This window comes from Roseateles violae, assembly GCF_030410485.1.
Classification (GTDB): domain Bacteria; phylum Pseudomonadota; class Gammaproteobacteria; order Burkholderiales; family Burkholderiaceae_C; genus Roseateles_D; species Roseateles_D violae.
The window spans coordinates 1,108,140-1,195,735 of record NZ_JAUHHC010000001.1 but is presented as its reverse complement, the minus strand read 5'-3'; the positions used below and the strand labels follow the sequence as shown (position 1 = coordinate 1,195,735).

General features: G+C 69.1%; 82 protein-coding genes and 3 tRNA genes (1 of these 85 only partly in view). 28 read left to right on the top strand and 57 right to left on the bottom strand.

From position 1 onward, the window contains the following. The 4 genes from QWJ38_RS05495 to QWJ38_RS05480 form a co-directional block, all read right to left on the bottom strand. Positions 1-345: GTP-binding protein (locus tag QWJ38_RS05495; RefSeq protein ID WP_290358027.1), on the bottom strand; the 345-nt coding region annotated here is incomplete at its 3' end. A gap of 45 nt (positions 346-390) precedes the next feature. Then, positions 391-465 (bottom strand) — tRNA-Thr (locus tag QWJ38_RS05490). Positions 466-536: 71 nt separating this feature from the next. Beyond that, positions 537-610: transfer RNA gene (locus tag QWJ38_RS05485), tRNA-Gly, on the bottom strand. Positions 611-681: 71 nt separating this feature from the next. Beyond that, positions 682-767: transfer RNA gene (locus QWJ38_RS05480), tRNA-Tyr, on the bottom strand. 422 nt (positions 768-1,189) lie between these two features. Between QWJ38_RS05480 and QWJ38_RS05475 the strand changes: the two genes are divergently transcribed. Next, on the top strand, positions 1,190-3,823 hold the full coding sequence (locus tag QWJ38_RS05475; protein ID WP_290358026.1) for a TonB-dependent receptor: 2,634 nt from the start codon (positions 1,190-1,192) through the stop codon (positions 3,821-3,823). Between the two features lie 94 nt (positions 3,824-3,917). Here QWJ38_RS05475 and QWJ38_RS05470 read toward each other — a convergent pair whose 3' ends face one another. The 16 genes from QWJ38_RS05470 to trpE form a co-directional block, all read right to left on the bottom strand. Beyond that, entirely contained in the window at positions 3,918-4,634 is a 717-nt protein-coding gene (locus tag QWJ38_RS05470) for a DUF6445 family protein (RefSeq protein WP_290358025.1), read from the bottom strand. Between the two features lie 56 nt (positions 4,635-4,690). Then, positions 4,691-5,770 carry an acyltransferase family protein gene (locus QWJ38_RS05465; protein WP_290358024.1) on the bottom strand — a complete coding sequence of 360 codons (1,080 nt, stop codon included), beginning with the start codon at positions 5,768-5,770 and terminating at the stop codon, positions 4,691-4,693. Positions 5,771-5,801: 31 nt separating this feature from the next. After that, positions 5,802-6,704 (bottom strand): glycoside hydrolase family 16 protein, encoded by a 903-nt coding sequence (locus QWJ38_RS05460; RefSeq protein WP_290358023.1) that lies wholly within the window; start codon positions 6,702-6,704, stop codon positions 5,802-5,804. Then, positions 6,701-7,999: an MFS transporter gene (locus QWJ38_RS05455; protein ID WP_290358022.1), complete on the bottom strand. Its 1,299-nt coding sequence runs from the start codon at positions 7,997-7,999 to the stop codon at positions 6,701-6,703. The genes QWJ38_RS05460 and QWJ38_RS05455 overlap by 4 nt, the downstream gene beginning before the upstream one ends. An 8-nt stretch (positions 8,000-8,007) precedes the next feature. Further along, complete coding sequence (gene nagZ, locus QWJ38_RS05450; protein ID WP_290358021.1) at positions 8,008-9,477, bottom strand: beta-N-acetylhexosaminidase; 1,470 nt, start codon at positions 9,475-9,477, stop codon at positions 8,008-8,010. 113 nt (positions 9,478-9,590) lie between these two features. Further along, the gene (locus QWJ38_RS05445; RefSeq protein ID WP_434063948.1) at positions 9,591-10,622 is read right to left on the bottom strand and encodes an SIS domain-containing protein; all 1,032 of its coding nucleotides are present in this window, start codon (positions 10,620-10,622) and stop codon (positions 9,591-9,593) included. Beyond that, the gene (gene nagA / locus QWJ38_RS05440; protein ID WP_290358020.1) at positions 10,618-11,757 is read right to left on the bottom strand and encodes an N-acetylglucosamine-6-phosphate deacetylase; all 1,140 of its coding nucleotides are present in this window, start codon (positions 11,755-11,757) and stop codon (positions 10,618-10,620) included. Before nagA ends, QWJ38_RS05445 begins: the two co-directional genes overlap by 5 nt. After that, positions 11,754-12,485, bottom strand: coding sequence for a GntR family transcriptional regulator (locus QWJ38_RS05435; RefSeq protein ID WP_290358019.1), 732 nt, complete (start codon positions 12,483-12,485; stop codon positions 11,754-11,756). Before QWJ38_RS05435 ends, nagA begins: the two co-directional genes overlap by 4 nt. 12 nt (positions 12,486-12,497) lie before the next feature. Further along, positions 12,498-13,430: a glucosamine kinase nucleotide-binding domain-containing protein gene (locus QWJ38_RS05430; protein WP_290358018.1), complete on the bottom strand. Its 933-nt coding sequence runs from the start codon at positions 13,428-13,430 to the stop codon at positions 12,498-12,500. 216 nt (positions 13,431-13,646) lie between these two features. Then, on the bottom strand, positions 13,647-14,339 hold the full coding sequence (locus QWJ38_RS05425) for a uracil-DNA glycosylase (RefSeq protein ID WP_290358017.1): 693 nt from the start codon (positions 14,337-14,339) through the stop codon (positions 13,647-13,649). Then, positions 14,339-15,127 (bottom strand): indole-3-glycerol phosphate synthase TrpC, encoded by a 789-nt coding sequence (trpC, locus tag QWJ38_RS05420; RefSeq protein WP_290358016.1) that lies wholly within the window; start codon positions 15,125-15,127, stop codon positions 14,339-14,341. The genes QWJ38_RS05425 and trpC overlap by 1 nt, the downstream gene beginning before the upstream one ends. Before the next feature lie 17 nt (positions 15,128-15,144). After that, positions 15,145-15,663, bottom strand: coding sequence for a hypothetical protein (locus QWJ38_RS05415; protein WP_290358015.1), 519 nt, complete (start codon positions 15,661-15,663; stop codon positions 15,145-15,147). After that, entirely contained in the window at positions 15,660-16,700 is a 1,041-nt protein-coding gene (trpD, locus tag QWJ38_RS05410) for an anthranilate phosphoribosyltransferase (protein WP_290358014.1), read from the bottom strand. The genes QWJ38_RS05415 and trpD overlap by 4 nt, the downstream gene beginning before the upstream one ends. Before the next feature lie 19 nt (positions 16,701-16,719). Continuing rightward, positions 16,720-17,802: a low-specificity L-threonine aldolase gene (gene ltaE, locus QWJ38_RS05405; RefSeq protein WP_290358013.1), complete on the bottom strand. Its 1,083-nt coding sequence runs from the start codon at positions 17,800-17,802 to the stop codon at positions 16,720-16,722. Next, positions 17,799-18,383, bottom strand: a complete 585-nt coding sequence (locus QWJ38_RS05400; RefSeq protein ID WP_290358012.1) for an aminodeoxychorismate/anthranilate synthase component II — start codon at positions 18,381-18,383, stop codon at positions 17,799-17,801. The genes ltaE and QWJ38_RS05400 overlap by 4 nt, the downstream gene beginning before the upstream one ends. Position 18,384: 1 nt before the next feature. Then, positions 18,385-19,869 (bottom strand): anthranilate synthase component I, encoded by a 1,485-nt coding sequence (trpE, locus tag QWJ38_RS05395; RefSeq protein ID WP_290358011.1) that lies wholly within the window; start codon positions 19,867-19,869, stop codon positions 18,385-18,387. Positions 19,870-20,228: 359 nt separating this feature from the next. On the opposite strand from trpE, the gene QWJ38_RS05390 reads away from it, so the two are divergent. Continuing rightward, positions 20,229-20,843 (top strand): chalcone isomerase family protein, encoded by a 615-nt coding sequence (locus tag QWJ38_RS05390; RefSeq protein ID WP_290358010.1) that lies wholly within the window; start codon positions 20,229-20,231, stop codon positions 20,841-20,843. A gap of 12 nt (positions 20,844-20,855) precedes the next feature. Here QWJ38_RS05390 and gph read toward each other — a convergent pair whose 3' ends face one another. After that, a complete protein-coding gene (gph, locus tag QWJ38_RS05385; protein WP_290358009.1) occupies positions 20,856-21,515 on the bottom strand; it encodes a phosphoglycolate phosphatase in 660 nt (219 codons plus the stop codon). A 123-nt stretch (positions 21,516-21,638) separates the two neighbouring features. On the opposite strand from gph, the gene QWJ38_RS05380 reads away from it, so the two are divergent. Further along, positions 21,639-22,364 (top strand): pirin family protein, encoded by a 726-nt coding sequence (locus QWJ38_RS05380; protein WP_290358008.1) that lies wholly within the window; start codon positions 21,639-21,641, stop codon positions 22,362-22,364. Here QWJ38_RS05380 and QWJ38_RS05375 read toward each other — a convergent pair. Together QWJ38_RS05375 and QWJ38_RS05370 are read right to left on the bottom strand one after the other, a co-directional pair. Further along, entirely contained in the window at positions 22,361-24,238 is a 1,878-nt protein-coding gene (locus QWJ38_RS05375) for an amidohydrolase (RefSeq protein ID WP_290358007.1), read from the bottom strand. The two genes, QWJ38_RS05380 and QWJ38_RS05375, sit on opposite strands and share 4 nt — an antisense overlap. Positions 24,239-24,285: 47 nt before the next feature. Further along, a complete protein-coding gene (locus QWJ38_RS05370; protein WP_290358006.1) occupies positions 24,286-25,401 on the bottom strand; it encodes a chloride channel protein in 1,116 nt (371 codons plus the stop codon). A 389-nt stretch (positions 25,402-25,790) separates the two neighbouring features. On the opposite strand from QWJ38_RS05370, the gene ggt reads away from it, so the two are divergent. Beyond that, positions 25,791-27,716 (top strand): gamma-glutamyltransferase, encoded by a 1,926-nt coding sequence (gene ggt / locus QWJ38_RS05365; protein ID WP_290358005.1) that lies wholly within the window; start codon positions 25,791-25,793, stop codon positions 27,714-27,716. Positions 27,717-27,803: 87 nt separating this feature from the next. On the opposite strand, the gene QWJ38_RS05360 is transcribed toward ggt, so the two are convergent. Genes QWJ38_RS05360 through QWJ38_RS05350 form a run of 3 tightly spaced genes read right to left on the bottom strand, consistent with a single transcriptional unit; the run spans position 27,804 to position 30,785 of the window. Further along, a complete protein-coding gene (locus tag QWJ38_RS05360) occupies positions 27,804-28,445 on the bottom strand; it encodes an SDR family NAD(P)-dependent oxidoreductase (RefSeq protein WP_290358004.1) in 642 nt (213 codons plus the stop codon). 10 nt (positions 28,446-28,455) lie between these two features. After that, entirely contained in the window at positions 28,456-29,901 is a 1,446-nt protein-coding gene (locus QWJ38_RS05355) for a coniferyl aldehyde dehydrogenase (protein WP_290358003.1), read from the bottom strand. Then, positions 29,898-30,785 carry a sterol desaturase family protein gene (locus QWJ38_RS05350; protein WP_290358002.1) on the bottom strand — a complete coding sequence of 296 codons (888 nt, stop codon included), beginning with the start codon at positions 30,783-30,785 and terminating at the stop codon, positions 29,898-29,900. Before QWJ38_RS05350 ends, QWJ38_RS05355 begins: the two co-directional genes overlap by 4 nt. A gap of 110 nt (positions 30,786-30,895) precedes the next feature. Between QWJ38_RS05350 and QWJ38_RS05345 the strand changes: the two genes are divergently transcribed. The 9 genes from QWJ38_RS05345 (at position 30,896) to QWJ38_RS05305 (ending at position 42,600) form a co-directional block, all read left to right on the top strand. Further along, positions 30,896-31,813, top strand: coding sequence for a LysR family transcriptional regulator (locus QWJ38_RS05345; RefSeq protein ID WP_290358001.1), 918 nt, complete (start codon positions 30,896-30,898; stop codon positions 31,811-31,813). A 43-nt stretch (positions 31,814-31,856) separates the two neighbouring features. Continuing rightward, complete coding sequence (locus QWJ38_RS05340; RefSeq protein ID WP_290358000.1) at positions 31,857-32,774, top strand: carbohydrate kinase family protein; 918 nt, start codon at positions 31,857-31,859, stop codon at positions 32,772-32,774. Continuing rightward, a complete protein-coding gene (locus QWJ38_RS05335) occupies positions 32,771-33,733 on the top strand; it encodes a pseudouridine-5'-phosphate glycosidase (protein ID WP_434063942.1) in 963 nt (320 codons plus the stop codon). Before QWJ38_RS05340 ends, QWJ38_RS05335 begins: the two co-directional genes overlap by 4 nt. Positions 33,734-33,903: 170 nt before the next feature. Then, positions 33,904-35,193: an efflux RND transporter periplasmic adaptor subunit gene (locus QWJ38_RS05330; RefSeq protein WP_290357999.1), complete on the top strand. Its 1,290-nt coding sequence runs from the start codon at positions 33,904-33,906 to the stop codon at positions 35,191-35,193. Then, the gene (locus tag QWJ38_RS05325) at positions 35,190-38,306 is read left to right on the top strand and encodes an efflux RND transporter permease subunit (protein WP_290357998.1); all 3,117 of its coding nucleotides are present in this window, start codon (positions 35,190-35,192) and stop codon (positions 38,304-38,306) included. The genes QWJ38_RS05330 and QWJ38_RS05325 overlap by 4 nt, the downstream gene beginning before the upstream one ends. Positions 38,307-38,450: 144 nt before the next feature. Then, positions 38,451-38,999 (top strand): Csu type fimbrial protein, encoded by a 549-nt coding sequence (locus QWJ38_RS05320; protein WP_290357997.1) that lies wholly within the window; start codon positions 38,451-38,453, stop codon positions 38,997-38,999. 19 nt (positions 39,000-39,018) lie between these two features. Next, positions 39,019-39,750 (top strand): fimbrial biogenesis chaperone, encoded by a 732-nt coding sequence (locus QWJ38_RS05315; RefSeq protein WP_290357996.1) that lies wholly within the window; start codon positions 39,019-39,021, stop codon positions 39,748-39,750. A 10-nt stretch (positions 39,751-39,760) separates the two neighbouring features. Then, positions 39,761-42,103: a fimbria/pilus outer membrane usher protein gene (locus QWJ38_RS05310; protein WP_290357995.1), complete on the top strand. Its 2,343-nt coding sequence runs from the start codon at positions 39,761-39,763 to the stop codon at positions 42,101-42,103. Then, positions 42,100-42,600 (top strand): spore coat protein U domain-containing protein, encoded by a 501-nt coding sequence (locus QWJ38_RS05305; RefSeq protein WP_290357994.1) that lies wholly within the window; start codon positions 42,100-42,102, stop codon positions 42,598-42,600. Before QWJ38_RS05310 ends, QWJ38_RS05305 begins: the two co-directional genes overlap by 4 nt. Here QWJ38_RS05305 and QWJ38_RS05300 read toward each other — a convergent pair. Further along, positions 42,590-43,093, bottom strand: coding sequence for a low molecular weight protein-tyrosine-phosphatase (locus tag QWJ38_RS05300; protein WP_290357993.1), 504 nt, complete (start codon positions 43,091-43,093; stop codon positions 42,590-42,592). The genes QWJ38_RS05305 and QWJ38_RS05300 overlap by 11 nt on opposite strands. Continuing rightward, entirely contained in the window at positions 43,093-43,776 is a 684-nt protein-coding gene (rpe, locus tag QWJ38_RS05295) for a ribulose-phosphate 3-epimerase (protein WP_290357992.1), read from the bottom strand. Before rpe ends, QWJ38_RS05300 begins: the two co-directional genes overlap by 1 nt. A 231-nt stretch (positions 43,777-44,007) precedes the next feature. Between rpe and QWJ38_RS05290 the strand changes: the two genes are divergently transcribed. Beyond that, positions 44,008-44,940: a fasciclin domain-containing protein gene (locus tag QWJ38_RS05290; RefSeq protein WP_290357991.1), complete on the top strand. Its 933-nt coding sequence runs from the start codon at positions 44,008-44,010 to the stop codon at positions 44,938-44,940. A gap of 5 nt (positions 44,941-44,945) precedes the next feature. Here the strand turns inward: QWJ38_RS05290 and QWJ38_RS05285 are convergent, their stop codons facing one another. Next, positions 44,946-45,563 (bottom strand): DNA-3-methyladenine glycosylase I, encoded by a 618-nt coding sequence (locus QWJ38_RS05285; RefSeq protein ID WP_290357990.1) that lies wholly within the window; start codon positions 45,561-45,563, stop codon positions 44,946-44,948. 27 nt (positions 45,564-45,590) lie between these two features. Continuing rightward, positions 45,591-46,400: a substrate-binding periplasmic protein gene (locus QWJ38_RS05280; protein WP_290357989.1), complete on the bottom strand. Its 810-nt coding sequence runs from the start codon at positions 46,398-46,400 to the stop codon at positions 45,591-45,593. A 59-nt stretch (positions 46,401-46,459) separates the two neighbouring features. Here QWJ38_RS05280 and apaG point away from each other — a divergent pair, with 59 nt between their 5' ends. After that, a complete protein-coding gene (gene apaG / locus QWJ38_RS05275) occupies positions 46,460-46,834 on the top strand; it encodes a Co2+/Mg2+ efflux protein ApaG (RefSeq protein WP_290357988.1) in 375 nt (124 codons plus the stop codon). Beyond that, positions 46,831-48,876, top strand: a complete 2,046-nt coding sequence (locus tag QWJ38_RS05270) for a site-specific recombinase (protein WP_290357987.1) — start codon at positions 46,831-46,833, stop codon at positions 48,874-48,876. The genes apaG and QWJ38_RS05270 overlap by 4 nt, the downstream gene beginning before the upstream one ends. On the opposite strand, the gene QWJ38_RS23965 is transcribed toward QWJ38_RS05270, so the two are convergent. Beyond that, positions 48,867-49,112, bottom strand: coding sequence for a hypothetical protein (locus QWJ38_RS23965; protein WP_341850476.1), 246 nt, complete (start codon positions 49,110-49,112; stop codon positions 48,867-48,869). The two genes, QWJ38_RS05270 and QWJ38_RS23965, sit on opposite strands and share 10 nt — an antisense overlap. Position 49,113: 1 nt before the next feature. Here QWJ38_RS23965 and mltA point away from each other — a divergent pair, with 1 nt between their 5' ends. Continuing rightward, positions 49,114-50,139, top strand: coding sequence for a murein transglycosylase A (mltA, locus tag QWJ38_RS05265; protein ID WP_341850475.1), 1,026 nt, complete (start codon positions 49,114-49,116; stop codon positions 50,137-50,139). A 3-nt stretch (positions 50,140-50,142) separates the two neighbouring features. Here the strand turns inward: mltA and QWJ38_RS05260 are convergent, their stop codons facing one another. Next, entirely contained in the window at positions 50,143-50,454 is a 312-nt protein-coding gene (locus QWJ38_RS05260; protein WP_491572019.1) for a DUF427 domain-containing protein, read from the bottom strand. 34 nt (positions 50,455-50,488) lie between these two features. Here QWJ38_RS05260 and QWJ38_RS05255 point away from each other — a divergent pair, with 34 nt between their 5' ends. Next, on the top strand, positions 50,489-50,731 hold the full coding sequence (locus tag QWJ38_RS05255) for a hypothetical protein (RefSeq protein ID WP_290357984.1): 243 nt from the start codon (positions 50,489-50,491) through the stop codon (positions 50,729-50,731). Positions 50,732-50,797: 66 nt separating this feature from the next. After that, positions 50,798-51,697 (top strand): TIGR02285 family protein, encoded by a 900-nt coding sequence (locus QWJ38_RS05250; protein ID WP_290357983.1) that lies wholly within the window; start codon positions 50,798-50,800, stop codon positions 51,695-51,697. A gap of 14 nt (positions 51,698-51,711) precedes the next feature. Here the strand turns inward: QWJ38_RS05250 and QWJ38_RS05245 are convergent, their stop codons facing one another. From QWJ38_RS05245 to QWJ38_RS05235, 3 genes are all read right to left on the bottom strand, one after another. Continuing rightward, the gene (locus QWJ38_RS05245) at positions 51,712-53,382 is read right to left on the bottom strand and encodes an NAD(P)/FAD-dependent oxidoreductase (RefSeq protein ID WP_290357982.1); all 1,671 of its coding nucleotides are present in this window, start codon (positions 53,380-53,382) and stop codon (positions 51,712-51,714) included. A 107-nt stretch (positions 53,383-53,489) separates the two neighbouring features. Further along, positions 53,490-53,645: a hypothetical protein gene (locus QWJ38_RS05240; protein WP_290357981.1), complete on the bottom strand. Its 156-nt coding sequence runs from the start codon at positions 53,643-53,645 to the stop codon at positions 53,490-53,492. A gap of 61 nt (positions 53,646-53,706) precedes the next feature. Continuing rightward, entirely contained in the window at positions 53,707-54,096 is a 390-nt protein-coding gene (locus QWJ38_RS05235; RefSeq protein WP_290357980.1) for a methylglyoxal synthase, read from the bottom strand. Positions 54,097-54,235: 139 nt separating this feature from the next. Between QWJ38_RS05235 and QWJ38_RS05230 the strand changes: the two genes are divergently transcribed. After that, entirely contained in the window at positions 54,236-54,901 is a 666-nt protein-coding gene (locus tag QWJ38_RS05230; protein ID WP_290357979.1) for a PEP-CTERM sorting domain-containing protein, read from the top strand. A gap of 13 nt (positions 54,902-54,914) precedes the next feature. Here QWJ38_RS05230 and QWJ38_RS05225 read toward each other — a convergent pair whose 3' ends face one another. The 10 genes from QWJ38_RS05225 to QWJ38_RS05180 all read right to left on the bottom strand — a co-directional run bounded on the left by QWJ38_RS05225 (position 54,915) and on the right by QWJ38_RS05180 (position 65,698). After that, positions 54,915-56,420 carry a TAXI family TRAP transporter solute-binding subunit gene (locus QWJ38_RS05225; protein WP_290357978.1) on the bottom strand — a complete coding sequence of 502 codons (1,506 nt, stop codon included), beginning with the start codon at positions 56,418-56,420 and terminating at the stop codon, positions 54,915-54,917. Positions 56,421-56,424: 4 nt separating this feature from the next. Then, positions 56,425-57,618, bottom strand: a complete 1,194-nt coding sequence (gltS, locus tag QWJ38_RS05220; protein ID WP_290357977.1) for a sodium/glutamate symporter — start codon at positions 57,616-57,618, stop codon at positions 56,425-56,427. Positions 57,619-57,744: 126 nt separating this feature from the next. Continuing rightward, a complete protein-coding gene (locus QWJ38_RS05215) occupies positions 57,745-58,512 on the bottom strand; it encodes an ABC transporter ATP-binding protein (protein WP_290357976.1) in 768 nt (255 codons plus the stop codon). Beyond that, positions 58,509-59,351, bottom strand: a complete 843-nt coding sequence (locus tag QWJ38_RS05210; protein ID WP_290357975.1) for an ABC transporter ATP-binding protein — start codon at positions 59,349-59,351, stop codon at positions 58,509-58,511. The genes QWJ38_RS05215 and QWJ38_RS05210 overlap by 4 nt, the downstream gene beginning before the upstream one ends. Continuing rightward, on the bottom strand, positions 59,348-60,265 hold the full coding sequence (gene nikC / locus QWJ38_RS05205) for a nickel transporter permease (RefSeq protein WP_290357974.1): 918 nt from the start codon (positions 60,263-60,265) through the stop codon (positions 59,348-59,350). Before nikC ends, QWJ38_RS05210 begins: the two co-directional genes overlap by 4 nt. A gap of 7 nt (positions 60,266-60,272) precedes the next feature. Next, complete coding sequence (locus tag QWJ38_RS05200; protein ID WP_290357973.1) at positions 60,273-61,274, bottom strand: ABC transporter permease; 1,002 nt, start codon at positions 61,272-61,274, stop codon at positions 60,273-60,275. Continuing rightward, entirely contained in the window at positions 61,271-62,869 is a 1,599-nt protein-coding gene (locus QWJ38_RS05195; RefSeq protein WP_290357972.1) for an ABC transporter substrate-binding protein, read from the bottom strand. The genes QWJ38_RS05200 and QWJ38_RS05195 overlap by 4 nt, the downstream gene beginning before the upstream one ends. 33 nt (positions 62,870-62,902) lie before the next feature. Continuing rightward, a complete protein-coding gene (locus tag QWJ38_RS05190) occupies positions 62,903-63,724 on the bottom strand; it encodes an ROK family protein (RefSeq protein ID WP_290357971.1) in 822 nt (273 codons plus the stop codon). Further along, on the bottom strand, positions 63,721-64,995 hold the full coding sequence (locus tag QWJ38_RS05185; RefSeq protein WP_290357970.1) for a glycoside hydrolase family 18 protein: 1,275 nt from the start codon (positions 64,993-64,995) through the stop codon (positions 63,721-63,723). Before QWJ38_RS05185 ends, QWJ38_RS05190 begins: the two co-directional genes overlap by 4 nt. 67 nt (positions 64,996-65,062) lie before the next feature. After that, on the bottom strand, positions 65,063-65,698 hold the full coding sequence (locus tag QWJ38_RS05180) for a hypothetical protein (RefSeq protein WP_290357969.1): 636 nt from the start codon (positions 65,696-65,698) through the stop codon (positions 65,063-65,065). A gap of 75 nt (positions 65,699-65,773) precedes the next feature. Between QWJ38_RS05180 and QWJ38_RS05175 the strand changes: the two genes are divergently transcribed. Both QWJ38_RS05175 and QWJ38_RS05170 read left to right on the top strand, forming a co-directional pair. After that, positions 65,774-66,085 carry an EthD family reductase gene (locus QWJ38_RS05175; RefSeq protein WP_290357968.1) on the top strand — a complete coding sequence of 104 codons (312 nt, stop codon included), beginning with the start codon at positions 65,774-65,776 and terminating at the stop codon, positions 66,083-66,085. Between the two features lie 21 nt (positions 66,086-66,106). Continuing rightward, positions 66,107-66,724, top strand: a complete 618-nt coding sequence (locus QWJ38_RS05170; RefSeq protein WP_290357967.1) for a flavin reductase family protein — start codon at positions 66,107-66,109, stop codon at positions 66,722-66,724. Here QWJ38_RS05170 and QWJ38_RS05165 read toward each other — a convergent pair. Then, positions 66,702-67,421, bottom strand: a complete 720-nt coding sequence (locus QWJ38_RS05165; protein WP_290357966.1) for a hypothetical protein — start codon at positions 67,419-67,421, stop codon at positions 66,702-66,704. The two genes, QWJ38_RS05170 and QWJ38_RS05165, sit on opposite strands and share 23 nt — an antisense overlap. Next, the gene (locus QWJ38_RS05160; RefSeq protein WP_290358064.1) at positions 67,421-68,293 is read right to left on the bottom strand and encodes an EamA family transporter; all 873 of its coding nucleotides are present in this window, start codon (positions 68,291-68,293) and stop codon (positions 67,421-67,423) included. Before QWJ38_RS05160 ends, QWJ38_RS05165 begins: the two co-directional genes overlap by 1 nt. Before the next feature lie 277 nt (positions 68,294-68,570). On the opposite strand from QWJ38_RS05160, the gene QWJ38_RS05155 reads away from it, so the two are divergent. Beyond that, positions 68,571-70,178: a S8 family serine peptidase gene (locus tag QWJ38_RS05155; protein ID WP_290357965.1), complete on the top strand. Its 1,608-nt coding sequence runs from the start codon at positions 68,571-68,573 to the stop codon at positions 70,176-70,178. A gap of 133 nt (positions 70,179-70,311) precedes the next feature. Next, positions 70,312-70,818 (top strand): hypothetical protein, encoded by a 507-nt coding sequence (locus QWJ38_RS05150; RefSeq protein ID WP_290357964.1) that lies wholly within the window; start codon positions 70,312-70,314, stop codon positions 70,816-70,818. An 11-nt stretch (positions 70,819-70,829) separates the two neighbouring features. Here the strand turns inward: QWJ38_RS05150 and QWJ38_RS05145 are convergent, their stop codons facing one another. Both QWJ38_RS05145 and QWJ38_RS05140 read right to left on the bottom strand, forming a co-directional pair. Continuing rightward, complete coding sequence (locus QWJ38_RS05145; protein ID WP_290357963.1) at positions 70,830-71,978, bottom strand: GGDEF domain-containing protein; 1,149 nt, start codon at positions 71,976-71,978, stop codon at positions 70,830-70,832. Between the two features lie 77 nt (positions 71,979-72,055). Further along, positions 72,056-72,652: an Lrp/AsnC family transcriptional regulator gene (locus QWJ38_RS05140; protein WP_290357962.1), complete on the bottom strand. Its 597-nt coding sequence runs from the start codon at positions 72,650-72,652 to the stop codon at positions 72,056-72,058. 239 nt (positions 72,653-72,891) lie between these two features. Between QWJ38_RS05140 and QWJ38_RS05135 the strand changes: the two genes are divergently transcribed. From QWJ38_RS05135 to QWJ38_RS05125, 3 genes are all read left to right on the top strand, one after another. Next, positions 72,892-76,452 (top strand): indolepyruvate ferredoxin oxidoreductase family protein, encoded by a 3,561-nt coding sequence (locus QWJ38_RS05135; RefSeq protein WP_290357961.1) that lies wholly within the window; start codon positions 72,892-72,894, stop codon positions 76,450-76,452. 137 nt (positions 76,453-76,589) lie between these two features. Further along, positions 76,590-77,495 (top strand): DUF2167 domain-containing protein, encoded by a 906-nt coding sequence (locus QWJ38_RS05130; RefSeq protein ID WP_290357960.1) that lies wholly within the window; start codon positions 76,590-76,592, stop codon positions 77,493-77,495. Between the two features lie 4 nt (positions 77,496-77,499). Further along, entirely contained in the window at positions 77,500-78,219 is a 720-nt protein-coding gene (locus tag QWJ38_RS05125) for a metalloprotease (RefSeq protein WP_290357959.1), read from the top strand. A gap of 96 nt (positions 78,220-78,315) precedes the next feature. Here the strand turns inward: QWJ38_RS05125 and QWJ38_RS05120 are convergent, their stop codons facing one another. The 5 genes from QWJ38_RS05120 to QWJ38_RS05100 all read right to left on the bottom strand — a co-directional run bounded on the left by QWJ38_RS05120 (position 78,316) and on the right by QWJ38_RS05100 (position 83,891). Continuing rightward, complete coding sequence (locus QWJ38_RS05120) at positions 78,316-79,026, bottom strand: DUF642 domain-containing protein (RefSeq protein ID WP_290357958.1); 711 nt, start codon at positions 79,024-79,026, stop codon at positions 78,316-78,318. Between the two features lie 154 nt (positions 79,027-79,180). Continuing rightward, the gene (locus tag QWJ38_RS05115) at positions 79,181-79,972 is read right to left on the bottom strand and encodes a DUF2189 domain-containing protein (protein WP_290357957.1); all 792 of its coding nucleotides are present in this window, start codon (positions 79,970-79,972) and stop codon (positions 79,181-79,183) included. A gap of 138 nt (positions 79,973-80,110) precedes the next feature. After that, positions 80,111-82,009 carry a TRAP transporter large permease gene (locus QWJ38_RS05110; RefSeq protein WP_290357956.1) on the bottom strand — a complete coding sequence of 633 codons (1,899 nt, stop codon included), beginning with the start codon at positions 82,007-82,009 and terminating at the stop codon, positions 80,111-80,113. Continuing rightward, on the bottom strand, positions 82,002-82,664 hold the full coding sequence (locus QWJ38_RS05105; protein ID WP_290357955.1) for a TRAP transporter small permease subunit: 663 nt from the start codon (positions 82,662-82,664) through the stop codon (positions 82,002-82,004). Before QWJ38_RS05105 ends, QWJ38_RS05110 begins: the two co-directional genes overlap by 8 nt. Before the next feature lie 108 nt (positions 82,665-82,772). Continuing rightward, the gene (locus QWJ38_RS05100) at positions 82,773-83,891 is read right to left on the bottom strand and encodes a TRAP transporter substrate-binding protein (RefSeq protein ID WP_290357954.1); all 1,119 of its coding nucleotides are present in this window, start codon (positions 83,889-83,891) and stop codon (positions 82,773-82,775) included. Positions 83,892-84,090: 199 nt separating this feature from the next. On the opposite strand from QWJ38_RS05100, the gene QWJ38_RS05095 reads away from it, so the two are divergent. Further along, positions 84,091-84,573, top strand: coding sequence for a GNAT family N-acetyltransferase (locus QWJ38_RS05095; RefSeq protein ID WP_290357953.1), 483 nt, complete (start codon positions 84,091-84,093; stop codon positions 84,571-84,573). A 58-nt stretch (positions 84,574-84,631) separates the two neighbouring features. Here QWJ38_RS05095 and QWJ38_RS05090 read toward each other — a convergent pair whose 3' ends face one another. From QWJ38_RS05090 to QWJ38_RS05080, 3 genes are all read right to left on the bottom strand, one after another. Beyond that, the gene (locus QWJ38_RS05090) at positions 84,632-85,279 is read right to left on the bottom strand and encodes a hypothetical protein (protein ID WP_290357952.1); all 648 of its coding nucleotides are present in this window, start codon (positions 85,277-85,279) and stop codon (positions 84,632-84,634) included. 314 nt (positions 85,280-85,593) lie between these two features. Beyond that, positions 85,594-87,255, bottom strand: coding sequence for an alkaline phosphatase D family protein (locus QWJ38_RS05085; protein WP_290357951.1), 1,662 nt, complete (start codon positions 87,253-87,255; stop codon positions 85,594-85,596). After that, positions 87,245-87,596: the 3' end of an alpha/beta fold hydrolase gene (locus tag QWJ38_RS05080; RefSeq protein WP_290357950.1), read on the bottom strand. Its footprint extends 3,737 nt past the window's final position; the window shows 352 of its 4,089 coding nt (coding positions 3,738-4,089); its start codon lies off the right edge, out of view; the stop codon is at positions 87,245-87,247. Before QWJ38_RS05080 ends, QWJ38_RS05085 begins: the two co-directional genes overlap by 11 nt.

The window sequence follows — 87,596 nt, the reverse complement described above, 5'->3', positions numbered from 1 at the left end:
CTGGGGCATCGGGCCGTCAGCGGCCGAGCACACCAGGATCGCGCCGTCCATCTGGGCGGCACCGGTGATCATGTTCTTGACGTAGTCAGCGTGGCCGGGGCAGTCAACGTGCGCGTAGTGGCGGTTGGCGGTCTCGTACTCGACGTGGGCGGTGTTGATCGTGATGCCGCGGGCCTTTTCTTCCGGCGCCGCGTCGATCTGGTCGTAGGCCTTGGCTTCGCCGCCGAACTTCTTCGACAGCACGGTCGCGATGGCCGCCGTCAGCGTCGTCTTGCCGTGGTCAACGTGACCGATCGTGCCGACGTTCACGTGCGGCTTGGTGCGTTCAAACTTGCCTTTTGCCATCTTGCGCTCCTGAGTAGGATCAGATCTGACTAGAAGAAGAAATTGTGGTGCCCATGACGCGGATCGAACGCGTGACCTCTCCCTTACCAAGGGAGTGCTCTACCACTGAGCCACATGGGCATCGGCACGGGTTTGCAGACCTTACTGCCAACAAACCGGTGACGACGACAAAACAGACACAACCCCATTGCTGGAGCGGGAAACGGGAATCGAACCCGTGTCATTAGCTTGGAAGGCTAAGGTTCTACCATTGAACTACTCCCGCCCGGGAGCCTCGCCTTCCTGGGATCGAGGTGCCGGACCAGCCGACACCTCGAATCAAGAAAACGTTCGCCTTGGTGGAGGAGGCTGGATTCGAACCAGCGTACGCGTTAGCGGGCAGATTTACAGTCTGCTGCCTTTAACCACTCGGCCACCCCTCCAAGGCAAGCCCGCAACTATAGCACAGCATTTTTGCGAGGCCAAGATTTTTTGAATCCACCGCTCGCGAGAACGGCGAGAGCACCTTCTGCGCCTTCGATCTCGACCGCCTCGCTGCCCGAGATCACCAAAACAATACCAATTTGCTACCAAGCGCCGGCGCCGCAGCGCCGCGCCTGGAAACGGCTGGGCGCTCACCCAAAAACAGCTACGAAAAGACGGTGGTGAAGCAGCCACAGCAGGGAAAACACGCAGCCCAAAGTGGTAGCAAAGTGGCACTACCGCGCCGTATAGTGGCATGGCATTGGTTGCATTTAGATGTCACTGGGGGTACCAGGCGCATGCCAGTTGATCGATTGGTATGGCTGAGGTCCGAGTCTCAACAGGCCGAATTCGAATCTCTTGGCCACATCGAGGAGCAGTTATGAAAGTAAAACAGAGTCCCATCGCCGCGGCGGTGACGCTCACGCTGTTGAGCGTGAGCGTGGCAGCGCAGGCCCAGCAGGCTGAGCAGAAACCTGCCGAAGGTCAGCAACAGCTGGAAACGGTCGTCGTGACCGGCATCCGCGCCTCGCTGCAATCCGCGGCGACGATCAAGAAGAACGCCTCGGCCGTCGTCGACGCGGTCTCGGCCGAAGACATCGGCAAGCTCCCCGACACCGACGTGGCCCAGTCGCTGGGTCGCATCCCCGGCGTCTCGGTCGGCCGCGCGTTCGGCCAGGGCGCGACGGTCTCCATCCGCGGCTCCGATCCGCAGATGACCTACACCACCTTGAACGGTCAGACCATTGCCTCGACCGGCTGGTACGACCAGCTCGACATCGACCGCTCCTTCAACTACTCGCTGCTGCCGCCCGAGCTGATCGGCGGCATGGAGGTCTACAAGTCCTCCCAGGCCGACCTGACCGAAGGCGGCATCGGCGGCACCGTGATCGTCAAGACCCGCAAGCCGCTGGACATGGCGGCCAATAGCGGCTTCGCCACCGTGCGCTACGGCGGCGGCACGATCAGCGACAACAACAAGGAAGTTTCCGGCCTCTACAGCTGGAAGAACGAGGCCAAGACCTTCGGCGCCCTGATCGGCGGCGCCTACTCGGAAGGCTCCTACATCCGCAATGGCATCGAGGCCGACAACCGCTGGGCCGGTGACGTCGCCCCGACGGCCTTCGTGCAGGATCGCAAGCGCGAGGCCCTCAACCTGGTGCTGCAGGCCAAGCCGATGCAGGGCCTGGAACTGGGCCTGAACGCCCTGCACCTGAAGCTCGACGCCAACAACTCGAACAGCAGCGACTACATCTTCCAGGATCCGAGCTGCGACAAGCGCAACACCGATGTGAAGTCGGACTTCAATCCCACCGGCATGTGCGTGCACAGCACGACCACGGCCGCCAAGCCGCTGATGAACCAGTTCTTCCAGAACTGGGCCCGCGCCGCCGAGATGAAGTCGGACAGCGTCACGGTGGACGCCCACTACAAGGTCGACGGCGCCAAGTTCGACTTCGTGCTGGGGAGCACCAAGGCCGACGGCGGCACCTCGCTGACGACCAACTACGCCTATGGCTGGTGGGACACCCCGGCCAAGTGGCAGGGCACGATCGACGCCACCGGCAAGCAGATCGTTCTGAGCCCCACCAAGGACCAGTCCTTCAGCGCGGCCAATCTGCCCAAGACCAGCTCGCCCGAGACCTGGGCGACCTCGAAGGGCCCGAACCAGGACGAGGAAAAGTACCTGCAACTGGACGGCACCTTCGACCTGAACTGGGGCGCGATCAACGCCTTCAAGACCGGCATCCGCTACGCCGACCACACCTTCGAGAAGCGCTCCTTCCGTCCGGTCTGGGCGGCGACGATCGCGCCGGTCGACACGGCCACGCTGTTCAAGGGCACGGTGGACGCCGCCAGCTGGCAAATCCCGCGTCCGAACATCGACGCGATGATTGCCAACACGGCCAAGAACGTCAGCAGCTGGATCGAGGACCGCTCGGGCTTCGGTCAGCTGAACGAGAAGAACACGGCCGTCTACGGCATGCTGGACTTCGCCGCCGAGAACATGCGCGGCAACTTCGGTCTGCGCTGGATCTCGACCGACGCCACCAGCACCGGCTACGCCTACGACGGCACGCCGCTGGCTTCCGGTGACTATGCCGGCAACGCGAACTGGGGCCACAGCACGAGCTCGACCAAGTCCAAGTACAACGACGTGCTGCCCAGCGTCAACGTCGCCTTCGACCTGCGCAAGGATCTGGTGCTGCGCGCCGCCGCCGCCCAGGCGATCACGCGTCCGAACTTCGCGAATCTGTTCGGCACCCAGGTGTCCGGCTACAACGACGACCGGGTCGGCAACGAGACCTGGACGGTCGGCAATATCGCGCTGAAGCCGATGAAGTCCAGCCAGGTCGACCTGAGCCTGGAGTACTACTACGGCCGCGGCAACCTGATCTCGGCGACCTACTTCAACAAGGACATCCAGAACTTCATCACCGCCAACGTCAAGCAAAACCAGAAGGTCGGTCTGGTCGACCCGGGCTCCGGCGTCGACAACTGGACCGTGCAGAGCTTCGTCAACGCCGGCGGCGGCCGCCTGCAGGGTCTGGAGCTGCAAGCCAACCACGCCTTCGGCAACGGCTTCGGCGTCGTCGCGAACTACACCTTCACCGACGGCACCGCTCCGGCCAGCAGCTATGCCGACGCGCTGGGCATCTTCACCCAGTCGTCCAAGCACAATATGAACCTGGTCGGCTACTTCGAGAACGAGATGCTGTCGGGCCGCCTGGCCTACAACTACCGTTCCAAGTACATGATCCGCGAGGGCGCCTACTGGTACGGCAACCGCATGCACGACAACTACGGCACGCTCGACGCCAGCTTCGGCTGGAACATCAACAAGTGGCTGCGCCTGAGCCTGGACGTTGTGAACATCACGAAGGAAGACGATGTGCAGTACGGCGTCGCGGCCCCGAGCAACACGGCCATCAAGGATCCGCTGAAGGCAGGCTACCCGGCCTGGTCCTTCAAGGGCGAGACGACCTATATGCTGGGTCTGACCGCCAAGTTCTGATGATGGAGCGCGAGGGGCTGCGGCCCCTTCGCCCAGAAGCAGGAAGCCCGGCAGATGCCGGGCTTTTTTCATGGTCGTGCGCCGCGATGGCGGCTCAGAAGTCGTAGAAGGTGTTGACGGTCAGGCGGCCGCCGCGCGGGTCGCTGCCCAGGCTGCGCTGCGGATTGATGCAGGCCGTGTGCAGCAGGCTGCCGCGGTAGATCACCAGGCGGTTGAAACGCGCCGGCATCATGCCGAGGAATTCGAAATGCTCGTCCGAATCGCTGAAGTAGCGCGCCTGCGGCGGCCGCGCCTGCAGTTCTGCGGCGAAGGCGTCGAGGTAGCGCTCCCGGTTCTCCGGCGTGATCTGCTGCAGGCCGGTGGCCTTGTGGCGGTAGAAGGCGGTGCCGCCATGCTCCGGGCCGCAGAGATAGAGCAGCACCGCCATATGGTGCGGCGTGCTGGCATCGAAGTGCGGCGTGCGCTGCAGGGTGCCGAGCGACTGCGGTGGCACCGTCATCAGCGAGAACGCGCATTCGCTCTTGCGCAGGGCCAGCTCCTCCGGCACGCCGAAATTGAGCTTGATCAGCGGCTCCATCAGCGCCGTCAGATTGGCCGAGTAGTCGGCCGGCACGGCGGCCCGCACGCCGGGATAGCCCTTGCGCTCGGCCACGCCCGCATAGGGCGTGAACGCGCTGCGGCAGGCGACCTCGACCAGGGCCTGCGGATCCTCCAGGAAATCGTCGATGAAGACGAGCGGGTGCTCGCCGATCTGCACCGACTGGATGTTTGGCGGAATGCGGTACTGAAAGGGATCGCTGCTGTTGCTCATCGTCGGCAACTGTAGCCGCAGCCCGGTCCAGCCCGCCCGGCCCGCGAGGCCATCAATCAGACCTTGATGTAGATGCGGCGCCGGTCCAGCTGGCGCACGATCAGCGCCCAGACCAGCACGAAGGCCAGGGCGAAGGCCAGCGAGGCCTGCTCGGGTCCGAGCGCGCGCTGCAGCCAGCCGAAGCCGCCGGCATAGAGCGGCTGCATCAGGCCGAAGCCCTCCAGCAGCACCGTGCACATCCAGGCCCCGGCATAGGCGGCGATCGCGTTGACGCCGAAGCTGCGCCCCAGCGCCGGCCAGCCGCGGCGGTCGACCAGCTCATGGGCCAGCGCCAGCGCCAGGCAGGCCCAGCCACCGGTCCAGAGCACGAAGCTGCCGGTCCACAGCTGCTTGTTCAGCGGCAGCCAGGGCGTCCAGGCCCAGCCCAGCGCCAGCGCGGCCAGGCCCAGCAGCGCGAGCGCGCGCCTGCCGCCGCGGCGCAGCAGCTCGCCGGCGCGCAGGCCCAGCAGGCAGGTGGCCAGCGCGCCGAGCGTGCTCAGGATGCCTTCCGGATCATGGCCCTGGCCGGTGGCGGCCTGCCACTCATAGGCCCAGCGGCCCAGCAGCGCCGCATCGAGCCGCGAAGCGAGGTTGCCCTCCTTGCTCAACGGGCCGCCCCACAGCAGCAGGGCCGCGTAGCCGAGCAGCAGGCCCAGCAGCAGCAGCCATTGCCGGCGCGCCGACAGCGAGAGCGCCGCCAGGCCGGTGAGGGCGAAGCACAGGCCAATGCGCTGCAGCACGCCCATCGGGCGGAACTCCGGCTTGTCCATTAGCCACCAGGCCAGCAGATGCAGGGCCAGACCCAGCAGGACGATGCGCAGCGCGCGCTCGAGCACGGTGCGGCGCATCGGCGCCGCCGCGTCGCCGCGCTCGATGCGCCCGCCCAGGCTCAGGGCGATCGAGACGCCGACGATGAAGAGGAAGAAGGGAAAGATCAGATCGGTCGGCGTGCAGCCATGCCAGGCCGCATGTTCAAGCGGGGCATAGACATGGCCCCAGTCGCCGGGGTTGTTGACCAGCAGCATGGCGGCAACGGCCAGGCCCCGCAGGGCGTCGACCGAGGCCAGGCGCGGGGACGCAGCGGCGCTAGCGCTCATCGGACTGTTCTCGCTTTTTCTCTTCTTCGGCTCAGAAATCGCAGCGGCTCTCCAGCCCGGCGCTCGGCAGTTGGTCGACGCGCGTGCTGCCGCTCTTGCGCAGCGCCGCCACCTGCTCGGCGACCTGCTCGGCGCTCAGGATCGCGTTGCGCGCGTGGAAGACCCAGTCGACGTCCTGCTCGTAGACGCGCGGCTCGCCCCCCTTGGGCAAGGGCGAGCCGGGCGAGAACCACATGCTGAAGCTGATCGCCATCGGAGAGACCGGATAGTTGCGGCCGCCATGCTCGGCAACCTGGCGGCCGTCGATGAACCAGCGCGTCTTGCCGCCGCCGACCTGCATCATCAGCACATGCCAGCCGTCCAGGCTGCGGAATTCCTCATGCGCTTGGTTGAAGGCCTGCCAGGGATCGAGCCGCACCGTCTGCCAGGTGATGCCGTAGAGCCGCGTCTTCTCGCTGCCCCAGCCGCCGTTGGGCAGGTATTCCCAGTCCAGCTCGCTGAACTCGGGGTCGTAGTCGTGCTTGAGCGGGCTGACCGCGTAGAAGGTCTGGATCACCGGATCGCCGTCGATGCCGCTGACCGGCAGGTCGCTGAAGCGCACCCGTGCCGCATAAGTGCCTTCCAGGTATTTGCGCGCATGGCAGAGCTGCACCTGCTGCGTGCCCGGGCCGGTCCCATCGCTGGCGCCGCGCAGGCGCAAGAGGCGGTTGCCGGGCTGCTGCGGGTCGGCGACCAGGCTCAGGCCGGCCGGGCTCCAGCTCGCGCCCTCGACGCCCGGATGACCGGCCTTCTCGCGCGGCGTCCAGCCGGCGGCGCGCAGCGTGGCGGTGTCGGGCTGGCTGAAGTCGTCGAAGAAGATCTCGGGGGCGGCGGCCTGGGCCAGCCCGCTCAGCGCGGTCAACGCCAGGCCGGCGGCGGCGAGCAGCCGCCTCATGCGCCCAGCGCCTCGGCCGCTGCGGCCTCCGCCTGCGCCGTCCGGCGGCCGGGGATCTTGACGAAGAACATCAGGATCAGGGCCGGCACGCCGCAGACGATGGTCCAGAGGAAGAAGTGCTGGTAGCCCATCGCCAGCTGGATGTCGCCGCTGATCGTCTTGCTGAGGATGAAGCCCAGCTGCATCACGCCCGAACCAAGCGCGTAATGCGCGGTCTGGAAGCGCCCCGGCGCCACCGCCTGCATGATGTAGAGAATCATGCCGACGAAGCCGAAGCCATAACCGAACATCTCGACGCTGACGGCGAAGCCGATATGGAGGAGATCGGTCGGCAGCGCGGTGCTCAGGTAGTAGAAGACCGCGTTCGGCACCGCCATCGCGACGATCAGGACGGGCATCGCGCGCTTCAGGCCCAGCCAGGCGGTGAAGTAGCCGCCCAGGATGCTGCCGACCAGAAAGGCCGCCGTGCCGGCCGTGCCGTAGATGCCGCCGACCTGCTCGGTCGTCAGGCCCAGGCCGCCCTTGGCCTTGGTCTCGATCAGGAACAGCGGGCCTATGGTCTGCACCTGGCCTTCGGCAAAGCGGAACAGCACGATGAACAGGATGGCCAACCAGATGCCGGGCTTCTGCAGGAAGTCCGCAATCACCTCGCCCAGGGTCTTCAACACGCTGGCGACGGTCAGGTCGGCATGTTCGGTGTTCAGGGTGCCGGGCAAGGCCCAGGCGTTGTAGGCGGCCAGCAGCGCCAGCAGCGCGGCCAGCAGGCCGAAGATGCCGGACCAGGCATTGAAGACGCCGACCTGTTTCTCCAGGAAGCCGGCCAGCACCAGCAGCCCGCCCAGCGTCAGGAACTTGGAGGCATTGAAGAAGGCGCCCTGCCAGCCGGCGTAGGCGGCCTGCTGCTGGTTGTCCAGCGCCGCCATATAGAGGCCGTCGCAGGCGATGTCGTGCGTGGCCGAGGCATAGGCGAGCAGGAACAGCACGGCGATGCTGGCGGCGAAGTACATCGGCAGCTGCAGGGCCAGCGCCATCAGCGCCAGGCCGGCGGCGCCGGTGAACTGCATCGCGACGACGATCAGCTTCTTGCTGCGCGCCATCTCCAGAAAGGGGCTCCACAGCGGCTTGAAGGCCCAGGCCAGACCCAGCACGCCGGTCCAGCGGGCGATCTGGTCGTTGGCTACGCCCATGTTCTTGAACATCAGGCCGGCGATCAGCATGACGACGAAGAATTGCAGCCCCTGGACGAAGTAGAGGCTGGGCACCCAGGAGATTGGCGAGCGTTGCGGGGTGGTCATGAGAGCCTTCAGTTCAAAGTCACCGGCGCGTTCGCCGTCGCGGCCAGGCGGCCTTCCAGCCAGCCGCGCAGCGCGGCGAGCGCACCCTCGCCATAGCCCCAGCTGACGACGGCCGGCGCGGCGATGTCCATCACCTGGAAGGGATTCCACAGCGCCAGATGCAGATCGACCTTGGCGCCGCGCGCCGCCGCCTCGAAGCGGCCGCGGTGGTTGGAGACCAGCACATTGAGCCGTTCGTCGCGCGGCAGATCGCCGGCCTGCAGGCGGCGCAGATCGACCAGGTGGACGAACTCGACGTCATCGAAGGCGGCGAACAGCGCGGCCACCTCCTCGGCCGGCAGGCCCGCCTCGGAGACGCCGTCGCTGGCGACGCTGGCCTGCGTGAGCACGCGCAGCGGTCGGCTGCGGTCCGGCGCCTGCGCGGCGCCGACGGCGGTGAGCCCCCGCTCCCAGCCGCGGTGCATCAGCGCATCGTCGGCCTCGCGCTGCATGGTCGGATAGTCGCGCGGCGCCAGCGGATAGGCCTCGGCCAGCGCATCCAGGCGCTGCTGGGCCGCCTGGAGCTGCGCGGTGGTCAGTCGCCCGTCGGCCAGCGCCGCGGCGATCGCCTCGATGGCCGCGGCTTGTTCGGCCTGCGACCCTTGAGCCAGCGGCATGTCGGCGCCGGCCTGCAGGGCCAGCACGGCGGCGCGCGCATGGCCGTAGCGCTCGTGGACGGCCTTCATCATCAGCGCATCGGTGATGACGACGCCGCGATAGCCCATGCGCTGGCGCAGGATGCCGCTCAGGATCTTGTGCGACAGCGTGGCCGGGTGCTCGGGATCGATCTGCGGATAGACGATGTGCGCCGTCATCATCGCCGGCGCCTCGGGGGACAGCGCGCGGAAGGGGATCAGCTCCAGCGCCTCCAGCTCGGCCTCGGTCTTGTCGACGGTGGGCAGCGCGTGGTGCGAGTCGACATGCGTATCGCCATGGCCGGGGAAATGCTTGACGCAGCAGGCCACGCCCTCGCGCAGGGAGCCGCGCATCCAGGCCCGCGCCATGCGCGTCACCAGGGCCGGGTCCTCGCCGAAGCTGCGCTCGCCGATGACCGGATTGGCCGGGTTGTTGTTGACGTCCAGCACCGGCGCGAAATTCCAGTTGATGCCCAGATGCCGCAGGCCGCGCGCGACGGCGGCACCGACCTCCTCGGCCAGTGCCTCGTCGCCGACGGCGCCCAGCGCCATGGCGGCCGGCGCCTGCGGCAGCGAGGTCGCGCGGATCACCGAGCCGCCCTCCTGGTCGATGCCGATCAGGGCCTGTTCGCCCATCACGGCGCGCAGATCGGCCGTCAGGCGGCGGATCTCGTCCTCGCTGCCGAGGTTCTTGCGGAACAGGCAGACGGCGCGAATCTGGTGCTCGCGCAGAAAGGCCGCGGTCTCGGCATCCAGGCGCTTGCCCGGGATGTCGACCATGACCAGCTGGCCGGGATGGAACATGTCGGCCCCTCGTCCGACGGGTACGTCGGCCGATCCCCCGAGGGGATGCAGGCCAGCTTGGGAGCGGCCCGGCGCTTGGCCCGCCGTGCTGTCAACACTCATGCTTTGCTCCGTCAGTGGGTCTTGGTGACCTTGGCCAGATGGCGCGGCTGGTCCGGGTTGAGCCCGCGCGCACGCGCCAGCGCCTCGACCATCGGATAGAAGCTCTGCACGGCGGCGATCGGATCGAGCTCCTCGTTGCCGCTGCAGACCAGGGGCAGTTCGGCGCCCGGCGTGCCTTCCGGCGCGGCCAGTAGCACGCGCGCGCCACGGCCGCGCATCTCCTCGGCCAGCGCGATCAGGCCGGCCTGGGCCGGGCCGCGCGGCGCGAACACCAGCATCGGATAGCCCTCGTCGACCAGGGCCATCGGCCCATGCTTGACCTCGGCGCCGGAGAAGGCCTCGGCCTGGATGCCGCAGGTCTCCTTGAACTTCAGCGCCGCCTCCATCGCCACGGCCAGGCTGGTGCCGCGGCCGATGACGAAAAGCTTGTCGGCGCCCTTCAGCGCATCGACGGCCACGCCCCAGCGCTCGACGCCGGCCTGGGCCGCCCGCTCCAGCACCTCGGGCAGCGCCTGCAGGGCGGCCTGCAGATCCTGGTCCTCGCTCCAGGCGGCAACGACGCGGGCGCCGGCCACCAACTGGGCGATATAGCTCTTGGTCGCGGCGACGCTCTGCTCGGGGCCGGCATGCAGCGGAAACACATGCTGCGCGGCGGCGGCCAGCGGCGAGCCCTCGGCATTGACGAAGGCGACCGTGCGCGCGCCATGCTCGCTGAAGTAGCGGGTCGGCGCGACCAGGTCCGGGCTCTGGCCCGATTGCGAGAAGGCAAAGGACAGTAGGCCTTCGGCGGCGATCTTCGACTGGTACAGCGTGATCAGCGACATCGGCAGCGAGGTGACCAGGCGGCCCAGCTTGGCCATCACCAGATAGGCCAGGTAATGCGCGGCATGGTCGGAGCTGCCGCGCGCCACCGTCAGCAGCGAGGCCGGCGGCTGGCGGCGCAGCGCCTCGCCCAGTGCCGCGTAGGCGCCCTGATCGGCGGCCAGCTGGCGGGCCACGGTGGCCGGCGCGCTGAGGCACTCGTCCAGCATCTTCGTCTTAATCGACAGCAATCTCTTCCCCTTCAACAACAACGCGCTGCAAGCGCAGCTCGCGCCTATCCATCACCACAAAATCGGCCCAGGCGCCCTCGGCCAGGCGGCCGCGTTCGTCCAGGCCCAGGTAATCGGCGGCATGGGTCGAGCAGCGGCGCGCCGCGTCCTCGATCTCCAGCCCCAGCTTCAAGACCAGATTGCGCAGCGCCTGGTCCATGGTCAGCGTGCTGCCCGCCAAGGTGCCGTCGGCCAGGCGCACGCCGCCCATGCATTTGCTGACCTTGTGGCTGCCCAGCTTGTAGTCGCCATCGGGCATGCCGGCAGCAGCGGTCGAATCGGTGACGCAGAACAGGCAGGGAATCGCGCGCAGCGCGACGCGGATCGCGCCCGGGTGCACATGCAGCAGGTCCGGGATGATCTCGGCGTACTGCGCATGCGCCAGCGCCGCGCCGACCATGCCGGGCTCGCGGTGGTGCAGACCGCTCATCGCGTTGAACAGATGGGTGAAGCCGCCGGCGCCCTGCCTCAGCGCGGCGACGCCGTCCTCGTAGGTGCCCGCCGTATGGCCGATCTGCAGCTGGAAGCCCGCCTCGCGCAGCTGCGGGATCAGGGCCAGATAGCCGGGCATCTCGGGCGCCAGCGTGATCAGGCGGATCGGCGCCATCGCGTTCAGCGCTGCGATCTCCTCGATGCTGGCCGCCTTGGCGAAGTCGGGCTGCGCGCCCAGCTTGCCCGGATTGATATAAGGCCCTTCCAGATGCACGCCCAGCACCCGCGCTGCCTGCGGCGCGCGCTCGCGGCAGGCCGGTGCGAGCGCCGCCAGCGCGGCGCTGATCTCGTCCAGCGGCGCCGTCATCGTGGTTGCCAAGAGCGAGGTCGTGCCATGGCGGGCATGCAGGCGCGCGATCGACACGGCGGCGTCGCCGCCTTCCATCGTGTCGCGGCCACCGCCGCCATGCACATGGAGGTCGATGAAGCCGGGCAGGATGAGCGGCAGTTCCGCGCCGCCGTGGCGGACCTCGGACTCCGCCACCGGCTCGCCGACGATGCGCGCGATGCGGCCCTCGCGCTGCTCGAGCCGGCCGCGGACAAAGCCCTGCGGCGTCAGCACGAAGCCGTCGATGGACGAAAAGGCCTCGGTCATCCCTCGCGCCTCATCTCGGCGACGAAGTCGTAGTAGTCGCTGCGGCAGTAGGAATGCGTGAGCTCGACCGCCTGGCCGCCGTCGCGGTAGCCGACCCGGGTGATGAAGAGCACCGCCTGGCCGACCGGCACTTCCAAGAGCGCCGCCAGCTTGGGCTCGGCATTGATCGCGCGGATGTGCTGCAGGGCGCGCACCGGCGCATTGCCGGTGGCCGACAAATGCTCGTACAGCGAAGCGCCGACGACCGCCGGATCGGGCAGCACCGACTCGGGCAGCACGCTGACCTCGTAGGCCATCACCACCGTGTCGGCCAGGCGCAGGCGCTCCAGCCGCGCGACGCGCTCGCCGGTCGTCAGGCCCAGCGACAGCTGCTCATCGGGTGCCGCCAGCGTGAACGTGCGGGTCAGCCAGCGCGAGCTCGGCTTGAAGCCGCGCTGGTGCAGTTCCTCCGAGAAGCTGGTCAGGCGCGACAGCGGCTGCTCCAGCTTGGGCGCGATGTAGTTGCCCGAGCCGCGCTTGCGCACGATGAGCCCTTGCTCGACCAGGCGATCGATCGCCTTGCGCGCGGTCACCCGCGAGAGGTCCAGCGATTCGGACAGCACGCGCTCGGAGGGCAGCGCCTCCTCGGTCTGGAACTGCCCGTCGCGGATCGCCTGGGCCAGCTTCTGCGCCAGCTGCATATACAGCGGCGACGATGCGTTCGGGTCGGCCTTGAATTCGAATGCCATATTCTTGGTTCTTCAGAAGCCCAGTTTTTGAAGTTCGCCGCGCACCAGGTGCAGGCCGCCGGCGGCCGAATCGCCCTGTGCCGCGACGCAGCGCGCGCGCAAGGCCGGCGAAAAGCGTGGCGCCAAGCGCTGGGCGATGCTGCCGCACAGCGCCATCGGCAGTGCCTGCGCCGGATCCAGCGCCAGCGCCAGCTTTTCCAGCTCGATCACCGCCTGCTCGATCAGGGTGGCGGCAAAGGGGTCGCGCTCGGCATGCTCGAAGACCAGCGGCGCCAGGCTGGCGAAACCGGCCTGGCCGGCGCTCGCATTCCAGGCCAGCAGGCTCGCGCGCTCGGCGCCGCAGCGGGCCCGCAGCGCCTCGGCCAGCGGCCCCCCGGCCGCTCGGCCATCCAGCACCTCCTGCAGATGGCGCACCGCGCGCAGGCCCAGCCAGGCGCCGCTGCCCTCGTCGCCGGTGATCCAGCCCCAGCCGCTGACGCAGGCCCGCGAGCCATCGGCGCGCAGCGCCTCGCCGATGGTGCCGGTGCCGGCCGCGATGACGGCGCCGGGCCGGCCACCGTGCGCGCCGAGCACCGTGGTCCAGCCGTCGCCATCCAGTGCCAGCAAGGCGAAACCGGGCTGGCGCTGCAGAAAAGCCTCGGCCTGCGCGACGACGCTGGCGCCGGACATGCCCAGACCGATCGCGCATTGCGCGAGATTCAGCTCATCGATGCCGGCCTGCGCCGCCGCCCCGGCCAGCGCCTGAGCGATATGGCGCCAAGCCTGTTCGCTGCCCTGGCCCAGGGCCGAGGGGCCGGCCTCGCCCTGCCCCAGCAGGCGGCCTTCGCGGTCGGCCAGGCGCAGCCGCGTGCCGGTGCCACCGCCATCGACGCCGACCAGAAAACGCAGATCGGCCAGGGTCTGGGCGGCCTCGGGGCCGGTGGGGCAAAGAAGAGCCGTACTCATGTTAATACCAGTTTAGTACCAGAAACCTCAGCCCGTCAATCGGCAGATCACCGTTTATTGCGCTTCTTTACGCCCGGCCCGTCGGCAGCCCGGCCAACGGTCGATCGGCCGGCCCGGCGCGCGATGGCTCGCATGGTGAAAATACCAATTTAGAACCATGTATTCGATTGGTAGCAGCCCGGAGGCCGGGCGCTTTTGGGGCCCTGGAACGCGTCTTTATGCGTCAAGCGCCCAATCGATCGCGCGTCCGCGCTCGGCCAGCCAGGCGGCCGCCTGCGAGAAGTGCCCGCAGCCGATGAAGGGCTGCGGCGGCCGGGTCGCCGACAGCGGCGAGGGGTGGTTCGCCTGCAGCAGCAGATGGCCGGTGCCGGCGGCGGCGATCAGCGCCGCCTTGGCCTGGGCATGGGCGCCCCAGAGCATGAAGACCTTGGGGGCCGGATCGGCGGCGGCGGCGACGATCAGCGCGTCGGTCAGCGCCTCCCAGCCCCGCTTGGCATGGCTGGCCGGCGCGCCGTCCTCGACCGTCAGCACCGTGTTCAGCAGCAGCACGCCGCGCCGCGCCCAGGCCCCGAGATGGCCGGACATCGGCGGCTGCTGGCCCAGATCGCGCTGCAGCTCCTTGCAGATATTGCGCAGGCTCGGCGGCAGGCGCTGGCCCTGCGGCACCGAGAAGGCCAGGCCCTCGGCCTGACCGAGGCCGTGGTAGGGGTCCTGGCCGAGAATGACGACGCGGGTTTCGGCCAGCGGCGTCAGCCGCAGCGCGCGCAGCGGGTCGGGCGGGTAGATCTGCGCCGCGGCCGCGCCGCGCTGCTGCAGGAAGTCCAGCGCGCCACGGCCGGCCGGCGAGGCCAGCCAGGCGTCGAGCACCGGCTGCCAGCCGGGGTCGACGACGGGATTCCAGCGCTGCATCAGCGGAACAGCGCGGCCAGCGCCTGGCCCGGATCGGGCGCGCGCATGAAGGCCTCGCCGACCAGGAAGGCATGGACGCCGGCCGCACGCATGGCCTGCACATCGTTCGGCGCGAGGATGCCGCTCTCGGTGACCAGCAGGCGGTCGGGCGGCACCTGCTTCAGCAGGCCCAGCGTCGTGTCCAGCGTGACCTCGAAGGTCCGCAGATTGCGGTTGTTGATGCCCAAGAGCGGCGTCTTCAGCCTCAGCGCGCGCTCGAGCTCGGCGCCGTCGTGCACCTCGACCAGCACGTCCATCTTCAGATGATGGGCGACCGCCTCCAGGTCCTTCAGCTGCGCATCGTCGAGGCAGGCGGCGATCAAGAGGATGCAATCGGCGCCGATCGCGCGGGCCTCGAAGAGCTGGTAGTCGTCGACGATGAAGTCCTTGCGCAGCACCGGCAGCGCGCAGGCGGCGCGCGCCTCTTGCAGATAGGCGATAGCCCCCTGGAAGAACTGCTCGTCGGTCAGCACCGACAGACAGGCCGCGCCATGGCGGGCATAGCTGTCGGCGATCTCGGCCGGGCGGAAGTCGGCGCGGATCACGCCCTTGCTGGGGCTGGCCTTCTTGATCTCCGCGATCACCCCGCTCTGGCCGGCGGCAATCTTGGCGCGCAGCGCCGCCTCGAAGCCGCGCTGGTCGTCACGCGCCTCGGCCTCCTCGCGCTGGCTGGCCAGCGAGCGGCGGCGACGCGCGGCCGCGACTTCTTCGTGCTTGACCGCGACGATGCGGTTCAGGATGTCAGACATGGCGTAAATCCATCCATTCAAAGACTCAAACCCTCGCGCCGTACGCCGAGGCGCTCGGCCAGGCGATCGGCCAGCTGGCTGGTGAGGCCATGCTCCTCGCGGCCGGCTCCGCCGCGGGTCTGGAACAGGCGCAGCGGCCGGCCGCCGTCGACATGACGCAATTCGAGTGCCAGCGAACGGCGCTTCGCGCCGGCCAGGCACAAGAGGCTCCAACCCTCGCCGTCCAGCTGCGTCGAAACGCCGTCCTGGCCGACCGGCTCGGCGCGGCGCGCTGCCAGATCGAGCCGCCAGCCGACGCCGGGGCGCTGCATCAGCTGGTGCATCAGCATGCCGATAACGGTCAGGGCCAGGCCCAGCCAGCCGAGCTCGCTGCGCCAGGGCAGGCTCTCGACGCGCACCGAGGCGATGCCGATCGCCACGCCGGCCAGGCCGACGACGAGCGCGGCCGGATGCGGCTCCAGCCGCGGCAGCATCAGGCTGGAGCCCTCGCGCGCCTGCTCGAGCAGGCCGCGCAGCAGGGCGACGTTCGATCTCATGCCGGCGAACGGCCCAGCGCCTGCGTCGCGGCGACAAAGGCTTCCAGCTTGGCCCGCGCGGCGCCATTGGCGATCACCTCGCGGGCGCGGGCGATGCCGTCGGCAATCGAGTCGGCCACATTGGCCGCGTACAGGGTCGCGCCGGCATTGAAGACGACGATGTCGCGCGCGGCACCATCCTCGTTGTTCAAGGCGCCGATCAGCATCAGCCGCGACTCCTCGGGGCCGGCGACCTTCAGGCTGCGGTTGCTGACCATGGACAGGCCGAAGTCCTCCGGATGGATCTCGTACTCGCGCACGACGCCGTCCTTCAGCTCGCCGACCAGGGTGGCCGCGCCCAGCGAGATCTCGTCCATGCCGTCCTTGCCGTAGACGACCACTGCATGCTCGGCGCCCAGGCGCTGCATCACCCGCACCTGGATGCCGACCAGGTCGGGGTGGAACACGCCCATCAGGATGTTGGGCGCGCCGGCCGGATTGGTCAGCGGGCCCAGGATGTTGAAGATCGTGCGCACGCCGAGTTCCTTGCGCACCGGCGCGATGTTCTTCATTGCCGGATGGTGGTTGGGCGCGAACATGAAGCCGATGCCGGTCTCGGCAATGCACTGGGCCACCTGCGCCGGCTTGAGCATGATGTTGGCGCCCAGCGCCTCCAGCACGTCGGCGCTGCCGGTCTTGCTGGAGACGCTGCGGTTGCCGTGCTTGGCGATCTGCGCGCCGGCCGCGGCGGCGACGAACATCGAGCAGGTCGAGATATTGAAGGTGTGGGCGCCGTCGCCGCCGGTGCCGACGACGTCGACCAGATTCGGCTGCGGTGCCACCGGCACCTTGTTGCTCAGCTCGCGCATCACCTGCGCGGCGGCGGTGATCTCGCCGATGGTCTCCTTCTTGACGCGCAGGCCGATCAGGATGGCCGAGGCCATCACCGGCGACATCTCGCCGGCCATGATGCGGTGCATCAGGGTCAGCATCTCGTCGTGGAAGATCTCGCGGTGTTCGATGACGCGGGTCAGCGCCTCTTGGTCGGAAATAGCCATGCTCTAACTCCTGCGGGATTCAGTAGGGGCCGGCCGCGCGGCCGGTGGCGGCGACCGGAGCACCGGCGGCGAAGAACTCGCGCACGGCGGCCACGGTGCGGCGGATGCCTTCCGCGTCGACATCCAGATGGGTGACGAAGCGCAGGCCGATCAGGCCGGTGGCCAGGATGCCCTGCGCCTTCAGATGGGCCAGCAGATCGGGGCCGCGCCCGTCCGCCACGTCGACGAAGACGATATTGGTGTCCACCGAGCGAACCTTGAGGCCCGCGATGCCGGCCAGACCCTCGGCCAGGCTGGCCGCCAGCCCATGGTCCTCGCGCATGCGCTCGACATGGTGATCGAGCGCATGATCGGCCGCGGCGGCCAGCAGGCCGACCTGGCGCATGCCGCCGCCGACCATCTTGCGCACCCGCATCGCCCGCGCGATCAGCGCGGCCGAGCCGCACAGCATCGAGCCGACCGGCGCGCCCAGACCCTTGCTGAAGCAGACCGAGACGCTGTCGAAATAGGCGGTGATGCGCGCCAGCGCGGCGAACACGTCGCCGATAGCTGCATCGGGGCCCGCGTCGGCGACCGCCGCATTGAAGACCCGCGCCCCGTCCAGATGGCAGCTCAGGCCGTGGCGACGCGCCAGCGCCGTGGCCTCGGCCAGGTACTGATGCGGCATGACGCGGCCGTTCCAGGTGTTCTCCAGGCACAGCAGGCGGCTGCGCGCAAAGTGCGGGTCGTCCGGCTTGATCGCCGCCGCGATATCGGCCAGATCCATCTGGCCGCGCGCGTCCTGGCTCAGCGGTTGCGGCTGGATGCTGCCCAGCACGGCCGCGCCGCCGCCCTCGTAGCGGTAGGTATGGGCCAGCTGGCCGACGATGTATTCGTCGCCGCGCTCGCAATGGGCCAGCATCGCGCACAGATTGCTCTGCGTGCCCGAGGGCATGAACAGCGCCGCCTCCTTGCCGGTCAGCGCGGCCATGCGGGCCTGCAGCGCCAGCACCGTCGGGTCGTCGCCAAAGACGTCGTCGCCGACCTCGGCGCGGGCCATCGCCTCGCGCATGGCCGGCGTCGGCCGGGTGACGGTGTCGCTGCGCAGATCGACAAGCGTCATAGGGCTCGCTCCAGGAAGTTCTTCAGCATCGCGTGGCCATGTTCGCTGAGTATCGATTCGGGGTGGAACTGCACGCCTTCCAGCGGCGTCGCCGTGCCGGCCAGCGCGCGGTGGCGCACGCCCATGATCTCGCCGTCCTCGCTGCGCGCGCTGATCTCCAGCGTCTCCGGCAAGCTGGATTCCTCGATCACCAGCGAGTGGTAGCGGATAACCGAGAAGTCCTCGGGCAGGCCCTTGAACACGCCCTTGCGATCGGTGCGTATCGTGCTGGCCTTGCCATGCATCTGCGTCTTCGCGCGGATGATGCGGCCGCCCAGCGCCGCACCGATGCTCTGGTGGCCCAGGCAGACGCCGAGGATGGGCAGACGGCCCTGGAAGGCCCGGATCGCCTCCACGCAGACGCCCGCCTCGGCCGGCGAGCAGGGGCCCGGCGAGAAGACCAGCTGATCGGGCTGCAGCGCGCCGATCTCCTCGACCGTGATCTCGTCATTGCGCACGACCTTGACCTCGGTGCCGAGCTCGCCGAAGTACTGCACCAGATTGAAGGTGAAGCTGTCGTAGTTGTCGATCATCAGCAGCATCTCAGAACCCCTCTTCCACCAGCTCGGCGGCGCGGATCAAGGCGCGGGCCTTCGCTTCCGTTTCCTTCCACTCGAGCTCCGGCACCGAGTCGGCGACGATGCCGGCCGCGGCCTGCACATAGAGCATCTGATCCTGCACGACACCGGTGCGGATGGCGATCGCCAGGTCCATATCGCCGGCAAAGCTCAGATAGCCGCAGGCGCCGCCATAGATGCCGCGCTTGACCGGCTCCAGCTCGTCGATGATCTGCATCGCGCGGATCTTCGGCGCGCCGCTCAGCGTGCCGGCCGGGAAGGCGGCGCGCAGCACGTCCATATTCGAAAGGCCCTCGCGCAAGGTGCCCTCGACATTGCTGACGATGTGCATCACATGCGAGTAGCGCTCGACGGCGAAGGCATCGCTCATCTTGACCGAACCGGTCTCGGCGATGCGGCCGATGTCGTTGCGCGCCAGGTCGATCAGCATCAGGTGCTCGGCGCGTTCCTTGGGATCGGCCTTCAGCTCGATCTCCAGCGCCTGGTCGAGCTCCGGCGTCGCGCCGCGCGGGCGCGTGCCGGCCAGCGGCCGTATCGTCACCTGCTGGCCCTCGGGCGTGCGCTCGTGCCGCACCAGGATCTCCGGCGAGGCGCCGACGATCTGGAAATCGCCCATGTCATAAAAGTACATATACGGGCTGGGGTTCAGGGAGCGCAGCGCCCGGTACAGGCTCAGCGGCGACTCGGTGTAGCGCTTGGAGAGGCGCTGGCCCAAGACGATCTGCATGCAGTCGCCGGCGGCGATGTATTCCTTGGCCGCCAGCACGGCGGACTCGAAATCGCTCTTGGCGAACTCGCGCTGCACCGGATGCGATTGCGCGCGCCGCACCTGCGGCGCCGAGACGCTGTAGCTGAGCTTGTCATGCAACTCGGTCAGCCGCTTCTTCGCGCGGAAGAAGGCCTCGGGCTGCGCCGGGTCGGCATAGACGATCAGATACAGCCGCCCCGACAGGTTGTCGATGACGGCCAGCTCCTCGCACTGCAAGAGCATCACATCGGGCGTGTCCAAGCCGCCGCTCTTCTCGGTCCTGGCCAGCTTGGGCTCGATATAGCGCACGGCGTCATAGCCGAAATAGCCGGCCAGGCCGCCGCAGAAGCGCGGCATGCCGGGCCGCAGGGCGACCTTGAAGCGCTTCTGGTAGGCCTCGATGAAGTCGAGCGGATTGCCCTCGTGCGTCTCGACAACGACGCCGTCGCGCACGACCTCGGTCTTCATGCCGCTGCTTCTCAGCAAGGTACGCGCCGGCAGGCCGATGAAGGAGTAGCGGCCGAAACGCTCGCCGCCGACGACCGATTCGAGCAGAAAGCTGTGGCGGCCATTGCCGGCGCCGGCGGCCAGCTTCAGATAGAGGGACAGCGGCGTTTCCAGGTCCGCAAAGGCCTCGCTGATCAGCGGGATGCGGTTATAGCCCTCGGCCGCCAGGCTTTGGAATTCAAGTTCGGTGAACATCACGTCAAACCCTTGAGAGCGGGCGCGCGCTTGCGTTCGGCGCGCCACGGGATTCAGGGCGCCTGGCTGGGCAAGATCATCGTGATGTCGGCTCCGCAGCGTCGGTCAGGGGCTGCGGCCGCAAGCCAGCCAAGCGGCTTCAAGCGCGGTCGGACGGGCGACGCCAGGGCCAGGCTCCCCGGTCGTTCGACCCCTTGATCTGCTTGCGCGTGATGAACATGATCGGCCCAGTGTAGCAGCGACGAGAAGCGCCCCTCAGTGAAATCGATCGCAGACGGCCCGGCATGCGCTGGGCCATACTGGCGGCCTGAATAGAGAGCCGCCCCTACAGCGGGCCGGCAAGGATTGGAGCGAGACATATGCGCAGAAGAATCGCGGCGGCCCTGCTGCCGGCATTGATGCTGGCCTTGATGCAGCCGCTGTCGGCCCGGGCCGACAGCGTCGAGGTGGCCGGCGTCAAGTACGAGGCCCAGCAGGACGTGGGCGGCCAGAAGCTGGTGCTCAACGGCGCCGGCATCCGCTACAAGCTGGTGATCAAGGTCTACACGGCCGGCCTCTATCTGGCGGCCAAGTCCAACACGCCCGAGGCCGCTTTGGCCGCGCCGGGCCCGAAACGCCTGCACATCGTGGCGCTGCGCGATATCGACGGCAACGATCTCGGCAAGCTCTTCACCAAAGGCATGGAGCAGAACTCGACGCGCGAAGAGTTCTCCAAGTCGATCAACGGCGTGCTGAAGATTGCCGAGCTGTTCGCCAGCAAGAAGGAACTGACCAAGGGCGAGAGCTTCTCGGTCGACTGGATCCCGGGCACCGGCGCCGTCGTGCTGATCAATGGCAAGCCGGCCGGCGAGCCGATCAAGGAACCCGAGTTCTACTCGGCGCTCTTGCGCATCTGGCTCGGCAAGTCGCCGGCCGACGATCAGCTGAAGGACGCGCTGCTGGGCATTCCGAAGAAGTCGGGCCGCGGCGGCTGAAGAAGCGCGACTTCAGAGCCTGATCAGGTCCAGCCGGTCGAGGTGCTGCAGCGCCGGCAGCTCGGCGATCGGCTCCCCATGGTTGTAGCCATGGCTCAATAAGACGATCGGACAGCCGGCCGCGGCGGCGGCGCGCGCGTCATTGCTCGAATCGCCGATCATCCAGGTGCGCGCCGGCTCGCTGCCCAGGGCCTCGCAGGTCTTCAGCAGCGGCAGCGGATCGGGCTTCTTGCGCTCGAAATCGTCGCCGCCGAAGACGCGGTCGAAATAGCCGTCCAGCCCCTTGCGCGCGAGCAGATCGCGGGCAAAGGCGGCCGGCTTGTTGGTCAGGCAGGCCATGGGCAGGCCCAGGGCGCGCAACCGGTCCAGGCCCTCGACGACGCCGGGAAAGACGGCCGAGAACTGGCCGTTCAGCTCGCGGTAATGGCGCTGGTAGGCGGCCCAGGCCTCTTCATAGAGATCGGCGTCGGCGCCGACATGGGCCAGCGTCGAGCGGATCAGGTGCTCGCTGCCCTGGCCGATGGTCCTCTCGACGAAATCGCGACTCACCGCCGGCAGGCCCAGCTCGGCCAGCACGCGGTTCAGCACCTCGACGAAGTCGCCGAGGGTGTCAACGAGGGTGCCGTCCAGATCGACGATGAAGGCGGCCGGGGATGATGGGTGGCGGGACATCGGGTGCAATGAGTGGCGGACTTGGAAAATTATCACTCGATCGGGCAGCGCATCGATCGGCGAGGGTGCGCGGCGCGCGCGCTATAAAGCGCAGATGCATCCGACTCCTGTGCGCTGAAGACGATGGCCGACATCTTTCATGACCGGCAGGCCCGGGGCTGGTCCCGCACCGGCTGGCTGCAGGCCTACTACACCTTCTCCTTCGGCTCCTTCAACGATCCGACGCGCATGGGTTTTCGCGCGCTGCGGGTGATCAACGAGGACATCATCGCCGGAGGTTCGGGGTTTTCCGAGCACGCCCATGATCATTTCGAGATCCTCAGCTTCATGCTGGCCGGCGAGCTCGAGCACCAGGACTCCGCCGGCAACAAGGGCCGGCTGCAGGCGGGCGATGTCCAGCTGATCAGCTCGGGCACGGGCATCAAGCACTCGGAGCGCAATCCGGCGCCCGAGGCCTCGACCCATCTGTTCCAGATCTGGCTGCACGGCGATGCCGACGACCACCCGCCGCGCTACCAGCTGCTGAAGGAGGCGCTGCTCAATAGAGGCGACAAGGCCGGGCCGCGCCTGGTCGCCAGCACCACCGAGCAGCCCGGCGCGCTGCAGCTGCGCGCACCGGTGAACATCTGGGCGGCCGCCGGCCAGGCGGGCGATCGCTGCGCCCATCAGGTCGCCGCCGGCCGCTACGCCTGGCTGCAGCTGCTCGAGGGCATCGTCGTCGTCGAGGTCGAGGGCGAAGCCGAGCCGCTGGAACTGCGGGGCGGGGACGCGCTGCAACTGGCCACGGTGAGCCGGGTGGCCGTGTCGGCCAGCACCGCGGCCCGGTGGCTGTGGTTTGACCTGGCCTAGAAGGCCCAGCAGGCGCAGCCCAGCGCCCCCCAGAAACCGCGATCTTCGGCCGGCACACCGCCGCGGTAGGCCCGCTCATGGGCGTGGCCATGCACGCCGCAGGGCGCGGCGCAACAACTCGCCAGCTGGCGCAGCGGTGCCCCGGCGGGACGGGTGAACAGGCCCGCGGCCGGATTGGCATGCCAGTGGCCGCCGAAGCGATTGACCGGCGACCAGTCGGGCGAGGCCGGCGGCAAGGGTGGCGCCTGGTCCGCGAAGTCGCCGCTGCCGTGCACGACGCGCCCGCCCAGCACGGTCAGCTCGGCATAGAGGCCGCCGATCTCGTCCTCCGGCACGCCGAAGTAATCGCGATCCAGCAGCGCGAAGTCGGCCAGCTGGCCCGGCATGATCTGACCCTTGCGGCCCTCGTCGTGGCTGAACCAGCTGTTGGCGCGGGTCCACAGCCGCAGCGCCGCGTGGCGGTCCAGCAGATTGGATTCGCCGTACAGGCGCATGCCGCCCACCGTCTTGCCGGTCACCAGCCAGGCCAGGCTGGTCCAGGGGTTGTAGGAGGCGACCCGCGTCGCGTCGGTGCCGGCGCCGACGGGCAGGCCGGCCTCGAGCATGCGGCGGATCGGCGGCGTGTTCCGCGCGGCTTCCGCTCCATAGCGCGCGACGAAATACTCGCCCTGGAAGGCCATGCGGTGCTGGACGGCGATGCCGCCGCCCAGGGTCTTGATCCGCTCGATCGAGCGCGGGCTGACGGTCTCGGCGTGATCGAACCACCAGTGCAGGCCGTCGAACGGAATCTCGCGGTTGACCTTCTCGAACACATCGAGCGCGCGGGCAATGCTCTCCTCGTAGGTCGCGTGCATGCGGAAGGGCCAGCGCTTCTCGACCAGCAGGCGCACGACGGCCTCCAGATCGGGCTCCATGTCCGCCGGCAACTCCGGTCGCGGCTCGCGGAAGTCCTCGAAGTCCGCGGCGCTGAAGACCAGCATCTCGCCGGCCCCGTTGTGGCGGTACATCTCGCTGCCGGCCAGCGGCGCCAGCATCTCGGTCCAGCGCTGGAAGTCCGCGAGCTCGCCGCCCTTGTTCTGCGTGAACAGGTTGTAGACGATGCGCAGCGTCAGCTCGCCGTCTCGCGCCAGCCGGTCGATGATCCGGTAGTCCTCCGGGTAGTTCTGGAAGCCGCCGCCGGCGTCGATGACGCTGGTCACGCCGAGGCGGTTCAGTTCGCGCATGAACAGCCGCGAGCTGTTGAGCTGCTCGTCCGGATCCAGCCTGGGGCCGCGCGCCAGGGCCGAATACAGCAGCAGCGCATTGGGGCGGGCCAGCAGCAGGCCGGTCGGACGGCCGGCGCTGTCGCGCTGGATCTCGCCGCCGGGCGGATTCGGCGTGTCCCTGTCGTAGCCCGCCGCGCTCAGGGCCGCCGCGTTCAGCAGCGCGCGGTCGTAGAGGTGCAGGATGAAGACCGGCGTATGCGGCGCGACGGCGTTCAGCTCGTCCAGCGTAGGCAGGCGCTTCTCGGCGAACTGCTGCTCGCTGAAGCCGCCGACCACCCGCACCCACTGCGGCGCCGGCGTGCGATCGACCTGCTCCTTCAGCATCGCCATCGCATCGGCCAGCGTTGGCACGCCCTCCCAGCGCAGTTCCAGATTGAAGCTAAGACCGCCGCGGATCACATGGATATGGCTGTCGATCAGGCCGGGGATCAGGCGCCGGCCGCGGGCGTCAATGACACGCGTGCCGGTGCCGCGCCAGGCCATGACTTCCTCTGCTTCGCCCACGGCCACGAAACGGCCCTCGCGCACGGCCAGCGCCTCGGCCTGCGGCCGCTCCGGGTCCATGGTCGTGATGCGCGCGTTGAGCACGATGAGGTCGGCGGCATCCATTCGGGTCTCCTTGCAGGCTGGGGGTTCGGGCGGCTCCCGCGCCGCCATCAAGGGCTGGGCTTGGCGTCGGTCGGTGAGTCGCTCGGCGCCGGCAGCCGGGCGAGCTGGGCCTGCGCCAGCCGGTGGTAGATCGGCACGCTGATGCAGCGCGAGACGACACTCGCCAGCAGGGCCGCAGCGATCAGGCTCAGCACCATCGAATGCCCGTCGACCATTTCCATCACGATGATGAAGGCGGTGACCGACGCCTGGGTGCCCTCCACCAGGCCGCGCGTGTACTCGTAGCCGCTGCCGTCGGTGGCGCCCTGGCTGACCCAGCCCAGCAGGGCGATGGCCAGGCCGCAGGCGAAGGCGAAGCGCACCGGGAAACGGGCGCGCCAGCGACTGAAGCGGTCGCTGCCGCCGAGCAGGCTGCGCTGGAGCAGGCGCGAGAACACACCGCCGACCAATCCGCAGCAGAGGGCGGTCAGCAGGCCCGGCAGCAGATGGGACCAGGTGAGGCGGTCGGCGCGCAGGCGGCCGAAGTAGCTCGCATTGCCGAACACCGAGACCGCGATCAGACCCGCCAGCACGATGGCCGCGATGATGAGGCCGCTGCTGCGCTGCTCGATCTTGCGGGTCAACTCCTCGATCGCGAACATCACGCCGGCGAGTGGCGCATTGAATGCGGCGGCGATGCCCGCCGCACCGCCGGCCACCAGCAGGCCGTCGTGATTGAGCGAAGAGCGTCGTGGCAACCAGCGCTGGGCGTGCTGCATCACACCCGCGGCGATCTGCACCGACGGACCTTCGCGGCCGATCGCCAGTCCGCCCAGCAGCCCGCCCGACACCAGCAGCAGCTTGGCCACGCTCAGTCGCAGAGAGACAAACAAACCCTGCTGCGCCGCCGGTACCTGGGGCGACAGCGCGGCCATCACCTGAGGAATGCCCGAACCGCCGGCGCCCGGGGCATGGCGCCGCGTGATCCAGACCAGGGCCGCGGTACAGCAAGGCGTCCAGACCAAGGGCGCCCAGGGCGACCAGGCGCGCAGCGCCGCAAAGGCCGCGATCGCCTGATCGCTGACCCAGGTGAACAGCACCACGGCCAGGCCCGCCGCGACGGCGAGGGCCAGCACGACCCCACGCGACAGCCATTGCCGCCAGTCGGCCAGGTCCGCCCGCATGGCGGCCAGGAAGTCCGGCTCCCTGTGCCCGTCCGGGGATGGGCTCTTCTCCGGGTCGGCTCCCCCCGATGCCATCGCTGCCGGAGGGCTCGAGGGGCGCGGAGGTTCTTCAGCCATGCCGGGAGTATCGCGGCAGTCAAGCTCCGCTTCGACCGACAAGTAGCGCGCCCCGTCGGCGCGGATACCGCCCTTTTCAAAGGCCCGTGCCCCCGCCGGCATGCACGTTCGTGGTGCTTGGCAAGGCCGCAGCGATTCTTTGATACTCAAAGCCCGACTCCCGGCCTGCGGGAGCGAGCAGCGAGTTTGCGCCTCGGCCCTTTTCTTCGGCACCGCTTCGCGGACTGGGCGCCACTCCATCGGTTTGAAAACGAAATCACAGGAGACTGCTCATGACTGCATCGACATCCAAGACCGTTCGCCTGGGCGCGATTCCGCTGGCCGCCTTGCTGGCCTGTGGCAGCTTCGGCTGGGCCCTGGCCGACGAGGGCGGCGACGACACGACGCTGGGCGTCGTGTCCAGCGTCAAGCTGCCACCGCAGGCCAAGGGCTCGCCGCCGCCCTGGGCCGGCAAGGCCTTCCGCCAGGGCGTCGTGACCGCCGCCAATCCCTATGGCGCCGAGGCCGGCGCGCAGATCCTCGAGCAGGGCGGCAATGCCGTCGACGCGGCCGTCGCGATCGCCTACGCGCTCAATGTCGTCGAGCCCCAATCGGCCGGCATCGGCGGCGGCGGCTTCATGATGATCCACCTGGCCAAGAGCGGGCAGACCCTGGTCGTCGAGACGCGCGAGAAAGCGCCCGCGGCGGCGACGCCGACGATGTTCGTCGGCGTGCCGAGTGCCAGCCTGCAAGGCGTGGCCGTCGGCGTGCCCGGCATGGTGCGCGGCACCGCGCTGGCGCTGGAGAGCTACGGCAATCTCTCGCTGGCTCAGGTCCTCCAGCCGGCGATCAGGCTGGCCGACGAAGGCTTCGCGGCGACGCCGCGCTACACCGCGGTCAGCTGCAACAACGGCGGCCGCTCGACCAACTCGCCCGAGGCGGCCGCCTATTTCTGCCCCGGCGGGCAGCCGGTGCCGGTGGGCGCGCTGGTGCAGAACAAGCCGCTGGCCGAGACCTTCCGCCTGCTGGCGGCGAACGGCCCCGACTGCTTCTACAAATACATGCCGGAGAAGGGCTGCGACATCGCGATGGGCATCGTCGAGGGCCAGAAGTTCAACAGGCCGCAGGCGCCCAATGGCAAGGGCGGCGGCATGACGCTGGCCGACCTCGAGAACTACCAGGCCAAGATCCGCCAGCCCATAGTCGGCAGCTACCGCGGCTACACGATCAAGTCGATGTCGCCGCCGAGCTCGGGCGGGCTGACCATGCTGCAGATGCTGAAGATGCTGGAGCGCTTCCCGATCGGCGACGCCAGCCAGGGCTATGGCTTCGGCTCGACCAAGACGGTCAATGTGATGGTCGACGCGATGCGGCTGGGCTTCGCCGATCGCTCGCAATGGATGGGCGACGCCGACTTCGTGCCGGTGCCCGCCAAGGGCCTGCTCCACCCGAGCTATGTCGGCCTGCGCGGCGCGGCCATCGTGCCGGGTGTCAGGCTGACGCCGAACCCGAACGCCGGCGATCCGCGGCCCTATGAAAGCGCCGGCATCAAGCCCGCGACCCGGCTGGCCGTGGCCGAGCCGGTGACCGGCCCCGGCGAGACGACGACACATTTCTCCGTGGTCGACAAATGGGGGAATATGGTCAGCTACACGAACACGATCGAGTCCTCGCACGGCATCGGCGTGTTCGCCGGCTACAAGCGCGCCGACGGTTCCTTCCGCAATCTGGGCTTCCTGCTCAACAACGAGCTGACCGACTTCAACACGGCGCCCACCACCAACCCCTACACCGGCGGCCCCGGCTTCAACGATGTGCAGCCGAACAAGCGGCCGCGCAGCAGCATGAACCCCACGATGATCTTCGCGCCCGACGGCACGCCGCTGCTCGCCTATGGCTCGCCGGGCGGCGCGTCCATCATCAACTCGGTGTTCAACGTGACGCTGAATCTGATCGACCACAAGATGTCGCTGCAGGACGCGGTCAATGCACCGCGCGTGTCGGTGACCAATACCGGCAGCACGATCAGCATGGAACCCGGCTTCCCGCAGGCCACCATCAGCGGCCTGGCCGCCCTGGGCTACACGGTGGCCCTGACAGCGCCGGGCGGCGAGATCGGCTCGGTGCAGGCCGTGGTCGTCGACCAGCACACCGGCAAGCAGTACGGCGCGGCGGACGGCCGGCGCGAGGGCACGGTGATCGGGCTGCCGCGGCGATGATGAAGGGCTGAGCGCTGGTGGGCGGGGCCTGGCTCAGCCCCGCCCCTTGACCGGAATCAGCGCGCCGTTGACGGCCGCCGCGGCGTCCTAGAGCAGGAAGGCCATCACCTGTGCCAGCGCCTCGGGCGCGACCCAGCGCGTGAAGTCGGCCTGCGGCATCTCGGCGCGGTTGGCCGGCGTGTCGAGCATGCCCGGCAGCACCGCGTTGACGTTCAGGCCCCGGTCCTTGAACTCCTCGGCCATCGCCTCGGTCAGCCGGGCGACGCCGGCCTTGGCCGCCGCGTAGGCGCCCATGCCCAGGCCCGCCTGCTGCGCACCGCCCGAGCCCACATTGACGATGCGACCACCGCCCGCGGCGAGCAGATGCGGCAGCGCCGCCTGCGAGGCCAGCAGGGCCGTGCGCAGATTGATCGCCTGCATCCGATCCCAGCTCTCGATGCCGCCGCTCTCGACGGTCTCCCACAGGAAGCCGCCGGCCACATTGGCGAGGCCGTCGAGGCCGCCGAGCCGGCTCGCCGCCTGGTCCAGCGCCGCGCGTGCATGCGCTGCCTCGCTGAGATCGACGCCGCCCAGCGCGACGAAGCGGGCCGGCAGGCCGGCCGGCAGGGCCGCCCGGTCGAGCAGGGCGACGCGCGCGCCGGCGGCGTCGAGCACCTGGGCCAGCGCGCGGCCGAGCGCGCCGAAGCCGCCGGTCACGGCGATGCGCCTGCCTTCGAGTGTTGCTTGCATGCCGATCACATCAAGGTTTGAGCGCCGCGTCGCCGCGGCCGATGAAGAACTTCAGCGCCAGGCGCTGCACGAGTCCGCCATAAGGCGGATAGAACAAATCGATGGGGAACCAGCGATGGCGCTTGAACACCGTGCGCGCATGCGAGAGCTCGCGAAAGCCCTCGACGCCATGGTAGCTGCCGATGCCCGAGTTGCCGACACCGCCGAACGGGGCGTCGTGGTTGACCGCATGCCAGCCCCAGTCGTTGATGGTCACGCCGCCGGAGTGGGTGCGCCGCAGCAGTTCCTCGCGTGCCGCCGCATCGTGGCCGAAGCAGTACAGCGCCAGCGGCCGCGGGCGGGCGCGGATGAAGGCGATCGCCTCGTCCAGCGTGTCGTAGGGCAGCACCGGCAGGATGGGCCCGAAGATCTCTTCCCGCATCAGGGCCATCTCCGGCGTGCAGCCGCTGACGAGGTGCAGCGGCAGCCGGCGCGGATCGCTCACCTCGCCGCAGGGCATGATCTCCGCGCCCTTGGCGCGCGCATCGTCGAGCAGGGCCGCGATGCGCGCGGCCTGGCGCTGGCTGGCGATGGAGGTGTAATCGGCGCTCTGCTCGGCGCGCGGGCCATACAGGCGCGCAAAGGCAGTCTTCAGCTCGGCGGCGAAGGCCGCCAGCTGCTCGCGCGGCAGCAGCGCATAGTCCGGCGCCACGCAGATCTGGCCGCAGTTCGTGCCCTTGCCATGGGCGATGCGCAGCGCCGCCTCGCGCAGCGGGTAGCCGCGCATCACGACCGCGGGCGACTTGCCGCCCAGCTCCAGCGTGACCGGGGTCAGGTGCTGCGCCGCCTGGCGCATCACGATGCGGCCGACGGCCGGCGAGCCGGTGAAGACGATGTGGTTGAAGGGCAGCGAGGAGAAGACATTCGGGTCCTCCAGCTCGCCGCCGATCAGCGCCACCTGGCGCTCGTCGAAGACCTCGGCCAGCAGGCGCTTGAGCACCGCATTGGTCGCCGGCGTCTGCTCCGGCATCTTCAGCATCACGCGGTTGCCGGCGGCCAGCGCCGCCGCCAGCGGGCCCAGCGACAGATAGACCGGGAAGTTCCAGGTCGCGATCACACCGACCACGCCCTTGGGCTGGTAATGAACGCGCAGGCGGTTCGAGAGGAAGAGCAGCTCGGTCGCGCGCCGGCTCGGCCTCATCCAGCGGCGCAGATGGGCGATCGCATGATTGATCGCCAGCGTCGTCGGCAGCACATCCAGCATCATCGACTCGCTGGGCGAACGCCCGCCGAAGTCGCGGCCCATCGCCCCGGCCAGCAGATCCTGGTAGCGCGAGAGCTGGCGCTTCAGCGCGCGCAGCTGGGCCAGCCGCTCCTCGGCCGGCGGAAACGGGTGGGCGTCAAAGGCCTGCTGCTGATCGGCAAAGACATCGGCGACGCGCGCGGCGGCGTCGGCGGCGGGACTGCGCCCGCTCATGCCTGCGAAGCCCCGGCGCCGGCCGGCGGCTCGTACTGCCGGGCGCCCGGGCGCAAGGCGCTGTGCTCGCGCGTCGATTGCGCCAGCGGATAGAACATCTGGTCGGCCCAGTGCTCGTCGCCGAACAGGCGGTCGTCGTGCAGGCCGACGGCGGCCGGATAGCGGCGCGTGATGTGGGCGCTGCCGAACAGCACGTCCCAGAAGAACAGCAGATTGCCGAAATTGCCCTTGTAGTGGCCGACGCCGTCGTCATTGGTCAGCGCGTGATGCGCCCAGTGCGTGGCCGGCGTCGAGATCGTGCGCTCGACGACCCACATGATGGGCTGCAGCGCCTTGATGCGGTACAGCGGCTCGTCCCAGGCCCAGGCGCAATGCGCGCCGAGGATGACGGCGATCTTGACGACGATATAGCCCGTGTAGACCTTGCCCAGGCCAAGGAAGATCAGCACGCCCGCCATCCACAGGCCCGGCATCAGCAGGTAGTAGAAGAAGTTGTTGCGGTAGGTGACGCGGATGCTCATGTACTTGGCCGAGTGGTGGGCGCGGTGCAGCGGCCACAGCAGCGGTGTGTGGGATATCCGGTGCCACCAGTACTGCGTCATGTCGTCGGCGACCAGGAAGACGCCGACCGCCGCCCACCAGGGCAGGCCCTCCCAGGCGCCGCGCTGGGCCGGCATCAGCCAGGTGCACAGCGCATTGCTGCCCAGCAGCGCCACCGGCTGGGCAATCGCGACCAGGCTCAGGAACATCAGCAGTTCCAGCTTGGTGTCGTTCGCGCTGGCGTTGGCCGCCACCTTCGTCCGGTAGCGTCGGCTCGTGTATTCCATCAGCGCGAAGCCGAGGATCAGCGTCACGATCAGGCTGTTCTGGAGCAAGGGACTCATCGATGCCGTCTCCGGTTTTGGGGGTGATGGGTGCTCTATTTATCGGCGGCGGCCTTCAATGTGTCCAATGCAATGTTGACAATATCTCAATGCACACTGAGCATTGAGCCATGGATCTGAAGCGTCTCGGACATCTGGTGGCTCTGGCCGACACCCGCCATTTCGCGCGCGCGGCGGAGCGCGTGCACCTCAGCCAGCCGGCTTTCAGCCGCAGCATCCAGGCGATCGAGCAGGAGCTGGGCATGCGGCTGTTCGACCGCGAGACCGGAGACGTCAAGCCGACACCGGCGGGCGACTTCCTGATCACGCGAGCCCGGCGCCTACTGTTCGATGCCCGCTGCCTGCAGCGCGACGCCCTGCTCTACCGCGATAGCGAGCTCGGGGACACGGCCTTCGGCGCCGGCCCCTTTCCGGCCGCGACCATCATGCCGGCCGTGATCTCGCGGCTGCGGCGCGCGCATCCGGGCGTCTGCCTGCGCCTGGAGATGAACAACTGGCAGTTGCTGCTGGAGCGGCTGCGGGCCGAGGACATCGAATTCTTCGTCGCCGAGGTGCGCGACATCCCGCCGGACCCGCGGATCGAGATCAAATCGCTGGGCCGGCAGAGCGCCCATCTCTTCGTGCGCGCCGGCCACCCACTGGCCGGGCGGCGCTGCAGCTTCCTCGAGGCCTGGCACTACGGTCTGGCGGCCATCAAGGTGCCGGGCCCGGTCAAGGCCCTGCTGGCCCGGCTGCTCGGCCGCAGCGCCGCCGACGAGATGGCGCTGGCCCTCGAATGCGACGACCTCTCGCTGCTGCGCAGCCTGGCGCTGAGCAGCGACACCGTCTGCGCGACCTCGGATGCCGCCGTGGCCGACGATGTGCGCGCCGGCACGCTGGTGCCGCTCGAACTGAGCGACCTGCCGGCCGTCTATTCGGACATGGGTCTGGTGACCTTGCGCAACCGCACGCCCTCGCCGATGGCACAGCGCGCAATCGCCTGCGTGCGCGAGGTGGCGGCCACGGTCAATCTGCCGGCCCCGCCCTGAGCCGCCGGCCGGGCTCGGCGGCAGGCGTTTCTATACTGCCGCCATGATTCCTTCCATCGTCTGCATCGGCGGCGCCAATATCGATCGCAAGCTGCGCAGCCGCGAGGCGCTGACCATGGGCAGCTCGAACCCGGCCGTGCAGCTGGAGGCCTTCGGCGGCGTCGCCCGCAATGTGGCCGAGAACCTGGCCCGGCTGGGCCTGCCGACCCGGTTGATCACCGCCGTCGGCGACGATGCGGCCGGCCGGGCCCTGCTGGCCCATGCGGCCGAGGCCGGCCTGTCGAGCGACGGCAGCCTGCTCGCGCCGGGCGAGCCGACCGGCAGCTACACGGCCGTGCTCGATGCCGGCGGCCAGATGCTGCTGGCGCTGGCGGCGATGCCGCTGGCCGATCGCCTGACGCCGGACTTCCTGCGCGACTGCGCACTGCCGGCCGAGGCGACGCTGGTGCTGGATCTGAACCTGCCCGCCGCCAGCATCGCGGCCCTGCTGGCCCGGGCGCGCGAGGCCGGCCTGGCGGTGATCGCCGTCGCCGTGTCCGAACCTAAGATGGCGCGGCTGCCGGCCGATCTGCACGGCCTGCAATGCCTGATCCTGAACCGCGGCGAGCTGCGCGCGCTGCTGCCCGGCGCGGCCGATGATGAAGCGCGCCTGGCCGACTTGCAGCGCCGCGGCCTGCGCCAGATCGTCGTGACGGCCGGCGGGTCTGGCCTGCTGTGCAGCGAAGCCGGACAGGCAGCCCAGCAGCTGCCGGCCCCGCCCGTCGCGACCATCGTCGACGTCACCGGCGCCGGCGACGCGCTGGCCGCCGGCATCTGCGCGTCGCTGACGCGTCTGCCGCTGGCCAGCGCCTGCCGGGTCGGCCTCGAACTGGCCGCGCTGACCCTGCAGACCACCGCCACCGTCCACCCGGGTTTGAGCCCCGCCTGGCTGGCCGAACACCTCGAAGCACACCATCCATGAACACCAACAGCCACACCGTCTTCGCCCCGCAGCTGCAGGACCTGCTCGAATTCGCCCCCGAGGTCGCCGAGGCGCGCCGCGCCGGCCGCGCGATCGTCGCGCTCGAATCGACCATCATTTCGCACGGCATGCCCTATCCGCAGAACGTGCAGACGGCGCGCGAGGTCGAGACCCTGATCCGCGCGGCCGGCGCCGTGCCGGCGACGATTGCCGTGCTGGGCGGCAAGATCCGCATCGGCCTGACCGAGGCCGAGCTGGAACTGCTGGGCCAGTCGCCCGAGGCGCTGAAGGTCAGCCGCCGCGACCTGCCCTATGTGATCGCCAGCGGCCGAATCGGCGCGACGACGGTGGCCGCGACGATGATCTGCGCGGCCCTGGCCGGCATCGCCGTCTTCGTCACCGGCGGCATCGGCGGCGTGCACCGCGGCGCCGAGACCAGCTTCGACATCTCGGCCGATCTGCAGGAGCTGGCACGGACCTCGGTGGCCGTCGTCTGCGCCGGCGCCAAATCCATCCTCGACATCGGCCTGACCTTGGAGTACCTGGAGACCCAGGGCGTGCCCGTCGTCAGCGTCGGCCAGGACAATTTCGCCGCCTTCTACACGCCGGACAGCGGCTTCAAGGCCGATTTCCGCCTCGACACCGCGGAAGAACAGGCGCGCTTCGTGGCGACCAAATGGGCCCTGGGTCTGGCCGGCGGCGTCGTCGTCAGCAACCCGGTGCCGGCGGATCAAGCCATGCCCAAGAGCGAGATCGACGCGATCACCGAGCAGGCGCTGGCCGAGGCGGCGGCCCAGGGCATTGCCGGCAAGGCGGTCACGCCCTTCCTCTTGGCGCGCATCAAGGCCCTGACCGAGGGCCGCAGCCTGGCCAGCAATATCGCGCTGGTGAAGAACAATGCGCGCGTCGGTGCGCAGCTCGCACTGGCGCTGAACGCGCTGCCCGGCCGGCTCGGCTGAGCGGGATTCCTCTCTGGCGGTGCGCCCCTTGCCGGCGTCCAATCGGCGGCGGCAGGGCGGCGGCGCTTAACCGGACGGCAATATGAATGCCGGCACCGGCGCTTAAGCTTGCGCCCGTGACGGCGCTCGCCCTGCCGTCCCCGCTCGCCGCAAGAACTCGAAAGCTGGAAATGTCCCGTAAGCTGCTGACCCTGTCCCTGATCGCGATCGCCCTGGCCGCCGGCGGCTGGTGGTGGAAGAACAATCGTGCCGCGCCGGAGGCGGGTGCCGCCAGCGGCAATGCCGCCGCCTCCGCGCAGGCGGCCAGCGGGCCCGGCGGCCGGCCGGCGACGCAATCGGTCGGGGTGATCAGCGCACAGAAGCAGGAGGTGCCGGTCAGCATCGAGGCCAGCGGCACCGTCGCCGCGCTGAACACCGTCGACCTGCGCGCGCAAACGACCAGCACGGTCAAGGAGGTCTTGATCCGAGACGGCCAGAGCGTCCGCAAGGGCGATCTGCTGTTCCGCTTCGACGACCGCGCCGACCGCGCCAATCTGGACAAGGCCCGCGCCCAGCTGGCGCGCGACCGCGCCACCCTGAACGATCTGGAGCGCCAGTACCAGCGCGCCCAGGAACTGCGCGCGCAGAACTTCATTGCGCAGAACGCGGTCGACACCGCCTTCGCCAACCTCGACGCGCAGCGCGCGCTGCTGCAGTCGGACCAGGCGGCCGTGCAGGCGGCCCAGGTCGCGCTCAGCTACAACGAGATCCGCGCGCCGCTGTCCGGCCGCGCCGGCGTCGTCAACGTCGTCGCCGGCAGCCTGGTGCAGGCCAATTCGACGGCCCTGCCCCTGGTCAGCATCGCCCAGCTGGACCCGATCAGCGTCAGCTTCGCGCTGCCCGAGTCGCAGCTGGCGCCGCTGCTGCAGGCGACCCGCGGTGGCGCGAGCGGCGCGGCGCCGCGACCGCTGGAGGCGCAGGTGCTGCTGCCCGGCGCGCGCCCGGCCTCGGAGCCGGCGCGCGGCCGCGTGAGCTTCGTCGACAACCTGGTCGACACGGCCACCGGCACCATCAAGGTCAAGGCCGAGTTCGACAACAAGCAGCAGACGCTGTGGCCGGGCCAGTATGTGCGCATGCGGATGATTCTGCGCACGATCAAGGACGCGGTCGTGATCCCGCAGGCGGCCATCATCCAGCGCGGCAATGAGCGCGTGGTCTACATCGTCGACGAGAACAAGCAGGCCCAGCTGAAGACCATCCAGCTGCGCTACCCCTTTGGCGAGCTGGCCGTGGTCGACGGCATCGAGGCCGGCGCCAAGGTGGTGCTGGACGGCCGCCAAAACCTGCGCCCCGGCACGCCGGTGCGCGAGCAGCCGGCGGCAATCAATCCGGCCGCGCAGGCGGCGCGCCGCGCGGCCTCGGCGCAGGATGCGGCGGCAACGGCCTCTGCGCCAGCCTCCTCCGGAGCAAGCGCACCATGAACCTGACCGAACTGTTCATCCGGCGGCCGGTGATGACCGTGCTGCTGAATATCGCGCTGGTGATCGCCGGTCTGGCGGCCTGGGGCAAGATCCCGGTCGCGGCCCTGCCCTCCTACAACACGCCGGTGATCAATGTGCAGGCCTCGCTGCCGGGCGCCTCGCCGGAAACGATGGCCTCCTCGGTGGCGCTGCCGCTGGAAAAGCAGTTCTCGACCATCGCCGGCCTGCTGACGATCTCGTCCACCAACACGCTGGGCAGTACCTCGCTGACCCTGGAGTTCGACCCCTCGCGCGACATCGACGCGGCCGCCGTCGACGTGCAGGCGGCGCTGTTCCGGTCCTTGCGCGCGCTGCCGACCGAGATGACCTCGCCGCCGAGCTATCGCAAGGTCAATCCGGCCGACGCGCCGGTGCTGCTGGTCGCCCTGACCTCGCCGTCCATCAATCTGTCGGAGCTGAACGACTTCGCCGAGAACCTGATCACGCCCAGCCTGTCGACGATCGACGGCGTGGCCCAGGTCGGCATCTTCGGCCAGAAGCGTTTCGCGGTGCGGATCAAGGTCCGCAACGAGGTGCTGAACCAGCGCAATATCACCTTGGAGGAATTGCAGGCGGCGATCCGTGGGGCCAATGCGAACACGCCGGTCGGCGTGCTCGACGGCACGCGCCAGACGCTGACCGTGCAGGCCAACAAGCAGCTGCGCAATGCCAAGGAGTTCGGCGACATCGTCGTCGCCACGCGCAACGGCGCGCCGACCTTTCTGCGCGATGTGGCGGATGTGCAGGACAGCTTCGAGACGGTCAAATCGTTCTCCAACTTCAACGGCGAGCGCTCCATCGTGCTGGCCGTGCAGCGCCAGCCGGACGCCAACACGGTCAAGGTCGTCGATGCGGTGAAGGCCATGCTGCCGCGCTTCGCGGCCCAGCTGCCCGCCTCGGTGCAGATGAGCACCTTGAACGACCGCTCGGTCTCGATCCGCGAGTCGCTGCACGATGTCTACTTCACCTTGGCGCTGACGGTGGCGCTGGTGGTGCTGGTGATCTTTTTGTTCCTGCGCCGCGCGGTCGCGACCCTGATCCCGACCCTGTCGCTGCCGATCTCGCTGATCGGTGCGCTGACCCTGCTCTATGCGCTGGGCTACAGCCTGGACAATATCTCGCTCTTGGGCATCACCTTGGCCGTCGGCCTGGTCGTCGACGACGCGATCGTGATGCTGGAGAACATCCACCGCCATATCGAGGACGGCATGGCGCCCTTCGCCGCAGCGATACGCGGCGCACGCGAGATGTCCTTCACCATCGTGTCGATCTCGATCTCGCTGGTCGCCGTGCTGATCCCGATCTTCTTCATGCCCGGCGTGATCGGCCTCTTGTTCCACGAGTTCGCCGTCGTCGTCTCGCTGTCCATCATGGTCTCGGCCGGCGTCTCGCTGACCCTGGTTCCGATGCTGTGCAGCCGTTTCCTCAAGGCCCACCACGAGACGGAGGAGAGCCGGCTCGGCCGGAGCTTCGAGCGCGCCTTCAACCGGATGCTGGACCTGTACACGCGCAGCCTGGACCTGGCGCTGCGCCATCGCGCCTGGGTGATGGGCGTGGCCGTCGCCAGCTTTGCGGCCACCGTCTGGCTCTATATCGCCATCCCCAAGGGTTTCTTCCCCGAGGAGGACATCGGCCAGATCCAGGCCAGCACCGAGGCGGCCGAGGACATCTCCTTCAATGCGATGACGGTGCTGCAGGAGCGCGTCGCGACCATCGTGCAGAAATACCCGGCGGTGGCCAGCGTGTCGGCGGCGGTCGGCGGCGGCGGGGGTGGCGGCAATGTCAACACCGGCCGCATGTTCATCAATCTGAAGCCGCGCGCCGAGCGCCCGCCGATGAAGGAGGTGCTGGAGGGCCTGCGCAAGGAGCTGCGTGCGGTGCCCGGCATCGCCGTCTATCTGCGGCCGGTGCAGAACCTGCAGCTGGGCGGCCGGCAGAGCAAGAGCCGCTACCAGTTCACGCTGCAGTCGGTCAGCGCCGGCGAGCTCAACAGCTGGGCCGCCAAGCTGCAGGACAAGCTGCGCGGCGATGCGCGGCTGTTCCGCGACGTCACCAGCGATTCGCAGCTGCGCGGCCTGCAGGCCAATCTGATCATCGACCGCGAGCGCGCCACCATCCTCGGCGTGCAGATGCAGGACCTGCGCAACGCGCTCTACGACGCCTTCGGCGAGCGCCAGATCTCGTCCATCTACGCCGAGAGCAACACCTACCAGGTGATCATGGAGGCGACCGATGCCGATCGCCTGAGCGAGGACGCCTTCAACAAGATCTATCTGCGCGGCCGCAACGGCGCCCAGGTGCCGCTGGCCGCCTTCGCCAGCGTGCAGCGCGGCCTCGGGCCGACGGCGGTCAACCACCAGGGTCAGCTGCAGGCGATCACCTTGAGCTTCAATCTGGCGCCCAACGTGCCGCTGGGCGACGCGACGAAGCAGCTGGAAGCCTATGTGAAGGAGATCGGCCTGCCCTCGTCCATCATCACCAGCTACGGCGGCGATGCGGCCGTTTTCCAGGACTCGCAAGGGGGTCAACTCTTGCTGATCGGCCTGGCGGTGGCGGTGATCTATGTGCTCTTGGGCGTGCTCTACGAGAGCTATATCCACCCGATCACCATCCTGGCCGGCCTGCCCTCGGCCGCGGTCGGCGCGCTGCTCACCTTGCAGATCTTCGGCATGGACCTGACGCTGATCGCGACGATCGGCATCCTGATGCTGATCGGCATCGTCAAGAAGAACGCGATCATGATGATCGACTTCGCGCTCGATGCGCAGCGCAACGGCGGCATGAGCCCACCGGAGGCGATCCGCGAGGCCTGCATTCTGCGCTTCCGCCCGATCATGATGACGACGCTGGCCGCCTTGATGGGCGCGCTGCCGATCGCGCTGGGCCTGGGCGCCGGCGCCGAGCTGCGCCAGCCGCTGGGCCTGGCCGTCGTCGGCGGCCTGATCCTGTCGCAGGCGGTGACGCTCTACATCACGCCGGTGATCTATCTGGCGCTGGACCGCTTCAGCGGCAAGGGGCCGGATATGCGGGAAGTGCCGCAGGGAAGGATGACGGCGCATGCGGGAGCCGATTGAACGAAAAGGCAAGCGCACCGGCAGTGCCATGGCTCGCACCGAGACCGACCGACTTCGCGCGGCGCACAACAGCTGCCTTGACCACTGGCCCGCAGACTCTAAGATCCGGCGATAACAAGACTGCTCGAGCTGAGGAGAACGTCGATGCGGTGCAAGCAGCGGATCGGAATTAGGCTTGGCTTAGCGACGTTCGCCGCCGCGATGCTGCTGCCGCCCATGCCGGCCAAGGCGGCGGTCACAAGCGCGACGGTGACCGTCACCGCCAATGTCGAGTCGGTCTGCACCGTGTCACGGCTCACCGACCTCAACTTCGGCCCGGTGCTCGCCAATCTCGGCAGCCCGCTTGCCGCGACCGCTACGATCGAGGCTGCCTGCACCCAGGGGGCGACGGTCTCGATCGAGATCAACAACGGCCTTCATTTCGGCCTCGGCCAGTCGGCCACCCTGCGCTCGATGGCCAATTCGACCGGCGGCTACATCTCCTATCACATCTACCAGCCCGACGCCGCCACGCTGAGCAGCTGCGCCGGCGCCTCGGTGGAGTGGACGACCGGCGCCAATGCCCTGTCGGGCACCATCGGTGCCGGTGGCAGGCGCTCCATCAGTCTGTGCGGCGTCATCGATGCCGCACCGCCGGGCGGTTACGCGGCCGGCGCCTTTAGCGATGTGGTGACCGTCACCGCGATCTATTGAGTACCGGGCCTGGCTGAACATGAGGCTGAGCTTCGCGACCGCGATGAGGATCGCCATGCTGCTGGCCGGCGCGCCGGCAGCCGACGCGCTGGCTGGCGGCTTCAGCGTCTCGCCGATCGGGCTGAGCCTCGACAGTCGCGACGCCTCGGCCTCGGTCCGCGTGCTGAACACCAGCGATGAGACCATCGTCGTGCAGAGCAAGGCGCTCAAATGGTCGCAAGCCCAGGGCCGGGACAGCACGGTCGAGACCCGAGAGCTGTTGGTCAACCCGCCGATCTTCAGACTGGCTCCGGGCGAGGAGCAACTGGTGCGGGTGGCGCCGCGCAATTCGACGCGCGGGCCGATCGAGGACGCCTACCGGCTGCTGATCAGGGAGGTCCCGCCCAAGGAGGAACCGGCCAGCGGCAGGGGCGCATTTCGCATTGCAGTCGCCCACAATATGCCGGTCTATATCCGCCCGCCGACCCCGGACCCGAACCCGGCGGCGAACTGGCGTGCCGAGCGCACCGCCGAGGGCGTGCGCCTGATCGGCGAGAACGGGGGCACGAGCCGCTACCGGATCCAGGACGTCGAGTTCTCCGTCGGCGATGCCCGGCTCCAGCGGACCTTCCTTGTCGTGCTGGCGCAGTCCCGCCTGGAGCTGGATCTGGCGCTGCGCCCCGATCCGGCCTCCCGCAGCCTGCAGATCAGGGCGCAGGACGAGGCCGGGCGGCCGGTCAGCATCGACGTCCCACTTGAAGAGCGCCCTTAGCGTCGCTGCGATGGCAGCGTCCCTGCTACTGGCTCATCACGCGTGCCGCGCCGGTGAGCTCGATGGCGTCGACAGCGAGCTGTCAGACCCGGCGGGCACGGCCGCGCAGGGCCTGGTCTTGCTCGAGGCCACGGTCAATGGCCAGGCGGTCGGCAGCCTCGTCGTGCTGCCGCAGCCAGGCGGCCGCCTGCTGGTCGAGCGGGCCGCGCTGCGACGCTGGCGCGTGAAGGCCCTGCCGGATTCTGTGATCGAGATCGAGTCGCGCCCGCTGGTGGCGCTCGACGCGATCGCCGGTGCCACGGCCACGATAGACCAGCGCACCCAGCGCCTCCACGTGCGCCTGCCCCCGAGCGCCTTCGAGCCTGGCTCGCACGCATTGCAGCGCGGTGGCGTCGTCGAGTCGACGGCGCCGCCCTGGGGCGGTTTCGCCAATTACAAGCTGTTCGGCTTCTCGTCCGAAGCCTCCTCCTTTGCCTCCGGCCTGTTCGAGCTCGGAGTCTCGGGGCGCTATGGCGCCGGCAACACCAGCTTCGGCGCCAACACGGCGACATTCAGCGGTGGCACGACCGGGCGCCTGATTCGACTGGAGAGCGCCTGGCGCTACGACCTGCCGTCCAAGCTGCGCACCGTGACGCTCGGCGACGCGATCACCACGCCAGGGGCCTGGGGCCGTTCGATTCGCTTCGGCGGCCTGCAGATCGGCAGCAATTTCAGCCTGCAACCGAATCTGCTGACCTATCCGCTGCCGGCGGTTCCAGGCACCGCCGTCGTGCCGTCAACGGTCGACGTGTTCGTCAACGGTTCGCGGGTGGGCTCGCAGCCGGTCGATCCGGGCCCGTTCAGCATCACCGGCATGCCTGTGGTCACCGGCTCGGGCGAGGTGCAGCTGATCGTGCGCGATGCCTTCGGCCAGCAGCAGTTGATCACGCAGCCGTTCTATACCAGCCGTCGGCTGCTCGCCCCCGCCCTCGACGACTACCGCATCAGCATCGGCGCGCCGCGGCGCAACTACGGCCTTGCCAGCTCGGACTATGGCGACGGCTTCGGCAGCGCTTACTGGCGGCGCGGGCTCAGCGACAAGACCACCGTCGAGCTGCGCGCCGAGGTCGACGCGCATGTGCGTGCCGGCGGTGCCACCGTCGACTGGAATCCGGCGAATCTCGGCGTCATCAGTGCCGGCTTGGCGGCCAGCCATGGCGATGCCGGCAGCGGCCAGCTCGCCGTGGCCGGCTACGAGTACCAGCGAGCGCGCTTCAATATCGTGCTGCGCGGGCTCTGGGCCAGCCCGGAGTTTCGTCTGGCCGGCGACGAGACAAGCCTGCGACGGCTCGCGCGCAGCACGATGGCGGCGCTGGGCTACAACTTCGGCGCGGCAGGCTCACTGGGCCTGGCCTGGGCCGGCCAGGCCAGCCACGGCGAGCCGGCTGTCCAGAGCGCCACGCTCAGCTATTCGTTCAACCCGGTCAAATGGGCCTCGCTGATCCTGTCGGCCTCGCGCAGCTGGGGCGCGTCGGTGCCGGGCAGCAGTTTCTTTGCCTCGTTGGTGCTGCCGCTCGGCGAAGCGACGACGGCCTCGGTCGATGCTTCGTCGAGCCGCAGCGGATCGCATGACACCGGCCATGCGGCCCTGTCCTTGCAGAAGGCCATCCCGAGCGGCGAGGGCTGGGGCTACCGCTTGCGCGCCGGCAGCGACCAGCGCTACGAAATCGGCGGCACCCGCTCGGGCCGCTACGGCATCTACAGCGCCGACATCGCCAGCGGCGGCGGCAGCAGCGCCGTTCGGTTCAGCGCCGAGGGCGGCATCGGCTATGTCGATGCCACCTTCTTTGCCGCCCGACCCATCGTCGACAGCTTCGCCCTGGTCAGGGTCGGCCAGTTCGAGAACGTGCGCGTCTATCACGAGGGCAATTACGCGGGCCGCACCGATGCCGAGGGCAAGCTGATCCTGCCCCGACTCTATCCCTATCAGCCCAATCGGATTTCCATCGACGAGAAGGACCTGCCGATCGACATCACGCTGGCCGCCTCGGAACAGCGGGCCGCACCGTACTTCCGCTCGGCGGCCCTGGTCGACTTCGACGCGCGGCGGCGGCTCAACGCACTGCTGCGGGTCCTGCTGCCCGACGGCACGCCGCTGCCGGCCGGCGCCGAGCTGCAATATGACGGCAGCGCGCTGAGCCATCCGGTCGCCGACGACGGCGAGGTCTTCATCCCCGACCTGCCCCTGCAGGCCCGCTTCGTCGCCCGCTGGGGCGAGCGCCGCTGCAGCTTCCAGCTGCGCCTCGAACAGGCCCCGGCCGAGCGGCTGCCGGTGCTGGGGCCCTTCCTTTGCAAGTCGGGGGCGGAGCCATGAGGGGGGCTCTGCTCGCCACCCTGCTGCTGGGGCAACTGCTAGGCGCAGGACCGGCGACGGCGCAGAACGAAGGGAAATTCGCCTGCACGATGTCGGTGGGCAACAGCCTCAATTTCGGCGACTACGTTCCCAGCCGCGGCCTGCCAACCACGGCCAGCACCACGGCCGAGTTGTTCTGCACCCATCTCGGCGGTGGGTCGGTCCTGGTTTCGTGGGCGGCCGAGCTGTCGAACGGCGCCACGGGCGATTGCAGGCTGCGCGCGATGAAGACCGGCTCCGCGTCCCAGGCCCTGAGCTACAACGTCTATATCGACAACCCGGTCGGCGGCATCTGGGGCAATCGCGGCTGCGAAAGCTTTCCGTCGGGCACGATCCGGCTTTCCAATGGGCAATCGGCCAGCTCGGGGGCTAGGCGTCTCTACGGCGAGATTCCGGCCGGCCAACTGATCAGCCCCGGGCGCTACGCCGACACCTTGCTGCTGACGGTCAGCTACTGACCGGCGCGCCGATGCGCTCCGCCCGCAGGGCCGCACCGAGACCGCTGATCCCGCGCTCGATCAGCATCAGCGCATGGTCGAAGCCGGCCGCCGGACCGTAGTAGGGGTCGGGCACGTCCTGGCCCTCGAGGCCGGGGGCATAGTCCAGCAGCAGGCGGAGCTTGCCGCGGTGCTGCTCGGGGCACATCTCGCGCAGGTCGGCAAGGTTCTGCGAGTCCAGCGCCAGGATCAGGTCGTAGCGCTCGAAGTCGGCGGTCTCGAACTGGCGCGAGCGAAAGCGCTTCTCGGCCTTCAGTTCCCGCCTCGCCAGTGCCGCGGCGGCGCGCGAGTCGATCGGGCCGCCGACGGCACGGGTGCCGGCCGAGCGTATCGCCTTGCACTGCGCCAAATGCTGGCGGGCCAGCATCTCGGCAATCGGCGAGCGGCAGATATTGCCCAGACACACGAAGAGCAGCGAAGGCCCGCTGGCCTTGGCAAGGCCGAACTTCAACATCAGCGCGCCAGCTCGGCCCGCATCGCGTCGATCACCGCCTTGTAGTCGGGCTTGCCGAAGATGGCCGAGCCGGCCACGAAGGTGTCGGCGCCGGCATCGGCAATCGAGCGGATGTTGTCGACCTTCACGCCGCCGTCGATCTCCAGGCGGATGTCGCGGCCGCTCTGGTCGATGATCTTGCGCGCCGCCTCGAGCTTCTTCAGCGCCGAGGGGATGAAGCTCTGGCCGCCGAAGCCGGGGTTGACGCTCATGATCAGCACCAGATCGACCTTGTCGATCACCCACTCCAGCACGTCCAGCGGCGTGGCCGGGTTGAACACCAGGCCGGCCTGCTTGCCCTCGGCCTTGATCAGCTGCAAGGTGCGGTCGACATGGGCGCTGGCCTCCGGGTGGAAGCTGACCAGATCGGCGCCGGCCTTGGCGAAGGCGACGGCCAGGCTGTCGACCGGCTGCACCATCAGGTGCACGTCGATGGCGCAGGGCGTGCCGTCGGGCTTGACCGAGTGCCTGCGCAGCGCCTCGCAGACCATGGGCCCGAAGGTCAGGTTCGGCACGTAATGGTTGTCCATCACGTCGAAGTGAATCCAGTCGGCGCCGGCGGCCAGCACGTTGCGGACCTCCTCGCCGAGGCGGGCGAAATCGGCCGAGAGGATGCTGGGGGCGATGCGGTAGGTGGTGCTCATGGGGCGGGATTCTACGGAGGCTTGGGCCCGTCGAAGCCGCGCCCGGCCCACGTACTGACCGCGTCATGGACTGCGCGTGGCGCCTAGGTGGCGGGCGGCAGAAATCCGAGACCGAGAAGTAACAAAGTGAACTCGATGGTTGACATGAAATACCATGAAGTTCATATTAAATACTCATCAGTTCATTTTTGACACCGGCCAGTTCGTTACACCTCGTCCAAGGAGTTCCCCATGAATGTTCTGACGCGACGTCTCGCTCTGCTCGTCCTGACCACGGCCACGCTGACTGCCTGCGGCGGCGGCGACGACCCTCATCCGGTCAATATCGTTGAAACAGCCCAAGCCGATGCCCGCTTCAGCATCCTGGTCGAAGCCGTCACCGCTGCGGACCTCGGCGCGACGCTGTCCGCACCGGGGCCGCTGACGGTCTTCGCGCCAACCGACACCGCCTTCGCTGCACTGCTGACCGAGCTGGGCGTCACCAAGGCGCAGCTGTTGGCCGACAAGGCCCTGCTGCGCACGGTGCTGAGCTACCACGTGCTGAGCTCGAAGGTGGAGAAAGCCGCCGTACCGCTGGGCCGGGCGGTGACCACGGCGCAGGGCGGCATCTTCAAGATCGACGCGGTGGCCAGCGATCTGGTCATCACCGATGGCCGCAACCGCACGGCAAAGATCCTGCAGGCCGATGTGCAGGCCAGCAACGGCGTGATCCACGCAATCGACAAGGTGCTACTGCCCGCCAACCGCAGCATCGTCGACACCGCCGTGGCCAACCCGGACTTCAGCATCCTTGTCGAGGCGGTGACGGCCGCCGACCTGGTGGGCACGCTCAACAGCAGCGGTCCGTTCACCGTGTTCGCGCCGACCAATGCCGCCTTCGCCGCGCTGCTGAACGAGCTGGGCGTCACCAAGGCTCAACTGCTGGCCAACAAGGCCTTGCTGACCAAGGTGCTGACCTACCACGTGCTGCCCAGCCGGGTGCTGAAGGCCGAAGTCCCACTGAACACGGCGATCGCGACGGTGCAGGGCGACAGCCTGAGCATCGACGCCGGCCTGAGCATCACCGACCAGCGGGCCCGCAAGTCGAGCATCGTGGCCACCGACGTGCTGGCCAGCAACGGCGTGATCCACGTCATCGACAAGGTCATCCTGCCCCGGCCCTGATTTTGTCAGCCCGGCGGTGTGAAAAGCCGCCGGGCTTTTTCGACCTCGGCGCGGATGACGCAAGCGGGCGCATGGTCGTTCAGCAGACCCATCGCCTGCATGAAGGCATACATCGTCGTCGGGCCGACGAACTTCCAGCCGCGCTTCTTCAGGTCCCTGGACAGGGCGCGAGACGCCTCGGTCTCGGTCGCATGGGCCGGCGCGTCCAGTGCCTGCGGCTCGAAGGACCAGATATAGCGGGCCAGCGAGCCCTGTTCGGCGACCAGCTCGACGCAGCGCTGCGCGTTGTTGATGACGGCCTCGATCTTGCCGCGGTGGCGCACGATGCCGGCGTCCTGCAGCAGGCGCTCGACATCGCGCTCGCCGAAGCGCGCGACCTGCTTGAAATCGAAGCCGGCAAAACCGGCGCGGAAGGCCTCGCGCTTGTTGAGGATGGTGCGCCAGGACAGGCCGGACTGGAAACCCTCCAGGCTCAGCTTCTCGAACAGGCGCCGATCGTCGGCGACCGGGAAACCCCATTCCAGATCGTGATAGCGCAGATAGCCCTCGTCGCCGGCCGCGGCGGCGCACCAGCGGCAGCGCGGCCGGCCGTCGGCGGGCAGGTAATGCAGGTCCTCGCTCATCGCCGGCCTCCTTCCTTCGTTCTTGTTCTAGCGGTTGTACTTGTCGGCAATCGCCTTCAGCGTGCCGTCGCGCTCCAGCGCCTGCAGCGCCTGGGTCAGCCGCTGCTCGGCATCGGCCGGCAGCTGGCGGCCGACGGTCGCGTACTGCAGGTCCTCGAGAAAGACGGTCGGCGACAGCCGCAGCTTGTCGCCAAGCCCCGACTCGCGCAGATTGCGCAGCAGGTTGACGTCCTGGCCGTAGACGGCATCGGTGCGGCCCAGCAGCAGCATCTGCAGCGCCTCGCGCTCCGAGGGCGCCTCGGCCGTGACGACGCCGGCGCGCGCCAGCCCCTGCTGCAGCACGGTGCCCTGGCTCACCAGCACCGGCTTCTTCAAGCCCGAGGCGATCAGGTCGGCCGTGCTGCGCAGCACCTGGGCATCGTCGATGCGCTGCACGACCATATGCCGGACCCGGTACAGCGGCACCGGCAGATAGCGCCATTGCTGGGCGCGCTCGGGCGTCTTCAGCAGGCAGAAGAACACATCGAGATCACCCTGGGCCAGCATGCGCTCGATGCGGCGCAGCGGCGCGCGCCGCTCGAGGCCGACGAAGCGCAGGCCCGGGTCGACGCGCTCGACCGCACGCAGGATCTCCATGCAGATGCCTGGCAGCGCCGCCTCGCCGGGCGCGGCGTACTTGCCGATCGAGCCGCTCTGCTGCGCCGTCTGCAATTGCAGCGGCGGCTGCGGCGGCGCGGCCGGCACCGGCGACGCGAAAAGCGCCAGCCACAGCGCGGCACCGAACGCGGCGCCGAAGCGCTGCCCGGCCCGGATCAGAAAGTCGCTAGCGGCATGCATGGGCGGAGCATAGCGGCAGCGCGCCGCCTCGCCGCGCGACGCGGCCTAGAATCGGCCGCATGGCGCACCCGCAATTCCGCTGCAGCGTAGTCGTGCAGACCCTGGCCGAGCAGACGCAGGCCGAGCAAGGCCTCTATGCCTTCAGCTACACGATCACGATCGAGAACACCGGCGACATCGGCGCCCAGCTGGTCGGCCGGCATTGGCAGATCGTCGATGCCCAGGGCCGCGAGCAGCGCGTCGACGGCCTGGCCGTCGTCGGCCACCAGCCGCTGCTGGCGCCGGGCCAGAAGTTCCAGTACAGCTCCTGGGCGCAGATCGCCACGCCGCAGGGCAGCATGCGCGGCCGCTTCCTGTGCGTGACCGAGGCGGCCGAGGTGTTCTACGCCGAGGTGCCCGAATTCCTGCTGGCCGACAGCAGCTCCTTGCATTGAGTCTGCTGGGCAAAGGCCTGCAGGCCCAGGCCTGGGACCTGACGGCGCTGCTCAACGCCGCCGACCCGAAGGCGGCGCTGCCGGCGCGCAATCTGTGGCTGGCGCGGCTGCTCGAATGGCTGCGCCATGCGCCCGCGCGCGGCGCCGCCGGCGAGGAGCCGCGCGCCGATGCGGCGCCGATGCCGGTGCGGCGCCTGCGCCATCTGCTCAATGTGCTGGAGCGCCATCCCGAGCATGCGCAGGCCTTCGCCGAGGTCTGGGCCGGCATCTGGCGCGATGTCAGCGCGGTCGGCCTGTTTTCCGACGTCGGCTTCGCGCCGCGCATGGCCTTGTGGAGCGAATTCCTGCTGCGCCTGCGCCTGCGCCTGCTGCCGGGCACCGTCGACAGCAGCGATCTGGGCGAGCTGTTCGGCCCGCTGTTCCCGGACGAGGCCGACGAGCAATGGCTGGCCGCGATCGACGACGAGTTGCTCGAACGGCTGGCGGCACTGTTCGCGCGCGCCGGCTCGGGCGAGGCACCGTCCTGGCGCGAGCCGATGCTGGACGGCCTGGTGGTGCTGGTCAGCGCCGTCCATGCCGCCGGCCTGTCCTCGCCGCTGCGCCTGCGCATGAGTCCCGAGCTGATCGCCGACCGGCCCTTCACCCAGCTGCCGCATGCGCTGGAACAGCTGATCGAGGCGCTGCCTCAGCAGCCGGCTCAGGGCGACTCGCCGGCGCTGCGCCAGCATCTGCACTATCTGCGCGCGCTGCTGGAGCGCTGCCGCCAGGCCGTCAACAGCGTGCCCGAGCATCTGGAGGCCTATGGCGTCTCGGTGGACATCATGTTCGAGGTCGAGCAGATGCTGGCGCGCACCCAGCGCATCGAGGCCCTGCTCGACTGCCTGGTCTCCGACCAGCCCAAGCGCGAGCTGCTGCGGCTGACGGCCAGCCTGGTCGGCGTGGTGCACGAGCGGCGCAGCATCCGCACGCTGTTCGCGCGCCATTACTCGCTGATGGCGCGCAAGGTGGCCGAGCGCAGCGCCGAGACCGGCGAGCACTACATCACCCGCGACCGCGCCGAGTACGGCGACATGCTCAGGCGCGCGGCCGGCGGCGGCGCGATGATCGCGCTGACGACGCTGATCAAGTTCGCGCTGCTGGCGCTGGGGCTCTCCGCCTTCTGGTCCGGTTTCTGGGCCGGCGTCAACTATGCGATCAGCTTCGTGCTGATCCATCTGGCGCATTGGACGGTGGCGACCAAGCAGCCGGCGATGACGGCGCCGGCGATCGCACACAAGCTGCAGGACATCGGCACGCCCGAGGGCCTGGAGGGCTTCGTCGACGAGGTCGCCAATCTGCTGCGCTCCCAGTTCGCCGGCATCGTCGGCAATATCGCGCTGGTGATCCCGCTGGTGCTGCTGGTGCAGCTGCTGACGCGGGCGCTGTTCGGCGCGCCGGTGATCGGGCCGAAGGAGGCCGAGTACGTGCTGCATTCGCTGCAGCTGTTCGGGCCCTCGCTGCTGTTCGCCGCCTTCACCGGCGTGCTGCTGTTCATCAGCAGCCTGATCGCCGGCTGGGTCGAGAACTGGTTCGTGTTCTACCGGCTGGACAGCGCGATCGCCTGGAACCCGCATCTGATCGCCCGGCTCGGCGCCGCGCGCGCGCAGCGCTGGGCGTATTGGTGGCGCGCCAATATCTCCGGCCTGGCGGCCAATATCAGCCTGGGCATGATGCTGGGCATGGTGCCGGCGCTGCTCGGCTTCCTGGCCATCCCGCTCGATGTGCGCCATGTGACCCTGTCCAGCGGTCAGCTGAGCGCCGCCGTCGGCGCACTGGGCTGGCAGATCTTCGCCAGCCCGGCGTTCTGGTGGTGCGTGCCGACCATCGCGCTGATCGGCGTGCTGAATCTGACCGTCAGCTTCTTCTGCGCCTTCAAGGTCGCGCTGCGCTCGCGCGGCATCCAGTTGGCCGACCGCGCCCGCGTCAGCGCGGCGATCTGGCGCCGGCTGCGCGAGCGGCCGCGCAGCTTCTTCCTGCCGCCGCGGGCGGCGAGTCAGGACTGAGCGCCGCCGCCCTTGTCATCCTCATCCTTCGCTTCGTCCTCGCCCGGGCGCTCGCCGCCCTTGCGGCCCGAAAACATGGTCCACCAGACGATGAACAGCAGCAGCCCCAGCGCGGCCAAGGCCTCCAGCAGAATCACACCCATCGCCTCGATCTCCAAATGCACGGCGGCGGCGATTCTAGGCGTGCTGGCCGCCTGCTCGACCGCGCCGCCGCCGCAAGCGCCGTCCACGCCCAAGGTGAGCGCGCCGGCCGCCGAGCCGGCCCGCCCGCGCGAACAGCAGCAACGCGAACGCGCGCGCTGGATCGCCGTCGACTGGAGCGAGTTGCCCGGCTGGGGCGAGGACCGCGCGGCCGAGCTGTGGCCCGCGCTGCGCGCCGGCTGCGCACGCCCGGCGCCGGGCTGGGCGGAACTGTGCGCGAAGGCGCTGCTGATGAGCGGCCCGGCCGACGACCAGGAGGCGCTGCTGTGGCTGATGCAGCATCTGAGGCCCTGGCGCATCGAAAGCCTGGACGGCGAGGCGCAGGGCCTGCTGACCGGCTATTTCGAGCCCGAGCTGATCGCGCGCCGCCAGCCGCAGGCCGGCTTCCAGGTGCCGGTGCTGGCCGCCCCGCCCGATCTGAACCAGCGCCGGCCTTACTACACGCGCCGCCAGATCGACAGCGAGCCGCTGAAGAGCCGCATGAGGGCGCTGGTCTATATCGAGGACCCTATCGATCTGCAGGTGCTGCAGCTGCAGGGTTCGGGCCGGGTGCGCGTCGACGACGAGGACGGCGGCCGGCCGCGCTGGCTGCGCATGGCCTTCGCCGGCCACAACGAGCAGCCGCTGCAGCCGCTGGGGCCGGCGCTGGCCGCGATGGGCGAATGGAAGGACGGTCCGGCGGCGCCGCGCGCCGCGGTGCGCGATTGGGCGCGGCGCAATCCGGCCCGGCTCAACGAGCTGCTGTGGAGCAATCCGCGCTATGTGTTCTTCCGCGAGGAGCCGCTGTCCGACCTCGGCATGGGCCCGCGCGGCGCCCAGGGGGTGCCGCTGACGCCGGGCCGCTCGATCGCGGTCGACAAGGCCAGCATTCCCTACGGCACGCCGGTCTGGCTGGATGCCGGCGCGCCGCTGCGCCGGCTGGCGATGGCGCAGGACAGCGGCAGCGCCATTGTCGGCGCGGTGCGCGCCGACTTCTTCTGGGGCTGGGGCGCCGAGGCCGAGGCGCAGGCGCTGCGCACCAAGCAGCCGCTGCGGCTGTGGGCGCTGTGGCCAAGGCCCTGAGCGCTATTCGACGACCTGCACGCCCTTCCAGAACGCGTAGCGGCCCTTGATCTCGGCCGCGGCCTCGCTGGGTTCCGCATAGAACCAGACCGCGTCCGGATTGATCTCGCCGTTGACGAACAGGCTCAGGTACTGGGCCTGGCCTTTCCAGCTGCTGCTGCGCTGGTTGCTGAAGGTGGTGTACTCGCGCTTCAGCGACTCGGGCGGGAAATAGTGCTCGCCGTCGACGGTGACGATGTCCTCGCTGTCGGCGATCACCACGCCGTTCCAGATTGCCTTCATGCCGCTGCTCTTTCTTTCTCGATCTCCTGCGATCGGGCGACTATAGCCAGCGGTGACAATCGCGGCCGTGAAACGCTATTACAGCCATCTCGGCAAGGACATCTTCGTCACCGCGGGCAGCGCCCGCGAGCTGGCGCCCGGCAGCTTCGGCATCTGCGCGATCGGCGGCGGCGCCGAGGGCTGGTCCGTCGTCCACATCGGCCCGGGCGGCGACGTGGCCGATCTGGGCGGCGAGTATTTCTTCGCCACGCCCGAGGAGGCGCTGGACTTCCTGCGCGAGCTGATCGAGCTGATGCAGCAGCAGGCCTAGCGTGACCCGGGGCATGGCAAACCCGTGGCCGCGGCGGGGGCCTTGGCGCGCTATGCTCCGCTCATCTTGAAGCCGATCAAAGCGACGCATTTGCCCTTAGCGCTGCTGCTGGCCCTGGCCGGAGCCCCCGGCGCCGGCCGCGCCGCCGAGGCGCCGCGGGTGGACAGCATCACCTGGCTGTCGGCCGATCCGCCGGCCGCCGCCGACGAGCGCCCCAGCGGCGGACTGGCCGACCGGTTGGTCGGTTTCGTCGCCAACCAATGGCCGGCGCCGCGGCATCAGATCGTGCAGGCGAATCCCAAGCGCAGCTGGCAGAAGCTGCTGGACGGCGAGCCGGTCTGCCTGGTCTCGGTCGTGCGCACCCCCGAGCGCGAGAAACAGGCCTATTTCACCAACACGCAGATCGGCCCGCCGCTGCAGCTGATCGTGCGCCGCGAGAAGCTGGCCGCGCTGCCGCGCAATGCCGCCGGCGAGGTGCTGCTGGCGCGACTGCTGGCCGACGAGCGGCTGCGCGGCGCGCTGGTCGAGGGCCGCAGCTATGGCAGCCATATCGACGCGCAGCTGGCGCAGCGGCCGGCGCAGAACCGCTCGATCAGCTTCTACGCGGCCAATGATTTCGGCAGCAAGATGCTGCCCATGCTGGACATCGGCCGCGCCGACTACACGATCGAATATGCGATCTCGCTGAACGCCGGCCGCGCCCAGCCGCATCCGCAGTTCGAGGAGCTGGCCGCCGTGCCCATCCAGGGCGCCGAGCCGATGCAGGCGGGCGTCGCCTGCCCGCGCACGCCCTGGGGCCTGGAAGCCATCCGGGGCATCGACCGCGTGCTGGGCACGCCCGCCGGCGCGCAGATGCTGCGCGAGCTGAACGAGCGCTGGGCCTCGGGCGGCGATCCGCGCCAGCACCTAGGGGCGCGCGCCGACGCCTTCTACAAGGAACGCGCCAAGCCCTCGCAGATCCGCTGACAGCCTGGCAGCCTTCAGCGCGCTCCCAGCAGCGACGCGCCGACTGCCTCGGCCACCTCGATGCCATCGACGCCGGCCGACATGATGCCGCCTGCATAGCCGGCGCCCTCGCCGGCCGGGTACAGGCCCTTGACGTTGAGGCTCTGGTAGTCGCGGCCACGGGTGATGCGCAGGGGCGAGGAGGTGCGGGTCTCGACCCCGGTCAGCACCGCATCGGCCATCGAGAAGCCCCTGATCTGGCGCTCGAAGGCCGGCAGCGCCTCGCGGATCGCGTCCAGCGCATAGCCCGGCAGGCTGCCCTTGCCCTTTTGCTGCAGATCGGTCAGGGTGACGCCGGGCTTGTAGCTGGGCTCGACCTTGCCCAGCAGCTTGCTGCGCTGGCGCTTGATGAAGTCGCCGACCAGGGCGCCGGGCGCCCGGTAGTCGCCCTCGCCGAGCTCGTAGGCGCGCGATTCCCAGATGCGCTGGAAGGCCATGCCATCGAGCGGATTGACCGGGCTGCCGTCGCGCTTGCCGTCCTGGCGGTAGTCCTCGGGCGAGATGCCGACGACGATGCCGGCATTGGCATTGCGCTCGTTGCGCGAGTACTGGCTCATGCCGTTGGTGACGACGCGCTGCGGCTCGCTGGTCGCCGCGACGACGGTGCCGCCCGGGCACATGCAGAAGCTGTAGACCGAGCGGCCGTTCTTCGCGTGGTGCACCAGCTTGTAGTCGGCCGCGCCGAGAATGGGATTGCCGGCATTCGGGCCGAAGCGGGCCTGGTCGATGACCGACTGCGGATGCTCGATGCGGTAGCCGATCGAGAAGGGCTTGGCCTCCATGAAGACGCCGCGCTCGTGCAGCATGCCGAAGGTGTCGCGCGCGCTGTGGCCCAGGGCCAGCACCACATGGTCGGTGGCGATCTGCGCGCCGGACTCCAGGCCGACGCCGCGCACATGCCGGCCGCCGGGGCCGTCATCGATCAGCAGGTCGGACACCTTCTGCTGGAAGCGGATCTCGCCGCCCAGCGCCTCGATCTCGGCGCGCATCTTGATCACCATCGACACCAGCCGGAAGGTGCCGATATGCGGCTTGCTCACATAGAGGATCTCTTCCGGCGCGCCGGCCTTGACGAACTCGGTCAGCACCTTGCGCGTCAGATGGCGGGGGTCGGAGATCTGGCTCCACAGCTTGCCGTCCGAAAAGGTGCCGGCGCCGCCCTCGCCGAACTGCACGTTCGACTCGGGGTTCAGCTCGCTCTGCCGCCACAGGCCCCAGGTGTCCTTGGTGCGCTCGCGCACTTGTTTGCCACGCTCCAGCACGATGGGCCGCAGCCCCATCTGGGCCAGGATCAGCGCGGCGAAGATGCCGCAGGGGCCGAAGCCGATGACGACCGGGCGCCTATCCTCCGGCCAGCCGCCAGCCGGCGCCTGGCCGACGAATTTGTAGCCGGTGTCCGGCGTCGGCTTGATATGCGGATCGCCGGCGAAGCGCTGCAGCAGCGCGGCCTCGTCCTCGGCGGCCAGCTCGCAGTCGATCGTGTAGATCAAGAGGATGGCCGCCTTCTTGCGGGCGTCATAGCTGCGCTTGAAGACGGTGAAGGCGCGCAGCTGCGCGTCGGCGATGCCCAGACGGGCAACGATGGCCGGACGCAGTGCGTCCTCGGCATGGTCCAGCGGCAGGCGGAGTTCGGTGATGCGGATCATGGTGATTGATCAATGCATGCGTTGGAAATGGAACAGGCCCCGCCGCGAGGCTTGGGGCCTGTGATCAGAGCAAACGGTGGGTGATCTCGCTCATCCCACCGCCGGCTTCAACCGCTGTGCGGACGCTTGCCCGGGTTCTTCTTGCTGCGGGTGTGCGAGCCGCGCTCCAGGCTGCTCTTCTGGCCGCGGCCGTGGGTGAACGACAGGCCGGCGGGACGCGGCGTGGCGCGGCGGTCGGCTTCGGTTTTGATCTTGTTGCCCATGATGGCTCCGGTACAGATAAGGGGATGCGAACAGACCGCCGGGCGGCCCGAAAGCGGGATTTTAGCCGCGAATGCCGTCGGCAGCCTGGGCGGCCCAGCGCCCCAGCATCAGGCGGGCACCGGCCACATTGGTCGCGCAGGGCACATCATGGACGTCGCAGGCGCGCACCAGCGCATTGATATCGGGCTCATGCGGCTGCGGTGTCATCGGGTCGCGCAGAAAGATCACCGCATCGACCTCGCCGACGGCCAGCCGCGCGCCGATCTGCAGATCGCCGCCCAGCGGACCGCTGAGCAGGCATTCGACCTGCAGGCCCAGCTCGGCAACCAGACGGCCGCCGGTCGTGCCGGTGGCCATCAGGCTCGCGGTCCTCAGAAAGGGCAGGAACTCGGCGGCCAGGGCCACCATCGCGTCCTTCTTGTGGTCGTGGGCGATCAGCGCAAGCTTCATGGCGCGATCTTAGTAGCGCCTCGCGCCGTGCGAGTTTCTAGGGGGTTACGGCCGCGCGGCCTTAACCGGTGCGGCGCGGCCGGCTACTCACGGCCAGCCGTCGTATTCCGCGCCGGCCCAGCTTGGAGCGAACAAGACCATGAACGACAAGCCCTTTGCAAGAAAGACCCTGGCGGGCGCCGCCGCCCTGTGCGCGCTGGCGCTCGCCGCGCCGGCCGCCCAGGCGCTGGGCGTGACCGATGCGAGCAATGACTTCATTGCCAGCTTCACCGGCCCGCATGCTGGCGATCTGGACGTGCTCGGCAGCTTCGTGACCTACAACCCGATGACCGACAAGTTCGTCTTCGCCGGCACGATGAACGGCGATATCGGCACGACGCCGGGCTCCTTCTATGTCTGGGGCATCAACCGCGGCGCCGGCACGGCCGGCTTTGCCAGCATCGGCGTCGGCGGCGTGCTGTTCGACGCGATCGTGCGCCTGAACGGCGACGGCTCCGGCGTCGTCAGCGGCGGCGTCACCTTGCCGGCCGGCACGGCCAAGGTGGTCGGCTCGACCATCATTGCCGAGATCGACGGCGCGCTGCTGCCCAGCACCGGCTTTGCCAAGGGCATGTACACCTGGAATCTGTGGCCGCGCGCGGCCGGCATCGCCGGCACGGCGGCGATCTCGGACTTTGCGCCGGACAACGCCAATCTGCCGGTTGCCGCGCTGAGCCCGGTGCCGGAGCCGGCCAGCCTCGGCCTGTTCCTCCTGGGCCTGGGCGGCCTGAGCCTGCGGCTCAGCAAGCGCCGCGCCGGCGACTGAAGCAGCCGGCGCCTCAGCGCGCCGCGGCGCTGGCCGCTCCCAGCGCCGCCAGCGCCGCGGCCGCCGCCTGGTGCTGCGGCACCGGCAGCTGCTGGGTCGCCGTGGCCGGCCCGACCTGCGAGCCCTGGGCGCTGCCCAGCGCGGCGAAGTCCCGCCCCTTGTCGTAGACGAAGCGGGTCAGCGCGGTGACCTCCGCGTCGGACAGGTCGCGGCCGACCAGCAGCACCGCCGTCGTCGCGACGGTGCGCACATCGTCGGCCTGGTTCGCATAGCTGCCGCGCGCGATCGTGCTGGCGAACAGGCCGCTGCCCGGCGTGACCAGGCTGGCGACCGCCGGCGCCGACAGCGGCAGCAGGCGCAGCGGCGTCTCCGCCACCGCATCGCGGATGCTGTCGGCCGGCACGCCGATCACCTGGACCACCGCCGCGACCTCCTGGCGGCGCAGCGCCGTCAGCGCGTCGCCGAGTGGGATCTCGACCGCCTGGTAATCCTTGGGGCCGAGCTGATGCGCCTGCAGCACGCGCAGCGCCGCGGTGCGCGAGGCCGAGCCGGGCACGCCGATCGCGATGCGCTTGCCGCGCAGATCGGCCACCGTCAGCACCCGCTGGTCGGCGCGCACCAGCACATGGACGGGTTCCGGATAGAGGCTGCCGATCGCGCGCAGCGTGTTGTCGGGCCCGCCGTCCTGGAAGGGCTCGCGGCCCTCGTAGGCGGCCAGCGCCGTGTCGCCCTGCACCAGCGCCAGCGGCGCCTTGCCGGCCTGCAGCATGCGCAGGTTCTCCTCGCCGCCGCGCGTCACCAGCGGCACCATGCGCAGGCTGGAGCGCGCCGACAGCGCCTGGGCGAAGCGCAGGTACTGGCCGTGCTCGGGCCCGGCGGCAATCGCGTAGCCGTCGCTGGCGCGTGCCAGCCGCGCGCGGATCGCCGCATGGGCCGCCGCCAGTTCCTCCTCGATCATTGCCCGCTGCACCGGATTGGCGTCCTTGGGCATCGACTCGATCACCTTCTGCATCGACTGCAGCAGCGCGGCGGCGCGATTCTGCGGCTCGCCGCCGGCATAGGCCGGCGCGGCGGCCGGCGCGTAGCCGGCCGGCGCCACCGGCGTCCAGCCGCCCTCGCCTTTCTCGTACAGCGCGGTCGCATGGACGCGGATCGCGTCGCCGGCCTTGTTGCCGCCGCTGGTGATGCCGCTGATGCCCTTGGGTCCGGTGCCGAAGGCAGACACCAGGCCGGCGACGCCGGGCGAATCCCAGGCGCCGAAATTGAAGTCGCGCGCCAGCTTCAGGTCGACGTCGTAATAGACGATGCGGCGCGTGTGGCCCTCGGGCGCCTTGGTGTCCGACTGCGAGCCGCGGCGGTGCAGCGCCTCGATCTTGACCGTCTCGGCCGGCAGCGCCGCCGCCAGCCGCGCCTGCACGTCGCGGCCCAGCGATTCGGCGTCGGGCGCGCGGCCGCAGGCGGCCAGCAGCAGCGAGGCGGCCAGCAGCAGGCCGCAGCGATGAATCGGGATGCGCTTCATCGTCTCAACCTCCCATGAACGGCAGACCCAGCATCAGGGTCAGCACGACGGCATTCATCAGGTCGATGAAGAAGGCCCCGGCCAGCGGCACGATCAGATAGGCCTGCGGCGCCGGCCCATAGCGCGCGGTGATGGTCTGCATGCCGGCCATCGCGGTCGCGGTCGAGCCCATATTGAAGCCTATCATGCCGGCCGAGGCGACGGCGGCCTCGTAGTCGCCGCCCATGAAGCGGAAGCAGACGAAGATGGTGTAGAGGATGATGAAGACGATCTGCGCGGCCAGCATCACCATGAAGGGGCCGGCCGACAGCAGCACCTGGACCAGGTCCAGCGCCATCATCGTCATCACCAGGAACAGCGACAGGCAGACCGAGGACACCAGGTCCGAGGCGCGGTCGTCGAAGCGGATGCGCGCCAGCGGCAGCACATTGCGGATCGCGACGCCCAGCATCATGCACCACAGAAAGCTCGGGATCGTGATCGTGCTACCGGAGAAGCGCGCGGCCAGCCACTGACCCGCCGTCACCGCGGCCAGGATGCCGGCCAGCGTGCCGATCACGCCGATCTTGCCGATCGCCGGCTCGTGCTCGGTCAGCGCCGCCTCGTCGACGGCCGCCACCTCGCCCTCCTGGCGCAGCTTGTGGCGCTTGATCAGGTATTGCGCGACCGGACCGACGATGATGCCGCCGGCGATCAAGCCCATGGTGGCGACCGTCATCGACAGCTCCATCACCGCCTGCAGATTGTTGACCTCGGCGAAGCGCTCGGCATAGGCGGCGCCGGTGCCATGGCCGCCGACCAGGGTGATGGAGCCGCCGACCAGGCCGAAGATCGGATGCTGGTCCAGCGCCATCGCCACCGCGATGCCGACGCCGTTCTGCACCAGGATGTAGGGAAACAGGATGGCCAGGAACATCACCAGCGCCTTGCCGCCCCGCTTCAGCTCGCGCAGATCGGCGCACATGCCGACGCCGGAGAAGAACATCAGCAGCAGGGTCGACTTGATCGTCTGCGTGAACTCGATGCGGAAACCGGTCGCGGCCAGCAGCAGCGCGGCAATGATGGCGAACAGCAGCCCGCCGGTGATCGGGTCGGGGATGTTGTAGCGCGCCAGCAGCGCGACCTTGCGGTTCAGCAAGGCGCCGATCAGCAACACCAGCAAGGCCGCGAACAGCGACCCGAGCGGATCCAGACTCATCCGACGCTCCTCTTCTGCGCGGCAGGGACCGAAGGCAAGACCCGGCACGCGAGCGCCGGACCGGGGACGAGTTTGACACGAACGCCGGCCCGCGACCAGAGGCGCGGGCTCCGTGCGAACAGTACGTCAGCGGGCCGCGTCGCGGCGAAAGCCCCGCGAGGCCGCCATCAGCTCGCGCGTGTAGTCCTGCCCGACCCGCGCCGCGGCCAGGTCGGCGGCGGCCAGGGTCTCGACCTCGCGGCCCTGGCGCATCACCATCAGCCGTTCGCAGAGATGGGTGACGACGGCCAGGTCGTGGCTGACCATCAGAAAGCTCAAGGCCCGCTGGCGGCGCAGCGACTCGAGCAGGTTCAGCACCTCGGCCTGCACCGAGGCATCGAGCGCCGAGGTCGGCTCGTCGAGCAGCAGGATCTCGGGCTCGAGGATCAGCGCGCGCGCGATCGCGACGCGCTGGCGCTGGCCGCCGGACAGCTGGTGCGGATAGCGGAAGCGAAAGCCCGCGCCCAGACCCACGGCGTCCAGCGTCGCCGCGATGCGCTGCTCGGGCCGGTCCAACCCGTGGATGGCCAGCGGTTCGGCCAGCATGCGATCGACCGTCTGGCGCGGATGCAGCGAGCCGTAGGGGTCCTGGAACACCATCTGCACGCGGCGGCGGAAGGCCTTGCTGCCCGGCTCGGGCAACTCGCCCTCGCCGCGGAGCCGGATCATGCCGGCGGAGCGCGCTGTTGCGGGAACGAGCCCGCAGATCGCGCGCAACACGGTGGACTTGCCCGAGCCCGATTCGCCGACCAAGCCGAAGCTCTCGCCCGGCGCCAGGCTCAGGCTCAGCGCGTGGACGGCGGTGAAGTCGCCGAAGCGGACCTGCAGATCGCGCACCTCCAGGCCCAGACTCATGCCTTCCACTCCTCGCGGCGCTGCAGGGTCGGCAGCGGGTGGCGCGCCTCGCCCAGCCGCGGCAGGCAGTTCAAGAGCCCCTGGGTGTAGGGATGCTGCGCCTCGTGCAGCCGGGCCGCGGCGATCTCCTCGACCACCTTGCCGGCGTACATGACCAGGATGCGGTCGCAGAAGCTGGCCACCAGGCGCAGATCGTGCGAGATGAAGATCAGGCCCATGCCTCTGCTGCGCACCAGGCGGTCGAGGATGGCCAGCAGCTGCAGCTGCACGGTCACGTCCAGCGCCGAGGTCGGCTCGTCGGCGATCAGCAGCTCGGGCTCCGCGATCAGCATCATTGCCACCATCACCCGCTGGCCCATGCCGCCGGAGACCTCGTGCGGATAGAGGCGCGCGACGCGCTCGGGGTCGGCGATCGCCACATCGGCCAGCGCCCGCAGCACGCGGGCCCGCGCCTCGGCCGCCGGCACGCGCTGGTGCGCGCGCAAGGTCTCGGCGATCTGCTCGCCGATGCGCAGCACCGGGTTCAGCGAGTACTTGGGATCCTGCAGCACCATCGCGATATGGCGGCCGCGCAGCCGGCGGCGCTCGGCCGGCGCACAGCGCAGCAGATCGGTGCTGCCGAAACTCAAGCGCTCGGCGGTCACCAGCGCCTGCGGCGCCGACAGGCCCAGGATCGCGCGGCCGGTCTGTGACTTGCCGGAGCCCGACTCGCCGACGATGGCCAGGCGCTCGCGGCCCAGCGTGAAGGAAACGCCGCGCACCGCCTCGATCAGGCCGCCGTCGCGCGCCGGGAAGCTGACGCGCAGGTTCTGGACTTCCAGCAATGGCGCCGCACTCATGCGCTGCTCTTCGGATCGAGCGCATCGCGCAGCCCGTCGCCGAGCAGATTGAAGGCCAGGCTGACGATGAAGATGGCAAGACCCGGCCCCGCGGCCACCCACCACTGGTCCAGCACATAGGCGCGTCCGGCGGCGATCATCGCGCCCCATTCGGGTGTCGGCGGTTGCGCGCCCAGGCCCAGGAAGCCCAGGCCGGCGGCCGTCAGGATGATGCCGGCCATGTCCAGGGTCACGCGCACGATCACCGAGGGCAGGCACAGCGGCATGATGTGGCGCAGCACGATGCGCAGCGGCGAGGCGCCGATCAGCTGCACGGCGGCGATGTAGTCGGCCTGGCGAATCGTGAGCGTCTCGGCGCGGGCGATGCGCGCATAGGGCGGCCAGGAGGTCAGCGCGATCGCCAGCACCGCGTTCTCGATGCCGGGGCCCAGGGCCGCCACGAAGGCCAGCGCCAGGATCAGGCGCGGGAAGGCCAGGAAGATGTCGGTGATGCGCATCAGCGCCGCATCGACCCAGCCGCCCAGATAGCCCGACAGCGTGCCGACCGCCAGGCCGATCGGCGCGGCCAGCAAGGCGACCAGGGTCACGACGAAGAGCGTGATGCGCGAGCCATGCAGGATGCGCGAGAGGATGTCGCGGCCCTGGTCGTCGGTGCCCAGCCAGTGCGCGCCCGAGGGCGGCAGCAGCCGCGTCCTCAGCAGATCGCCGACATCGGGCGCATGCGGTGCGATCCAGGGCGCCAGCGCGGCGATCAGCACCAGGCCCAGCACGATGGCCAGGCCCAGCAGCGCGAGGCGGTTGCGGGCGAAGTTCAGCCAGCCCGCATAGGCGCGGCCCAGCGCCGCCTGCCGGCGCGAGGCCGGTCGCTCGCTCATCAGCCATTCGTGCAGCGAAGGGGAGGAAGAAGAACTCATCGGGCGTCTAGCGGGTTCTGGGATCGAGCAGGCGGTAGAGCAGATCGGACAGCAGGTTCAGCGCGATGAAGATGGAGCCGACGACCAGGGTGCCGCCCAGCACCGCGTTCATATCGGCGTTCTGCAGCGAATTGGTGATGTACTGGCCCAGGCCGGGCCAGGCGAACACGGTCTCGGTCAGGACCGAGCCCTCGAGCAGACCGGCATAGCTGAGCGCGATCACCGTCACCAGCGGCACGGCCGCATTGCGCAAGGCATGGCGCCAAACGATGCGCGCCTCCGACAGGCCCTTGGCGCGAGCCGCGACCACGTACTCCTGGCCCAGCTCCTTCAACATGAAGCTGCGCGTCATGCGGCTGATATAGGCGAGCGAAAAATAGCCGAGCAGCAGGCCCGGCAGGGCCAGGTGCGCCAGCGCGCTTCGAAAGGCTTCCCATTCACCGGCCATCGCCGTGTCGATCAGCAGGATGCCGCTCACAGGCGTCACGCTGTACTCGAAGGCGATGTCGATGCGCCCGGGCCCGCCCACCCAGCCGAGCTTGGCGTAGAACAGCACCAGACCCATCAGGCCCAGCCAGAAGATCGGCACCGAGTAGCCGACCAGGCCCATCACCCGCAGCAGTTGGTCGACCAAGCGGCCGCGCCGCACGGCGGCCCAGACGCCCAGCGGCACGCCCAGGCCGGCGCCGATGACGATGCCGACCGTCGCCAGCTCCAGGGTCGCCGGGAAGACGCGCGCAATATCCTGCGCCACCGGATTCGAGCTCAGCAGCGAGTTGCCGAAATCGCCGCGCAAGACCTTGCGGACATAGACGCCGAACTGCGTGAGCAGCGGCTGGTCCAGGCCCAGCTCCGTGCGCACCTGGGTCATCTGCTCCTCGCTGGCGCGATCGCCGACGATGGCCAGCACCGGATCGACCGGCACCACGCGGCCGATGAAGAAGGTGACGGCCAGCAGGCCCAGATAGGTCAGCGCGACGCTGAGCAGGAATCTCGCGAACGACTTCAACGCTTCGTCACCGTGAACACATAGGTCGAGTCCGAGGTCGGCCCGAGCTTGAAGCCCTCGACATTGCCGCGCACGGCCGCCACCTGGGTCTGCTGGAACAGCATCACGAAGGGGCTGGTCTTGCGGAACTCGGCCTGGATGTCCTGGTACTGCCTGACGCGCTTGGCCGTGTCGCGCTCGAGCACGGCGGCGTCGCTCTTCTTCGTCAGCTCGGGAATGGCCCAGCTATTGCGCCAGGACAGCGGCTTCAGTTTCGCCTCGTCGCCGTTGTCGGGGTTGCGCGCGAAGGTGTCGGCATTGGTGTGCGGATCCCAGTAGTCGGCGCCCCATTCGCCGATATAGATGTCGTGCTTGCGCGCGCGGTACTTGGTCAGCACCTGCTTGCCATCGCCGGGGATGATCTCGATCTCGATGCCGGCGCGCTTGGCCGTCTGCTGCACGGCTTCGGCAATGCCCTGCACCGGCTGTAGCGTGCGCACGTCCATCGTGACCTTGAAGCCCTTGGGCAGGCCGGCCTTGGTCAGCAGGGCCTGGGCCTTGGCCACGTCGAGCTTGTAGGGCTTGTCGCTGCTGGCGCCGAGCAGGCCCTGCGGCAGGAAGTTCTGGTGGACGACGCCGATGTCCTTGATCAGCGTGGCGCCGATCGCGTCGTAGTCGACCAGCCATTTGAAGGCCTCGCGCACCTCGGGCTTGGAGAGAAGCGCGTTCTTCTGGTTCAGGCTGATGTAGTAGACGGTGCCCTTGGCCGTCGACGTCAGCTTGACCTCCTTGTTGGCGCCGACCGCCGCCAGGTCCTGCGGCGCCAGATTGCGCGCGATGTCGACATCGCCCTTCTCCAGCAGCAGGCGCTGCGTCGCCGCCTCCTTCACATGGCGGTAGATCGCGCGCGCCAGCGCCGGCTTGGCACCGTGGTAGTTGTCGTTGCGATCGAGCACCAGGATCTCGTTGGCGCGCCACTCGCGCAGCTTGAAGGGGCCCGAGCCGGCATGGTTGAGCCTCAGCCAGCTGTTGCCCATGTCATTGCCCTGGGCCTTGGCGCTGAGCAGCTTCTTGTCGACCACCGAGGCCACATTGGCCGTCAGGCAGTTCAGGACGAAGCTGGGCGCATAGGCCTTGTCGGTCGTGATCGTCAAACTCAGCGGGCCGGTCTGCTTGACCATCTCGGCCACATTGGCCGCCGTCCAGCCGAACTGCGTCAGGATGAAGGCCGGCGTCTTGTTCAGCAGCACCGCGCGCTGCAGCGACCAGACGGCATCCTCCGCCGTCAGCGGATTGCCGGACGCGAACTTCAGGCCCGGCTGCAGCTCGAAGCTGAAGCTGCGGCCGTCGGCCGAGACGGTCCAGCCCTTGGCCAGCGCGCCGCTCAGCTTGCTCGGATCGGCGACGTCGAACTTGACCAGGCGCTCATAGGTATTGCCGAGGATCTCGCCGCCCGAGATCTCGAAGGACTCGGCCGGGTCCATCGTGATGATGTCGTCAAAGGCAAAGGCCTGGACCAGCGTGTCCTTGGGCGTGGCGGCCTGCAGCTGCGGCGCCAGGGCGGCCGCCAGCAGGGCGGCGACGGCGAGCAAGGGGGTGCGGCGAGTGATGTTCATCGAGCGGGCCTTTCGGAATTCGCCCGCATTGTGTCAGCTTGATCCGGCCGCCCGGATCGCTCCTCGCGCGACCAGCTCCGGCCCGGCGCCGGCGCGCCGGACCTCGCAGACCTCCAGCAGCGGCGCCAGCGCCATCTTCTGCAGCGCGGCGCGCGCGGCCGCCTCGTAGCCGGGCAGTTCCAGCGCGCCGCCGCCGAGCAGCAGTCGCTGTGGATTGAAGAGATTGACGACACCGGCCAGGGCCAGGCCCAGCGCCTCGCCGCCGGCGGCGATCGCGGCCAGCGCGCGCGCGTCGCCGCGCTGCGCGAGATCGGCCAGCTGCGCGCCGTCCAGGCCCAGGCTGGCGGCGATGTGGCGGCCGCCGGCCAGTTCGTCCAGCCGCATCAGCTCGCCGCCGCGGCGCTGCGGGAAAAAGCCCAGCTCGCCGGCCCAGCCGCTGGCGCCGCGCAGCGGCCGGCCGTCGACGCGGAAGGCCGCGCCGATCGCCGTGCCGGCCATCACCAGGGCCACCGTCGCATCGGCCGGCAGGTCCTGCGCCTCCTCGACCAGGGCCGCCTCGGCGTCATTCAGCACCGCGATCGGGCAGCCCAGCTCGGTGCCAAACTCCTCCTTCGGCGACCAGCCATTCAGGCCCGGCAGCACGTTCGAGACCAGCACCCGGCCCTGGCGGTCGACCAGGCCCGGGATCGCGATGCCCAGCGCGCTGGGCCGCAGCGCCCAGTCGGCCAGCTGGCGGCGGATCGCGCCGGCGATGCCGGCGGCCGTCGCGGCCGGGCCGGTCGGCAGGCGTGCGCTGCGCTCGCCGGCCACGATCAGCAGCTTGGTGCCGCCAATATCGACGCCGACGCCGCTCATCGCGCGGCGGCCGCCAGCGCTTTGTTGCCGACGCCCAGATTCATCGCATTGAGCAGGTCGCCGTTGTCCTGGCTCAGCTCCCAGGCAAAGATGCCGGCCAGGCCGTGCTTCAGCACGTAACGGCCCTTGGCCAGCACCGCGCGCGGATCGTCGTAGCCGATATAGGCGCGGCTCTGCGCATTCCAAAGGCTCCAGGCCTGGGTCTTGGCGTCGAACACCGCCTTGAAGCCCTTGATGCCGCTGCCCTTGGGGCCCAGCGCCTCGGCGGCGATCTCGCGGTAGCGCAGCGTGCCCTCGCCGCCGGCCGGATAGGGCCCGCTCTTGGCCGCGCCGGTCACCGGCTTGGCGACGCCGGCAAATCCGCGCCCATACATGGCGACGCCGGCCACCAGCTTGGCCGCCGGCACGCCGGCCTCCAGCATATTGCGCACCGAGCGGTCGAGGCTGTCATCGGCGTCGGCGCTGCTGGAGAACAGCATCGTGTGGTTGCCGGCCGCCTCGGACCAGGCGCCGTAGAAGTCGTAGCTCATCATGAAGACCAGATCCAGCGCCGGCCCGGCCTGGCGGAAGTTGACCCGCTTGACGATGGTGCTGGTGGTGTTGACGGCCGTCGTCACCAGGTAGCGGCGGCCCGTCTCGGTCCCCATGGCGTCGACCGCCTGGCGCAGATCGTCGATCAGATCGGCATAGCCCTGGCCGTCGGCAGGCGCGCCCAGCTGCACGCCATTGGCCGCACCATTGCCGCCCGGATGCTCCCAGTCGATGTCGATGCCGTCGAAGCCCGGATGCGCGCGCAGAAAGGCGACGACCGAGGCGGTGAAGACGGCGCGGCGCGCCGGGTCATTGGCCAGGTGGAAGAAGGGATCGGAGCCACCCCAGCCGCCGACCGAGGCAAGCACCCTGATATGCGGCGCGCGTTTTTTAAGACGCTGGAAGGCGGCATCGAACTCGGCTTCCCTGGGGCCGACGCCGAGCTGGAAGTCCTGCTTGCCGGCGCAGTTCGCGGCATCCTTCTCCAGCTGGCCGGGGCCGCAGATGCGCAGGAAAGCGTAGAGGATGTGGCTCAGGCTGCCGCTCCGGATGCCATCGACCAGGGCCACCGGTTCCCAATTCGGCACATAGGCGCCGACGACACGGGCCTCGGGTGCGCGCTCGAAGTCCAGCGGCTGGGCGGCGAACAGGCCCGGCCGAGGCGACTGGGCCAGCGCGCCGCCGGCGATCAGGGCACCGGCAAGGGCGGCGGAAACAAAGGCGGCAAAACGACGGCGCATGGACGTGAGGGCTCCCCGTGGAATGGGCAGCAGCCTAACACCAATCAATTACCAATCACATACCAATTCAAGGTGCGACGCTGATGCGCAGTTGCAGCTCGCGCTGGGCAGCGGCCTGCGCGTCGCGGCTGCTGATGACGCCCGGCTCGGGCCGCTGCGGGGCCGGCCCGCTGCGCGCGACCGCCACCCATTGCTGCAGCGGCGCCTGGACCGTGCCGTAGATCTCGGCTTGGCCGCCGGCCGCCGGCGTGCTGGCGCGGAACTCGACCCGCACCGGTTCGCGGCCGCCCGGCCATTGCGGGGTGACGCTGAAGCCGCGCAGGCTCTCGACCAGGGTCGTGCGCGGCGCCGCGTAGACGGTGGCGGCGCCGGCCTGCCGGCCCGCATCGCCACGACCGGGACCGCCGCCGCTGCCGCCCACGGCCGATAGCTCGACGCCATAGTCCAGCCATTGCACCGGCCACTGCTCGCGCAGGCTGACGCCGGCCTGCCGACCGTTGAGGACGATCAGGCGCTGCACGGCCGACTCGCCGCCGCCCGCGTCCAGGCTGGCCGTGCCGAGACTCAAGCCTCCGCGCGCGCCGCCCTGAGCCGCAGCATCGACGGCCACCCAGCGCAGTTCGACCAGCAGATTGCGCGCCGGTCCGGCCGCCTGCGCCGCTGCGGCCGCCAGCAGCGCGAGCGCGATAAGCATTCGTTTCATGGGGGCAAGCATACGCCGCGGCGCGCGCCGCCCTAGCATCGCTGCGCGGGCCATGGCGGTCCGCTGGAGCACCCGATGGCCAAGCTGATCGCGCTGTACAAGAAGCCCGCCAACCCGGCGGCCTTCGACGACTACTACTTCACCCGCCACATCCCGCTGGCCAAGAAGATCCGGCAGCTACGCGGCTACGAGGTCAACGCCACACCGCTGGCGACGCCGGCCGGCCCGTCCGAGACCTACCATCTGGCGGCCATCCTGAGCTTCGATTCGATGGCCGATCTGCAGGCGGCGTTGGGCTCGCCCGAGGGCGCGGCAACGGCCGCCGATCTGGGCAACTTCGCCAGCGGCGGGGTCGAGCTGCTGTTCTTCGACACCAAGGAGGTCTGAGCCGGCCGCTACGATGCGGCCATGGACGACGCGCAGCGCTATTTCTACGAACCGCGGCTGGGCCATGGCCTGCCGCACGATCCCTTCAATGCCATCGTCGGCCCGCGGCCGATCGGCTGGATCGCCACGCGCGGCGCCGATGGCGTGCTGAACCTGGCGCCCTACAGCTTCTTCAACGCCTTCAACTACACGCCGCCCCTCATCGGCTTCGCCAGCATCGGCCGGAAGGACACGGTGCGCAATATCGAGGCGACCGGCGAGTTCGTCTGGAATCTGGCGACGCGCGGCCTGGCCGAGTCGATGAACGCCAGCTGCGCCGCGGTGCCGCCCGAGGTCGACGAGTTCGCGCTGGCCGGCCTGGCGACGGCGCCTTCGCGCCTCGTCGGCGTGCCGCGCGTGGCGGCCAGCCCGGTCGCCTTCGAGTGCCGGCTCAGCCAGATCATCCGCCTGCAAAGCGCCGCCGGCGAGCCGGTCGATACCTGGCTGACCCTGGGCGAGGTGGTCGGCGTCCATATCGCGCCGGCGCTGCTGGTCGACGGCATCTACGACACGGCAGCCGCCCAGCCCATCCTGCGCGGCGGCGGGCCGGCCGACTATTTCGAGCTGGGCCCTGGATTCAAGATGCGCCGGCCGGCCTGAACAGGCCGGACAGCTTGTCGACGGCGGGCTTGATCGCGCCGTCCAGCACCGGGCCCAGATAGTCGGCCAGCTGCTCGGCCGCGGCCTCGCCGGCCTTGGACGCGAGCTTGCCGCCCAGGGTCTTCAGCCCGCCGGCAAGCAGGCCGCGCAGCGAGCTGTCCGGCGCACCGGCCTTGACCAGCGCGCGGCGCAGTTTTTCCTGCTCATCGGCCGTCAGGCAGGACGCGACCAGCGCCGCCAGCGCCTCGGCGCGCAGCAGCACCAGGCTGCTCGAGAAGCTGCCGTCGCTGGCGTGGCCCAGCACCTGCAGGCGCGCGCGCAGATGATCGGACAGCAGCGGGTTCTCGACCTCCAGCGCGAACAGCTCGCCGTTCTTCTGCAGGAGCGGATGACGCAGCAGCTGCTTCATCCGTTCGTCGAGTTCGGGCGCGCTGTGGCGGCGCAGCTCGCGCGCATAGATCAGATTGCGCGCCTTGGGCTTGGTGACGCGCAGCTTGCTGATCAGCTCGTAGATGCCCGGATCGGCCTCGACCGCGCCCACGCGCTGCAGCGCCTCCAGCATCGCCAGCTCCAGCTCGGCCTTGGGCAGGGCGCCGAAGACCGGGTTCAGGTACTGCTTCAGCAGCTGGCCCAGCACCGCGCGCACCTGCGCCTCGGGCGCGGCGGCGATCAGCTTGTCGAGTTCGTCTCCGACCATCAGGCGCTCCTCGTCTTCCACAGCGGCCACAGCAGGTTCAGCGCCAGCCCGCTCAGCACCAGCGCCGCCGCGACCAGCTTCCAGGCCGGCAGCGGCTCGCCCAGCAGCAGGGCCGCGCTGCCGATGCCGAACACCGGCACCAGCAGGGCCATCGGCACGATCGTAGCGGCCGGATGGCGGGCCAGCAGCCAGCCCCAGACGCCGTAGCCGAACAAGGTATTGCCGAGCGCCTGCCACAGCACGGCGGCCCAGGCGGCCGCGTCGGCGCGCTGCAGGCCGGCCAGCATCTGGACTGGCCCCTCGACGACCAGCGACAGCGCCAGCAGCGGCGGCGCCGCGAACAGGCTGGTCCAGACCATATAGGCCAGCATATTGACCCGCCCGGCGCTTTTTCCCACGATATTGCCGCAGGCCCACGAGAAGGCCGCCGTCAGCACCATGGCCAGGCCCAGCACGGTCGTGCTGCCGTCGGTATGGATGGCGATCGTGCCTATGCCCAGTGCCGCCAGGCCCAGCGCCAGCCATTGATAGCCGCGCACCTTCTCCTGCGCGACCCGCATGGCCAGCAGCAGGGTGAAGAAGACCTGGGTCTGGATCACCAGCGAGGCCAAGCCGGGCGAGATCTGGCTGCGCATCGCCAGATACAGCAGACCGAACTGGCCGACGCCGACCAGCAGCCCATAGGCGGCCAGACTGCGCCAGGGCACGGCCGGCCGCGGCAGGAAGAACACCGCCGGCAGCACCGCGAGCGTGAAGCGCAGGGTCGCGAAGAGCAGCGGCGGCAGCTGGGCCAGCGCCACCTTGATGACGACGAAGTTGCTGCCCCAGATGGCGACTACGGCCAGCGCGAGCAGGACATGGCGTGGCGGCAGGCTGGCGTGGCCGCTCATGGCGCGGCCTTCGCGGGCGACGGCGTGGGGACGAAGAGTCGGTCGGGCATCGGCGGCAAGCGGTGAAGAAGCGGAAGGAGAAGCGCTTCGCGCGGCCGCACAGTCTCCACTATTTTTCGCGGTGCCAAGTCAAGCCTCGGTTTCCGAATGTCACCTTGTCGGGGCCGCTCGATTGAGGGGTGTGGAATGCCCTGATGGCTCTCCCGAGAAGCGAAGCGGAAAGTCCGGGGCTTCACTGACCCGCAAGGAGTCCTTAGAGATGAGCATCCGTCGCATTCGTTCGGCCCTTCCCAGCGCGATGACGCTGGCGCTGCTGGCCCTGTCCGTTTCCTCCGTGTCCGCCGCGCCGGCCAGCGGCGTCGAATCGGTGATCGTTGCCTACAAGCCGGGCAAGGCCGCCGAGGTGCGTGGCGCCGTCGCCAATGCCGGCGGCAAGATCGTGCGCGAGATCGGGCGCGCCAGCGCCTTTGCCGTGAAGCTGCCGACGGCCGGCGTCGCGGCCCTGCAGGCCAGCGCCGATGTCGACTTCGTCGAAGCCGATGTGAAACGCCAGGTGCTCGGTTCGCGGACCAGCAAGCCGGCGGCGCAAGCGCTGGCGACCGCCGTCGACACGCCGACCAGCGGCAGCGAGATCCGCCCCTACGGCATCGCCATGGTGCAGGCCAACCAGCTCAGCGATGCGCTGACCGGCAACCGCAAGCTCTGCATCATCGACTCCGGCTACGACCGCACTCATCCGGACCTGGCCGGCAACTACACCAAGGGCAATGTCACCGGCGTCAACCTGACCAGCTCGGGCACCTGGGACTCGGACGAGAACTCGCATGGCAGCCATGTGGCCGGCACGATCGCCGCGATCGGCGGCAACGGCATCGGCGTCGTCGGCGTCAACCCGGGCGGCCATCTGAAGCTGCACATCGCCAAGGTCTTCGACGCCAGCGGCTCGGCCGAATCGTCGGTGGTGATGGACGCCGTGGCCGCCTGCGCTTCCGCCGGCGCCAACATCATCAGCATGTCGCTGGGCGGTGGCGACCCGAGCCAGGCCGAGCGTCGCGTGTTCCGCAGCCTGCTCAACGAGGGCATCCTGACCATCGCCGCCGCCGGCAACGACGGCAATGGCACGACCTCCTTCCCGGCCGGCTACGAGGAAGTGATGTCGGTCGGCGCGCTCGACGCCAACAAGGCGCGCGCCAGCTTCTCGCAGTTCAACAACGATGTCGAGATCGCCGGCCCCGGCGTGGCCGTGCTGTCGACGATCCCGCCCAACATCGAGTCGCTGGGCCTCCTGTCGGTGGCCGGCACCAGCTACGACGCGGCCGCGATGACCGGCTCGCCGCGCGGGACCGCTACCGCCGCGCTCTACGACTTCGGTCTCGGCAAGGCCAATGACGCGGGCGCGGCCGGCAAGGTCTGCCTGATCAAGCGCGGCGAGATCAGCTTCGCCGAGAAGGTCTCGCGCTGCCAGGCCAGCGGCGGCGTCGGCGCCGTCGTCTACAACAACCAGCCCGGCATGCTGTTCGGCACCCTGGGCGAGACGGTGACCAGCATCCCCTCGGTCGGCACCAGCGACACGAATGGCGCCGTGCTGACCGGCCTGGTGGGCCAGAACGCCACCGTCGGCGTCGTGCCCGATCCGGCCATCTATTCCTACTTCAATGGCACCTCGATGGCGACGCCGCATGTGTCGGGCGTCGCGGCCCTGGTGTGGAGCTACTTCCCCGGCTGCAGTGCCAAGCAGATCCGCCAGGTGCTGAACGCCAGCGCGATGGAACTCGGCAAGCCGGGTCGCGATATCGAGTTCGGATTCGGCCTGGTGCAGGCCAAGGACGCCTACGATCGCATCGCCAAGACCGGCTGCGGCAACTGAGCGGGCGCCAGCCCTCGACCACCGGCCCTGCGAAGGGCCGGTTTTTTTGGCCGATTCGCATTGCTCGTGATGGAGCCACGCGCGCCCAAAGCCTTTTCTGCCAGAGAATCCGGCGCCCGCTCTCTTCATCACGATGAACAAACAGATCCTCAGAACCGCCGCCCTGGTGGCCACCCTCGCCCTGACCCTCCCCCTTGCGCACGCGCAGGACCCGGCCAGCCTCGAAGCGGCCAGAGTGAACCTGCTGGGCACGATTCCGGAGCGCGCGAGCGTCTCGGACGAAGCCATGGTCTACATCCGCGAGAACTTTCGCGGCAAGGCCCAGCGCCAGGCGGCAGCCAAGTACGCCGTGATCGCCCACAAGGCGATGGCGCAGGTCACAAGCACTGGCAAGCTCGATCTGGAGCTGGGCAAGCAGATCTATGCCTCCTCCGACTGCATCGCCTGGCTCTTCCCGATGGGCACCTCCGACTACATGAAGCGCATGACCATCAATGGCCTGCGCGAGACCGTCCTGAATACCGACGAGCGCAAGGAGGCCATGAAGCGCACCATGGCCCTGGCCGCGGAGCAAGGTCATAAGCGCGAGCTGATCCCCCGTCCGGAAAGCTGCGAGGCCATCGGAGTGGCCGGCTCCTGAGGCAGCTGGGCTCAGCCGACGACGACGCGGTTGCGGCCCTCGGCCTTGGCGCGGTACAGCAGCTTGTCGGCGCGTTCCAGAGTCTGGGCCAGGTTCTCCTGCGGCAGCGATTCGGTCAGGCCGGCGGAGATCGTCAGGTTCAGCGCGCGGCCGGCCTGGATCACGACCAGGGCGGCAATGCGCTCGCGCAGGCGCTCGACGGCGGCCTGGGCCGGCGGCATCGAGGTGTCGGTCAAGAGCAGCACGAACTCCTCGCCGCCCCAGCGCGCCAGCACATCGGTACCGCGGATCGCCTGCTGAGCCGCGCTGGCGAATTCGCGCAGCGCCGCATCGCCGGCGCCATGGCCATGGCCGTCGTTGATCTGCTTGAAATGGTCGATGTCGATCAGGGCCAGGCAGAAGGCCTGGCCGCTGCGCAGCCGGCGCTGGCGCTCCTGCTCGAGCAGGGTCTGCATATGGCGGCGGTTCAGCAGGCCGGTCAGTTCGTCCCGGGTCGCCAGCGCCTGGATCTTCTGCAACGCCTCGGCCAGTTCCTGCCGCTGCAAGCGCAGGCGCCGGCGGATCCGCGTCATGCGCTCGGCCAGCAGCGTGACGGCCGGCAGCATGCACAGCAGCATCATGAAATGGCCGAGCTCGACCGCCGGACGGTAGACCTCCGGGCGCAGCTTGGCCATGCCCGCCATCGCCAGGCCGAACAGCAGCAGCGCATAGGCGGTGATCCACATCGCGGTGCGGCCGCGCAGCTGGAACATGCCGAACATCAGGATCAGCGCGAGCACCGTCATCACCATGCCGCGCAAGGGCCCCAGCAGCGCGTAGCCGACCGCGGCACAGGCGATCGCATAGACCATCTGCGGCACCGTCAGCGCCGGATCGGCCAGCCGCGCCGACCAGCCGCTGCGTATCGCCAGCCAGGCCGCCACCAGGCCGCCGACCGAGTACAGCGTCCACCAGGCGATCGGCGCCGGCTCCGCCGCGCCGACCCAGACCGCGTACTGCAGCAGGCCGACGCTGACCGCCATCAGGAGCAGCGCCAGCCCGCTCTGACGCAGCCGCAAGGCCTGCACCGGATCGCCGGTCAGCAGCAGGCGGCCCAGGGCGCCTGGCGCCGCCGCCGGCGCATCGGCGGCAGCCGTCTCCGTTCTTGTCGTTCTTGTCATCGGCGCCAAGCCTAACGCAGGCGCGCAGCCGCCATCGGCAGGCAAACCCTTCCCCGACCGCCCCGGCCGGAGAGGCCTTACTTCGCTGCCGCCTTGCTCAGATGCCCCAGCGGCAAGGCCGCGCCTGCCTTGACCTCGCCCAGCGAGAAGCTGGTGTGGATGTCCTTCACATTGGGCAGGTTCAGCAAGGTGTCGATCGTGAAGCGGCTGAAGGCGTCGAGGTCGGTGGCCAGCACCTGCAGCTCGAAGGTGCCGGCGCCGCTGATGTAGTGGCAGGCGATCACCTCGGGCAGCTGGCGGATCGCCTGCTCGAGCACCTGGGTCGCCGAGGCGTTGTTGCGGTCGGCATCCACGCGCACGAAGGCCAGGACGCCCAGACCGAGGCGCCGGCGGTCCAGCTCGGCGCGGTAGCCGGTGATGAAGCCCTGCTCCTCCAGCCAGCGCACGCGTCGCCAGGTCGGCGCCGGCGACAGGCCGATGCGCGTCGCCAGCTCGGCGTTCGACAAGCGCGCCTCGCGCTGCAGCTCGGCCAGGATGGCGACGTCGTAGCGGTCGAGTTCGCCGCCATGCGGGGCGCCGCCGGTGGTGGTGTGGCCCTCCTCCGCTTCGCTGGGCGGCTGGCCGGCCGCCGACTTGCTCATGGTTTTCCCTTGCGCCGTGGACTTCGATGCCATAGCCGCTCCTTTTCATCAATCTGAGCAAGATTGTTGCTCAAACCGGCGGCGCAGAGCTAAAACTAGCAAGCACCAATCGCCCGGCTTTGCCTACACTGGCGGTCGTATTCGCTCGCATCCGGCGCCATACTTCGCGCGTCGGATCGGCCCGCAGGCAGGGCGCCACAAGCGCTTCTTCCGTCCCGGTTCGAGCAGCCAGGACGGAGCCGCGGCAAGCCATCATCAGGAGTCTCCCCGCCATGAACGCCCCCCTGCCCGACCACATCCTGCGCGCCCTCGAGAAGGTCACGCTGGACGACAAGTACGCGCTCGATGCCGGCCGCGCCTTCATGAGCGGCGTGCAGGCCCTGGTGCGGCTGCCGATGCTGCAGCGCACCCGCGACGCGATGGCCGGGCTGAACACGGCCGGCTTCATCTCCGGCTACCGCGGCTCGCCGCTGGGCGGCTACGACCAGGCGCTGATGCAGGCCAAGAAGCATCTGGCCAAGCAGAACATCGTCTTCCAGCCGGGCGTCAACGAGGAACTCGGCGCGACGGCCGTCTGGGGCACGCAGCAGATGGCCCTCTTCCCCGAGAAGGCCAGGTTCGACGGCGTGTTCGGCATGTGGTACGGCAAGGGCCCGGGTGTGGACCGCTGCATCGACGTGTTCAAGCACGCGAACATGGCCGGCACCAGCAAGCATGGCGGCGTGATCGCGATCGCCGGCGACGACCATATCGCCAAGAGCTCGACGGCCGCTCACCAGAGCGACCATGTCTACAAGGCGGCCGGCTTCCCGGTCTTCTTCCCGTCCAGCGTGCAGGACATCCTCGACATGGGCCTGCACGCCTTCGCGATGAGCCGCTTCTCGGGCCTGTGGTCGGGCATGAAGACGATCCAGGAGATCGTCGAATCGTCGGCCTCGGTCAGCGTCGATCCGGACCGCGTCAACATCATCCTGCCCGAGGACTTCGAGATGCCGCCGGGCGGCCTGCACATCCGCTGGCCCGATCCGCCGCTGGAGCAGGAAGCGCGCATGATGGACTTCAAGTGGTACGCGGCCCTGGCCTATGTGCGCGCCAACAAGCTCAACCACAATGTGATCGCCGGCAACAACGACCGCTTCGGCATCATCGCCAGCGGCAAGGCCTGGAACGACACCCGCCAGGCCCTGCACGATCTGGGCCTGGACGACGCGACCTGCTCGCGCCTGGGCATCCGCCTGCACAAGGTCAATGTGGTCTGGCCGCTGGAGGCGACGATCACGCGCGACTTCGCCGCCGGCCTGCAGGAGATCCTGGTCGTCGAGGAGAAGCGCCAGGTCATCGAGTACCAGATCAAGGAACAGCTCTACAACTGGCGTCCCGATGTGCGCCCGCGCGTGCTGGGCAAGTTCGACGAGGTCGAGGGCGAGGACAGCGGCGGCGAGTGGAGCGCGGCCAATCCGAGCAAGAACTGGCTGCTGCGCCCGCAGGCCGATCTGACCCCGGCCATCATCGCCCGCGCGATCGCCAAGCGCCTGAAGAAGCTGGGCGTCGACGCCGACATCCAGACCCGGCTCGACGCGCGCGTCGCCGTCATCGACGCGAAGGAGAACGCGCTGAAGGCCGAGGAAAAGACGGCCGGCGGCGCCGACCGCACGCCCTGGTTCTGCTCGGGCTGCCCGCACAACACCTCAACCCGCGTGCCCGAGGGCTCGCGCGCCGTCGGTGGCATCGGCTGCCATTACATGGTGACCTGGATGCCGGGCCGCAACACCGCCACCTTCACCCAGATGGGCGGCGAGGGTGTGCCCTGGGTCGGCCAGGCCCCGTTCACCGACGAGAAGCACATCTTCTCCAACCTCGGCGACGGCACCTACTTCCACAGCGGCATCCTGGCGATCCGCCAGTCGATCGCGGCCGGCGTCAACATCACCTACAAGATCCTCTACAACGACGCCGTCGCGATGACCGGCGGCCAGCAGGTCGGCGAGCGCCCCGAGGGCCACTCGGTGATGCAGATCATGCAGAGCGTGATCGCCGAGGGCGTCAGCAAGCTGGTCATCGTCACCGACGAGCCGGCCAAGTACAACGGCGTCTCGCTGCTGGCCGGCGTCACCGTCCACCACCGCGACGAGCTCGACGCGATCCAGCGCCAGTTCCGCGAGATCGCCGGCACCTCGGTCATCATCTACGACCAGACCTGCGCGACCGAGAAGCGCCGCCGCCGCAAGCGCGGCAAGCTGGTGGACCCGGCCAAGCGCGTCGTCATCAACGAGCTGGTCTGCGAGGGCTGCGGCGACTGCTCGGTGCAATCGAACTGCCTGTCGATCGAGCCGCTGGAGACCGAGTTCGGCCGCAAGCGCCAGATCAACCAGAACACCTGCAACAAGGACTACAGCTGCGTGAAGGGCTTCTGCCCCAGCTTCGTCACCGTCGAGGGCGGCGAGCTGAAGAAGCCGAAGAAGGACAAGCGCCTGTCGCCCTTCGACGCCAGCCTGCCGCTGCTGTCCCAGCCGCTGATCCCCAATCCCGACCAGGCCTGGGGCATCGTCGTGGCCGGCGTCGGCGGCACCGGCGTGATCACGATCGGCCAGCTGCTGGGCATGGCTGCGCATCTGGAAGGCAAGGGCGTGATCACGCAGGATGCGGCCGGTCTGGCGCAGAAGGGCGGCGCGACCTGGAGCCATATCCAGATCGCCAACGAGCCCGAGGCCATCCACTGCACCAAGGTCGGCACGGCCGAGGCCGAGCTGGTGATCGCCTGCGACTCGATCGTCGCCGCCAACAAGACGACCTTGGCCGTGATGCGCGAGGGCCGCACCTTCGTCGCGCTGAACACGCATGGCTCGCCGACGGCAACCCTGGTCAACAACGCCGACTGGAGCTTCCCGGGCGCCGCCTGCGAGGCCGCCGTCAGCAAGGCCGTCGGCGCCGAGCATCTGGGCATGTTCGACGCCGAGGAAGTGGCGGTGAAGCTGCTCGGCGACTCGCTGTACACCAACCCGCTGATGCTGGGCTACGCCTGGCAGAAGGGCAAGGTGCCGCTCTCCTACGCCGCGCTGATGCGCGCGATCGAGCTGAACGGCGTGCAGATCGACAACAACAAGGCCGCCTTCGAATGGGGCCGCCGCTGCGCCGCCGATCTGGCCGCCGTCCAGGCCCTGTACGCCGCGCGCCAGGTGATCAATATCGTCAAGCGCCAGAGCGTGGACGAGCTGGTCGCCAAGCGCGTCGAGTTCCTGGGCGACTACCAGAACGCCGCCTACGCCGAGCAGTACAAGGCCTTCGTCGAGAAGGTGCGCGCCGCCGAACAACCGCTGGGCACGAGCAAGCTCAGCGAGGCGGTGGCCCGCTACCTGTTCAAGCTGATGGCCTACAAGGACGAGTACGAGGTCGCGCGCCTGCACACGGACAAGAAGTTCCTCGACCGAATTGCCGGCCAGTTCGAGGGCGACTACAAGCTGGTCCACCACCTGGCCCCGCCGCTGCTGGCCAAGAAGAACGAGAAGGGCGAGTTGCAGAAGTCGGCCTTCGGTGCCTGGGTGCGCCCGGCCTTCGGCCTGCTCGCCAAGCTGAAGGGCCTGCGCGGCACGGCGCTGGACGTCTTCGGCTACACCGAGGAGCGCAAGTCCGAACGCGCCCTGATCGGCGAGTACAAGGCCAGCATCGAGGCCATCCTGGCCAAGGGCCTGACGGCCGAGCGCCTGGCTCTGGCGGTGGACATCGCCCGCATCCCGGAGGACATCCGCGGCTACGGCCACGTCAAGCACCGCCACCTGCTCGCCGCCCGTGGCAAGTGGGAGGCGCTGATGCAGCAGTGGCAGCAGGCCGCCTGAGCGCCCTGCTTCTCGCTCCCAACTCCTCATCGCCCGTAGCTCCCTCCTCGTGAGGGGCTGCGGGTTTTTCATTCCGGTCCGTCTACGGCCGCGAGGCTAGACTCGGCCGCCACGAAAACCCGAGGGAGTGACCGTTTATGATCGAGAAGAAGATGCAGCGCCTCGCCGCAGCGCTGCTGATGCTGGCGCTGAGCGCCCTTGCCATGCCGGCGCGGGCCATGAGCCCGGACGAGAGAAAGGCCGTTTTCGAGGAGGCCGACAAGGCCGCGGTTCACGGCCCCAAGGACATTGCGCTGGCGCAGCAGGCCGTGCTGCACCTGCCCGCGGGCCGCATCTTCGTGCCGCAGCCGCAGGCCGCGCGCGTGGTGCTGGCGATGGGCAATCCGGGCGAGTTCAAGACCCTGCAGGGCCTGGTGTTCCCGGAATCGGACACCGACAAGGGCTGGTTCGCCGTCGTGGAATACCACCCTTCCGGCTATATCAAGGACGACGACGCCAAGAACTGGAACGCGGACGAGATGCTGCAGTCCTTTCGCGAGGGCACCGAGGCACAGAACGCCGAGCGCAAGAAGGTCGGCGTGACCGAGATGGAGATCGTCGGCTGGGCCGAGAAGCCGGCCTACGAGGCGGCCACGCACCGTCTGGTCTGGGCGATCGGCTTGCGTGACAAAGGCGCGCCGGCCGAGGCCGATCAGGGCGTCAACTACAACACCTATGCGCTGGGCCGCGAGGGCTATCTGAGCCTGAACCTGGTCACCGATCTGAAGGACCTGGGCAGCCATAAGGGCGAGGCCCAGACCTTGCTCGGCGCACTCGAGCTCGACGCGGGCAAGCGCTACGGCGACTTCAATGCCTCGACCGATCATGTGGCCGAATACGGGGTGGCGGCTCTGGTGCTGGGCGTCGGCGCGAAGAAGCTGGGCCTCCTGGCCGTCGTCTTCGCCTTCGTCGCCAAATTCGCCAAGGTGATCTTCCTCGCGCTGGCCGGCTTCGGCGCCGTGTTCGCGCGGCTGTTCAAGCGCAAGAACGCCAATATCGGCTGAGTCGATGAAGCTGCTGCTCCTGCTCTTCTCCGGCCTCAAGTTCGGCAAGCTGCTGAGCACCGGCGGCACGATGCTGCTGTCGCTGATCGTCTATGCCTTCATCTTCGGCTGGCGCTATGCGGCGGGCTTCATCGCGCTCCTCTTCGTGCACGAGATGGGCCACTATCTGGCAGCACGGCACAAGGGCCTGAACGTTGGCGCGCCGACCTTCATCCCCTTCGTCGGCGCCTGGATCGAGCTCAAGGAGCTGCCGCACGATGCGCAAACCGAGGCCTTCGTCGGCCTGGGCGGGCCACTGCTGGGAACGGTCGGCGCAAGCTGCTGCTATCTGCTGGCGCGCAGCTACGAGGCGGACTGGCTGCTGGCCGTCTCCTATGCCGGCTTCTTCTTGAATCTCTTCAACCTGATCCCGCTGTCGCCGCTGGACGGCGGCCGCATCACGGCCGTGCTGTCGCCGCGCATCTGGCTGCTGGGCGTGCCGGTGCTGGTGGTGCTCTTCTTGTACCGGCCCAGCCCGATGCTGATCCTGATCGCGATCATGGCCTACCCGCAGCTGCTCAAGGCCTTCAGGTTCCGCAAGGACAGCGAGGAGGCGCAGAGCTATTACGCCGTGCCTGCAGCGATCAAATGGGAGTACGGCACCTACTACCTGGCCCTGGCCGGCTTCCTGGCCCTGATGACGCACGATGTGCATCAGACGCTGAGCCAGACGCACCGCTTCTGAAGCGGCGGCGCCCAGGCAAACAAGAACCCGCAGCGTCCTCACGGACCTGCGGGTTTGCTGTTTTGCGGATCGGGGCCAAGCGGTCCCCGCCGGCGATCAGCTCCGCGCGACGCCGCGGCGGCGGGCGATGAAGCCGACCGCCGCCAGGCCGGCCAGCATCAGCGCATAGCTCTCGGGCTCGGGCACCGGCGCCGCCGTGAGCGCCGTCACGCTGACCGCGTCGAGGTAGACGCCGCCATTGCCCGGCACGCTGGCCGAGAAGCTCAGCGTGGTCAGCGCCTCGGTGGCGGTGAACTGGAAGCCGGCCTGCTCCCACTTCATCGCATAGGGGCTGCCGAAACGGCCCGCGTCATTGGGTGCGCTCAGCTGCAGCGCGGCATTGCCGGCCGTCACCAGCGCGATGGCCGGATCGGGCGCGCCGCTGGCATTGCGCGAGAAGGCGAAGCTGACCTGGTAGCTCTGGCCGATCTGCGTCTGCAGCTGCTGGCTCAGTACGCCGGACTCCCAGCCGTTCAGATCGAGCGAGTGGACGCCGTCCTGCGCGGCGCCCCAGGCGCTGCCGGTGACGGTGACGTCGACGCTGCCGCTGGAGATCGTCCAGCCGGCCAGCGTGTCAGAGTAGCCGGCACCGAAGGTGTAGCCGCCCCAGCCTTGCAGCGCGGCACCGCCGATGTCCTCGAAGCTGCCGTTCACCAGCAGATTGCCGCCGGCGGCGCTGGCGCCGAAAGAGGCCAGCAGCAGGGCCAGGCCGCTGCTCAGCAGGCCCAGGCGCTTGTTCGTCGTCTTCGTCGTCGTCGCGGTCTTCATCGGGGCATCCCTCCCGTTCGTGCTGCTTGCTGCAGCGGTGAAGGGGATGATGGCGGCCCCGATCAAGGGAAGCACCCCGCGTGCACGGGGGCGAGCGGCCCGCGGCGCCGGCCGGCGTGATGCAGTTCACGCGCGCGTACGGGCCGGCAGCGCTTCAGCGCGCGACCAGATCGCGGTAGGCGTGCCAGCTGGCATGGGCCAGCAGCGGGAAGATCAGCACGAAGCCCAAGGTCAGGGTCAGAAAGCCCAGCAGGGTCAGGCCGGCCAGCAGCAGCGCCCACAGCAGCAGCGGGCCGGCGTTGCGCAGGCAGGCCTGCACGCTGGTCAGCATGGCGGTCACCGTATCGCTGCGCGGGCGGTCCAGCAGCAGCGGCGCGGTAACGACGCTCAGCGCGAACACCGCGCCGGCCAGCAGCGCGCCAATCGCGAAGTAGGCGAGCAGCAGCTGGTTGTAGCGGCCCGACAGGAACAGCTCCGGCAGCAGGTTCGCGACGTTCAGCGGCTCGCCGCGATAGAACAGCGCAAAGGTGATCGCGGCCAGCCGTTCCCAGACGATATAGGCCAGCATCAGCACCAGGCCGAACAGCGCGATCGAGCCGGCATTGCCGCGCACGCTGCCCCAGGCCCGGCTCACCTCGGAGCGCTCGCCGCGCTCGTGCTGGGCCGACAAGGCATACAGCGGCAGCGCCAGGAAGGGCGCGACCAGCAGGAAGCCGCCCAGCATCGCCGGCGCCACATAGTTGGCCTTCCAGCCGGCGCCCAGCAGGATCGCACCGACCAGCGCGATCAGCAGGCCCATGCCCAGACTGGCCAGCGGCGTGCGTCCGATGTCGCGCAGGCCCTCGGCCAGCCAGACCAAGGGCCGCCCGGCGCTGATCGTGCGGATCTCCGGGAAGGGCTCCGGCGCGCTGGACGATTCGTTGCCGCGATCGAGCAGTTGGTCCATGGGCGTACTCCTGTGGAGGTGGAAAGGAGAAGGACTTCTCGGGCATTCGACGCTTCGATGCTACTCAATCGCCCGGCCCGGCGCCAGCGCGCGGCGCTCGCCCCGGCGCCGCGGCTTGATCCCGATCAGGCTGCGGCGTCAGCGCCCATACAGATAAGCCGGCAGCCACAGCGTCATGCCGGGCCAGATGTACATGAACACCATGCAGGCGATGACGACCAGCATATAGGGCATCATGCCGGCGAAGATCTGGTTAATCGTCACATGCGGCGGGCTGACGCCTTTCAGATAAAAGGCCGACATCGCCACCGGCGGGCTCAGGAAGGCGGCCTGCAGATTGACGAAGACCAGCACGCCCCAGAGCATCGGGTCGATCTGGAAATGCGCGAGCAACGGCAGGAAGATCGGCACGAAGATGACGATGATCTCGGTCCATTCCAGCGGCCAGCCGAGCACGAAGATGATGGCCTGCGACAGCAGCAGGAACTGCAGCGGGGTCAGGTCCATCGACAGCACCCAGCGCTCGACCAGGGCCTGGCCGCCGAGGATGGCGAACACGGCCGAGAACAGCGCCGAGCCGACGAAGAGCCAGCAGACCATGGCCGTCGTCTTCGAGGTCAGGAACACCGCCTCCTTGATGCGCTGGAAGTTCAGCGTGCCGGCCTGCCAGGCCATCAGGAAGGCGCCGGCCGCGCCGACCGCGGCCGACTCGGTCGCCGTCGTGATGCCGAACAGGATCACGCCCAGCACCACCAGGGTCAGGATGCCCAGCGGCATCACCGAGCTGATCAGCATGGCCAGGATCTCGTACTGCTCGGCGTCGAAGCGCCAGTAGTACCAGGCCAGCAGCAGCAGCATGATCGCGCAGGCGATCGCGAAGCCGGTGTAGAAGGCGGGCGGCACGGCGTCGGCATGGTGCTCGGGCACCGCCTCGCCCATGCGCTGCAAGGGCTCGTCCGGCGCGGTGGCGGCGCCGGGCTCCCTGAGCGCGCCGGGCGGCTCCTGCACGCCGCTGGAACCGGGCGGTTCCTGCACGCTGCTGCCCGGCGGTTCCTGCAAGCCGGACGAGGCACCGGGCGGCTCGGCCAGGCCGCCGGCGGATTGCGGCGCCTGTTGCACCGGCGCTTCCATGCGCTGCGGCGCCGCCGCCGGGGCCTCGCTCTTCTGCGTGTAGATCGTCACATACCACCAGGTCGAGCCGAGCAGCACCAGGGCCAGCCAGACCGGCACCAGCGCGCGCAAGAGCGCGCCGAACAGCCAGGCCCAGCTCTGGCCCGAGCGGGCCGGCGCCAGCAGCGCCTTGATCAGCGCCCACAGCATGCGCGGCGAGTAGGCGGCGGCTATTCTGCCGACCGGCGCGGTGATCGGCGCGCGCTGCTGCTCGAGCGGCAGCCGCGGCGCAATCTTCGGATTGATCACGCACCAGCCGATCACATAGACCAGGTAGAGCAGGGCCAGGAAGAAGCCCGGGAACATCGCCGCCGCATAGAGCTTGACGACCGACTGCCCGGCCACGGCCGCGTAGACGATGATCATCACCGAGGGCGGGATCAGGATGCCCAGCGTGCCGCCGGCGGTGATCACGCCGGCCGCCAGCCGCGTGTCGTAGCCGGCGTTGAGCATCGGCCGCATCGCGATCACGCCCATCAGCACCACGACGGCGCCCACCAGGCCCGAGGCGATGCCCCAGAAGGTGCAGATCACCAGGGTCGTCACCGCCAGCGATCCGGGCAGGCGGCGGAAGGCCAGCTGCACGCTGTGGAACATGCGGTCGACCAGGGCGCCGCGTTCCATGATGTAGCCCATCAGCACGAACAAGGGGATCGACAGCAGGGTGTCGTTGTTCATCGCGCCATAGGCGCGCTGCACCATCAGGTCGAAGATGCGGTTGTCCAGCCAGGGCACGCTGGGGTCGTAGAAGGCGACGAAGCCGAACATCATGCCCAGGCCCATCAGCGTGAACGCCGTCGGGAAGCCCAGCATGATGACGACGACGATCAGACACAGCATCGTCAGTCCGAGTGCCGCGTTAGACATTCTTCTCTCCCAGCGCACGCTGGCGCGCCACCTCGTCGATGTCCTTGGCGCGGTCGATCGCCTCGCGGGCGGCCTCGGCGTCCACATGCTGGCTGGCCGAGAGCTGCTGCTCGACGACGTCGATCTCCTCCGCATCCCGCAGGCGTGGCGTCCACTCGCCCGTGCGTATGCAGACTATGCAGCGCAGGATCTCGGACAGGCCCTGCATCAGCACCAGCGCGCCGGCCAGCGGGATGACGAACTTGAAGGGATAGACCGGCAGCGGCGTCGCGTTGAAGGTCGTCTCGCGGATGCTCAGCGAGTCGCCGAAATAGGTCCAGCCGCTCCAGGTCAGCGCGCAGATGCCGGGCAGGAAGAAGGCGATGTAAAGCAGCAGATCGAGCCATGCCTGCGTGCGCGGCTTCATGCTGCCGTAGAGGAAGTCGCCGCGCACATGGCCGTCATGCGCCAGCGCATAGGCGCCGCCCATCATGAACAGCGTGCCGTAAAGCATATTGCTGGCGTCGAAGATCCAGGCCGTCGGCATGTTCAGGATGTAGCGCTTGAACACCTCGGCGACCACCATCAGCATCAGCACGACGATCAGCCAGGCGAAGGCCTTGCCGACCCAGGTGCTGATGCCGTCGGCGGTATGGAGAATTTTTTGAACCGTCATCGAAAAAGCCCCATGAATTGACCCAGCGACACCCGCGGCTCTGGCTCTGCCAGGCCGCTGGGTGTTTTCCCCTTGAGGGGGAGCGCCGTCAGGCGCTACGGGGGTGGGTCATTTCCTGAAGTAGTGGTTCCAGGCCATCTTGAAGTCGACCAGATAGTCGTTCTGCCACTGGCCGGCGCGCTGGGCAAAGGCCTTCTGGCTGTCCAGCACCTTCTTGAACAGCGGGTTCTCGGCCGACTTCTTCGCGACCACCTTGTCCCAGCTGTCCAGCTGGTTGCGCAGGATGGCGTCCGGCGTCTTGTAGAAGGCGACGCCGGCCTTCTTCATCTCCGCATAGTCCTTGGAGTTGCGGTCGATCGCCTTCCAGCTCATGTCGGCGCTGGAGGCCTGCACCGCGTAGTCGATGATGTGCTTCAGCTCGGCCGGCAGCGCGTTGTACTTGGCCTTGTTGAACAGGATCTCGAACTGCTCGGTGCTCTGGTGGAAGCTCTGCAGCATGCAGTTCTTGGCCACGTCGGGGAAGCCCAGCACGCGGTCGCTGGAGGCATTGTTGAACTCGGCCGCGTCGATCAGGCCGCGGTCCAGCGCCGCGACGATCTCGCCGCCGGGCAGCGGATTCACCGCCGCGCCCTGCTCGGTATAGAGGTCGACGGCCAGGCCGACGGTGCGGAACTTGACGCCCTTCATCTGCTCCAGATTGGCGACCGGCTTCTTGAACCAGCCATAGGGCTGGGTCGGCATCGGGCCGTAGAGGAAGGACACGACCTCCATATTGATGGACTTGTAGATCTCCTCCAGCAGCGCCTCGCCGCCGCCGTAGTTGTGCCAGGACAGCAGCATGTTCGGATCCATGCCATAGCCCGGGCCCGAACCCCACAGCGCCAGCGCCGAGTTCTTGCCGTAGTGATAGGCGACGACGCCATGACCGCCGTCCAGGGTGCCCTTGTTGACCGCCTCCAGCAGCTGGAAGGCCGGCACCACCGCGTTCGAGGGCAGCACCTCGATCTTCAGGCGCCCGCCGGCCATGTCATTGACCTTCTTGGCGAAGTCCTGCGCGTACTCGTGGAAGATGTCCTTGGCCGGCCAGGTCGACTGGAAGCGCATGCTGACGGTCTGCGCCGTCGAGATCATCGGCGCGGCCATCGCGCCGGCGGCGGCCGTCCCGGTGGCTGCCTTTTTCAGAAAACGCCGGCGCGTCGCCGGTACCTGATCCTGTTTCTGGCTCATTCTCGGTCTCCTTCGGTGTTGACGTCTTGAAGCGCCAAGTCCGGTACGGCTGGGCGCCGCGCCGCCGCATCGGGATCCGTGCGGGCTCACGCTGATTCGAATGTCGAATCCCGCCTCGTGGCCGGCAACTGGGTCAAACCCGCGCGTGTGCGTGCAGCGATCGCGGGCGAGAAGCGGGCCCAGGACCGAGAATGCCGCCATGCCAGCCCGCCAGCCCCTGCGCATCGAGGCCTGCGATCCCTGCGGCGCGCAGGCCCTCGGCCTCCTGCATGCAGCGGCGCGCGAGGCGCGGGCGCTGTATCCGGAACTGTTCCCGGACTGCGATGCACCGCTGCCCGGCAACACGCCGACACCGCCGCGCGGCTGCTATCTGCTGGCCCTTGTCGGCGGAGAACCGCTGGGCTGCGGCGCCTTCAGACCGGTCGATGCTGCGACGGCCGAGCTGCGCCGCATCTATGTGCGGCCCGAGGCGCGGCGCGGCGGCATCGCGCAGGCGCTGCTGGCGCGGCTGGAGGCCGAGGCGCTGCGGCTAAGCTACCGCCGCCTGGTGCTGGAGACCGGCTACAAGCAGGCCGCGGCGATGGCGCTCTACCTCCGCTGCGGCTTCGCGCCGATCGCCACCTTCGGCGACTACATCGGCGATCCGAGCAGCCGCTGCTTCGAGAAGCACTTGCGGCCCTAGAAGGAAAAAAGCCCGGCGCTTGCGCACCGGGCTTTACGAAAGCGGCGATCCGGACGGCTCAGCGGCGGCCGCGGCGGCGGGCGGCGACGCCCAGACTCAGCAGGGCCACGGCGGCCAGCGCCAGGCCGGACGGCTCGGGCACGGTGCCGTTGACCTGCAGCTTCGCCGAAGCCAGGTTGAAGCTGTCGCTGCCGATGCTTTCCTCGGCGAACCACAGATCGAAGTGACCGCTCTTCACGATGGCGCTGAACAGGTCCAGGCTGCTGGCCGTGAAGGTGAAGGTCCGTTCGGTGTTGCCGATGATGGTGGTATCCCAGAACTCGAAGTTGCGATAGCCGTTCAGCACACCCGTCGTCCAGAAGTCGGCACTGGCCGCGGTGCCGGTGGCCGGGCGCACGAACCAGTCTTCGGCGATCGCGCCGGCGCCGTCGAAGCTCAGCGTCAGCGTGAACGAGTCGATGCTCTTGTAGCCCAGGCCCGAGAAATTGAAGACGTCGACGAAGCGCTGGCCGTTGCAGGCCGCGTCCTTCACCGTCACGTAGTTGGCCGTCAGGCCGCAGGCCGCACCGGCGGTCGGGGCGACATCGCCAACGCCATTGCCGTAGTTGTGGGTGATCGTGCCCAGCACGGTCGAGGCGGAAGCGGCACCGGCCGCGGTGATGGCCAGGGCGGCCAGCGAGGCTTTCAGGATCTTCTTGGGCGACATGTTTTTCTACCCTCCGGGTTCTTGTTGGGGTTCGTTGTGGCACCGCAATTTACGCCGCGCTGCTCTTCCGATCAGCAATAGCTATGCCAACTCTTTGCAATCCCTATGAAACAAGTAGTTGTTGCGTATTTGCGGCATTTTTCACGGAGTATCCCCGCGCTCTTGTAAAGAATGTCGACGGAGGCTTGTGCGATTGACAAATCAACGCCCCGCTCAAACAGGTGGGCTGGAAAAGCGGCTCAGTACGCGTCCTGGGCTCGGGTCTGCGAAGCGCTCACGCCCTGTCGCGCAAGGCTTTGCCCAGCCCTCCCCCGTCAGCGGGGATCAAGCTCCAGGCTCGCGTCGGCCGCCGGCAGGCCGTCCGAGGTCTCGCCGCGGGCGCTGTGCAGCGGGCGGGCGGCGCGGTCGAACCAGAGCTGCAGCGCCATCCCGTCGGCGGCCAGGCGAAGCAGCAGAAAGCCGTCGCCCGGATGGTCGACCCAGGCGCCGACACGGCAGCGCAGGCGCTGACCGCCCTGGCCGTCGAACTCGAAGGCCTCGGGTGCGGCGAATTCCTCGGGCCGCGTGATCGCAAACGGCCAGGGCGCGTACAACGCCGAGCTGTGGATCGAATACAGGCGCAGCGGCGGCCTGTCGTCGCCGCCATCCACCGCCTCGATCTCCACGCTGACATGGCCCGAGCGGTGCTCGTCGCCGGAGAGGAAGACCACGTCGCGCGCCTGCTGCGCCCACAGCTCGGCCAGCAGGCCGTGCAAGGAGGCGGGATAGCCGTCCCAGGCGTCCGAGCGCAGGCAGCTGGCCGCATGCTCGCGCGTCGCCCGCCGGCGCGGCAGCAGCAGCGCCGAGCTGGCGACGAAGCGCGGCCGGCCCGCCGTCTGCTTGAGCCAGGCATACAGCGCCTCGCGCTGCGCCTGGCCGATCATCTGCGCGTCGCGCCAGAGGTCCCAGCGGCGTGGCTGGCGCTCGCCGCGCGAATCGGCGATGAAAAAGGCCGCGCCCCGCCAGTCGAAGGCATGCCAGAAGGCGCCGGCCTCGGCCGGGCCGGGGCGGGCATCCCAGCGATGCGTCCAGGCAGCCTGGCGCGCGGCGGCATAGAGCAGGCCCTGCGGGCCGGGCGGTGTCGGAGCGCCGGCGATCGGCTCCCAGCCGTCCTCGATCTCATGGTCGTCGGGGATGTGGACGACCCGGCGCAGGCTGGGCGGCAGATGGCGGATCACGCCGGCCTTGAACTGCATATAGGGCCGGGCATAGCGCTCGATCTGGTTGTTCGCATCGAACAGGCCCGAGCTGGCATCGGCATAGATCTCGTCGCCGGCCAGGATCAGGAGCGAGGCCTGGCGCCCGCTCGGATGACGGCGGCAATAGGCGACCAGTCGCGCCAGCGAGGCCTCGGCGGGGCTCGTGCTGTCGGGCCGCGCCAGCGCATCGGGGCTGTGGTCGAGCACGCCGGGCGGGTACTGGCAGGCCGCCAGGACGAAGCTCAATTCGCCGCGCGCCGCCCCATCGCCACCCTCCTCGCCGGCCCCGTCGGGCCGCAGCACCAGGCCCAGCTGCCACTGCGGATCGGCGCCGCCCTCGCCGGCCAGCACCGCCTCCAGCAAGGCCTCCAGCGCCAGCCGGGCGGCCGGCCGCGCGCCCTCGACCGCCAGCGCGCGTTCATGCGCATAGACGAACAGGCCCAGCAGGCCGCGGCGCTCGCCCGGCAGCGCCGGCGGGAAGCGCTGCAGCGGCAGCGCATGGCGCAGCGGCTCGCCGATGTCCTGCGCCGCGCGCAGGAAGGGCTCGACAAAGGGCGCGCCGATCGCCTCGACGCGATCGTCCTCGTCCAGGCGCACCGGGATCCAGGCCCACAGCCGCGGCCAGCCCTGCTCGGGGCGCAGCGCGCTCAGCAGATGCACCTGCTGGCCGTCCTCGCCCAGCGCGCTTTCCGTGCGGATCAGCGGCGGCTGCAGGCTGATGCCTTCCTCATCGGCCATCGCCGTCCTCCTTCGCTGAGTCCTCGTCCTCGCGCAGGAAGTCGATGACCACCGGGAACACGGTGCGCGCCACGTCGCGGCCGATCAGGCAGTCCTGGTGGCCATGGCCGTCGACGATGAAATAGCGGTAGCGCTTGGGCATCACCTGCGCGTAATGGTCGGCCGTCAGCTCGCCGCTCTCGGACTGGCACAGGCCGTTCTCCAGGCCGTGGACGCTCAACACCGGGAAGGCCCGCAGCATGGCCAGGGTCTTGGCCTGGTCATCCAGATAGACGCTGGCGCCGCGCCAGTCGGTCAGCTCGTTGCTGCGCGCGAAATTGACCGCCTGCGCGACGGTGTCC

Bases quoted from the DNA above. Each gene is read 5' to 3' on its own strand.
- QWJ38_RS05370 (WP_290358006.1), bottom strand. From the start codon at position 25,401: ATGCGGGCGGACCTGGCCGACTGGCGGCAATGGCTGTCGCGTGGGGTC.
- QWJ38_RS05090 (WP_290357952.1), bottom strand. From the start codon at position 85,279: ATGTCGCCCAAGAAGATCCTGAAAGCCTCGCTGGCCGCCCTGGCCATC.
- QWJ38_RS05130 (WP_290357960.1), top strand. From the start codon at position 76,590: ATGATCGAGAAGAAGATGCAGCGCCTCGCCGCAGCGCTGCTGATGCTG.
- QWJ38_RS05095 (WP_290357953.1), top strand. From the start codon at position 84,091: ATGCCAGCCCGCCAGCCCCTGCGCATCGAGGCCTGCGATCCCTGCGGC.
- QWJ38_RS05375 (WP_290358007.1), bottom strand. From the start codon at position 24,238: ATGGATGCCGCCGACCTCATCGTGCTCAACGCGCGCATCACGACCATG.
- QWJ38_RS05435 (WP_290358019.1), bottom strand. From the start codon at position 12,485: ATGGCATTCGAATTCAAGGCCGACCCGAACGCATCGTCGCCGCTGTAT.
- ggt (WP_290358005.1), top strand. From the start codon at position 25,791: ATGACTGCATCGACATCCAAGACCGTTCGCCTGGGCGCGATTCCGCTG.
- QWJ38_RS05235 (WP_290357980.1), bottom strand. From the start codon at position 54,096: ATGAAGCTTGCGCTGATCGCCCACGACCACAAGAAGGACGCGATGGTG.
- QWJ38_RS05360 (WP_290358004.1), bottom strand. From the start codon at position 28,445: ATGCAAGCAACACTCGAAGGCAGGCGCATCGCCGTGACCGGCGGCTTC.
- QWJ38_RS05245 (WP_290357982.1), bottom strand. From the start codon at position 53,382: ATGATCCGCATCACCGAACTCCGCCTGCCGCTGGACCATGCCGAGGAC.
- nikC (WP_290357974.1), bottom strand. From the start codon at position 60,265: ATGAGTTCTTCTTCCTCCCCTTCGCTGCACGAATGGCTGATGAGCGAG.
- QWJ38_RS05305 (WP_290357994.1), top strand. From the start codon at position 42,100: ATGAGGGGGGCTCTGCTCGCCACCCTGCTGCTGGGGCAACTGCTAGGC.
- QWJ38_RS05135 (WP_290357961.1), top strand. From the start codon at position 72,892: ATGAACGCCCCCCTGCCCGACCACATCCTGCGCGCCCTCGAGAAGGTC.
- QWJ38_RS05210 (WP_290357975.1), bottom strand. From the start codon at position 59,351: ATGAGTGCGGCGCCATTGCTGGAAGTCCAGAACCTGCGCGTCAGCTTC.
- QWJ38_RS05150 (WP_290357964.1), top strand. From the start codon at position 70,312: ATGAACAAACAGATCCTCAGAACCGCCGCCCTGGTGGCCACCCTCGCC.
- QWJ38_RS05175 (WP_290357968.1), top strand. From the start codon at position 65,774: ATGGCCAAGCTGATCGCGCTGTACAAGAAGCCCGCCAACCCGGCGGCC.
- nagZ (WP_290358021.1), bottom strand. From the start codon at position 9,477: ATGTTCCATCCCGGCCAGCTGGTCATGGTCGACATCCCGGGCAAGCGC.
- trpC (WP_290358016.1), bottom strand. From the start codon at position 15,127: ATGTCTGACATCCTGAACCGCATCGTCGCGGTCAAGCACGAAGAAGTC.
- QWJ38_RS05180 (WP_290357969.1), bottom strand. From the start codon at position 65,698: ATGAAACGAATGCTTATCGCGCTCGCGCTGCTGGCGGCCGCAGCGGCG.
- QWJ38_RS05120 (WP_290357958.1), bottom strand. From the start codon at position 79,026: ATGAAGACCGCGACGACGACGAAGACGACGAACAAGCGCCTGGGCCTG.
- QWJ38_RS05145 (WP_290357963.1), bottom strand. From the start codon at position 71,978: ATGACAAGAACGACAAGAACGGAGACGGCTGCCGCCGATGCGCCGGCG.
- QWJ38_RS05455 (WP_290358022.1), bottom strand. From the start codon at position 7,999: ATGACCACCCCGCAACGCTCGCCAATCTCCTGGGTGCCCAGCCTCTAC.
- QWJ38_RS05170 (WP_290357967.1), top strand. From the start codon at position 66,107: ATGGACGACGCGCAGCGCTATTTCTACGAACCGCGGCTGGGCCATGGC.
- rpe (WP_290357992.1), bottom strand. From the start codon at position 43,776: ATGAGCACCACCTACCGCATCGCCCCCAGCATCCTCTCGGCCGATTTC.
- QWJ38_RS05350 (WP_290358002.1), bottom strand. From the start codon at position 30,785: ATGAGTCCCTTGCTCCAGAACAGCCTGATCGTGACGCTGATCCTCGGC.
- QWJ38_RS05475 (WP_290358026.1), top strand. From the start codon at position 1,190: ATGAAAGTAAAACAGAGTCCCATCGCCGCGGCGGTGACGCTCACGCTG.
- QWJ38_RS05325 (WP_290357998.1), top strand. From the start codon at position 35,190: ATGAACCTGACCGAACTGTTCATCCGGCGGCCGGTGATGACCGTGCTG.
- QWJ38_RS05280 (WP_290357989.1), bottom strand. From the start codon at position 46,400: ATGCATGCCGCTAGCGACTTTCTGATCCGGGCCGGGCAGCGCTTCGGC.
- QWJ38_RS05340 (WP_290358000.1), top strand. From the start codon at position 31,857: ATGATTCCTTCCATCGTCTGCATCGGCGGCGCCAATATCGATCGCAAG.
- apaG (WP_290357988.1), top strand. From the start codon at position 46,460: ATGGCGCACCCGCAATTCCGCTGCAGCGTAGTCGTGCAGACCCTGGCC.
- QWJ38_RS05460 (WP_290358023.1), bottom strand. From the start codon at position 6,704: ATGAGGCGGCTGCTCGCCGCCGCCGGCCTGGCGTTGACCGCGCTGAGC.
- nagA (WP_290358020.1), bottom strand. From the start codon at position 11,757: ATGACCGAGGCCTTTTCGTCCATCGACGGCTTCGTGCTGACGCCGCAG.
- QWJ38_RS05225 (WP_290357978.1), bottom strand. From the start codon at position 56,420: ATGAAGCGCATCCCGATTCATCGCTGCGGCCTGCTGCTGGCCGCCTCG.
- QWJ38_RS05155 (WP_290357965.1), top strand. From the start codon at position 68,571: ATGAGCATCCGTCGCATTCGTTCGGCCCTTCCCAGCGCGATGACGCTG.
- QWJ38_RS05300 (WP_290357993.1), bottom strand. From the start codon at position 43,093: ATGTTGAAGTTCGGCCTTGCCAAGGCCAGCGGGCCTTCGCTGCTCTTC.
- QWJ38_RS05285 (WP_290357990.1), bottom strand. From the start codon at position 45,563: ATGAGCGAGGACCTGCATTACCTGCCCGCCGACGGCCGGCCGCGCTGC.
- QWJ38_RS05380 (WP_290358008.1), top strand. From the start codon at position 21,639: ATGGCCGACATCTTTCATGACCGGCAGGCCCGGGGCTGGTCCCGCACC.
- QWJ38_RS05315 (WP_290357996.1), top strand. From the start codon at position 39,019: ATGAGGCTGAGCTTCGCGACCGCGATGAGGATCGCCATGCTGCTGGCC.
- trpD (WP_290358014.1), bottom strand. From the start codon at position 16,700: ATGGCTATTTCCGACCAAGAGGCGCTGACCCGCGTCATCGAACACCGC.
- gph (WP_290358009.1), bottom strand. From the start codon at position 21,515: ATGTCCCGCCACCCATCATCCCCGGCCGCCTTCATCGTCGATCTGGAC.
- QWJ38_RS05240 (WP_290357981.1), bottom strand. From the start codon at position 53,645: ATGGGCAACAAGATCAAAACCGAAGCCGACCGCCGCGCCACGCCGCGT.
- QWJ38_RS05470 (WP_290358025.1), bottom strand. From the start codon at position 4,634: ATGAGCAACAGCAGCGATCCCTTTCAGTACCGCATTCCGCCAAACATC.
- QWJ38_RS05105 (WP_290357955.1), bottom strand. From the start codon at position 82,664: ATGACGGTTCAAAAAATTCTCCATACCGCCGACGGCATCAGCACCTGG.
- QWJ38_RS05320 (WP_290357997.1), top strand. From the start codon at position 38,451: ATGCGGTGCAAGCAGCGGATCGGAATTAGGCTTGGCTTAGCGACGTTC.
- QWJ38_RS05415 (WP_290358015.1), bottom strand. From the start codon at position 15,663: ATGAGATCGAACGTCGCCCTGCTGCGCGGCCTGCTCGAGCAGGCGCGC.
- QWJ38_RS05230 (WP_290357979.1), top strand. From the start codon at position 54,236: ATGAACGACAAGCCCTTTGCAAGAAAGACCCTGGCGGGCGCCGCCGCC.
- QWJ38_RS05140 (WP_290357962.1), bottom strand. From the start codon at position 72,652: ATGGCATCGAAGTCCACGGCGCAAGGGAAAACCATGAGCAAGTCGGCG.
- QWJ38_RS05190 (WP_290357971.1), bottom strand. From the start codon at position 63,724: ATGAGCGGCGTCGGCGTCGATATTGGCGGCACCAAGCTGCTGATCGTG.
- QWJ38_RS05115 (WP_290357957.1), bottom strand. From the start codon at position 79,972: ATGGACCAACTGCTCGATCGCGGCAACGAATCGTCCAGCGCGCCGGAG.
- ltaE (WP_290358013.1), bottom strand. From the start codon at position 17,802: ATGACGCTTGTCGATCTGCGCAGCGACACCGTCACCCGGCCGACGCCG.
- QWJ38_RS05125 (WP_290357959.1), top strand. From the start codon at position 77,500: ATGAAGCTGCTGCTCCTGCTCTTCTCCGGCCTCAAGTTCGGCAAGCTG.
- QWJ38_RS05330 (WP_290357999.1), top strand. From the start codon at position 33,904: ATGTCCCGTAAGCTGCTGACCCTGTCCCTGATCGCGATCGCCCTGGCC.
- QWJ38_RS05345 (WP_290358001.1), top strand. From the start codon at position 30,896: ATGGATCTGAAGCGTCTCGGACATCTGGTGGCTCTGGCCGACACCCGC.
- QWJ38_RS05165 (WP_290357966.1), bottom strand. From the start codon at position 67,421: ATGGTCGGAGACGAACTCGACAAGCTGATCGCCGCCGCGCCCGAGGCG.
- QWJ38_RS05110 (WP_290357956.1), bottom strand. From the start codon at position 82,009: ATGTCTAACGCGGCACTCGGACTGACGATGCTGTGTCTGATCGTCGTC.
- QWJ38_RS05355 (WP_290358003.1), bottom strand. From the start codon at position 29,901: ATGAGCGGGCGCAGTCCCGCCGCCGACGCCGCCGCGCGCGTCGCCGAT.
- QWJ38_RS05430 (WP_290358018.1), bottom strand. From the start codon at position 13,430: ATGAGTACGGCTCTTCTTTGCCCCACCGGCCCCGAGGCCGCCCAGACC.
- QWJ38_RS05310 (WP_290357995.1), top strand. From the start codon at position 39,761: ATGGCAGCGTCCCTGCTACTGGCTCATCACGCGTGCCGCGCCGGTGAG.
- QWJ38_RS05100 (WP_290357954.1), bottom strand. From the start codon at position 83,891: ATGAGCCAGAAACAGGATCAGGTACCGGCGACGCGCCGGCGTTTTCTG.
- QWJ38_RS05390 (WP_290358010.1), top strand. From the start codon at position 20,229: ATGCGCAGAAGAATCGCGGCGGCCCTGCTGCCGGCATTGATGCTGGCC.
- QWJ38_RS05185 (WP_290357970.1), bottom strand. From the start codon at position 64,995: ATGCGCCGTCGTTTTGCCGCCTTTGTTTCCGCCGCCCTTGCCGGTGCC.
- QWJ38_RS05085 (WP_290357951.1), bottom strand. From the start codon at position 87,255: ATGGCCGATGAGGAAGGCATCAGCCTGCAGCCGCCGCTGATCCGCACG.
- QWJ38_RS05195 (WP_290357972.1), bottom strand. From the start codon at position 62,869: ATGAACATCACTCGCCGCACCCCCTTGCTCGCCGTCGCCGCCCTGCTG.
- QWJ38_RS05400 (WP_290358012.1), bottom strand. From the start codon at position 18,383: ATGCTGCTGATGATCGACAACTACGACAGCTTCACCTTCAATCTGGTG.
- trpE (WP_290358011.1), bottom strand. From the start codon at position 19,869: ATGTTCACCGAACTTGAATTCCAAAGCCTGGCGGCCGAGGGCTATAAC.
- gltS (WP_290357977.1), bottom strand. From the start codon at position 57,618: ATGAGTCTGGATCCGCTCGGGTCGCTGTTCGCGGCCTTGCTGGTGTTG.
- QWJ38_RS05425 (WP_290358017.1), bottom strand. From the start codon at position 14,339: ATGCAGCGCTGGAATCCCGTCGTCGACCCCGGCTGGCAGCCGGTGCTC.
- QWJ38_RS05290 (WP_290357991.1), top strand. From the start codon at position 44,008: ATGAATGTTCTGACGCGACGTCTCGCTCTGCTCGTCCTGACCACGGCC.
- QWJ38_RS05335 (WP_434063942.1), top strand. From the start codon at position 32,771: ATGAACACCAACAGCCACACCGTCTTCGCCCCGCAGCTGCAGGACCTG.
- QWJ38_RS05465 (WP_290358024.1), bottom strand. From the start codon at position 5,770: ATGAGCGCTAGCGCCGCTGCGTCCCCGCGCCTGGCCTCGGTCGACGCC.
- QWJ38_RS05215 (WP_290357976.1), bottom strand. From the start codon at position 58,512: ATGAGTCTGGGCCTGGAGGTGCGCGATCTGCAGGTCCGCTTCGGCGAC.